The 115,343-nt window shown below is 39.8% G+C and carries 112 protein-coding genes, 1 pseudogene and 1 riboswitch (2 of these 114 only partly in view); of the genes and pseudogenes, 29 read left to right on the top strand and 84 right to left on the bottom strand.

What is annotated here, in order from left to right; all coding sequences use genetic code 11:
- The 5 genes from HXV90_RS07025 to HXV90_RS07045 form a co-directional block, all read right to left on the bottom strand.
- Positions 1–868, bottom strand: partial view of a PepSY-associated TM helix domain-containing protein gene (locus HXV90_RS07025; protein ID WP_269898703.1) — the 5' portion only. The gene continues 494 nt to the left of window position 1, outside the view; 868 of the gene's 1,362 nt are visible here — the first part of the coding sequence; it begins with the start codon at positions 866–868; the stop codon falls past the left edge of the window.
- A gap of 177 nt (positions 869–1,045) precedes the next feature.
- Positions 1,046–2,065, bottom strand: coding sequence for a 2,3-butanediol dehydrogenase (locus tag HXV90_RS07030; RefSeq protein WP_054550874.1), 1,020 nt, complete (start codon positions 2,063–2,065; stop codon positions 1,046–1,048).
- 4 nt (positions 2,066–2,069) lie between these two features.
- A complete protein-coding gene (locus HXV90_RS07035) occupies positions 2,070–2,672 on the bottom strand; it encodes a TetR/AcrR family transcriptional regulator (RefSeq protein WP_269898704.1) in 603 nt (200 codons plus the stop codon).
- Between the two features lie 125 nt (positions 2,673–2,797).
- Positions 2,798–2,965, bottom strand: a complete 168-nt coding sequence (locus HXV90_RS07040) for a hypothetical protein (protein ID WP_167444835.1) — start codon at positions 2,963–2,965, stop codon at positions 2,798–2,800.
- A 62-nt stretch (positions 2,966–3,027) separates the two neighbouring features.
- A complete protein-coding gene (locus HXV90_RS07045) occupies positions 3,028–3,150 on the bottom strand; it encodes a hypothetical protein (RefSeq protein ID WP_255350108.1) in 123 nt (40 codons plus the stop codon).
- 30 nt (positions 3,151–3,180) lie between these two features.
- A riboswitch (cobalamin riboswitch) is annotated at positions 3,181–3,372 on the bottom strand.
- A gap of 301 nt (positions 3,373–3,673) precedes the next feature.
- Here HXV90_RS07045 and HXV90_RS07050 point away from each other — a divergent pair.
- Together HXV90_RS07050 and HXV90_RS07055 are read left to right on the top strand one after the other, a co-directional pair.
- Entirely contained in the window at positions 3,674–4,039 is a 366-nt protein-coding gene (locus HXV90_RS07050; protein WP_048390278.1) for a VOC family protein, read from the top strand.
- Positions 4,040–4,280: 241 nt separating this feature from the next.
- Entirely contained in the window at positions 4,281–5,222 is a 942-nt protein-coding gene (locus HXV90_RS07055; protein ID WP_231595546.1) for a C40 family peptidase, read from the top strand.
- Between the two features lie 333 nt (positions 5,223–5,555).
- Here the strand turns inward: HXV90_RS07055 and HXV90_RS07060 are convergent, their stop codons facing one another.
- Both HXV90_RS07060 and HXV90_RS07065 read right to left on the bottom strand, forming a co-directional pair.
- Positions 5,556–6,941, bottom strand: a complete 1,386-nt coding sequence (locus HXV90_RS07060) for a UDP-N-acetylmuramoyl-tripeptide--D-alanyl-D-alanine ligase (RefSeq protein ID WP_048390276.1) — start codon at positions 6,939–6,941, stop codon at positions 5,556–5,558.
- A 142-nt stretch (positions 6,942–7,083) separates the two neighbouring features.
- Positions 7,084–8,478, bottom strand: a complete 1,395-nt coding sequence (locus tag HXV90_RS07065; RefSeq protein WP_269898705.1) for a Mur ligase family protein — start codon at positions 8,476–8,478, stop codon at positions 7,084–7,086.
- A 140-nt stretch (positions 8,479–8,618) separates the two neighbouring features.
- Here HXV90_RS07065 and HXV90_RS07070 point away from each other — a divergent pair, with 140 nt between their 5' ends.
- Positions 8,619–9,830, top strand: a complete 1,212-nt coding sequence (locus HXV90_RS07070) for an ATP-grasp domain-containing protein (RefSeq protein WP_048390271.1) — start codon at positions 8,619–8,621, stop codon at positions 9,828–9,830.
- 76 nt (positions 9,831–9,906) lie between these two features.
- Here HXV90_RS07070 and HXV90_RS07075 read toward each other — a convergent pair whose 3' ends face one another.
- The 11 genes from HXV90_RS07075 to HXV90_RS07125 form a co-directional block, all read right to left on the bottom strand.
- On the bottom strand, positions 9,907–12,099 hold the full coding sequence (locus HXV90_RS07075) for a YheC/YheD family protein (protein WP_269898706.1): 2,193 nt from the start codon (positions 12,097–12,099) through the stop codon (positions 9,907–9,909).
- A gap of 79 nt (positions 12,100–12,178) precedes the next feature.
- On the bottom strand, positions 12,179–12,610 hold the full coding sequence (locus HXV90_RS07080; RefSeq protein ID WP_036081468.1) for a hypothetical protein: 432 nt from the start codon (positions 12,608–12,610) through the stop codon (positions 12,179–12,181).
- A gap of 149 nt (positions 12,611–12,759) precedes the next feature.
- Positions 12,760–13,410 (bottom strand): HAD family hydrolase, encoded by a 651-nt coding sequence (locus HXV90_RS07085; RefSeq protein ID WP_269898707.1) that lies wholly within the window; start codon positions 13,408–13,410, stop codon positions 12,760–12,762.
- A 422-nt stretch (positions 13,411–13,832) separates the two neighbouring features.
- Entirely contained in the window at positions 13,833–14,195 is a 363-nt protein-coding gene (locus HXV90_RS07090; protein ID WP_048390266.1) for a DMT family transporter, read from the bottom strand.
- 13 nt (positions 14,196–14,208) lie between these two features.
- Positions 14,209–14,532 (bottom strand): DMT family transporter, encoded by a 324-nt coding sequence (locus HXV90_RS07095; protein WP_048390263.1) that lies wholly within the window; start codon positions 14,530–14,532, stop codon positions 14,209–14,211.
- 25 nt (positions 14,533–14,557) lie between these two features.
- Positions 14,558–14,776 carry a helix-turn-helix domain-containing protein gene (locus HXV90_RS07100; protein ID WP_004229412.1) on the bottom strand — a complete coding sequence of 73 codons (219 nt, stop codon included), beginning with the start codon at positions 14,774–14,776 and terminating at the stop codon, positions 14,558–14,560.
- A gap of 11 nt (positions 14,777–14,787) precedes the next feature.
- Positions 14,788–15,426 carry a DUF2975 domain-containing protein gene (locus HXV90_RS07105; protein WP_257961310.1) on the bottom strand — a complete coding sequence of 213 codons (639 nt, stop codon included), beginning with the start codon at positions 15,424–15,426 and terminating at the stop codon, positions 14,788–14,790.
- A 118-nt stretch (positions 15,427–15,544) separates the two neighbouring features.
- On the bottom strand, positions 15,545–17,065 hold the full coding sequence (opuFB, locus tag HXV90_RS07110; RefSeq protein WP_269898708.1) for an osmoprotectant update ABC transporter permease/substrate-binding subunit OpuFB: 1,521 nt from the start codon (positions 17,063–17,065) through the stop codon (positions 15,545–15,547).
- Positions 17,055–18,011 carry an ABC transporter ATP-binding protein gene (locus HXV90_RS07115; RefSeq protein ID WP_048390257.1) on the bottom strand — a complete coding sequence of 319 codons (957 nt, stop codon included), beginning with the start codon at positions 18,009–18,011 and terminating at the stop codon, positions 17,055–17,057. Before HXV90_RS07115 ends, opuFB begins: the two co-directional genes overlap by 11 nt.
- Before the next feature lie 92 nt (positions 18,012–18,103).
- Positions 18,104–19,900: a vWA domain-containing protein gene (locus HXV90_RS07120; protein ID WP_269898709.1), complete on the bottom strand. Its 1,797-nt coding sequence runs from the start codon at positions 19,898–19,900 to the stop codon at positions 18,104–18,106.
- A gap of 3 nt (positions 19,901–19,903) precedes the next feature.
- Positions 19,904–20,962: an AAA family ATPase gene (locus HXV90_RS07125; protein WP_004229422.1), complete on the bottom strand. Its 1,059-nt coding sequence runs from the start codon at positions 20,960–20,962 to the stop codon at positions 19,904–19,906.
- Between the two features lie 146 nt (positions 20,963–21,108).
- On the opposite strand from HXV90_RS07125, the gene HXV90_RS07130 reads away from it, so the two are divergent.
- The 3 genes from HXV90_RS07130 to HXV90_RS07140 all read left to right on the top strand — a co-directional run bounded on the left by HXV90_RS07130 (position 21,109) and on the right by HXV90_RS07140 (position 23,909).
- Positions 21,109–22,497: a hypothetical protein gene (locus HXV90_RS07130; protein ID WP_259419110.1), complete on the top strand. Its 1,389-nt coding sequence runs from the start codon at positions 21,109–21,111 to the stop codon at positions 22,495–22,497.
- 163 nt (positions 22,498–22,660) lie between these two features.
- Positions 22,661–23,386 carry a glucosaminidase domain-containing protein gene (locus tag HXV90_RS07135; RefSeq protein WP_269898710.1) on the top strand — a complete coding sequence of 242 codons (726 nt, stop codon included), beginning with the start codon at positions 22,661–22,663 and terminating at the stop codon, positions 23,384–23,386.
- Positions 23,387–23,492: 106 nt separating this feature from the next.
- A complete protein-coding gene (locus HXV90_RS07140; RefSeq protein ID WP_269898711.1) occupies positions 23,493–23,909 on the top strand; it encodes a hypothetical protein in 417 nt (138 codons plus the stop codon).
- 8 nt (positions 23,910–23,917) lie between these two features.
- Here the strand turns inward: HXV90_RS07140 and HXV90_RS07145 are convergent, their stop codons facing one another.
- From HXV90_RS07145 to HXV90_RS07200, 12 genes are all read right to left on the bottom strand, one after another.
- A complete protein-coding gene (locus tag HXV90_RS07145) occupies positions 23,918–24,736 on the bottom strand; it encodes a C40 family peptidase (protein WP_269898712.1) in 819 nt (272 codons plus the stop codon).
- A complete protein-coding gene (locus tag HXV90_RS07150) occupies positions 24,705–25,517 on the bottom strand; it encodes a serine hydrolase (protein WP_269898713.1) in 813 nt (270 codons plus the stop codon). The genes HXV90_RS07145 and HXV90_RS07150 overlap by 32 nt, the downstream gene beginning before the upstream one ends.
- A gap of 7 nt (positions 25,518–25,524) precedes the next feature.
- A complete protein-coding gene (locus tag HXV90_RS07155; RefSeq protein ID WP_269898714.1) occupies positions 25,525–26,457 on the bottom strand; it encodes a S66 peptidase family protein in 933 nt (310 codons plus the stop codon).
- Complete coding sequence (locus HXV90_RS07160; protein WP_269898715.1) at positions 26,454–27,401, bottom strand: ATP-binding cassette domain-containing protein; 948 nt, start codon at positions 27,399–27,401, stop codon at positions 26,454–26,456. The genes HXV90_RS07155 and HXV90_RS07160 overlap by 4 nt, the downstream gene beginning before the upstream one ends.
- A complete protein-coding gene (locus tag HXV90_RS07165; protein ID WP_103117823.1) occupies positions 27,394–28,467 on the bottom strand; it encodes an ABC transporter ATP-binding protein in 1,074 nt (357 codons plus the stop codon). The genes HXV90_RS07160 and HXV90_RS07165 overlap by 8 nt, the downstream gene beginning before the upstream one ends.
- Positions 28,460–29,434, bottom strand: a complete 975-nt coding sequence (locus HXV90_RS07170; RefSeq protein WP_269898716.1) for an ABC transporter permease — start codon at positions 29,432–29,434, stop codon at positions 28,460–28,462. The genes HXV90_RS07165 and HXV90_RS07170 overlap by 8 nt, the downstream gene beginning before the upstream one ends.
- Positions 29,434–30,378, bottom strand: coding sequence for an ABC transporter permease (locus tag HXV90_RS07175; protein WP_115673944.1), 945 nt, complete (start codon positions 30,376–30,378; stop codon positions 29,434–29,436). The genes HXV90_RS07170 and HXV90_RS07175 overlap by 1 nt, the downstream gene beginning before the upstream one ends.
- Positions 30,379–30,460: 82 nt before the next feature.
- A complete protein-coding gene (locus HXV90_RS07180; protein ID WP_269898717.1) occupies positions 30,461–32,284 on the bottom strand; it encodes a peptide ABC transporter substrate-binding protein in 1,824 nt (607 codons plus the stop codon).
- A 303-nt stretch (positions 32,285–32,587) separates the two neighbouring features.
- Positions 32,588–33,382 carry a M55 family metallopeptidase gene (locus HXV90_RS07185; protein ID WP_048390228.1) on the bottom strand — a complete coding sequence of 265 codons (795 nt, stop codon included), beginning with the start codon at positions 33,380–33,382 and terminating at the stop codon, positions 32,588–32,590.
- On the bottom strand, positions 33,379–33,993 hold the full coding sequence (locus HXV90_RS07190; protein WP_082148105.1) for a M15 family metallopeptidase: 615 nt from the start codon (positions 33,991–33,993) through the stop codon (positions 33,379–33,381). Before HXV90_RS07190 ends, HXV90_RS07185 begins: the two co-directional genes overlap by 4 nt.
- A gap of 403 nt (positions 33,994–34,396) precedes the next feature.
- Positions 34,397–35,455, bottom strand: a complete 1,059-nt coding sequence (locus HXV90_RS07195; RefSeq protein ID WP_269898718.1) for a DmpA family aminopeptidase — start codon at positions 35,453–35,455, stop codon at positions 34,397–34,399.
- A gap of 1 nt (position 35,456) precedes the next feature.
- Positions 35,457–36,155: an aspartate/glutamate racemase family protein gene (locus tag HXV90_RS07200; RefSeq protein WP_269898719.1), complete on the bottom strand. Its 699-nt coding sequence runs from the start codon at positions 36,153–36,155 to the stop codon at positions 35,457–35,459.
- 225 nt (positions 36,156–36,380) lie between these two features.
- Here HXV90_RS07200 and HXV90_RS07205 point away from each other — a divergent pair, with 225 nt between their 5' ends.
- Positions 36,381–37,778, top strand: coding sequence for an alanine/glycine:cation symporter family protein (locus HXV90_RS07205; protein WP_259948729.1), 1,398 nt, complete (start codon positions 36,381–36,383; stop codon positions 37,776–37,778).
- Positions 37,779–37,918: 140 nt separating this feature from the next.
- Here HXV90_RS07205 and HXV90_RS07210 read toward each other — a convergent pair whose 3' ends face one another.
- The 3 genes from HXV90_RS07210 to HXV90_RS07220 form a co-directional block, all read right to left on the bottom strand.
- On the bottom strand, positions 37,919–39,880 hold the full coding sequence (locus tag HXV90_RS07210) for a methyl-accepting chemotaxis protein (RefSeq protein ID WP_048390218.1): 1,962 nt from the start codon (positions 39,878–39,880) through the stop codon (positions 37,919–37,921).
- Between the two features lie 174 nt (positions 39,881–40,054).
- On the bottom strand, positions 40,055–41,734 hold the full coding sequence (locus HXV90_RS07215; RefSeq protein ID WP_269898720.1) for a methyl-accepting chemotaxis protein: 1,680 nt from the start codon (positions 41,732–41,734) through the stop codon (positions 40,055–40,057).
- Positions 41,735–41,889: 155 nt separating this feature from the next.
- On the bottom strand, positions 41,890–42,708 hold the full coding sequence (locus HXV90_RS07220; protein ID WP_054550851.1) for a hypothetical protein: 819 nt from the start codon (positions 42,706–42,708) through the stop codon (positions 41,890–41,892).
- A gap of 101 nt (positions 42,709–42,809) precedes the next feature.
- Here HXV90_RS07220 and HXV90_RS07225 point away from each other — a divergent pair, with 101 nt between their 5' ends.
- Positions 42,810–43,376 carry a hypothetical protein gene (locus tag HXV90_RS07225; protein WP_054550850.1) on the top strand — a complete coding sequence of 189 codons (567 nt, stop codon included), beginning with the start codon at positions 42,810–42,812 and terminating at the stop codon, positions 43,374–43,376.
- A gap of 30 nt (positions 43,377–43,406) precedes the next feature.
- On the opposite strand, the gene HXV90_RS07230 is transcribed toward HXV90_RS07225, so the two are convergent.
- The 7 genes from HXV90_RS07230 to HXV90_RS07260 all read right to left on the bottom strand — a co-directional run bounded on the left by HXV90_RS07230 (position 43,407) and on the right by HXV90_RS07260 (position 46,866).
- On the bottom strand, positions 43,407–43,943 hold the full coding sequence (locus HXV90_RS07230) for a DUF1572 family protein (protein WP_054550849.1): 537 nt from the start codon (positions 43,941–43,943) through the stop codon (positions 43,407–43,409).
- A 63-nt stretch (positions 43,944–44,006) separates the two neighbouring features.
- On the bottom strand, positions 44,007–44,888 hold the full coding sequence (locus HXV90_RS07235) for a hypothetical protein (RefSeq protein ID WP_054550848.1): 882 nt from the start codon (positions 44,886–44,888) through the stop codon (positions 44,007–44,009).
- On the bottom strand, positions 44,881–45,396 hold the full coding sequence (locus tag HXV90_RS07240) for an RNA polymerase sigma factor (RefSeq protein WP_081011064.1): 516 nt from the start codon (positions 45,394–45,396) through the stop codon (positions 44,881–44,883). Before HXV90_RS07240 ends, HXV90_RS07235 begins: the two co-directional genes overlap by 8 nt.
- 115 nt (positions 45,397–45,511) lie before the next feature.
- Complete coding sequence (locus HXV90_RS07245) at positions 45,512–46,120, bottom strand: SCO family protein (RefSeq protein ID WP_054550847.1); 609 nt, start codon at positions 46,118–46,120, stop codon at positions 45,512–45,514.
- A gap of 104 nt (positions 46,121–46,224) precedes the next feature.
- Positions 46,225–46,347, bottom strand: coding sequence for a YvrJ family protein (locus HXV90_RS07250; RefSeq protein ID WP_004229459.1), 123 nt, complete (start codon positions 46,345–46,347; stop codon positions 46,225–46,227).
- A gap of 64 nt (positions 46,348–46,411) precedes the next feature.
- Positions 46,412–46,636: a DUF2922 domain-containing protein gene (locus HXV90_RS07255; protein ID WP_048390203.1), complete on the bottom strand. Its 225-nt coding sequence runs from the start codon at positions 46,634–46,636 to the stop codon at positions 46,412–46,414.
- Positions 46,637–46,650: 14 nt separating this feature from the next.
- A complete protein-coding gene (locus tag HXV90_RS07260) occupies positions 46,651–46,866 on the bottom strand; it encodes a DUF1659 domain-containing protein (protein WP_004229465.1) in 216 nt (71 codons plus the stop codon).
- Positions 46,867–46,987: 121 nt separating this feature from the next.
- Here HXV90_RS07260 and HXV90_RS07265 point away from each other — a divergent pair, with 121 nt between their 5' ends.
- On the top strand, positions 46,988–47,416 hold the full coding sequence (locus HXV90_RS07265; RefSeq protein ID WP_004229468.1) for a DUF2621 domain-containing protein: 429 nt from the start codon (positions 46,988–46,990) through the stop codon (positions 47,414–47,416).
- Between the two features lie 914 nt (positions 47,417–48,330).
- On the opposite strand, the gene HXV90_RS07270 is transcribed toward HXV90_RS07265, so the two are convergent.
- Genes HXV90_RS07270 through HXV90_RS07280 form a run of 3 tightly spaced genes read right to left on the bottom strand, consistent with a single transcriptional unit; the run spans position 48,331 to position 49,982 of the window.
- Entirely contained in the window at positions 48,331–48,825 is a 495-nt protein-coding gene (locus tag HXV90_RS07270; RefSeq protein WP_004229470.1) for a CcdC family protein, read from the bottom strand.
- 25 nt (positions 48,826–48,850) lie between these two features.
- On the bottom strand, positions 48,851–49,237 hold the full coding sequence (locus HXV90_RS07275; protein ID WP_004229473.1) for a response regulator: 387 nt from the start codon (positions 49,235–49,237) through the stop codon (positions 48,851–48,853).
- 34 nt (positions 49,238–49,271) lie between these two features.
- Entirely contained in the window at positions 49,272–49,982 is a 711-nt protein-coding gene (locus tag HXV90_RS07280; protein ID WP_016995208.1) for a cytochrome c biogenesis CcdA family protein, read from the bottom strand.
- Between the two features lie 503 nt (positions 49,983–50,485).
- Between HXV90_RS07280 and HXV90_RS07285 the strand changes: the two genes are divergently transcribed.
- The 4 genes from HXV90_RS07285 (at position 50,486) to HXV90_RS07300 (ending at position 54,233) form a co-directional block, all read left to right on the top strand.
- Positions 50,486–51,217 (top strand): FadR/GntR family transcriptional regulator, encoded by a 732-nt coding sequence (locus HXV90_RS07285; protein ID WP_269898721.1) that lies wholly within the window; start codon positions 50,486–50,488, stop codon positions 51,215–51,217.
- A 140-nt stretch (positions 51,218–51,357) separates the two neighbouring features.
- The gene (locus HXV90_RS07290; RefSeq protein ID WP_115673934.1) at positions 51,358–52,074 is read left to right on the top strand and encodes a (Fe-S)-binding protein; all 717 of its coding nucleotides are present in this window, start codon (positions 51,358–51,360) and stop codon (positions 52,072–52,074) included.
- A gap of 15 nt (positions 52,075–52,089) precedes the next feature.
- Positions 52,090–53,517 (top strand): LutB/LldF family L-lactate oxidation iron-sulfur protein, encoded by a 1,428-nt coding sequence (locus HXV90_RS07295; RefSeq protein ID WP_066038256.1) that lies wholly within the window; start codon positions 52,090–52,092, stop codon positions 53,515–53,517.
- Positions 53,517–54,233: a LutC/YkgG family protein gene (locus HXV90_RS07300; RefSeq protein WP_066038257.1), complete on the top strand. Its 717-nt coding sequence runs from the start codon at positions 53,517–53,519 to the stop codon at positions 54,231–54,233. Before HXV90_RS07295 ends, HXV90_RS07300 begins: the two co-directional genes overlap by 1 nt.
- Before the next feature lie 423 nt (positions 54,234–54,656).
- Here HXV90_RS07300 and HXV90_RS07305 read toward each other — a convergent pair whose 3' ends face one another.
- On the bottom strand, positions 54,657–55,952 hold the full coding sequence (locus HXV90_RS07305; RefSeq protein ID WP_259948713.1) for an MFS transporter: 1,296 nt from the start codon (positions 55,950–55,952) through the stop codon (positions 54,657–54,659).
- A gap of 121 nt (positions 55,953–56,073) precedes the next feature.
- Here HXV90_RS07305 and HXV90_RS07310 point away from each other — a divergent pair, with 121 nt between their 5' ends.
- On the top strand, positions 56,074–57,327 hold the full coding sequence (locus HXV90_RS07310; protein ID WP_259948710.1) for a helix-turn-helix domain-containing protein: 1,254 nt from the start codon (positions 56,074–56,076) through the stop codon (positions 57,325–57,327).
- Positions 57,328–57,460: 133 nt separating this feature from the next.
- Here the strand turns inward: HXV90_RS07310 and tnpA are convergent, their stop codons facing one another.
- The 12 genes from tnpA to HXV90_RS07370 all read right to left on the bottom strand — a co-directional run bounded on the left by tnpA (position 57,461) and on the right by HXV90_RS07370 (position 67,850).
- Positions 57,461–57,937, bottom strand: coding sequence for an IS200/IS605 family transposase (tnpA, locus tag HXV90_RS07315; RefSeq protein ID WP_269898722.1), 477 nt, complete (start codon positions 57,935–57,937; stop codon positions 57,461–57,463).
- Positions 57,938–58,102: 165 nt separating this feature from the next.
- Entirely contained in the window at positions 58,103–60,007 is a 1,905-nt protein-coding gene (locus tag HXV90_RS07320; RefSeq protein WP_259948709.1) for an endonuclease MutS2, read from the bottom strand.
- An 802-nt stretch (positions 60,008–60,809) separates the two neighbouring features.
- Positions 60,810–61,718, bottom strand: coding sequence for an EamA family transporter RarD (rarD, locus tag HXV90_RS07325; RefSeq protein WP_048390187.1), 909 nt, complete (start codon positions 61,716–61,718; stop codon positions 60,810–60,812).
- Positions 61,719–61,852: 134 nt separating this feature from the next.
- Entirely contained in the window at positions 61,853–62,389 is a 537-nt protein-coding gene (locus HXV90_RS07330) for a hypothetical protein (protein WP_269898723.1), read from the bottom strand.
- Positions 62,390–62,612: 223 nt separating this feature from the next.
- Positions 62,613–63,782 (bottom strand): toxic anion resistance protein, encoded by a 1,170-nt coding sequence (locus HXV90_RS07335; RefSeq protein ID WP_048390185.1) that lies wholly within the window; start codon positions 63,780–63,782, stop codon positions 62,613–62,615.
- Between the two features lie 67 nt (positions 63,783–63,849).
- Positions 63,850–64,107, bottom strand: coding sequence for a hypothetical protein (locus HXV90_RS07340; protein WP_269898724.1), 258 nt, complete (start codon positions 64,105–64,107; stop codon positions 63,850–63,852).
- A gap of 138 nt (positions 64,108–64,245) precedes the next feature.
- Positions 64,246–65,193 carry an ABC transporter permease gene (locus tag HXV90_RS07345; protein ID WP_269898725.1) on the bottom strand — a complete coding sequence of 316 codons (948 nt, stop codon included), beginning with the start codon at positions 65,191–65,193 and terminating at the stop codon, positions 64,246–64,248.
- A 23-nt stretch (positions 65,194–65,216) separates the two neighbouring features.
- Positions 65,217–65,486, bottom strand: a complete 270-nt coding sequence (locus tag HXV90_RS07350; protein ID WP_269898726.1) for an ABC transporter permease family protein — start codon at positions 65,484–65,486, stop codon at positions 65,217–65,219.
- Positions 65,473–66,378 carry an ABC transporter ATP-binding protein gene (locus tag HXV90_RS07355; protein WP_004229515.1) on the bottom strand — a complete coding sequence of 302 codons (906 nt, stop codon included), beginning with the start codon at positions 66,376–66,378 and terminating at the stop codon, positions 65,473–65,475. The genes HXV90_RS07350 and HXV90_RS07355 overlap by 14 nt, the downstream gene beginning before the upstream one ends.
- A gap of 170 nt (positions 66,379–66,548) precedes the next feature.
- Positions 66,549–66,920 (bottom strand): DUF2812 domain-containing protein, encoded by a 372-nt coding sequence (locus HXV90_RS07360; RefSeq protein ID WP_269898727.1) that lies wholly within the window; start codon positions 66,918–66,920, stop codon positions 66,549–66,551.
- A 77-nt stretch (positions 66,921–66,997) separates the two neighbouring features.
- Positions 66,998–67,534: a DUF2812 domain-containing protein gene (locus HXV90_RS07365; RefSeq protein WP_269898728.1), complete on the bottom strand. Its 537-nt coding sequence runs from the start codon at positions 67,532–67,534 to the stop codon at positions 66,998–67,000.
- A 1-nt stretch (position 67,535) separates the two neighbouring features.
- On the bottom strand, positions 67,536–67,850 hold the full coding sequence (locus HXV90_RS07370; protein ID WP_009374222.1) for a PadR family transcriptional regulator: 315 nt from the start codon (positions 67,848–67,850) through the stop codon (positions 67,536–67,538).
- A gap of 153 nt (positions 67,851–68,003) precedes the next feature.
- Here HXV90_RS07370 and HXV90_RS07375 point away from each other — a divergent pair, with 153 nt between their 5' ends.
- Positions 68,004–68,591, top strand: coding sequence for a TetR/AcrR family transcriptional regulator (locus HXV90_RS07375; protein WP_269898729.1), 588 nt, complete (start codon positions 68,004–68,006; stop codon positions 68,589–68,591).
- Positions 68,592–68,649: 58 nt separating this feature from the next.
- The gene (locus HXV90_RS07380; RefSeq protein WP_269898730.1) at positions 68,650–69,822 is read left to right on the top strand and encodes a YhgE/Pip domain-containing protein; all 1,173 of its coding nucleotides are present in this window, start codon (positions 68,650–68,652) and stop codon (positions 69,820–69,822) included.
- Between the two features lie 301 nt (positions 69,823–70,123).
- Here HXV90_RS07380 and HXV90_RS07385 read toward each other — a convergent pair whose 3' ends face one another.
- Positions 70,124–70,705, bottom strand: a complete 582-nt coding sequence (locus HXV90_RS07385; RefSeq protein WP_048390162.1) for a TetR/AcrR family transcriptional regulator — start codon at positions 70,703–70,705, stop codon at positions 70,124–70,126.
- 155 nt (positions 70,706–70,860) lie between these two features.
- On the opposite strand from HXV90_RS07385, the gene HXV90_RS07390 reads away from it, so the two are divergent.
- The gene (locus HXV90_RS07390; RefSeq protein WP_269898731.1) at positions 70,861–71,619 is read left to right on the top strand and encodes an SDR family oxidoreductase; all 759 of its coding nucleotides are present in this window, start codon (positions 70,861–70,863) and stop codon (positions 71,617–71,619) included.
- Positions 71,620–71,667: 48 nt separating this feature from the next.
- On the opposite strand, the gene brnQ is transcribed toward HXV90_RS07390, so the two are convergent.
- Entirely contained in the window at positions 71,668–73,008 is a 1,341-nt protein-coding gene (gene brnQ / locus HXV90_RS07395) for a branched-chain amino acid transport system II carrier protein (protein ID WP_269898732.1), read from the bottom strand.
- Between the two features lie 166 nt (positions 73,009–73,174).
- Positions 73,175–73,927: an alpha/beta hydrolase gene (locus HXV90_RS07400; protein ID WP_048390156.1), complete on the bottom strand. Its 753-nt coding sequence runs from the start codon at positions 73,925–73,927 to the stop codon at positions 73,175–73,177.
- Positions 73,928–74,212: 285 nt separating this feature from the next.
- Between HXV90_RS07400 and HXV90_RS07405 the strand changes: the two genes are divergently transcribed.
- A complete protein-coding gene (locus HXV90_RS07405) occupies positions 74,213–75,094 on the top strand; it encodes a LysR family transcriptional regulator (protein WP_048390154.1) in 882 nt (293 codons plus the stop codon).
- 90 nt (positions 75,095–75,184) lie between these two features.
- Positions 75,185–75,751 (top strand): DUF5412 family protein, encoded by a 567-nt coding sequence (locus HXV90_RS07410; RefSeq protein WP_054550836.1) that lies wholly within the window; start codon positions 75,185–75,187, stop codon positions 75,749–75,751.
- 142 nt (positions 75,752–75,893) lie between these two features.
- On the opposite strand, the gene HXV90_RS07415 is transcribed toward HXV90_RS07410, so the two are convergent.
- Positions 75,894–76,682, bottom strand: coding sequence for a DUF1835 domain-containing protein (locus HXV90_RS07415; protein ID WP_269898733.1), 789 nt, complete (start codon positions 76,680–76,682; stop codon positions 75,894–75,896).
- 12 nt (positions 76,683–76,694) lie between these two features.
- The gene (locus HXV90_RS07420; protein ID WP_048390149.1) at positions 76,695–77,318 is read right to left on the bottom strand and encodes a LysE family translocator; all 624 of its coding nucleotides are present in this window, start codon (positions 77,316–77,318) and stop codon (positions 76,695–76,697) included.
- A 215-nt stretch (positions 77,319–77,533) separates the two neighbouring features.
- Here HXV90_RS07420 and HXV90_RS07425 point away from each other — a divergent pair, with 215 nt between their 5' ends.
- The 6 genes from HXV90_RS07425 to HXV90_RS07450 all read left to right on the top strand — a co-directional run bounded on the left by HXV90_RS07425 (position 77,534) and on the right by HXV90_RS07450 (position 83,005).
- Entirely contained in the window at positions 77,534–77,917 is a 384-nt protein-coding gene (locus HXV90_RS07425; protein WP_004229554.1) for a hypothetical protein, read from the top strand.
- 390 nt (positions 77,918–78,307) lie between these two features.
- Entirely contained in the window at positions 78,308–79,402 is a 1,095-nt protein-coding gene (proB, locus tag HXV90_RS07430) for a glutamate 5-kinase (RefSeq protein WP_054550834.1), read from the top strand.
- Positions 79,403–79,415: 13 nt separating this feature from the next.
- Positions 79,416–80,666, top strand: coding sequence for a glutamate-5-semialdehyde dehydrogenase (locus tag HXV90_RS07435; RefSeq protein WP_269898734.1), 1,251 nt, complete (start codon positions 79,416–79,418; stop codon positions 80,664–80,666).
- Between the two features lie 39 nt (positions 80,667–80,705).
- Positions 80,706–81,590 (top strand): DMT family transporter, encoded by an 885-nt coding sequence (locus HXV90_RS07440; RefSeq protein WP_257961337.1) that lies wholly within the window; start codon positions 80,706–80,708, stop codon positions 81,588–81,590.
- Positions 81,590–82,552 carry a carbohydrate kinase family protein gene (locus HXV90_RS07445; protein ID WP_269898735.1) on the top strand — a complete coding sequence of 321 codons (963 nt, stop codon included), beginning with the start codon at positions 81,590–81,592 and terminating at the stop codon, positions 82,550–82,552. The genes HXV90_RS07440 and HXV90_RS07445 overlap by 1 nt, the downstream gene beginning before the upstream one ends.
- A gap of 63 nt (positions 82,553–82,615) precedes the next feature.
- Positions 82,616–83,005: an RDD family protein gene (locus HXV90_RS07450; protein WP_048390139.1), complete on the top strand. Its 390-nt coding sequence runs from the start codon at positions 82,616–82,618 to the stop codon at positions 83,003–83,005.
- A gap of 121 nt (positions 83,006–83,126) precedes the next feature.
- Here the strand turns inward: HXV90_RS07450 and HXV90_RS07455 are convergent, their stop codons facing one another.
- Complete coding sequence (locus HXV90_RS07455) at positions 83,127–83,804, bottom strand: hypothetical protein (protein WP_269898736.1); 678 nt, start codon at positions 83,802–83,804, stop codon at positions 83,127–83,129.
- 100 nt (positions 83,805–83,904) lie between these two features.
- Entirely contained in the window at positions 83,905–84,336 is a 432-nt protein-coding gene (locus HXV90_RS07460; protein ID WP_066037722.1) for a GNAT family N-acetyltransferase, read from the bottom strand.
- 125 nt (positions 84,337–84,461) lie between these two features.
- Between HXV90_RS07460 and HXV90_RS07465 the strand changes: the two genes are divergently transcribed.
- Positions 84,462–84,914: a MarR family winged helix-turn-helix transcriptional regulator gene (locus tag HXV90_RS07465; protein WP_004229576.1), complete on the top strand. Its 453-nt coding sequence runs from the start codon at positions 84,462–84,464 to the stop codon at positions 84,912–84,914.
- A gap of 43 nt (positions 84,915–84,957) precedes the next feature.
- On the opposite strand, the gene HXV90_RS07470 is transcribed toward HXV90_RS07465, so the two are convergent.
- Positions 84,958–86,313, bottom strand: a complete 1,356-nt coding sequence (locus HXV90_RS07470; protein WP_112117777.1) for an aspartate aminotransferase family protein — start codon at positions 86,311–86,313, stop codon at positions 84,958–84,960.
- A gap of 140 nt (positions 86,314–86,453) precedes the next feature.
- On the opposite strand from HXV90_RS07470, the gene HXV90_RS07475 reads away from it, so the two are divergent.
- The gene (locus HXV90_RS07475; RefSeq protein ID WP_004229580.1) at positions 86,454–88,091 is read left to right on the top strand and encodes a PucR family transcriptional regulator; all 1,638 of its coding nucleotides are present in this window, start codon (positions 86,454–86,456) and stop codon (positions 88,089–88,091) included.
- Here HXV90_RS07475 and HXV90_RS07480 read toward each other — a convergent pair.
- The 13 genes and pseudogenes from HXV90_RS07480 to pdxR form a co-directional block, all read right to left on the bottom strand.
- Positions 88,080–88,906, bottom strand: a pseudogene (locus HXV90_RS07480) (ABC transporter permease). The gene HXV90_RS07475 and the pseudogene HXV90_RS07480 sit on opposite strands and share 12 nt — an antisense overlap.
- A 12-nt stretch (positions 88,907–88,918) precedes the next feature.
- Positions 88,919–89,860 (bottom strand): ABC transporter permease, encoded by a 942-nt coding sequence (locus HXV90_RS07485; RefSeq protein ID WP_009374228.1) that lies wholly within the window; start codon positions 89,858–89,860, stop codon positions 88,919–88,921.
- A 16-nt stretch (positions 89,861–89,876) separates the two neighbouring features.
- Positions 89,877–91,430 carry an ABC transporter substrate-binding protein gene (locus HXV90_RS07490; RefSeq protein ID WP_259948687.1) on the bottom strand — a complete coding sequence of 518 codons (1,554 nt, stop codon included), beginning with the start codon at positions 91,428–91,430 and terminating at the stop codon, positions 89,877–89,879.
- Positions 91,431–91,447: 17 nt separating this feature from the next.
- Positions 91,448–92,419, bottom strand: coding sequence for a P1 family peptidase (locus HXV90_RS07495; RefSeq protein ID WP_259948686.1), 972 nt, complete (start codon positions 92,417–92,419; stop codon positions 91,448–91,450).
- Between the two features lie 3 nt (positions 92,420–92,422).
- A complete protein-coding gene (locus HXV90_RS07500) occupies positions 92,423–93,436 on the bottom strand; it encodes an ABC transporter ATP-binding protein (RefSeq protein ID WP_066037719.1) in 1,014 nt (337 codons plus the stop codon).
- Positions 93,405–94,439, bottom strand: coding sequence for an ABC transporter ATP-binding protein (locus HXV90_RS07505; protein ID WP_048390127.1), 1,035 nt, complete (start codon positions 94,437–94,439; stop codon positions 93,405–93,407). Before HXV90_RS07505 ends, HXV90_RS07500 begins: the two co-directional genes overlap by 32 nt.
- 15 nt (positions 94,440–94,454) lie before the next feature.
- Positions 94,455–95,909, bottom strand: a complete 1,455-nt coding sequence (locus HXV90_RS07510) for an aldehyde dehydrogenase family protein (RefSeq protein WP_048390125.1) — start codon at positions 95,907–95,909, stop codon at positions 94,455–94,457.
- Between the two features lie 10 nt (positions 95,910–95,919).
- A complete protein-coding gene (locus tag HXV90_RS07515) occupies positions 95,920–96,666 on the bottom strand; it encodes an SDR family NAD(P)-dependent oxidoreductase (protein WP_269898737.1) in 747 nt (248 codons plus the stop codon).
- Position 96,667: 1 nt separating this feature from the next.
- The gene (locus HXV90_RS07520) at positions 96,668–97,756 is read right to left on the bottom strand and encodes a tartrate dehydrogenase (RefSeq protein WP_004229600.1); all 1,089 of its coding nucleotides are present in this window, start codon (positions 97,754–97,756) and stop codon (positions 96,668–96,670) included.
- Complete coding sequence (locus HXV90_RS07525) at positions 97,753–98,985, bottom strand: M20 family metallopeptidase (RefSeq protein ID WP_009374236.1); 1,233 nt, start codon at positions 98,983–98,985, stop codon at positions 97,753–97,755. The genes HXV90_RS07520 and HXV90_RS07525 overlap by 4 nt, the downstream gene beginning before the upstream one ends.
- A 502-nt stretch (positions 98,986–99,487) precedes the next feature.
- On the bottom strand, positions 99,488–100,615 hold the full coding sequence (locus HXV90_RS07530; protein ID WP_048390119.1) for a conserved virulence factor C family protein: 1,128 nt from the start codon (positions 100,613–100,615) through the stop codon (positions 99,488–99,490).
- 12 nt (positions 100,616–100,627) lie between these two features.
- Positions 100,628–102,529, bottom strand: a complete 1,902-nt coding sequence (locus HXV90_RS07535) for an ABC-F family ATP-binding cassette domain-containing protein (protein ID WP_269898738.1) — start codon at positions 102,527–102,529, stop codon at positions 100,628–100,630.
- A gap of 124 nt (positions 102,530–102,653) precedes the next feature.
- The gene (gene pdxR, locus HXV90_RS07540; RefSeq protein ID WP_269898739.1) at positions 102,654–104,114 is read right to left on the bottom strand and encodes a MocR-like pyridoxine biosynthesis transcription factor PdxR; all 1,461 of its coding nucleotides are present in this window, start codon (positions 104,112–104,114) and stop codon (positions 102,654–102,656) included.
- Positions 104,115–104,215: 101 nt separating this feature from the next.
- Here pdxR and HXV90_RS07545 point away from each other — a divergent pair, with 101 nt between their 5' ends.
- Positions 104,216–104,734, top strand: coding sequence for a hypothetical protein (locus HXV90_RS07545; RefSeq protein WP_269898740.1), 519 nt, complete (start codon positions 104,216–104,218; stop codon positions 104,732–104,734).
- Between the two features lie 47 nt (positions 104,735–104,781).
- Positions 104,782–105,621, top strand: coding sequence for a pyridoxal phosphate-dependent decarboxylase family protein (locus tag HXV90_RS07550; protein WP_269898741.1), 840 nt, complete (start codon positions 104,782–104,784; stop codon positions 105,619–105,621).
- 193 nt (positions 105,622–105,814) lie between these two features.
- Here HXV90_RS07550 and HXV90_RS07555 read toward each other — a convergent pair whose 3' ends face one another.
- The 7 genes from HXV90_RS07555 to HXV90_RS07585 form a co-directional block, all read right to left on the bottom strand.
- Positions 105,815–106,429, bottom strand: a complete 615-nt coding sequence (locus HXV90_RS07555; RefSeq protein ID WP_112117768.1) for an HD domain-containing protein — start codon at positions 106,427–106,429, stop codon at positions 105,815–105,817.
- Between the two features lie 701 nt (positions 106,430–107,130).
- The gene (locus HXV90_RS07560) at positions 107,131–108,174 is read right to left on the bottom strand and encodes an S-methyl thiohydantoin desulfurase domain-containing protein (RefSeq protein ID WP_269898742.1); all 1,044 of its coding nucleotides are present in this window, start codon (positions 108,172–108,174) and stop codon (positions 107,131–107,133) included.
- Between the two features lie 16 nt (positions 108,175–108,190).
- Complete coding sequence (locus HXV90_RS07565; RefSeq protein WP_048390111.1) at positions 108,191–109,765, bottom strand: OPT/YSL family transporter; 1,575 nt, start codon at positions 109,763–109,765, stop codon at positions 108,191–108,193.
- Positions 109,766–109,787: 22 nt separating this feature from the next.
- Positions 109,788–110,540 (bottom strand): IclR family transcriptional regulator, encoded by a 753-nt coding sequence (locus HXV90_RS07570; protein ID WP_054550817.1) that lies wholly within the window; start codon positions 110,538–110,540, stop codon positions 109,788–109,790.
- A gap of 12 nt (positions 110,541–110,552) precedes the next feature.
- Positions 110,553–112,232: a hydantoinase B/oxoprolinase family protein gene (locus HXV90_RS07575; RefSeq protein WP_269898743.1), complete on the bottom strand. Its 1,680-nt coding sequence runs from the start codon at positions 112,230–112,232 to the stop codon at positions 110,553–110,555.
- A gap of 3 nt (positions 112,233–112,235) precedes the next feature.
- Positions 112,236–114,272, bottom strand: coding sequence for a hydantoinase/oxoprolinase family protein (locus HXV90_RS07580; protein WP_103117789.1), 2,037 nt, complete (start codon positions 114,270–114,272; stop codon positions 112,236–112,238).
- A gap of 450 nt (positions 114,273–114,722) precedes the next feature.
- Positions 114,723–115,343, bottom strand: the end of a protein-coding gene (locus HXV90_RS07585) for a formate--tetrahydrofolate ligase (protein ID WP_048390103.1). It continues 1,059 nt past the right edge of the window; 621 of the gene's 1,680 nt are visible here — the last part of the coding sequence; its start codon lies off the right edge, out of view; its stop codon occupies positions 114,723–114,725.

The following is a 115,343-nucleotide window of genomic DNA, read 5'->3' on the forward strand; positions in this document are numbered from 1 at the left end:
AGTAAGGCTTAGCAATGTTCATCGAATTGATTTCTTTTTCAAGCTGAGCAATCGTCATTTGGCTATCGTTCGTATAACGGACAGCTCCACCACCATGATGTTGAGCATGTTCTCCTTCTGATGTCGGTGCCTCTAATTGACGAGTCGCCCAAGGTATTTCAGAGACATCAGATGTTGGTGGCTTTTGTTGGAGTAATGGATACCCAAAAGTAGGATTTTCTGACGCTATATCTGCAAGCATGGAACCTTGAAAAGCTGACCATAATAGCCCAGTCGAAATGAACATCACCATTGGAATGGTAATGATTGTCCCAACAAGTGCATGCAATCTCTTACTTTTTTGCCTCTTATTCTCCGACTTGCCCTTCTTTAGGAGATTTCCTTTGAATGTCATATAAAGACCTGACAGTAATAAAAAGATCGTCCAACAAGCTGCTAGCTCTACTAAATAGTTTACAAAGGTACCACCAATAAAGAGGGAGCTATGCGTATTTCTCATAATATTTGAAAATGTATAATCGGCGTCCTGACTACCAACCATTTGATTGTGATCATCTAAAAATACGTACTTTTGTTTAGTGCCATTTGATAAAGTTAAACGCGTATTATATGGCTCCTCCAACATAATCACTTTCGTAGTAGAGTATCCTGCAAATGCCGCCTCCGCTTTTTCCACGGCATCATCAATTGTTAAGACCTCTTCCTTATGGCTCTCACCAAAGAAATAATCGTCATATAATCGATTTTCTACATCTGTAAAAAACAAATAACCAATCCCACTTAATGTGAGAGACAGCAATAAAGGCGTAATAAAAAGTGCTGCGAAAAAATGAAGTCGCCAAAACCTAGAATAAAGCAAATTTTTCATATTTAATCTCCAATCTCTCTATTTATAGCAGATTAATTATATAAGTAAAAAGTGAAATATGAATGAAGTCCTAAAGGCAGTTTTATGACAAACAAATGTATTCCAATTGGTATTATGTTATTAAGGTAGCCCAAAAAATCATAGCCAAACCTCAAGTTCGGCTATGATTTCAGAAAATTACATGCTCATATTCACAAGAATTTTACATTGGCTACGATCCTTTGTTAAAGCTTCAAAGCCTTTTTCTACGATATCCTCTATTGCAATCTGGCTTGTGATAACAGCTTGTCCATCAATTACACCACGAGCAAGTAATCGAATCACTTCAGGGAAAATATTCACATAGGCAAACGAGCCACTGATTTTTACCTCTGGAGAAACCACCGCATTAGGGTTAAATTCTACAGGTCTTTCCCAAACGCTGACGATTTTAAATTCGCCACCTGGATGAACAGCACTAACTCCGCTTGTAAATGTTGCTTGCACACCTGCTGCATCATACGCAACATCTACCCCACCAGTTGTTTTTTCACGTATAAACGCTACTGCATCCGTATCAATTGGATTAATGACATACGTTGCACCTAATTCAAGTGCTTTTTGGCGTCGTTCATCGGAAACCTCTACGACAAAAATTTCACTTGCTCCCGCAGCCTTCACAGCCTGCAAGACCAATAAACCAATAGGACCCGCACCAAAAATAGCAGCTGTATCGCCAAGCTTTAATTGACTTTGACGAACTGCGTGAACCGCGACTGCTGTAGGTTCAACAAGTGCGCCTAGCTCTAGGCTCATATTGTCAGGAAGAAGGTGAATATTTTCTTCTTGTACAACTGCATATTCTGCAAATCCGCCAGAAATTGTATAGCCATAAGATTGACCACGTTTACATAAGTTGGAATAGCCACGTCGACAATTATCACATTTACCACATGGAATTGGTGGCTCCACTGCCACACGATCTCCTACTTTTGTCTGTGTAACGCCTTTTGCAACCTCTACAACGACACCTGCAAATTCATGCCCTAATACGGGTTGTGTACGGAATGCATAAGCCCCACCAACATATTCATGTAAATCACTACCACAAATTCCTGCAAAGGCAACTTTTACTTTCACCATGCCTGGCTCTAGTGCTGGCAGTTGTGCCTCCTCTACTCGAATATCTTTTACACCGTAAAATTTTGCTGCTTTCATTCTATTACCTTCTTTTTAAGTTTGTTTGAAGACCATGTAACACGAAGTTCACTGCAAGCTCCGCAATCTGATCGGGTGTTGCTTGTAATGAAGAACGGTTTAAAAAGGGATTGTTCAACGAATACATTAACGTTCCCATAATAAAGTTCAGTGCAACATCAAGTGACTCGAAGTAAATGGTCTGTTGCTCCTGACAAGCCAATAAAATTGTCCGAAGTTGCTCCCAGGAAGGTAAAAACACATCCTTTAGCATCTCAAGCCTAGGACTATTCATGACTATTTCTTGCTGTAATATATCAATTAACTCATGCTCCTGGATTCGGTAAAGAACAAAGTTACGACAAAAGCTACGAAGCGCACCGATTGAATCTTGAACGTCATAATGAGCATTCATAAAGGTGTGGCGTAGCGGTTCAAATAATGCATTAAAGACATTTTCCTTGCCACCAAAATGATAGGAAACAAGTGCAAGTGACACATCTGCTTCTTCACAAATTTGTCTCACCGTGGTGCCATCAAAGCCCCTTGATGAAAACAAGGTTTTTGCCGCTTGTAAAATTTGATCCTTTACCTCTTTATTTTTTTCTTTTTGATCGATAGTTCTCACCTCTTTTTTTGAACAAACGTTCAAAACATTTGTTCAACGAAATTGTACGCCTACTATTATTAATTGTCAAAACATGCGCTTATTAAAAAATGGCTACTTCGTTTTTCGAAGTAGCCAAACATATTCTATCCTCTTAATTCTTTCAAAACATTTGCGTACGCTGCTAAAATAGATTGCTCATGTGAAGCATCATGCCCAACATATTGTTCGACAAGCTCCTTTAAGGGTTTAGGCTCTTGCATAATTTCAAATTTGAATAAGCTTTCATAGTACTCAACAACTTGTGGATTCATGTGGACCGCTCCTTTAATTTTTTCCATAAAAAAACATCTTTCCCTCATCAGAAAGATGTCTTTTATGACAAATACACGACATAATACGATGTTTGCCATATGGAAATAAGCTTTCTATTATTCATAGAAGCTACCTTGTTAGCAATCATCGTACTATGAGCATGCAGGAGAATTTCTCTAGTCACACTCAACACCCCCTATCCGCGTAGGTTTTTTGGCTGTACTAGATAAAGGCAGGTCTCCTGGCTTATGTTCATCACACCTTTCACCTTCCCATTACGACTCGTAACAGTGGCCTTTTGAAATGTGCTCCCATTTACAGTTGCGGGACAGCGTCGGATTCACACCGATCTTCCCTTTTAAACAAATTAAAAAATCTAATTTGTACCTCTATCCTATTATTCCGTTTTTATTATTATACCATAGTATTAAATCTTAACAGAATAGAAATGTTGGGCTTTTGAAGTTCTAAAGATTAGATTTAGAGCTCTATCCCTCTCTTTTGAGGTTTTATCCACTTAATTTGAAGCGCTATCCTCCACTTTTGAAGTTCTATCCACCAGTTTAAACTCTATCCTTCCATTTGATGATTTAGAATTCTATCCCCTACTTTTAAAGTTCTATCCACCAGTTCAAACTCTATCCTCCCATCCATTTCAAATATATAGAAATTACTCTATAATTAAGAAAAAAAGGGGACAGTCTGAGATGATAATGGGTTTACATCATGTGCAAATAACAATTCCGAAAGGTTGTGAGGAGCAAGGGAAGGATTTTTATTGTCATGTCTTAGGACTTCAAGAATTAGAGAAGCCTGATTCTCTTAAAGGACGTGGGGGATTTTGGTTACAGCTTGGTCAACAGGAGGTCCATGTAGGGACAGAGGATGGCTTCGATCGTTTGACCACAAAGGCGCATATTGCATATCAAGTAGCGGATATTCAGTATTGGCGGAAGAAACTCGCAGCTCATCAAATCAAGATACTCGATTCCGTGCCTATTCCTCATTACGAGCGTTTTGAATTCCGTGATCCCTTTGGTAATCGTGTAGAAATGATACAGAAAATCGTGTAGGCTGCCTCGTTTTGGGGCAGCTTTTTTCATGGAATTGTTCCATATTACATCTTACTGAAACATTTGTAATAAAACTGTAAATTCCCTTGATAAAGCCTTTTATAGCAAGTGTTGAAGCCCTCCCTTCAGTTACCCTGGTAACATTTACCGCCCAGAAGCCCTACTTTTTCATGCTACGATTATTTCCATGGCAAAGGTATACAGGAGAAATCCTACTAGATGCTTTAGGAGGTTACACAACATGAATAAACGATTTTTATCTACAACACTTGCATTAACAATTGGATTTAGTTCATTTGGAATGGTGCAAACAGCGATCCAGCCAATACAAGTAGAGGCTGCGACTACAAATGCTCAGAACAACGCACAGGCGGTAGCTGCAAAAGCAGACCAATTAATTCAGACTGGTAAAAGCTTAATGGGGCAAGCAACATACAGCAATTCGGTTTACAAGCCTACATACCCATACAAATTTTCTTGTGCTTCATTTTTAATGTACATCTTCGAGAAAAACGGGGTAGACCTTGGTACGTATAATGAAAATTATATGATTCAGCAAGGGACTTATGTAGCGAGAAACCAATTACAAAAAGGCGATTTAGTGTTCTTTAAAAGTAAAAAAACAGGAACTGACCCCGATCATGTCGGTATGTATATTGGCGACAATAAAATCATCCATATGGCTGATACCAAACAAAATATAGTTATCTCTGATTTAAATAGTAAGCCGTATTATAAAGAAAACTATGTATCGGCACGTAGAGTATTACCTACTCTGCTATCAGCCAATCCTGCAACAAAAGGCGATAAAATTGTTGAGAATGCGCTGACTTATAAAAATAAAGTATCGATTAGCTCGACAACAAATGAGTCAAGTCTACGCTTTACCGCTCCAGCATTTGTCGATTTCATCTACCGTAAAAGTGGCGTTAAACTCGGATCAACTTCTTTAAGCGGTTTAATGAGCAAAGGATCAACTGTAGCGCGTGCTAATTTGAAAAAGGGTGATTTAGTCTTCTTTAATAGTGTGAAAGGTTCAAAAAAACCTTCTCTTGTAGGGATTTATGCAGGCGATCACCGTATCATCATCCCTAATTCCGATGGTGTCATGACAAGAGTATTATTTGTTGATTATTATGCTCAACACTATATTACTGCGAAGCGCGTTATCTCTACTAAATAACTCTTCGCCCTGTTAAGTGCACTGACTTTTACAAGTACAGGTTTTACTTACTATGTCTTTAAGAAACATGGTATTGAGTTGAAGAATAAATTAGCAAACACAAGCTTTAGTTGGTAAACGTATTCAAAAATATCAGTTTCAAAAAGTAGATTTATTATTCATCTCTACCAATAGAAATCACACAAACGAGGATCTATTATAGGGAGTAATCAATATATTAATATGACTACGAACTGTTGTGAAACAAAGTTTAAGCATAACATGGGCAACAGCTCGGCGTGTTTTAAAATAAGTAAGAATTGGGTGTCTCATTCATTTTGAGACACCCTTTTTCTATGCGTTTTTTAGTTTATTGGCAAATTCGATCATGGATCTACTAGACATAGGTCCCTTAATTAAAACTATCGTGTCCGCATCAAGCTTTGGTTTCAATAATTCTAAAACGCCTGCTACCTCTTTAAACGTATGAACCTCTGCGCTGGTTCCATCCTTTTGCGCTTGATCGGCAATCTTCTCTGCCCTTTTGCCGATGGTAATCAATGTATCGATCTTTCTTACTGCTACCATGGAGCCGATTTCGCGATGATATTTTTCTTCAAAATTGCCTAATCGCTTTATATCCCCTAAAACAAGAATGACCTTTTTGTCTTTTCCCACCGTATCTAGCACTTTTAAGGCTGCCTCTACAGATGTTGGGTTATTTGTCCATGTATCATCAATAATCGTACTGTCACCAAGTCCTGTCGTAAATTCTAAATGTCTTGCCATCTGTTTAAATGTTCTTAGTCCTGCGATTGCCTGACGAATGGTCAGCCCCATTTCATGGCTAGCTGCAATCGCGGCTAAGGCATTATAGACCTGATGCTCTCCATAGCCTGGGACAAACACATTGTATGTTTCATCCGCTACCTCTAAAACAAACTTCATGCCCGTATTGGCAAACTCCACTTTCGAAGCCTTGTAATCTGCCGTATCCTGTAAGCCAAACTTGATAATCTTCCCTTTAAATCTTTTCAATGAGATTTTTTTAGTATTGGCATCATCAGCATTGATGATTAACGTGCCATCTTCTTTAATGCCTTCCACAATTTCTGCCTTAGCCTTAATATAGCCCTCCAAATTGAGACAGCCATCTAGATGATGCACACCAATGTTTGTAATGATCCCAATAGTTGGCTGATAGATCATACATTGATGTTTAATATTCCCCGTATTCCCTAAGCCTAATTCAAAGATAGCGGCTTGTGTTTTATCGTCAATGCCCGTTAAATAAGGTAATGATTGCCTTGGCTCGTTTTTACTACTGATGGATGCTTGCACTTGCCAATGCTTACTAGCAATATGTTTTAACATCTCTTTTGTCGTTGTTTTCCCACAAGTTCCTGTTAAAGCCACAACGGGAATTTCAAAGAGCCCACGATAATACTCGATAAATGTCCAATATGCCTGTGCAACACTTTTCACTTGTAAAACGGTTGTATTCTCCAGTGCATTTTTTAACTCTGTAGACGGTTTATCGGATATGATAAGAGACGGACCTTTCCGATCAATCTCTTGCCAGTTGATTTGATCGTTTCGACTAACAAACAGGAGCGAATGGCTCTTTGTTAAATCATGCCGATTATAGTAGATCGCCTGCTTAACAGACCATTGTTCAGATCCGTGAATGAGCTTTCCCTGTAGGACATTCCTAAGTTTCTGCACACTAATGGATTGCAAGTGTACTACGCCTCCTCTCTTTATCAATCTTGTAGATGACTTATTTCTTCTCTTGATCTAGCGTGCTGCTTTTTGATCAATTACTATACCTTATTAGAAAGCTCTTCTATGTGGCACAGTCAATATCCTATATGGAAAGAAGCTAATCAGCAGGTGGTGGAGGCTTTAGCTTTAGCTCCGTTGCTAGTTTAGAGACCTGTTTGCTATACATATCTCCCTTTATGAGAATGATGGTATTTTCATCCACAATCTTCTGCAATAACGGATAGACTAGCGTACTATTTTTAAATGTATAAACAGGCGCGCTAAATCCTAGCTTTACTGCATGATCAGCCATAATCCTTGCGTGTTCTCCAATGGTAATCAGGACATCCACGCCAATACGTTGAATTAATTCACCCGCCTGTTCGTGAATAATGTAGCCCCAAGAACCTAAATCGGTAATCGTACCAATAACCGCAATCTTTTTCTTTCCGTCACCTAATTCATTCAACACTTTTAAGGCAGCCTCTAAGGAAGTGGTTGTAATACTCCATGTATCATCCAATAACATGGAATGATTAATGCCCTCAAAGAGTTGCAGTTGTTTTTTTAATTGACGGAATGATTGAAGCTGTTGTGCTGCGACTGGAATAGGGATCCCCATATCATGGACCGCGGCAATGGCAGCAAGAGCATTATAAACCTGATGCTCTCCAAAACCTGGTACAAGTATGTCATAGCTTTTTCTATCATGATGCAGAATAAATTTCATCCCTTTTTGATAGTAGTGGATATGGCTTGCGCGAAAATCACAGGAGTCATGCTTTCCTACCCTAATCAAACGCCCACGAAATCTCGAAACATCTATTTTTTTCGTATTCATATCTTCAGCATTGATAATTAATGTACCTTTTGGATGAATGATATCTAGCATTTCTCCCTTTGCTTGAATATAGCCTTCTAATGTTTTGCAATAATTTAAATGATGGGCTCCGATATTCGTAATAATACCGATTGTCGGTTTGAAATATCTCCCTGCATTCGTAACGTCTCCAGGTGAGCCCACTGCTGTTTCAAAAACGGCAGCCTCGGTTTCATCCTCAATGCCCAGTAAATATTGCAAAGAAGCCGTTCTAGAATTGCTGCTCAATGTCGTCGCAGTCACTTTCCGATCAGCCGAAAGAATATGTTTAATCATCTCTTTTGTCGTTGTTTTGCCTGATGTACCTGTGATCGCGACAATTGGAATATGGAACTGGCTGCGATAAAAATGGACAAATTTCCAATAGGCCTCTTCTGCATTCGCTACCTGTATCATAATGACATGATTGGGAATGTCAGTTGGCCGATAAGCTCTATCGGTCACTAGCACTAGAGGAGAAAGTGGCTCAAGATTTTTCCAATTAACAATACGTTTACTTGTAAAAAGGGCCGTATTGGACTTTTTCACTTGCTTTAATCGATAAGCCCCATGCTGAATCAGTGTATCCTCTGACCCGTGCACTAGATAGCCTGCCGTAATCAATGCTAAATTTTTCACCGAAAGAGGCTTCATATCTTTTCTCCCTCCTTTCTTTTCTAGTATATGTAACCTTTTAAAAGTTGCTTGGATGTAGACAAGATACATAACTAGAGGAAATCTATTTCATTGCATATATATAAAGGTGATTAAGTATCTAAGTACCAATAGAAGGAGTGATATACCTGAAAGCCATTGTATTTATCGGTACAAACAAATCTGGGTCTAGTCGTGAAGCAACAAGGGCAGCAGAAAAATTAGGCTACTTCACAGTACTTTTCACAAATAATGAAAAACAACTTCAGCAGCGCAGAGCCTACCCCGACATCCATAAAATGATACTCATTGATACTTTTGATATCGAGAGCATGAAAGATGAAATTGAGAAACTAGGAAAAGCTGGATTAAATATTAAAAGTATCGTTAGTTTTGTTGATCCATTTGTCCATATTGCTTCAATACTATGTGATGAATTTTGTCAGAACTATACATCCTCCAGTGCCATTGAAACTATGGAGGATAAAGAAAAAACAAGAAAGTTTTTACAAGACCAACCATACTCACCAAAATTTTCGCTCATGAAACCGAACGAACCTATAGCTAAAAATTTAACCTTTCCATTAATCGTAAAATCTCCTAAATCAACTGGCTCAAAAGATGTCTTACTAGCAACGGATGCCGACCAGCTCAATAACCACCTCAAAGCACTACGCAGTAAAAATCCCTATGAAACCATCATGATTGAAGAATATCTAGATGGCCCTCAATATTTAGTAGAGGCGGTTGTTTATCAACGACAACCACATGTCATTGGTATAATTGAGCAAGAAATTACCCAAGGAAAACGATTTATCATTACTGGCTATGGTGTTCTAGTGAAAGCCCCTAAAGACATCCAATCAGGCATCGAGGAGGTACTCCATTCCATCGTGAAAGCCTTTGGTATTGAGAATGGGGCTCTTCACTTAGAGCTTCGATTAACCCAAAATGGTTGGAAACTTATCGAGATCAATCCTCGAATTTCAGGTGGCGCTATGAATAATATGCTACAAGCAGCTCTAGGTTTTAGTTTAGTAGAAGAAACACTGAAGATTTTGCTAGGAGAACAGCCTAATCTGCAACCAAGACATAAAAAATTTGTGTATACAAAATATGTCATTGTGGAAAGTAGAGGAATTTTAGAAAAGGTTATTGGCAAGGCAAGAGCGACAAGATCAACTGGCGTCGTTGAAGTATATGTCAAACCGAGAAGAGGCACCCTCCTCACCCCACCTTTATCGATGGGTCATCGTTACGCCTATGTCATTGCAGAGGGAGCAACCTTGAAGGAAGCAAGAAATCACGCAATCACTGCAGCGAAGGAAATAAAATTCATTTTGAGAGTTTGAAAAAAATAACCCGAATAATTGCCGCTTGCCAGTGGACAGTTACTCGGGCTTTTTTATCTTCATCAGTCGTAAACGATTATTCTTCTTTAAACGTTTGATCTAAAAACTTCACGGTTTCAAACATATTGGTTTTACTTGCACCCTTCACAAGAATGGTATCATGGGGCTTAATGAGCTTTTCAAGGAGGGCATGCAATTGATCTTTATTAATAAAATGATGTACTCTGGATGGGTCCATGCCCTTCGCGATGGCAGCATTACTCATTTCATCTGTCCTAAAGCCATAGGTAATAAATTCATCGATGCCGATCTCATACACGTACTCTCCAACCTTACGATATTCCTCTTCCCTCAAGACACCAAGTTCTCGCATTTGCCCAATAATGGCTACCTTGCGATTTGTTGCGATATTCTTCAGTACATCGAGTGCAGCACGAACCCCCTGCGGATGAGAGTGTACTGTATCATCAATAACCGTTATATCATCACGGCAATTATAAATCGTTAAACGTCTTGGTGGTTTTTTAAAGTTGAGCCCTGCCTGAATATCAAATGGACTAAATCCTAAAAGATCAGCCACTGCCACTGCATTCAATGCGTTGTATACATGATGTTCTCCTAAAATAGGAATATATAATTCTATTTCTTGCCCATGCAGCTTCATTTTAAAGGACATGCCGACATCTTTATATTGCAAATCATATGCACGGTAATCCGCTTCTTTTTTAATGCCTACCGTGATGATTTTCCCTTTAAATTGCTGTGTCTCTAAGTATCTTGAATTGTCATCATCTTGATTGACAATGAGTAATCCCTGTTGATCCATACCATGAATCAATTCCGATTTTGCCTTGGCAACACCCCTTACATCTCCATCAAAGTTCCCAACATGGGCTAAGCCTATATTCGTTACAATACTAATATTCGGCTGGATGATGCTACAGTGATTGGTAATAATGCCTGGGTAAGCCATACCATACTCTAATACAACGGCCTGATGTGTATCATTGATTTCTTCCTTATGCTTTTTCGTATGCTCCGTCGTATTCCAATAATCCTTTGATTCAAATACATTCCACTTTTTCGATAAGATCGAACCCACAAATGCCTTTGTCGTGGTTTTCCCTGCACTTCCTGTAATCGCAATAATAGGTAAGGTTTTCTTTGCCTCCACCTGCTTCGTTTTTTGTTGGACAATTTTCTTTTTGAGCGGTTTTTGATTTTTGGCAAGATACATCGCATAACGGATAGAATGGATGACCACATCTAATTCCAAGTAAAAGGCAGGAGGACAGCCTGGGCGCCAATTGACCTCATACATCCAAATTTTTTGATTTTGATCTAACCCTACATCAATGCCAATTTCATCAATAACTTCCCCAAATTTCGCCATTTGAATTTCATCCAGATGATGTGCCAGCGCCAGTGAAAAATGCTCAAGCATTCGCCGAATATTATAGGCCTCTTCCTTAAACTCCTGCTCCAAAAAAGGATCTAAATAATTGGTATAGCCACCATTATTAATATTCGGTATGATGGAGCCATTCGGTGCAATGCGTGGATACACCGTTGTCACTACCCATTTACCTTCTCCATTTTTTTGAACATGTAGGCGGAAATCATAGACCTGACCAGATTTTGTAACAGATTGAATATACGGCTGCATAATAAAGGTGCCAGACGCAAGTTGCTCCTTTATCAATGCATCCAATTGTGGCTTTGTATAGGTTGTCGTGGTGCTATCCTTTCGCACCTCAAAATATTTGGCTCCCGCCTTCGTTATAAAATAAATACCCTTCCCTTTTCGTCCATCAATTGGCTTAAACACAACTCGTTTATAATAATTAACGAACTTATGAAATAAATCGGCATCCTTTACAATTTCAGAGGGAATCAAATACTGTTCAAATTCCTTCGCTTCCTTTAATCGTTTCATCACATTCCATTTGTTCCCGATTGAATGGGTTGTGAATGGAATCTCCTCTTTTAAACGGTCAATAATCTCCTTCGAGACAGATAATTTCTCAGGGCTTCCTGCATTATAGATAACATCAGGAAAGGGCATTGTTTTCTCTTGCCATTGTCCATTCTCATAGACTTTTGCTCGAATAGAACGTTTGGCAAAGTCCACACTTTTAGGTGTGAAGTAAAAAAATGTTGCGCCTTCAGCTTTCGCAACTGCTGCAAAGGCATAGGACTTGAGCACTGTTGTTGGATCAAGTCGATGATGCAGCATACCAATAATCGTCATAGCTAAACTTCCTTTCATTAGATTCTCTCTCTATTACATTCACTTTGTATCCCTTGCATATAGACAGATGCTCTAGCTTTAGTAGTTTAATATGGTACTACCATTTCGGCTCTATGATAAATTTCCCCTTCAACATGTCTGGCTTTAAGAGCTGAATGGCCGATATACCACTGAGTTCAATAGATTTCTTTGTACTTGTTTTTTCTAACCTCACCACATCTGCAATCGAATTTGTATCGTTTCCTTCATAATCAAAAGCACGCAACAATGATACTGTGCCACGGCAACGCTCTCTATCAACAGCCTCAATGCGGAAAAACTCTGTCTCAAACTGTTTCACTGTATCCAATAAGCTTAAATGAGCACCACTATGTGTAATTAAAAAAAATGGAATCGTATCACTCCCGACAATTTTAATAAGTAGCTGACCAAAATATTTAGAATGAAAATTCATCATAATATCCTGAAGATCCTTTAAATCACTTAAAGCTTCACATAAAAAGTGATTTCTTTTCTTATCACTATTCAATTCGTAGCCCCCTCTCTTAGTTTGACTATACGATTTGATCCGTGTAAGTTGCCCTCTCGTTATCATATGTTGCGACAAAAAATATGGCGACTTCTTCCTAAAGAAACTAAAAAAACCTCCACCAATGAGGGGGAGGCTTTTGCAAAAGCTTATGTTGCGAGGAGATCATGTATTGTATATTGTTCTAATGCAGTAACGGTATGGTGTTTAGTATTGAATGGTAATTGCTTGGTAATCTCGTTCGGAATGACCACTGTATAAAGCCCCGCTGCTACAGCGGCTTGTGCGCCATTTGGTGAATCCTCAATTGCCATGGCCTCATCAGCCTCTATTCCTAATTGTTCAAGCGCCTGCAAGTAAAGCTCTGGATCAGGCTTAACATTTGTCACCGTGTCAGCGCTACAAAAGCAATCAAAGTAATGTCGGATACCCAGCCGATCCACATACACATCAATCCATTGACGACTGGAGCTACTTGCAAGTCCAATCTTCAAACCCGCTTCCTTTGCCTGCTGCAGCAATGTTAAAATACCAGGTCTTAGCGTTTCCGTTTCCATCCATTGTGCATGGCGTTGCTGAATGGATGTTTGAAAAGCCTCCACATCCAGTTGTATGTGATGATGTGTAACAAGATATGTATAGGGATTAAAGGTTTGAAGATTGGTCCCAAGGCACTTAGCATAGGTTGCTAACGATAATTCAACACCATATTGTGCATAGGCATCCTTAAAAACGTTATACCATGCTGTTTCCGTATCAATGATTGTACCGTCAAAATCAAAAATTAGAGCTTTTATCATCAAATTCCCCCATTCTATTGGTTTGCGCTGAACTAAGCCTAGGTTTTGGCAGACCTCTCCGTCGATTTTCTAATCCTATCCATTACTTTCGCATCTCTATCCGCCTATCTCCTCAAGCATCCAACTCTTTTGCAAAGCTATCCATCACTTTGCTAATCCTATCCGTCGATTTAGATCCGCTATCCGCTACTTTCGCATCTCTATCCACCTATCCCCTCAAGCATCCAACTCTTTTGCAAATCTATCCATCACTTTGCTAATTCTATCCATCAATTTAGACCCGCTATCCGCTACTTTCGCATCTCTATCCGCCTATCTCCTCAAGCATCCAACTCTTTTGCAAATCTATCCATCAATTTGCTAATCCTATCCATCAATTTAGACCCGCTATCCGCTACTTTCGCATTTCTATCCGCCTATCCTCACAGATCTGACCCTTTTGCTAGGCTATCCACCACTTCTTCATCTTTATCCCCCTGATTCAACAAGATAACGCCTCCTATAATGAGGACAATACCGATCGCAGAATAAACAGTAAAAATATCGTGCCAAATGACAATGCCTACCAGAACGGTTAAAGCTGTGCCGACACCTGACCAGATAGCGTAGGCCAAGCTTAATGGCATGGTTTTTAAGCAGAGGGATAGGCTATAAAACGAAATACCATAGCCAATTGCTACCGCCAAGGATGGAACGAGGACAGTAAAGCCGTCTGAGAACTTCAGCATGGTTGTTGCAAAGACCTCGCTTATAATCGATAGTGTTAAAAATAAATAGCCTTTCATCCTGTTCAGCCTCCTAATGACCACCAGCAAGATTGAGTACCACAACACCCAAGATAATGCATAGAATCCCTAATACCTTCTTGCGATTAAATCGTTCCTTATAGAGGACAACTCCCACAATAGCGGTTAACGCTGTCCCTAAACCTGCCCAAATTGCATAGGCTGTGCCAATAGGAATCACTTTTAATGTTAAGGCTAAACAATAAAATGCCGTTCCATAGCCTACTACTACGCCAATTGATGGCCCAATTCGTGTGAAGCCCTCCGTACGCTTGAGCAAGGAACTGGCAAAAACCTCTGCTATAATAGCGAGCATTAAAAAACTAAAAGCCGTCATTCAAAAAATCCTTTCTGCTTTGCTTCTAGATGTCATCTTCTTCCTCTACATACTCCAATATATCTCCTGGCTGGCAGCCCAAAGCTTTACAAATGGCATTTAATGTAGAAAAACGTACGGCTCTTACTTTGCCTGTTTTTAAATTAGAGAGATTGACAATCGAAACATCTACCCTCTCTGCAAGTTCACTCAGCTGCATTTTACGATCCGCTAGCATACGATCTAATCGAATAATTATGGTCATGTTTTCACTTCCTAAGCTGTTGCATCATATTCATCCTGAAGGAATGCACCGTATCGGAAAATACGTGCAAAGGTCCAAATCACCACACCACATAGTAAAAGAGTCCAGTGAATGCCTGTAAAATGATAGCTAATCCCCTTGATCAAACCCGTCTCTACAAATCGGGACTCCAATTGGAATTGTTGCATAATCAGATAGACGGTATATGTACGAAATGCATTTACTGTCAAGCTCAATACAATCACACAGTAGGCAATTCTCTCCATTTTTTTACTATTAGCGAGTGAAAATACAATACCTTTTGATAAGTTACTTAATATATTCCTCACTTGTACAATAATCATTAATAAAATAGCTATGTATATTGTAGCAGTAAATAGAAAGGTCATGACATCTTTTTTTGAATAGTGAATGTCCCTTGTCACATGGTCTGCCAGCTTCATTTCCAATCCTTCTAACTGAACGGCAGCGGTCACACTGCCCTTTGCTAATAAATGATTCACTTGTTGCTCTGATACCACCATTGCTCCCACCATAAAAATCGCGAGCATCGTCAAGACAAAAATCATCATCACCATGATGATGGTAAAAGCGGTACGAAGCCCCTTTGTCATCCATCGAAATTCTTTACTTTGAATTGTTTGCCCCATTATCCACCTCTCCCTCCCTTCTCTCTATTATACATCCCATTTTATCTCTATCAATAATTTTTTAATGTTTATCATTAATAAATTATTGATAAAGATAAACCCTCTAAAGGTAGAGGGTTTATTTTAATAATCCTATCTTTACTAAATATTCTTTTGCTACTTCTGCTGCAAGCTTTCCTTCTACATTCACCTGATAATTCATTTCTCGCATTTCATCATCTGTAATGTGATCAGCTAGTTGATTTAACGCTTCTCCAATCTCTGGATAGTCAATCAGCGTTTCTTTCCTTAGTAAAGGCGCTCCCTGGTATGGTGGGAATAATGCTTGATCGTCCTCCAATACACGTAGCTTGTATTGACGAATTTCACTATCCGTTGAATAAGCATCTAGCAAATTAATATCACCTGATTGTATTGCCTGATAGCGAAGCTTTGGCTCCATCGTTGCAAGTGTCGTAAAGGCTATCCCATACCGTTTTTGTATGCCAACATAGCCATCCTCACGGTCATTAAATTCTAATGTAAAGCCTGCTTTCACCTTCTGCTCTATCGGTTTAAGATCAGAGATTTTTTGCAGTTGATAGCTCTCAGCCAGCTCCTCTGATACAGCGAGTGCATACGTATTGTTATAGCTCATGGGACTTAGCATGACCATATCGAATTGCTCCTGCATCCCCTCTTTCGCCTGAAGATAGACGTCTTCTTGGTTATTATTAATGGCTTCTTCCTTTAAAAACTCCGAAATAGCGGTGCCTGTAAATTCAGGATAAATATCAATACTGCCCGATTTCAATGCATTGAATACAAATGAAGTTTTACCAAGCCCTGGCTTTAATGTCACCGTTAAATCGGTCTCCTGCTCAATTAATAATTTATACATATTGATGAGAATCTCAGGCTCCGCACCAAGCTTTCCTGCAATGACAATTTCATCTTGCTGTTTACTGCTTAGGAGCGGGAAGAAAATCATTACCAGTGCCGCTAAACTAATGAGACTCAACGTCGTTACTGTTTTTTTAAAGGACAGAGATTCTAACTTTTTAAGCGCCACATCAAAAATCAGGGCTAAAATAGCAGCGGGAATGGCTCCTATAAGAATGAGTGCCGTGTTATTTCGGTCAATCCCAAGTAATATAATATCTCCTAAGCCTCCTGCACCAATTAAAGCAGCTAATGTTGCTGTTCCCACAATCAGCACCATCGCTGTCCGAATACCAGCCATCATAACAGGCATAGCAAGTGGTAGCTCAACCTTTACTAAACGCTTTGATCGATTCATTCCCATAGCTAATGCCGCTTCTTTCAGTGATGGGTCAACCTCATTGATGCCCGTGTAGGTGTTTCGTAGAATAGGCAACAGCGCATAGACGACTAACGCAATAATTGCGGGAACTTTCCCAATACCGAATAAAGGGATTAATAAGCCGAGCAACGCTAAGGAAGGAATCGTTTGCAGCACAGCACTGATTCCAATAATACTCTCGGCTATTTTCTTTTTATTGGTTAAATAGATACCTAGGGGAATAGCGATGAGGACAGCAAAAAATAGCGCAATAAAAGAGATTTGGATATGCTCTAGTAATGCAGCCAGCAGCTGTGCCTTCCGTTCCTGAAATACATCTACCACATTAGCCACCATGCACATGCCCTCTTTTCTTAGAATCCGCTGCTAAATAACGAAGCGTGGAAGCTCTTGTCACCATGCCAATGAGCTTGCCATTCTCTTCGACACCTAACAAGTCATGCTCGGCTAATTTTTCAAGAATCGTCGGAAATGGGGCATCTACAGGAATGGTATGCCCAAAGTCGTTTGTCACTGTGATTGGCTGTAACACATCATGGATCGTAAACAATTGATCCGACTGCTTACCTCCAATAAACTGTTGGACAAAATCATTTACAGGATTTTGTAGCAATTGCTGTGGAGTGCCTATCTGAACAATTTCGCCATCTTTCATAATACAGAGACGATCTCCTAATTTCAGTGCTTCCTGCATATCATGTGATACAAATACTATGGTTTTCTGGATGGTACGCTGCATCTCTAGTAGATCATCCTGTAGTTTGGTGCGACTAATAGGGTCTAGCGCACTAAAGGGCTCATCCATTAAAATAATTTCTGGGTCAGCTGCCAAGGCACGAACAACGCCAACCCTTTGCTGTTCGCCTCCTGACAGCTCCTTTGGCTTACGCTGACGATATTTCGCTGGCTCCAGACCCACCAACGCTAATAGTTCGTCTACACGCTGATGGATTTTCGTTTTACTCCATTTCTTCAGTTCTGGTACAACCGCAATATTTTCCTCTATTGTCATATGCGGAAATAGGGCGATTTGCTGTAGTACATAGCCAATACTCCAACGCAGCTCATGGATATTATAATCGCTAATTCTTTTATCATTGATCCAGATGGTGCCTGCTGTTAAGGGTATTAATCGATTAATCATCTTCAACAAAGTAGTTTTGCCGCATCCACTAGGGCCAATAATAACAAAGAATTCACCCTTTTTAATTTCTACATTTAGCGCTTTGACAGCTATTTGGTTGTTATCATATTGTTTTGAGACATTGTCAAATGTAATCATCTGTCATCTCCTTTAAAATGTGCTCATGAAAGGCGTTCACTTTTTATATTTCACCAACAAAAATCATTTCAAACATTTGTAGATAGCTGCAACTATTTCATTCTAAATACCTCGCCTTTGGGCACAAACGGTAGCTTGGCCCCCTGTGGTAGTACGAAGGCATGCTGTCTTTTAATGGCTAAACGATCACATTGTCCATCTGTAATAATCAGAATAGGACCATCCTTTGGAAAATCCTGTGCTGCTTCAAGTAGCTGTATACCAGGCTGTAACACTGTGCCTCCTCTACCTCTTACCTTCACTTTCGTTAATAGTTCTTCAGGGGCTAGATAGCCCGCGTCATAAGCAACAGCATCACAAAATATAACCCGAACAAAGGGGACATCTCTAGCGATGCTATAGCTCGCTATTGTGCCGAGTGCTTTTCCTAGTAAGAGTCGGTCCATGGAGCCTGATGTATCAATAAGGACTGCGAAAGTACGTCCATCTTCCTCACCGCTTTGATGAATCCATCTTGGTCTAGCTATATCAGGTGTCGATGCTTGCCTTCTACTGGGGCGGGTATACGTTCTAACTTTCTCTATCGGTTGAAACATCCGATCAAACCATTTGGCTAATGCCACATCCCAGGCAATAGGAGGCTGTGCTAGGCTACGAATTTCCTCAATGAGCCCTTGTGGCAAATATCCTCTCTCTTGGGTCATATGATAGCTTAACCCTTGACTCAATGCCCTTCTATAAAAAGCATCTAAATCCACCCCAACCTTGCCTTCCCAAAAATCTGGTGGATTCGTTTCGATCATATCTCCTATGCCCTGCCCTCGAAAGGTTCTTAATTTGCGATACATCCTAATCTCTGTAACTATACGATCATAAATAGATTCGGCTGAAAGTCCCTTTAATGCTGGATCATATAGCCCGCCAAATGCTGGCATCTCGCCGATTTGCATATCGATGAGCCAGCCATTGATAACATAATCACAAGCAACATTCCATAAGTAAGGATCACGTCCTTGTCTGCGGGTCGCATGGCTTAAACCTGCATGCAGCAATTCGTGTGCCATGAGAAACCGCATTTCCTCATCGGTCATTCCCACCGCCGTATTCAAATAAATTTCCTTTGTTTCGACTGCAATGGCTGCGACCGAAATATCCATTCTTGTGCAAATAAGTGGGTCTTCAATGATCGCAAAATCTGCTGCCAAAGCACCAAATAAGGGATAGGAGCTCATAAACCAAGCCTTTGCGCGCTGTGCTTGTGTTACCCTCGTTGTGCCTCCCAATGTATTTTCTACCCCTCCCGCTACTCGTATGGCACTTTGCACGGCTTTCGATAAACCTTGTGCAAATAATGCAGCGAAATTACTATTCCCTCGATAAAGATAGCCTGTTTGATTTTGTGATATAACAAAGTCCCCTTGACCTGGCATTGTACTATAGCCTTTCAAATCATCTGGCACACCTTCGCGTAAAAATCTTTCATATAATTTTTCCTCAGAGCTAATGGCCTCAAAAAGAGGATTACTCATTTCCTTTGGTGCTTGACCAAATTTTAGCTCTGCTAAAAATTTTGTTATATAGCAGTCACAGGCAATATTCCACAGCTCCTGCTGCTCTTTTGGTTGATGATGATGTAAGCCTAGGTGTAGCAAGCAATGCGCTATCACATAAGCCCATTCATTTGGCTGACCTTTTTTATCCTGATTCACATAAATAACACCTGCGCTTGTAACGTAAGCCCAATCCTTTTGGGGCATACTTTCGTATTGCATGTAAACAGCATGACACAACGCCTCGAACAGGGGATGTGTACAGACAATGTCATGCCCACGTGCGATGGCTTTCTCATTTTTATGCTCCTGCTGTGATGCTTTCTTCTTTTTGGCCATACGCTACCCTTCCTTTTTGGCTACTAAACGCGGTAAATCTCGGATAACCTCCAGCATAAACCAGGCAGGTAATGCTTCACCCTTTTGCTCTGACACAACCATCTGTGCAATTTCTAAGCTGATGGATGATAGGTCCTTGATCAAGTCTTTGGCACGAAAGGCTAATTGCCGTTGATTGCCCTTCAATGTCGTATGCTCGTTCGGAAGCTCCTTCAGTAACTGAGCCCGGAAGGATTGTGCCATGAAATAAAGCAAATCTCTTTCATCAGGTTGATCGGGCCAACGTAATTCTCCTTGAATAATTTTAGCGAGATCATATTTACTTTGCACTTGCTTGATAAAGGCTTTAAATTGACTGGCAGTATGCGCGGACAGGCAGCTACTTGCTAATAGATCAATTGTTTGTTCTTGTAAGCTATTGCCATATGCATACAAACAATCACTTAACATATGCCATGAACGAGGCGTGGAGAAGGGTTCTTCTGTTTTCGGAGGTTCGCTCCATAAATGATCGGGACGCATTTGAATATACTCAATCACATATGGATGTATTTCATGTGTATAGGCCCATTCAAGCCAATCTTTATGCGATGCCCTCAGCTGAACATGGACCATCCGATTGATTAATGCGGAGGACATCGGCTTAACAATCGCGTTATCCTGAGCCCGATTGCCTGCACCAATAACAATCGTACCCTCTGGCAATGTAAACTCTCCAATCCTGCGTTCATGAATAAGACTATAAAACGCTTTTTGTACTTCCTGTGAGCAAGCATTTAATTCATCTAAAAAAAGGCAATAAGGTTCATCGCGTGCAATCATTTTGGGTGGACAAAAAACACTGTAGCCATCCTTAATCTGCGGAACACCAATAATATCCTCAGGTGCTAGCTGACTGCCCAATAACGATACACAATGTAGCCCTAATTCACTAGCAAAGTTTTCAACAATCGCTGATTTCCCAATGCCAGGTGCTCCCCAAATAAAAACTGGTCTTATTGTCGCTACATTCAGTAGAAAATCATATAGTTGTTTTTGTGTCACATTAAAAATCGTATTCAATCAAAACGCCCTTTCAACTCATTGTTTTAAAGGTTAATAATACCATTTTCTATGAAATTAATCTTGTCTCTACCATTCTATGAAATTGACTGCCAATTACTAGCTGTGAGAAAATAATAAAAATTGTAGTAGAGAGGTCGTGACCTATGCATAATGGCTTTCAGTTTTTGGCGATTTCACAACTAGCAAAAAGGTTTCCAGCAGACTCTTGGTGGGCAAAGTTTTACAAGGATTTTAGTGAGGATGATCTAGTAGCGTACTATGAGGGGGATTTAACACTTCCCTCTCTTGATTTGGACTGGGATATGCCATTCCCACAACAGGACAAGACCATTCTCATTTTCATCAATGGTCATCTAACCGTAGACACCCTCTATAATTTAGAGACAGATGGGGCAATTGGGCTGATAGTGATGGGCAATGTACTTTCTAAAAATATAGCTGTAGGTGGTCAGGAAATCTATGTGCACGGGCATCTGACAGTCGAGAATATATTATGTGGCTCCTACAATCATGGCGAAACGATCGTTAATGGCAATCTTCAGGCAGCAATTTTGGTTCAAGATGATGAGTATCGCATCAACGTAAAGGGTCAGAAGTCGATTCCTTGTATCGTAAATATATGGCACGGAGATGGCGTTTTTCAGGAGCTCCCTATCCGTATTGAAGATGTATTAGTAGACGAGATATTTTTACCTGAGGATGAGGATGACATCGGCTTTTCCTTCACTTCACTCGTGGAAATTCTAAAACAAGGGCGTTCTGCACTCACTCAATTTACAAGCGTTCCTCAAAGGACAATAGCAACTCCTATTTATTTCACGCACCATTCGATCAATGCGGAAAACATACTGAAACTGACTTCATGTATTCTGATGACACCTGACAAACCTTCTTTCGATTTGACGGAACAGGATGTTTATTTTATGATCCAACGCGCACATACCAATGCTGATGGAGATGTACGCAATGATAGTATTTATATATTGACCTCGCAGTGTCATTATTTTATTTGGCTTAATGAGGATCAATCCGTCTCTCTCTTGACAAAAACACTAGATGAAGAAGCTGAATGGTGGGATATTACAGCATCCCCCCAGGAGGATTTAGTGGATTTACAACAGCACTGGCTGATGTTGTTAACCTGCATCAATGTAGCAGAACTTTACTTGCATAGTATCGAGGTGCGAGATGTACAACAAATTCTCCAGCATCCTACGATTCTGGATTTAGACGATGAACATGATGGATTGTGGGATGGTTCCAAATGCTATAGCTTCCGTCAAACCTATTTGGATGATGAAGGCGATAGGATACATGCTCGCATTGAAATTATGACGCCTGATGAAGCGTATTATTTTTATACGCTCGAAAATCAATCCTATGTTGCTCGCCACTATCAGCCTCCTAACGTTTTTGGTCGACAAGAGCTATCTTATTTAAACACGATTCAATGGGAAGCGTCCGAGCGATATTTTGAGAGATTCAAACAATTTATGTCTCAGAATTTTAAGATAGATTTAGGAACTAATTAAGGCAAGAAACGTTCTATTAATGATGAAGTCTATTCAACTATACATCTCTTTCACTCTCTGTAATAATGAGAGATAGCTAAACTTTTAATAGAAGGGAGGGAGATGTGGTCACGACCAACATCCAGCTACAATGAAATACGTGCTAAACTTTTTTAAAGGACTTATGATTGTCGTTGTTGTTATTTGTATTTCGTTTTATATGGTGACACAGTTATTTAATACGACTGAAAGAGAAGAGTCTGTGGTTATTGATGATCGTCCAAGTGTGGAAGAGTTTATCGGTGAGATTGCAGAGACCGCACGAGATCTTGGTGCTGACAATGACTTATATGCATCCGTGATGATTGCTCAGGCGATTCTAGAAAGTGAGCATGGGCAAAGTGGACTTGGCTCTGCCCCTAATTATAATCTTTTTGGAATGAAAGGCAGCTACCAAAATAATTCCGTCACACTCGAAACCACAGAGGATGATGGGTCAGGCAACCTTTCTACCATCATGGCTGACTTCCGCAAATACCCTTCCTATGAAGCATCCATGCAGGATTATGTAAAATTAATGCGTAATGGCGTGTCATGGAATAAAGATTTTTACGCAGGCGTTTTCAAAAGCAACACAACTACCTATACAGATGCGACGAAGTTTTTAACAGGCTCCTATGCAACTGATTCGGCTTACAATGAAAAATTAAATACATTGATCGCAAAATATGACCTTCAGCAATATGATAGCCCTGTAAAAGATAAGAAAACCATCACGGTGGCTGATGGAGATTCACTTTTGAAGATTGCCGAAGCCTATAATGTGAAAGTGACATCACTTAAGCAGTGGAATCAGCTTCGAACGGAACGACTTGAAGCAGGCCAGCAACTTAATATTTATCATTATTAACATAAAACGTCCATGACTCATCAAGGAGTATGGACGTTTTTTCTCATGAAACTAATTCGTTTGTCTAAACGTCTTAGTGTAAAAATGCGGAAAGGATAGGAACACAGTGAAGCGTATACAATTGCTCAGTCTTCTCGCCGTTAACCTTATGCTATTGCCATTGATTCAGCTTAGCTACAATCTATATTTCACAACAAAAATAGCAGAGGGTTCCTTTTATCTTATTATTTTCCCCGCTCTTATTATTTTATCGAACCTCTTACTATGTTGTAGTCGGCAAAGAGTAGCAGCTTCTATCCATTGGACCTTTGTCTATGTGGGACAAGGCACCTCTATCGCCTGTTATTTTGTGTGGCATTATGGGCAACTAGAGCCCTATCCAGATATGCCCCCAGGTGAAGCAGTGTTTGATTTATGCATGAGTACATTTTTAATTGGGCTCTGGCAGTTTATCGTGTTAGCACTGATCCATCTCAGTACGTTTATCATCCTCAAGATGGGACTGACCTTTAAAAAAGCTTAACTAGTCTTCTATGAGTTATATAAAGTACCTACTGCTAGTATGGTCGTGGCTAAATCCTGTCGATAGAGGGGGTGTTTGGCATCTAGACTATTAATCGTTACTTCATTACCACCTAACGATGAATGGACATACAAATCATCACCCATGTATAGAGCAATATGACCTGGAAAATAGATTAAATCACCCTTCTGCATTCGGGCTTGCTCTATGTTAACGATAGGGAAGCCCTCTACTATTCGGGCATCACGATAAATATAGACACCGTTTAACATATAAGCCATTGAACATAAACCAGAGCAATCAATACCTAGTGGCGATTTGCCACCCCAGCGATAAGGGACCGTTAAATAGCTGAGCGCTGTGTCCACCACATTTTCTCGGAACTGCTGCTCCGATAATGAATGTGCTGTTATTTTTGGTTGTAGCCATTTTGTTCGAACATACCCTATTTGTCCTGACACTAGCTGTACAGCTGACCATTCTTCAGGTACTGCTTCGTCTGACATAACACGAATGGAAGAGCCTCTTACAAGCGTTAGCAGCTTTGTACTTTGAATACGTGGCTGCTGCAAAACATCTGCAAAGCTTTGACACACTACATACTGTGCATCTTGTTGCCATGTAGATGCTAGTGCTTCCTCTTTTAGTAAGTCTGCCTTCTGACAATAACCCTCGTAACGATAGGCCGTTTGAATAGAAACCCAATCTTCATTGACATCCCTGATGATCTCTACGGTCATCCCATAAAGCACTTCATCGACTAGTTCAGAATCTTTATCTGGCATGGCATGCAAGCTAGCAATCATGGCTGTAACGATAGCCTTCATCCTTCTCCCCCTTCCGCTTCACCAACTGGTCATAGACAACTTTTGATAGACGACCAATGAGTTGGCGTGCCTGATCATTGTCCGTTACATTTGTTATAAAAACACCCATACTATAATCGACTGCATTCGTGTAAAATATCCCTACATCATGATCGACTGTATCCAGTCCGCCTGTTTTATGTGCCAGCCTCACATCCTCTACTAGATAGCGCTTTAGGGAGTCATGTATACGCTGACGGCTTAAAATATCAATGACTAGTTTATTGTAGGGAGGCGATAAAAGCTCTTGCTGATAGATTTGCGTATAAAGATGTGCCATATCCCTTGCTGATGTGCGATTATCTATGCCCTTTGCTAGCCGCTCCACATCCATCATTTTTCGCTGTAGCAGTGTGTCCTGTAAACCGATATGCTGAAAATAGTCATTCAAATATTCCATGCCAACTACATCGATTAAGACGTTCGTAGCTGTATTATCGCTAGTAATAATCATCCACAATAGCAGATCATAGAAAGTGCTTTGTGTAAGTCTTTGTTCACTAATCACACTAAAATCCACCCAATCAGTTGGTGAAATCGTAAGCGTAGAATTAAGTGATAATTTGTTTTTCTCTATATATGAGAGCAAGGCTAACAGAATCGGCACTTTGATTAAACTTGCACTTGAAAATGAAGTCTCTAGCTGATGACTGATGAGCAACTGATTCGTTGTTAGATTTTTAATAAACAAATGTACGTTATAGGGCGATTCTTGAATAAGTGTAGTAATTCTCTGCTCCATAGACCACCTATCCAACTACATGGATACGCTGATTGTCCGCATCCATCTTGACGCTTCTTCCTAAAGGAAGCGACATCGTTGGTAAACAATGACCACATGCCAAATCTGCAATCATAGGCTTCCCTAAAGGCACTAGAATTTCTTGAAAAATAGTTTGTAATGATAAGCTATGAGCTGGCTTTTCGGAATTTTCAAGTTCGCAATTTGTCCAAGCGCCCAATAAAATGCCTGCCACGTCATCTAGCTTTCCTGCCAGTTTTAATTGTGTCAGCATACGATCCACCCGTTGCTCCGTTTCATCGATATCTTCTAAAAACAGAATTTTACCTCGTGTATCAATTTCATAGGGCGTGCCAAGTGAAGCTGTCACTAATGTTAAATTGCCACCGATAAGTTGACCTGAAGCACTCCCAGCCACCAGTGTGGACATGGGCTGGTGAGAAGGATTTTTTAAGTAGTACGCCTTTCTTTCATTCTCCATAATCAGCTGAATGAACGACTGCCAAGTATAGTCATCCATCTCCTGTCTAATAAATTCTGTGGATGGCATCGGCGTATGATAGGTTACAAAGCCACATAGCTGATTAAAAGCTATATGTAGAGCGGTCACATCACTATAGCCAGCAAATACTTTTGGATTGGCACTTATCAAGTCAAAGTCTAATTGGGCTAAAATTTTCGTCGCACCATAGCCCCCACGTATACAAAAAATACCATCAATCATTGGATCATCAAACATACGATGAACATCTGCTACCCGTAAATCATCTGTGCCTGCTAAATAGCCATGTCTTGCGTGACAGGTCTCCCCAACGACCACATTGAGCCCTAGCTTTTCGATACTAGCAATAGCAGGTTGCAGCTTTTCGGGTGGCGTTGCTCCAGAAGCACTAATAAGACCAATTGTGTCACCCTTTTTCAATGCCTTTGGACAAATCATATCTTTTCCTCCCTTTTCAGTGAAGTACGATAATGGGCAAGTTCCTCTTCATTGGCTAAAATAAAATGACCTTCCTCTATCTCAACAAATGAGGGGGGATTTTCATCATAACAATGCTGTGACGGATCATACACTTCTACAACTTTCTCCCGCTCCTTATAGGGATTCGGCTCTGGTACTGCTGATAATAAAGCCCTTGTATAAGGATGCAGCGGATGAGCGAAAAGCTTTTCTGTTTCCGCTAGCTCCACAATCTTCCCCTTATAAATGACTGCCGTACGATCCGTAATAAAACGGACAATCGATAAATCATGGGCAATAAATAAATACGTTAAATGATTTCGCTGTTGAAGGCTTGCTAATAAATTTAATACTTGCGCTCGAATGGATACGTCTAAGGCGGATATTGGCTCATCTGCAATGATAAACTCTGGCTCCATCACTAACGCACGAGCAATGCCAATACGTTGGCGTTGACCTCCTGAAAACTCATGCGGAAAGCGGCTTGAGAACTCTGGAAGTAGCCCAACGTTCAATAACGCATCGCACACCTTTTGTTGTCGATCTGCCTCATCTTTATATTTTTTCGAAGGGTATAAGCCCTCTGAGACAATATAATCTACTTTTGCTCGTTCATTCAGAGATGCCATAGGGTCCTGGAATATCATTTGGATTTTTTGCGTAATTTCTCTATCCCAATCTTTAGGGATTTTCCCCTGAATACTTTTACCATGGTACAAAATTTGTCCCTCTGTGACCTCATTGATGCGCATAATCGCTCGACCAATCGTTGTCTTCCCTGACCCTGACTCACCTACAATGCCAAATGTTTCGCCTTTAAAAATTTGAAAGCTGACATCATCAATGGCTGTAAACTTATTTTTTCCTTTGCCAAAAACAACAGATAAATTTTTTACTTCTACAAGCACCTCTTTATCAGTCATTCGCATACTGCCTCCCCTCTGCAAAAAATGCTTGTAAGGCTGCTGGAGGCTCTACCTTTGGTGCAAGTGGGTCTAATAACCATGTACGAGCATAGTGGGTATCACTGACCTGAAAAAAAGGTGGCCGCTCGATAAAGTCAATTTTCAATGCATATGGATTTCGTGGGGCAAAGGCATCTCCCTTTATTTCCTGAAAAAGATTCGGAGGTGTGCCCTTGATGGAATACAATTGTTCCCCTTTTGAGCCAAGCTGTGGTAAAGAGGAAATAAGCGCCCACGTATAAGGATGCTTACTATGAAAGAAAATTTCATGTGTTTCCCCAACCTCGATGACATCGCCCGCGTACATCACGGCAATACGGTCAGCCACTTTTGCGACTACGCCTAAATCGTGCGTAATATAGACGATTGTTAAGCCGTATTTTTGCTGAAGACTTTTCAAGAGCTGTAAAATTTGTGCCTGAATGGTTACATCCAAAGCTGTCGTGGGCTCATCACATATTAAAATATTCGGCTTACACGCAATGGCAATCGCAATAACGATACGTTGGCGCATCCCTCCTGAAAATTCATGGGGGTATTGCTTATAGCGCTTTTGCACATCGGTAATGCCGACATCTGTTAACAGTTTTAATGTTTCTGCATAGGCTTCCTTACCTCTTAAGCCTTGATGCATAACCACACATTCTTCAATTTGCTTTCCAATGGTTTTGAGCGGGTTTAACGATGTCATCGGATCCTGTGTCACCATCGCTATTTCCTTACCACGAATCCCTAGCCATTCTTGCTCTGTTGTGAATTTGCCTAAATCCTGTGCATTGTAAATAATTTGTCCCTGCTTAATACGACCATTTTTATCGAGCAAGCCCATAATGGATTTCATCAGCACGGATTTACCCGAACCTGATTCACCCACAATGGCTAAGCTCTCTCCCTTGTAAAGGTCGAGTGAAATACCGCGAATCGCTGTTAAAATTCGACCACGTAGCGTAAACTGAATCACTAAATTTTGGATGCCTAATATGCTTGATTTTTTCACTGTCACTCGCTTCCTCTCCTTATACATGGTTTTTCGGATCTGCTGCATCTGCAAAGGAATTACCAATAATATAAAATGCGATCGTAATAACGCTTAGCACAATACTTGGGAAAATAAGCTGATACCTTAGATCTGGTGACATCATAAGGACACGTCCTTCATTAATTAAATTTCCTAAGGATGGCTCACTGATCGGAAGCCCTAAACCAATATACGTCAAAAAGACTTCGGCCCCAATTGCAAAGGGTATCGCTAAGCTCATGCGTAGCATAATGACAGAAATTAAATAAGGTAATAGATTTTTTAGGATAATACGATAATCAGGTGTGCCTAAGCACTTTGAGGCTAGATTGTATTCGCGGTCACGCAAAATAACAATTTGATTGCGGATAAACCTCGCCATTTCCACCCACCCCGTAATACACATGGCAATAATAATGGTTGAAATACTTGGCCGTAAGATATAGGACATTAAAATAAGCACAATGGTTGTGGGGATATTATCGACAACATTATAAAGCTGTGTAATAGGCGCTTCTAATTTCCGTGAAAAGCCCCATAGCGTGCCAATTGTAATGCCCACCACTGCCTCCACTAAGGCGACAACACAGCCAATAAAGAGTGAGGTTCTCGTCCCCGCCCAAATACGAGACCATAAATCCTGACCGATTGAATTCGTGCCAAACCAAAATTCTGCACTAGGTGCAATATTACGTGCCTGCATCCCTGTTTGTTCATCCAAGTAAATTTCAGTTGGTGATTTTTGCGCAGGTAAATAGGGCTGTAGAATCGTAAAGCCAACAATGATGATCACCCCAACTAATAAAAAAACGGCTAGTCGATTTTTCAAAAAGGATTGCCATGTAGATCGCCAATAAGAATAATTTGAATAGCCCGTTTCCTCCGCCTGTTTTGCCTCCACTTCGGCAAATTCAAATAGGGTTTCACGTGATTTATTTGAAATATTATTGATTTCATCTGTATACATCCCCATTAACGTACACCCCCTCCCTTGCCTAATTTAATACGAGGGTCGACAAGTGCCATGGCAATATCCCCTAAAATAAGGCCAATGATACCAAGGGAAGAGAACACTAACACTAGGCCTTGCACAATCGTATTATCCTGTCGCTGAATAGCATCCACAAGTAAGCCCCCCATCCCTGGAATGGAATACAACGACTCTATATAAATCGAGCCTGTAATCGTAAACAGAATCGTTGCAGGTAAATATTGTGCCATGGGAATAAAGGCATTACGTAATACATGCTTGAACATCAGTGTCCGCTCCTTTACGCCCTTTGCCCTAGCCAGCTTAATATAGTCCTTGTTCAGTTCATCCACCATATAGCGTCGCATCCACATCGCGTAGGAGGCAGTTGGCGCCAATGCCATTGACGTAAGTGGAAGAATCCAAGTAATCGGCCTGTATTCATCAAACAGCATCGGTAATTGAAAGAGTTCTGTAATATACATTTGAATAACTAAGTAATAAACCGCTGCAGGGACTGCAACAACAAATACGATATAGCCTGTCCCAAGTCGATCCAGCCAACGTCCCTTACGATAGGCCATCATTATTCCTAACGGCACACCAATCAGGAGTGATAAACCGACTGCTCCTAAACCAAAGAGCAGAGAATACGTGATTTTATCTGCAATAATCGTCACTACTGGGACATCGGTACGATAAGTCACTGATTTACCCAAATCCCCCTGAAGTAAATTCTTGTAAAAATTCCCTAGTTGGACAAGGATTGGGTCTCGCAAGCCGAGACTTGTTAAGTAAATTTCCTGCTGAGCAGGTGACATTTTATCAGCTGCTGCTCCTAAATAGCCTTCCTCTGGCATTAGCCGTAATAATGAAAAGACAATGGTGATGATAATAAAAAGGGTTAAAACGGATTGTAAGAGTCGTTTTCCTATATACTGCAACATCGCGCCATCCTCCTTTGTCAAAAAGACGAAAGGAGATGCCGACTATTCTTTTCGGTATCTCCTTTTCATCTACGAAATTCTACTACTTTTCAGCATTGGCTAGTGCTTCCGCACGTTCTTCCTCCCACTCAGCAAGCGCTTTTTTAAATTCTTCATTACTCATTGGCTTTTCTAGCACTTGCTGGCCTTTAAATTTCTCTGCCGTTACACCAAATGGCGAATATTGCGCCTCGAATGGATTTAATTTAGATGCCATATAGCCACTACCACCAACTGAATATGGAATAACAAAGGCTTCCTCAATTAAAAACGCTTCTGCCTTCGCAAATAGCTCATAGCGTTTGGCTGTGTCAATTGTTTCTTTCGCTTGATCCACAAGATTTTGATAAGTTGTTTTACCATTCGCCTCTTTATAGCCCTCTGCTAATTCTGGTTTATTGTAAGTACCATCTACTGTGAAAGGATCTGTATACGTAGATGGATCTGCAAAATCAGGACCCCAGTTCGCCTCTAAGAGTGCAAATTTACCTGGACGACGTACCTCTGATAAAAAGCCTGTCGATGGACCAGCCTCTACAATAATGTCGACATAATCTGTCCCTAGTAGTTTTTCCATTTGCTGCTCGACTACTTGAGAGCGATTAGCCCAATCTGGCATACCAGCGTTATAAGGCATTAAAACCTTTACAGGGAATGTGGCCTTACCTGCTAACGCTGTTTTTGCCTTTTCTTTATACTCTAGGGCCAGCTCTTTATTGAAGGAATCCTCATTGGAAATGGATGTAAGGGGTGCTAGTTGTGTATAATCCACTCCTTCCACATCAACAAAGTTTTTCGGTGTAATGGTATTGCTCAGCAAATCTGCTGGATTATATGGCTCAACCGTTAGCATCGCGGAGACACGGTCAAGCGCATGGAATAAGGATTTGCGGAAATCTTTATTATTGACGGCGATTTCCCAGTTATCAGGCTCGTATTGTGCGTCAAATTGTGGGTTGAAGTTGAGTGCATAAAAGTAGGTATAGAAGTTATTTTGTGTTTGACGAACCTGAGATTTTTTCTTTTCATCTTTAAACCATTCATCAATGATGGAGGTCGGGATACTAGCCGAATCGATTTCGCCACGTAAAAAGAGCTCAGGCGCCACAGTTGCCGCTTCTTTATTGTATTTATAGCGAATACGGTCAATCAGCACCTTGTCTTTATCCCAGTACGTTTCATTTTTCACAAGAACGCGTTCATTTTGTGGCTCAAATTTATCTAAAATATAGGCACCGTTATAGAGGAAGTTTTCACGTGTTGTGCCAAAATCCTCTTCCTTTTCCGCAATGAACTTGCCATTCACAGGGAAGAAACAAACATAATTCAACATAGAAAGAAAATAGGGTGTCGGCGCCTCTAAAGTATATTCTACTGTATGTTCATCTAGCGCCTTTATGCCTACTTCCTTGAAATCGTTCATCTCGCCATTATAGAAGGCTTCCCCATTTTTCACCACCGTCGCAATCCAAGCCGTCGACGATTCATTTTTAGCATCAAGCACATAGTGTAAGCCATCCACAAAGTCTTGTGCCACAACATCTGCATATTCCTTGCCCTCATGTGTCACCCATTTTGCGTCATCACGCAATTTGAATGTCCACACCGTAGCATCCTCATTCGCAGACCACTCTTTCGCTAATCCTGGCTGGACCACCCCATAGTTGTCATATTCAATGAGCCCATCCACCATATTCGCAGCTACCGCAAATTCATTTGTTTCTGACGTCTTTAAATAATTTAACGTTTTAATTTCCCCTGAATACACCACTCGATATTCCGATGCTTTTTCACTCGCTGATTTGTCATTACAGGCTACACAAAATAATACGACCAGACATACGAACAGCAACCAATATTTTCTCACAAGCATCCCCCTAGTCATCTTTTTATAATGAAAATCCTATTGGTAGGATGGATTGCATCTTCAATAGGATCATTCAAACATAAGCTAGGTCTGTCTAAATTGACCATCTATCGATGAAATGAACAACGGTACATACTCATTGTCACAGTTATGAGATTAAATTGTCGGTTCTATCAACTATCAAACCACTCAGACAGCGTGTCCCACTGCTTTTTGAGCGGGTCCACCACTTTTTTGATCACTTCTCACCTTTCATGAATTAGAATCCTCACTTGATATAAAAGCTCCCCCTAAACCTTTCCATCATGTTAAAAATTGCAGGATACGCAGCACCTCATAAAAATCATGGGTCATGAACTCCACGGTATTATGCGGTTTGAATTTGGCATTTGGATAAAATGAATTACGATAGGCTCGTGTATGATCACGATAAATAAGCTCTACCCTAAAATGTTCTGGCAACGTTACCTGTAATGCGGTACGAGGAACCTTCATAGAAGACTCTACCAGTCGCTTGGTTTCCATGATAGTTAGTTGTGGACTGACACTAATCGTCGCATTGCCGATTCCTTCCTTAGTAGCAAATGTGACAATGTGTTCGTTTACGGCCTGAATCTCTTCTGTTAACCCCACATCCCCACTCACAAAGGACACAGGAACACCGTGTAAGGCTGCTGCATACGTATTGATCAGAAATTCACTCGCATATTCGCCATTGATTTTGACATCCGCGTATGTGCAAAGTGTATGGGCTAGTGGGTTACGCTCACTGCCACCCTTGCTGTGATAGCCGATAAAAATAGCACGATCGAAGCTTTTATCGAGACCCGCTACCATACACATAGGGTCGTATGTCCAGCCACGGATAACTTTACAGTTGATTGGTAAATTGGAAATGTCTAGATTGCGGGCTGAATCATGTGCGTCCTTTACTAAAATTTCGGTTGCGCCCCCCGCTATCGCTCCTTCAATGGCAGCTTCTACTTCACGTGTCATTTGTCTTTGGAAAAACTGATAGTCAGGTGCGTTTAACTCGGTCTCACTCCACGAAGTTGTACCTGTAATCCCTTCAATATCTGCACTAATATAAACTTTCATAGAAATCGAAACTCCTTTACATGGTGATTTTGAATTGTTGCGTGTACTGCTCCGTAATGCGCTGCCTGTGCTTGAACACGTCTAGCCCATGCCACATTGCCATAATCATAATGCCACCATTCCTCCGCATAGTTCGTAAATCCAGCAAGTGTCATACAGTTATACAGCAAACGTCGGTACTGACAGGCAAGCGGATTTTCATGCGTATGTTGTTCAAAATAACGGGTCGCGGATTTTTCATTCATTTCATCAAACGCTGTCCCAAGATCGAGGGCTTTACCATGAACATCAGCCAGTGTTACATCGATGGCACCCCCTGTTAAATGGGGGGCTAAATGGGCTGCATCTTTACTTGGAAATGCTACATATTTTTTGGTCGCCTGCACAATCTCTTGTGATGTTAACTGCGGCATCCTTTTTGCTAATTGCTGAGAAAAATGGCTAAACAAATGCTGCTGTACTTGAAATGGGCGATAGCCATCATAAAGTAATAAGCAATACTCTTGAGGTAATAATGTTAACACCTGTTGCAAACGCTCATAGACTCCTTCTCTTACATGAATAACTCGTAAACTATTAGAAATCTGTTGCTGATAGTAGATGGGTTCCATAAATATCCTAGGATGAGCACCTGTAAGCTGGATAAGCGGCTCATTGTTTTCACAGACAACTGGTGATGGCGAGGGGCTTCCATTTAGAGAGGGTACTATCGGTTGAAAAAGGTTTATAATAACGGAACCCTCCTTTAAATAGTTAGATAATTCAGTTTTTTAAGTTGAATGTTATCATATCTCTCTCCCATTGACTAGATAAAAAAAGAATAATTACAAAATAATGGATATATTCTTACAATGATACATATTCCAGCAATTGACGGGTCGAAAAACCACTTATATCCTCTAATTAAGGATTTTATTCATCTTATAGCTCGCTCATGCTAAAAAATTAACGAAACCTGTTTGGTGCTCAAAAAAAGCCATTGAAACACAATTGCTGTTTCAATAGCCTTTTCTTTTATGCCTGTTGAAAGGAGTAAGCTTGTACAGTATGTCCATTGCGGCCAGTTGTTGTCTTAGCTTGGGATAATGAATTTAGTATCGCTTCCTCTGTCGCTTCCGCTGCGGCTGTAAACAGTTGATTCATGATGGGATGATCCTCACGAAGCTGAGTTCTAGTCTCAATAAGCTGATCAGCGGTATGAGGAATACAATGTGCCGTCGTGAAGCCAATCACAATATCGCCACTACCATGTGAAAAATGACTGCCTGTCCGTCCCAAACCGATACCACAGCGTTTAATGATACGTGTTAATTGTCGATTACTTAGCGGGGCATCTGTCGCAAGGACAATGATAATGGAGCCATCTGTTGGTGATAGAGTAGATTGGTTTTGCATAGTTGAGACTTTGTAATGCTCGGCTAAAAACTCCCTGTCTTGTCCAAAGTTACTAAGAACTAGGCAGCCTACTGTATAGTTCACTTCATTTGATTCTACTTTGACGATGCGAGAGGAAGAACCAATTCCTCCTTTGTAGCCGAAACACATCATCCCTTTTCCTGCACCAACAGCGCCTTCCTGTGCCGTCTTTGTAGAGGCTTGGCGAATGGCTTCTATGGCATGCGCAGGTGTCACTGGACAAGCTCGAATCGAATTAAGATAACTATCATTACACTCGCCCACAACGAGATTAATGGTTCCTGTTGTCAGTCCAATGTCTTCATTCCTATCAAGCATATAGCTTAATGTACCTTGTGTCACAGCGGGTACGCCAAAAGTATTGGTTAACATAATGGGCGATTCCAGTACACCTAGTTCATTCACTTGCACAAGTCCCGTTGTTTTCCCAAAGCCATTTAGTACATAGCTTGCCGCTGTTACCTTTTGCTGAAATACATTGCCTCCATGCGGTAAAATGGCTGTAACGCCTGTACACGCATAGGCCCCATTCTGATCTAATGGCTCATCCAATGTCACATGCCCCACTTGAACTCCTTCTACATCGGTGATGCAGTTTTTCTGACCAACTGGTAACACACCAATTTCAATGCCCAATTGTCTTACTTTTCCCTGCATATTATGCATCCTCCTGAATCGCCATTAACACAGCAGCCTGTGCATGGATAGCCGTTGTATCAAACACGGGAATGCTGACATCCTCCTGCTGAATCAGTAAGCCGATTTCCGTACAGCCCAAAATTACCCCTTGCGCCCCCGCATGTACAAGCTCCTCGATCACTTGGCTATAGTACCTTTTAGATGCTGGTACAATGGTACCAAGACACAATTCATCGTAAATAATTCGGTTTACTTCCATTCGGTCGTTGCTGTCAGGCACAATCACCTCTATGGCAAAGCTTTCTATCCTTGCCTTATAAAACGCTTGCTCCATTGTGTACTTTGTGCCAAGAAGCGCTATTTTCTGTAACCCCGCTTCTTTGATTTGCTTAGCTGTGGCATCCGCAATATGTAAAATAGGGATGGTTATAGCAGACTCGATAACATTAATGACCTTATGCATTGTATTGGTACAAATGATGACTAGGTCTGCGCCTGCCCGCTCAAGTGCTTGTGCAGCTTGAGCTAGAACCTTACCTGCTTTGTCCCACTCCCCGTTAGCTTGAAAATGCTCAATTTGCTGGAAATCTACACTAAACAAAATACATTTCGCAGAGTGTAGGCCCCCTAGCCTATGTTTAACCTGTTCATTGATAAGTCTGTAATATTCAGCAGATGACTCCCAGCTCATCCCACCGATTAAGCCGATTGTTTTCATGTCTACATCACTCCTTTTTCTATTATTATACGCCTCTCTCACACAAAAATAAGAGAATTTCCCAAAAGCAATAGATGGTGTTTGGAAAATAATACATAAAACGAGTTTCCCCCATTAATAAAATTAAAATATCAAAATTTTAGCATAATTCATTATATTAAAAAAAGTTGATTTTATATAAAAAAACAGTGTAGACTAAAGCGTATTGTGAAAGGAGGACAACTTATGGAATGGATCTCAACAATAGTTGATAGTGGAAATAATATTTTATGGACATATATCCTCATTATCTTACTTTTAGCAGCAGGACTATATTTTTCATTCGGTACGAAGTTTGTACAAATTCGTCTTTTTCCTGAAATGTTTCGTTTAATTGTAGAAAAAAGAGAGGGCGATTCGGGGGTTTCTCCGTTCCAAGCCTTTACCATTAGTGCTGCTTCACGTGTCGGCACAGGAAATATTACAGGGGTAGCCTTAGCCATTGGTGTAGGCGGTCCTGGTGCAGTATTTTGGATGTGGATAATCGCGATTTTAGGGATGGCCACTGCCTTCATTGAAAGTACCTTAGCACAGATCTATAAAGTGAAGGATGGCGATACATTCCGTGGTGGGCCCGCCTACTATATGGAGAAAGCATTAGGTCAGCGAAAGCTTGGCATTATTTTTAGTATTCTATTAACATTAAGCTTTGGCTTTATTTTTAATGCTGTGCAATCCAACACAATTGCCACTTCAGTCGGCGAAGCCTTCGATGTAAATCCAAAGATTATCGGGGCTATACTTGTCATTTTAACTGGATTAATTATTTTTGGTGGTGTCCATCGAATTGTAAAGGTGACACAAGTTCTTGTTCCAGTTATGGCCATCTTCTATTTACTTGTAGCTCTTTTTGTAGTGGTGACTAATTTATCGGAAATCCCACATGTTTTTTCATTAATTTTCACTCATGCATTTGGCCTACAGGAAGCTGCTGGTGGCGCAATTGGGGCAGCAATCATGCAGGGCGTACGTCGCGGTTTATTTTCCAATGAAGCAGGGATGGGAAGTGTACCGAATGCTGCTGCGACTGCTAATACTTCGCATCCTGCTAAACAAGGACTTGTACAAAGCTTAGGTGTCTTTTTTGATACGATTATGATTTGTACAGCCACTGCCTTTATCATTATTTTAGCGGGCTTATATGATAAAGGTGAGAGTGATGGTATTATTTTGACGCAAAATTCTTTAGCTGTTCATGTTGGTGATTGGGCTCCTTATTTTATTGCCATCTCCATCATTTTCTTCGCTTTTAGTTCGATTATTGGTAATTATTATTATGGTGAATCCAATATTGAATTTATGGATGCCCATAAAGCTTGGATGTTTTGCTATCGAATTTTAGTGTTAGTTATGGTCATGTTCGGCTCCATCGCACAGGTACAGCTTGTATGGAATCTCGCTGACCTCTTTATGGGGCTGATGGCGCTTATCAATATCGCCATCATTATGATGCTCGGTAAAATTGCCTTCCTCGTGCTAGACGACTTTACGGAGCAACGTAGAGCAGGAAAAAATCCTGTCTTCTATGCAAAATCAATCCCAACCTTAAAAAATACAGACTGTTGGGAAGAAGAAGATCGATAAAATACTGAACGCCACTTCTAAAATTAGAGTGGCGTTTTTTCGATATTTAAATAAATGGTAATTTTATAAAAAACGGTTACTTTGCTCTACTAGTAATCAACACTTAACGCCACCCCAAAATTTTGGAGTGGCGTTGTGCTTTAATATTTAAACTGACTAATCAGTAGCTTTAATTCATCCGCCATATGTGCGAGTGCTTGCGCAGAGGCATTGATTTCCTCCATTGAGGCTAATTGCTCCTCTGTTGATGCCGCTACATCCTCTGACGCCGCTGCATTGCCTTTCGCGGAGAATGCCAAATCTTCTGTTACTGCTGCTACCTCTTGAACACCTGCAGACATCTGTTCAGAGGCTGAGGAGACCTCCTCCATTTTAGGGGTAATCTCATTCATACTTGTCATAATGACTTGGAATTTTGCAATGGCTTCATCGGAAATATGCAATCCACTTTGCACATCCTCTGTAACCTTCGCCATAATACTGACAGATTGCTCCGTTTCTTGCTGAATCCCTCGGATAAGCTCAAATATTTGTTTAGCTGATTCCTGTGATTGCTCTGCAAGCTTACGCACTTCGTCTGCCACGACTGCAAAGCCTTTCCCATGCTCTCCTGCTCTCGCTGCTTCGATAGCTGCATTTAAAGCTAGTAAATTTGTTTGATCTGCAATGCTTGTAATCACATCTAAAATGGATGTAATTTGCTGAGAGCGTTCATGCAATGTCTGGATTTTCGCATTGGAGTCTGCTACGGATAAATGAATGGATTGCATTTGATTCTTTGTATTTTGAACAGCTTGTCCGCCTTCATCCGCCTGTAATGTCGCATGCTGTGAAAGGTCCGTCACAGCGGAGGAGATTTCAGCAATATGCAGAATGGCAGTAGAAAGCTCATGTAAAGAAGCTGCATTTTTATTGGCACTAATCGTTTGAGAATCAGCACTTGTTGCAACATCCTGAATGGAAATCGCCACTTTTTCTGTTGCAATGCTTGTCTGATTGGCATTGGCAGTTAGCTCTTCTGCTGAAGAAGCAACCTCCTCTGCATTTTGTTCAATTTTTTGAATTAGTGTCCGTAAGCTTTCTTGCATATCATTAAAGGCTTGTCCTAATTGGCCAATCTCATCTTTTGACGTAATCGTTACCATTTCCGTGAGATCCCCTTTGCTGATCGTAACCGCACTATCCTTTAAGGCTTTAATTGGTTTAATGACAGCCCTCATTACAAAATAAAAAATGATGGAACTGATAATAATTGCTGCTATGAGGACTAGAATCGTATGGTATAAAATCGAGGAAGCAGACTCATCAATTTCTTCAGCAAAAATCGTTCCTGTTATTTTCCAATTTGTCAGTTCATTTGTCGTATAGAATAATAGACGATCATCACCATTAAAGACATATTCATACGTACCTGATGGACTTTCGTACATTTTATCAAGGAAACTTTCTTTCAGCTCCCCTCCCGCTTCAAGTGTAGGATGTGAAATGACCATCTTGTCTTCTCCAAAAATTGAAGGATACCCATTTTTTCCGATTCGAATTGAATCAGCAATTTTTTGAAGATCGGTTAATTTAATATCGATTGCCACAACTCCAGCATGATCCTTCGTCTGCTTAGCAACTGTTACCACCATATCACCCGTCCCCGCATCCTTGTAAGGGTTGGTGATTAAGGTTTCACCTTTTAAAGCTGTCGCCTCTTTATACCAATCTCGATCTAATGGATTATAGTCTGCACCATTCAATTTTGGCTCCTGTGTAAATCGACCGTCATTCATGCCAATATAAACACTCAATACATCTGCATTAAGCTTTGTATATTGCTGAAATTTAGCCACAATCGAAGCTTGTGCTTCTTCATATTGACGCGCATCTATTTCACTACTAAATACATTGATGTCACTCATTTTCTCACTAATTGTTTTGTCAATGAGCTTATTTAAAATGCCTACACTTTCATTGGCACTAAATAAAATTTCTTCTTCAATCGAGTCTTTTGCAGATAAATAAGACAAACTCCCAACAGATATGACAGGGATAAGTAATACTAGCGCGAATAGCGTATAAAGCTTGCCCTTAAAACTGCTAAATAGTTTCTTCATATATCAATCTCCTTTTGATTTTTTCTAAACCTCTCCCTCTCTTTATCTGCTTAACATTTCTCCCAAAGCTTTTATCGGACGAAAAAAATTTTTTCTAACATTTTTACGATTTTCATATTATTCAGGCTTTACCGACAAATAAAACCCCTGTAACTAGACAGGGGTCAATTGAATTTAGTATTTAAACGATTGAATGGATTCTTGCAGGTCTATTGCCATCTTTGCTAGATGGGTAGAGGCTGCTGCTACCTCCTCCATAGCTGCATTTTGTTCCTCTGAAGAGGCTGCAACACTTTGCACATGATGGCTTGATTTTATCGACACTTCACTCATATAGTCCATTTCCTGCACTAACTTTTCAATATCTTGATGAATTGCTTGAATGGCTGCCGTTACTAGCTCGGTCTGTGCTTGTACATCATTAATGGCATCATCAATTTGTATAAAGTTATCCCTTGCCACATTAACCTTTTCACGACCTACATGGACAGAATCATTACTATTAACCATATCTTCCTCGATAATCCTCGTGCTATCTGTAATTTGGGCCACTACTTTTTCAATATCGACTGCAGCAAGATTTGACTCATCTGCTAGCTTGCGGACTTCCTCTGCCACTACCGCAAAGCCTTTCCCATGCTCCCCGCTCCTTGCGGCTTCAATAGAGGCATTGATTGCTAGTAAATTGGTCTGTGTCGCTATACTCTTAATGACATTTACTGCTGATACAATCGCCGCTGTATTGTCATCTAAATCTTGTACACGTGTATTTAGCTCACTTGTGTTAGTAGAGATTTCATTCATTTGCGCTGTAACATCATGTACCGAAGAACGACCTATTTGTGCCATATTTTTCGTGTTGACTGTTGCTTGATTCACGCTTTGTATGCTTGTAGAAATATCATTCATTTTCTTCAAGATATGGGCAGATAAATTTCGTACATCACTTGTTAATGTATCCTGCTGATCAATACCTTGTGCAATATCATGAATAGATTCTGTTACCACCTCTGTCGCCTGTGTAACCTCCATGCTACTTGCTGTTAGCTGTTCGGATGTTGCGGCAACTTGCTCAGAGGAGTTTCCGACTTGTTTCATCATCAGTCGAAGCTTTTCTGACATACTATTGAAGGAATCGGCTAAGTGTGCAAACTCATCCTTGGTTTTAAATTGTAAATGCGTATGCAAATTCCCTTCCGAAAACTTATCCATTTCAACTACTGTTTGTTGAATATTTTTTGCGATTCGTCTACCAAATAGTGTTGCAATGATAATGCTTATAAGTAGAGAAATAGCCACTAGAATCATAATTTCCAGGCCACTTCTTTCTCCTTTTTGCTTGGTAGCCTCAATATGAGCCTGCATATCTTCTTGCTGAGCTGTTGCCATCGTTTTTCCAAAGACAACCAATTTCTGAGAGCCCTCACCTAAAATCGGTAAAGCTATTTGTTGTGCTTGCTGATGATCCCCTCGCTGATAAAGAGGCACAATCTGCCCATCTATAGCCTTTTCCCAGTCGTCAAGCTGCGATAAAAATTGATCAAAATCTTGATTACTATCGCCTACTTCTTGAAGTCGATTAATCGACGTATGTAAGGTGTTTCGGATTTCATGATGATTGTTGAGCATTTCTTCCTTGCCATATAACATATACCCACGAATAGCCGCATTCGCTCGTACGGTTTGGAACGAGATATCTTGATATAAATGGATTAATTCCGTATTGTCTTCGATTTCTGCTAATGTCTGATTATTATTATTCAAGTAGTACATAGCAATCCCTGATATAAGCAGTAAAAAGATGAGGACAATACCAAAAGCAAATTGCAATTTCCGTTCCACAGTTAGTCTCATATGATTCCCTCTATTCTTCTATAATCCACTTGAGTATAGCCTACCTAAACCTATTAGCCTATAAAATCTATGCTCCTCCTCCTAAACTATCGCTAAAATTTAACAATAATGAGAATTTCGCATCTAATCTATTGACAATAATATCCACTATTTTACTAGTTGAAATAGGAAGTAATCATTTGGAAACCATAGAGATAACACCAAAAGAGCGGAAGAAGTAGGAGCATTTTCAGAAAATGACCTCTTTTTTCTAAAAACTCTCGAATGCCTGAAGTCAGCATCATCGCACTCAGTAATAGTAAGCTATGTTGAGCCCCATAAATCTGCATAGAGAATGTGATGACCAAGGGCAGGATGGCTGGATAAATAGAATCTGCTAGTGATCTTTTTTCCCTCGTATTGGAGGGAATGCTTTCTTTCTCTGTGGATTTAGCGGCTATTAGTTTCTTTACAAGCATATAGACAAGACCAAAAAATAAAATTGTATAAACAATAAATAATAGCCACGACATTTTGCTTTTCTCATTTAACAAATGAAAATAATCCTCAGCTTCTTGTGCTTGCAGTACATAATACAATCCTGTTTTTTGATCCATTAGGAAGAATCGTTCATCCTCGACTATTACTTTCAAGGCCGTTTCCTTGCCATTATGGAAGTGTATGTATAAATCACTTACTGCTTCATGGTCTGCTGGTCGACTGCTAAGGTCCTTTTTAGTTTGTAAAACTTGCTGAAGGCGATCTGTATCTTTCACCTCATAGCGGTCGACGTAGAATACTTGCTTTAATGGATATAAATATTGCTCTTTGCCATTACTTCCAGACAAATACCAAGCCTCTTTAATTGATTGAATGGGAGTATGTAGCGGCACTAGCTCCTCCCGCTGCCTTTCATTGTAAATGAAGAGTAGTAGTGTGCTTATACTTAGAACAATGCCCAAAATAAGTGTATGAATATAACCACTCTTGTACACTTTATCACCTCCTTTACCACTTTACATTTATAGTAATTATTGTCATATACGATTTACTACTCTAATAAGTTTCAGCTATACTTAAATAGAGGTGATGATGTATGAGTAGACCAGAATTATACGTACATTTAGTAGTTGGTCCTGACTGTGATTTTGAATCCATGGCCATTCGAGCAGCACTGGAATCTTTTGGTGCAGGAGTGACACTCGATTTAATTGGCAGACCAAATGATTTAATTGATATTTTATCTGGAAATGATCTTCCTCACAAAATGGATTATTTGCTATTAAACTTTCACGGCGATGAGGGGCGATTTTGTCTGCCTGAGCTAGGAGAAGAGGTATATGAAGAAAATGAACCAAGGAGTATCTATTTTGAACCTCAAGATGTCTTAACCTATTGTCAGCTACAGGGTGTCAAGGTCATTGCGGCAGGCTGTACATTAGGCTGGCAGCAGCTAGCGACAGCCTTTTTAGAGAGTGGCTGTCATTCCTACCTAGCACCTGATGATTATATTGAGGGTAATGCTAATCTCATGTTTCTAATTCACTTTTTCTATGAAATAATCACAAATCATAGAAGTCAGCAGGAGGCATTTGAACTCGCTCAAGCGACCGATCTAGAAACAGCCTTATACAAGCTCTATTTAGCAGAAAAAAGATCGTAGCACCTACTACTTGGCTACGATCTTTCTTCTTTAGCGTTGATGTTTATCTAGCATGGCTTCAGTAAAAGCTTGTGACTGTCCTTTAGGAATACTGAGTGTTTGCCAATCAGAGCCCTTTACCTGTTTGGCGATATAAATGATTTGACCGACGTGCTGTGCATAGTGTGCCATTTGTCTTTCAATAGCATCAATGACTGCTAGCCGCTCCCCTCTAATCGTGACATGTCCCTGTAAATCGGATTCTGTTAAACTCGCCAAGGCCTCTAAAAACACTTGCCACCCCTTGTCCCAAGCTGAGATGATTGCTTCTTTGGTGTGAAGACTATCCTCAAACTCATCATCTCGATTTCTCGTTGGCTTTTCTCCATCTGTCGTTAAAAAATCTGTCCAGCGGGAAACCATATTTCCACTTATATGCTTTACAATCACTGCAATACTATTGGATTCTTCACTGTATGCCCAGTGCAATTGTGCCTCTTCCATTTGGGCAAGTGTTTTATCCCCTAGCTCTTTCACACTTTGAAATCTTTTCTGAACAACTTGTAAATAGGTTTGTGCAATTGTCATAGTCGAACCTCCATCCCCTCTTTTCTATCATTCTATTATAGCTCAATTGAAATGTCTCATGACTTATTCGCCAAGAATAAAATCTCTTGCAAGGATCGCCATTTTTTCTTGAACCTCCTGTGGTTCTCCATCAAGTTGATACCCGATATGATAGACATAGCCGTTATAGTAAGAATAAAACTCATTGGCTCTAGTAGTCATTTGAAAGATTCGCTTATCCGTCTCATCATAATTATAATAAGTATATACATAACCTCGTTCTGGTGACATCTCCCGATAAAACAGGGGATTCATAAAATTTAAGCCTATATTCGAAACTTTCATCCCTAAAGTTTCTTCCATATTTTTAGACTTCACATAGCTCGCTAAGGGATTATACTTTACATTTGTCACGGTAAAATTAATAAATTGTAAATCCACCCCAGTGGAGGATTTTTCTTTATAGCTAAATTGAAATTGTGTTTGTTGGCTACCATCCTCCATTTTTGCTGAAATTGCATAGACCTCATGTATATTTGGTTGAAATGGTAAATTTTCAGGATCAGTGAGATGAACGACATCCTCCAGTGATGTTGCTGCTGATTGCATCGCCTCTAAACCTTGAAGTGGTGCATAATATTGGATATGTTTTGCCTGACTTAAATAATTAGCAAGTGGAAAAAAATTACTAAATGCTGTGTCTTTGCCCTCCACTTCTGTTTGAAATAAATCTGTGAATGTAGGTGTTACCCCTTCATCCTGTGTCGCCAGCTCATCCATCGGTTTTGCGGCTTGCCAGGCAATAAATAGTAAAATAGAGCAGGTAATCATTATCGTAACGGCACGATATGTCCATCTTGGCTTGGGCATAACAGGCTCTTGCTGAATTTGTTGTCCAACCTTATGAATAATGGCTTCCTTATGTGCTGAAACATCTTGTAGTACCTGCATTGTATGCTTATCCATGGAAAAGCACCTCCCATTCAATATGTTGTAACTCTATTTTTAATAGCTCCTTTCCTTTCTTTAAACGTGATTTCACAGTACCTTCAGGAATCGCAAGTAGCTCCGCAATCTCTTTAATCGTCATCTCCTCCAAGTAAAAATAGACAATTGCTTCTCGTGGTTTGAGAGGTAAGCTTAAAATGGCATCATCTAACAGTGCTTGTTCATCTTGACGAATCAGTGTGTCCGGCAATGTTGATTTTTGTTTGGTAAAAAATTTATGCTGAAATGTTATTTTTCTGTATGCCCAGCTTTTTAAATAATCTTTGCATTTATTGATTGTCATGCGGGCTAAGTATGCCTTCATCTCTCCTCGTTCCTCATATTGTTTTTGATGATAGAACTTAATAAACACATCCTGTACAATATCCTCGGCTATTTGTAAATCCTTTGTATAGTAATAAGCAATTCGAAACAATTGCTCCGTATGTATAGCCATTAACTGCTCGAAATTTTCATGATCAGACACGCCATCATCCTCCTTCTACACTATAAACGACTCACAACCAGAAAAAGATTATTTTTCCAGATAGAAAAATACATAAAAAAACCGCCTCAACCATTTGAGACGGTTTACTGTTACTTTATAAATTTTCATCAATATATGTTTCGATATCAGAAGCTATCGTATCAATCGGTACATCTTCAATGTTTTCAGCATAACCATTATACATTTTGACGAGGACACCATCTTTATCGACTAAGAAAAATTGATTGCCATGAATGACTTGGTCACTGTTAGGGTCGTTTTTCACTAAAATCTTTGTATTTTTCACCGCAAATTGTTCAATATATTTCTGTGAATACCCTGTAAGAAGGTTCCATTTAGATTCATCTGGAACATTGTATTTACTAAGATAATCCGCTAACACATCTGGTTGATCAACATCTGGATCTACTGAAAAGGCAACGATGTTATAGTCCTCTACTCCTTTTTTCTGAAGCTTTTCTTGGACTTGTGCCATGTTTAATGACATGGGCGGGCAGATGGACACACAGTTTGTGAAAATATACATACCAATCCAAGGCTTACCTTTTAAGCTTTCAAGCGAAACCGTTTCACCACGTTGATTAACATGTTCAAAATCGGGTATTTCTAGACTATAATCTGCTTTAAATTTTGAGTTTCCACATGCGCCTAGCACAGATGCACAGGCTAACAGCAGCACTAGCCCTATTAATTTACGTTTCATGTCAACACTCTCCCTAACCTACACTATCCCCATCCTAACGTAGGTTGTAAGCGTTGACAAGAACTTCTAAGTGACAGCTTTCGTACATCTTTGTGAAATCCATTTCATTTTAATGAAACGAGTGCAGCATGAATCGCATCAAGCTTTACTTCGACGCGGTGTAATAAATAAAATGACACTAAAATCGGAAAACCGATATCGGATATCATGTTCAACCACTGTTCCATCCTTCTCCTCCTCCCTCACGTTAAAATGGTCTTTGCACTTCTCGTAGCAAAGACCATTGTTGAATTATTCTGTTACTACTTCAAATTCTGTGACTTGACGATCTACAATACGAGCTCCCTTGATGGCTGACAGTGCACCACCTTGCCCAGTAAAAACATTTTTAGCCATAATCGTTGCCATTGCCTGCTGAATGTCAGTCACCGTGATATTCGGCTTTGGTGCATCAATCGAAAGGGTTGTCGTTTTCCCATCAGTTGTGGCAAATTGTAATTCTAGAACTTGTGTCATTCTGTGATCCCTCCTTAAGATAAATCGTGTGTTTCCTGTTTCGCAATGCCAGCCAGTGATTGTGATGAAAGACTAGCAATAGCATAAGCAACAGCTAACAAATCGTCCGCGCTATGTGTGTTGTTAATATTTCGATACGATTTCGTGGTGAACGTAGGTTCATTGTTCTCATCGTAGCCATCCACATACTTGAGACGCAGTGTAGCATTTACAAAGTTAACATTAGCCATGTAGCATCACCTCCCTTCTGCACACTATATAAAGGCGAATTGCTAAAAAAGGGACATTAAGGATGAATTTTTTTTCGGAAGCTTTTATAATAGAGTGAGAGAAGGCAAAGAGGTGAACGATTTGTTACAAGGTTGGTTTTTATGGTTTATTTTATTTTGGGTTGTCGTCCTCATTTCATTGATGGCTATTGGCGGATTCTTCATGTTCCGCAAATTTTTAAAGGCACTCCCAAAGCAGGATGGAAAATCTGATTTAGATTGGCAAGAATATTATTTAGATAAAACTGTTCACTTGTGGGGACAAGCTGAAAAAGAATTACTCTATGAACTCGTAAGCCCCGTCCCTGAGCTTTTTAGACAAGTGGCGAAGGAAAAAATTGCAGGAAAAATTGGCGAGCTCGCATTAGAAGAAAAAGCAGCTGCCATTAACAATGACCTCATTATTCGCGGCTATATCCAAGCAACACCAAAACGCGATCACAAATTTTTACGCAAAAAATTAGAGCAAATGCAAATTGACATCTCCCCCTATGAACATCTATTCGAATGAGTAAACGCTGCACAAATCTTTGTGCAGCGTTTTTACTTAACTATGGGATTATTGTCCTAACCTGTGTTTTTAAGAAGCTTTCCTGCACTTTCCTAGCTTTATCCTCTTTAGTTGGACTTCTAGCCGCGCTTTGCTGCCTCTATCCTCTACTTTTGAGGTTCTATCTGCTACTTTTAAGATGCTATCCTGCACTTTCCTAGCTTTATCCTCTTTATTTGGACCTCTAACCGCGCATTACTGCTCTATCCTCTACTTTTGAGTTTTTATCCGCCACTTTTATGAGGCTATCCTGCACTTTTCTAGCTTTATCCTCTTTAGTTGGACTTCTAACCGCGCTTTGCTGCTCTATCCTCTACTTTTGAGTTTTTATCCGCCACTTTTATGAAGCTATCCTGCACTTTTCTAGCTTTATCCTCTTTAGTTGGACTTCTAACCGCGCTTTGCTGCTCTATCCTCTACTTTTGAATTTTTATCCGCCACTTTTATGAAGCTATCCTGCACTTTGCTAGCTTTATCCTCTTTAGTTGGACCTCTATCCATGCTTTGCTGCTCTATCCTCTACTTTTGGGATTCTATCCGCCACTTTTATGAGGCTATCCTGCACTTTGCTAGCTTTTTCCTCTTTAGTTGGACTTCTAACCGCGCTTTGCTGCTCTATCCGCTACTTTTATGAAGCTATGCTCCACTTTGCTAGCTTTATCCTCTTCATTTGGACCTCTAGCCGCGCATTGCTGCTCTATCCTCTACTTTTGGGATTCTATCCGCCACTTTTATGAGGCTATCCTGCACTTTGCAAGCTTTATCCTCTTTTTTTGGACTTCTATCCGCGCTTTGCTGCTTTATCCGTCACTTTTATAAGGCTATCCAGTTCCTCCAGCGCTTAAATGCATAAAAAAACTACACTAGCTTCAGCACTAGTGTAGTTTTGGAATTGTTTTTTTGACGCGTTTAAACTGGATTAGCATTGCGATACGCCATGGTACTAACATGGCAAAGGCTAATATCCAGAACATACCTGCTAATTCACCGACATCGATGGAGCTACTTAAAATCATTTTCGCCACCACTCGGAATATTAACAATCCGATTAATATAAAAGCGAATGCTTTTGAACGTTTTAAATAAATATCTCGACCCTTTACTTCAAATTTAGAAGTAGCAATTAATATTGTCGAGAATACCATTCCTACAGCTGCCGCCTCTAAGATTTGCATCGGTGGTACACGGAATTGCTCGAATAAAAACATCAGTGCACCTGAGGACATCGCTATTGGTGGAATAATAATTTTCTTCTCATTTGTCGGCATTTTGGAAGCTCTCATTCGTATGACCATCACAAAGCTCCCCATAAGAATGGCCATAATGGTCGACCCTATAACATAATAGTGAGAAGGGATGCTGCTTAACATAAAAAAATCCTCCTCTAATGTCTAATTAACAATTTTGTCCAAGTAATTGATCAGCAACAGCCTTTAATCGTTCTGGCTCGAAAGGCTTTGTAATAAAATCCTTTGCCCCACTCTCAATCGCTTCTACGATTAATTTTTGCTGCCCTAATGCTGTTACCATAATGATTTTTGCATCTGGAAATTCTGGGATGATTTTTTTTACGGCTGCAATACCTGTCATAACGGGCATCGTTACATCCATTGTGACTAAATCTGGTTGTAACTCACGATACATCGCCACAGCTTCCTTACCATTTACTGCCTTACCGACTACCTCATAGCCCCATTCTGTAAACATATTACTGATTGCAACACGCATAAATAGCGTATCATCTACTACTAAAACTGTAGGCACATGTTCATCTCCCTCCACGTTAAAGTTCGGTATGCCTCTTTAGTTTAACAAATTAAAACCCTGTAAATCCACCGAAAATAGGCTGTAAAACGCGTGTAATATACGTTAAGCCATCAAAGAATAATAAAATCCCAACGGCAATCATGATGTAACCGCCGATTTTTACAATTTTCTGGCTGTGTGTACGAATCCAAGTCATTCGTGAAATGAAGAAAGATAGCACGAAGAATGGAATGGCGAATCCTAAATAATACGCAAACATATAGCTAAAGCCCGCACCTGGGTTTGTACTTGCTAACATGATAATCGATGCAAGGATTGGTCCTGTACATGGTGTCCAGCCTGCCGCAAAGGCAATACCAATTAAGACAGACCCAAAATAGCCAGATGGTCTATTTTTAAATTGGAACTTTCGATCCTTCATTAAGAAGTCTATCTGCAATAATCCCACAATCATTAAACCGAATACGACGATTAAAATAGCCCCAACCTGTCGTAATAATGTTTGATAATTTAGGAAGAATTCTGCTGCATATGAAGCACTTAGTCCAATAATGATAAAGATAATGGAAAAGCCTAGTAAAAAGAATAGTGTGTGGAAAATGGCACGTTTTTGTAGCATACCTTTTTCTGATTTTAGCTCATCTAATGTCATACCCGTTATGTACGATAAAAATGCTGGATATAGTGGAAGAGTACATGGTGAAATAAAACTTAAGAACCCTGCACCAAAAGCTAAAAATACGTTAATATCAGATCCCATATTTTTTATTCGCTCCTTACAGTTACTGCATCCATCGTACCAAAAAACAAAATAAAAAGCGCCCTTCTAGTTTGTGAACGTTTCATGGCAAAATGATGAGATTTTTGAGAAGTCCCACCAAGCTACTTCTGCATTATGCGCTCCTGTTGATTTTCTGTCAACAAAATCCGCCAATCTTCCCCCTTATTCAAAAAGAGTATAGCTAATTTTTCTACCTTTTTCTTGACAGTGTCGATTACTTGTCATTAATGTTGAAAGAAGCTTCTGTTTTTCATAGACACTATCACGCCCATGTTATAGTAAGAAACTATTTATTTTACACTCATCTTTTAAATCATCTGGATATACAGTCATCAGATGACCTTATTATATGTTTCATTATTATTTCTTTAAATTTCGACAGTCCTCTACTCTACACAAAGTGTTCATGGTAAACCATGAGTAAATGACTTATTTTCATGTATAATGATGATAGCAAATGAGCGAAAAAAGAGGTGTAGCCCTTGGAATTAAGAAAGATTAGACCAAAAAAGATCTATGAAGAAGTATCCGAAATCTTGCATGAAAAAATAAGAGCTGGTGTCCTAAAGCCAGGTGATCGGCTTGACTCAGTTGAGCAGCTTGCCGAGCAATTACAAGTGAGTCGTTCCGCTGTACGGGAGGCATTATCTGCATTAAAAGCAATGGGATTGATTGAAATCAAACAAGGCTCTGGAACGTTTGTCAAAAGTGTGCCAGCCCATCAGCTTGACTTTCCTTTATCCACCGCTATGTTAACGAATAGACAGGATATTGCTCATTTACTAGAAGTGCGCAAAATTATTGAAGTGGGAGCAGCAGGACGTGCAGCCCTCCAACGTACAGATCAGGATATTCAGGCAATGGTACAAATTTTAGAGGATATGAAGCAGGCACATGGTGATGGCGAGCTTGGTGAAAAAGCAGATTATCAATTTCATGCAGCAATTTCCAATGCCTCTCAAAATCCCCTACTCACTACAATTTTAGATCAAATTTCTGGTTTAATGATCGAAACGATGAAAGAGACACGGCGAATTTGGTTGTATTCACAAAAAACAACGAGCGAACAATTATATGATGAACATATGCAGATTTTCCTCGCGATTAAACAGCAAAACGAAGAGCTAGCCAAACATGCAATGGTATCTCATTTAAGCAACGTTGAAAAAGTGCTATTACAATATTTCGAAACAACAGAATCCAATTCACACTAAACACTATCTAGTACAAGCTAGGTAGTTTTTCTTTTCTGAAAATTCATAAAAAAACGTTTTCACTTTTTCAAATTTGTTGTAAGATTAAATTATCGAAAAGTCATCTGATGACCAGTTGTTTATAAAAGGAGCGATGAAATATGAAAGTCACACTATTCGCCACTTGCTTAGTGGATATGTTTCAAGGGGATGTGGGAAAAGCAGTTGTTGAAGTATTAGAAAGACTTGGCTGTGACATCGACTTTCCAGAGGATCAAATTTGCTGTGGACAGCCTGCTTACAATAGCGGCTATGTCGAAGAATCGAAAAATGCGATGAAAAAAATGATCACAGCCTTTGAGCATGCTGAATATGTAGTCTCTCCCTCTGGTTCCTGCGCTTATATGTTGAAGGAATATCCAGAAGTTTTTAAAGGAGACCCCATATGGGAGCCAAAAGCGCAAGCATTAGCAGCTAAAACCTATGAATTCACAGAGTTTATTGTCAACGTATTAAAGATAGAAGATGTAGGAGCGTATCTAGAAGGTAAAGCTACTTATCATACGTCATGCCATATGACAAGATTACTTGGTGTAACAGAGGCACCCTTCCAATTATTAAAGAACGTCAAGGGCTTGCATTATGTGGATCTCCCTGGTAAGGATCGATGCTGCGGATTTGGTGGCACATTTTCAGTTAAAATGGGCAATATTTCTGGAGAAATGGTCAATGAAAAAGTACTGAATGTGGAAGAAACAGGCGCTGACATTTTGATAGGAGCTGACGCAGGCTGCTTATTGAATATCGGTGGTCGCATTCAACGTCAGGGTAAGCCAATTAAAGTGATGCATATTGCAGAAGTGTTAAATTGCCGATAAAAGGGGGAAATAAACATGGCCATGAAAACAAGTGATGATCGGTTTCAACAACGTGTCACGAAAGAGCTAGATAATCAGTTTATGCGTCGTGCGGTTTCGAGTGCCCAAGAACGTTTTCAAACACGTCGCCTTCAACAAGCAGAGGAATTAGGACATTGGGAAGAATGGCGTTCTCATGGAGAGGAAATTCGCAAGCATGTTTTAGCAAATCTTGATTATTACCTTTATCAATTAAGTGAAAATGTTGCCAAACGAGGTGGGCATGTGTTCTTTGCGCAAACTGCACAGGAAGCAACCGACTATATTCAAAGCATTGCTAAAAAGAAAAATGCAGCAAAAATTGTGAAATCCAAATCAATGGTAACAGAAGAAATTAACTTAAATACGGCTTTAGAAGCGCTTGGTTGTGAAGTGATTGAGACAGACCTAGGTGAATATATTTTGCAGGTGGCAGATCACGAGCCCCCTTCGCATATTGTGGCGCCAGCCTTGCATAAAAATAAGGAGCAAATTCGAGATGTTTTTAAGGAAAAACAAGGCTACAGTCAAACAGAAAAGCCAGAGGAACTTGCCCTTTATGTACGTGAAAAATTAAGACAGGAATATTTAACAGCCGATATTGGTATTACAGGCTGTAATTTTGCTATTGCTGAAAGTGGATCGATTACACTCGTTACGAATGAGGGCAATGCTGATTTAGTAACAGCGCTACCAAAAACACAAATCACAGTTATGGGAATGGAAAGAATAGTTCCTACATTTGAAGAAATGGAGGTCCTTGTTAGTTTATTAACAAGAAGTGCTGTCGGTCAAAAGCTAACGAGCTATATTACAACGTTAACAGGCGTAAAGGACGAAGAGGATACGGATGGACCAGAGGAATTTCATTTAGTTATTGTTGATAATGGACGCTCGGCTATTTTAGGTAGTGAATTCCAGCCTATTTTACAATGCATTCGCTGTGCTGCCTGTGTTAATGCTTGCCCTGTCTATCGTCATGTTGGTGGGCATACGTATGGCTCTATCTACTCTGGACCTGTAGGTGTTGTGCTCTCTCCACTTTTAGGAGGCTACGATGATTTTAAAGAACTGCCCTATGCTTCTACATTGTGCGGTGCTTGTACAGATGCATGCCCTGTTAAAATTCCATTACATCAGCTCATTCATCGCCATCGTCAGGTTATTGTTGAAAATGAGGGCAAGGCACCTATCTCTGAAAAGCTTTTAATGAAGGCATTTGGTCTAGGGGCTTCCTCCCCTACCCTTTATAAAATGGCGACAAAAATGGCTGCACCTGCCATGTCTCCATTTATCAAAAACAAGACTATTTCTAATGGTCCAGGCCCATTAAAAGCATGGACTGAGGCAAGGGATTTCCCTGCACCAAGTAAAGACAGCTTTAGAGACTGGATGAAGCATCGTACAAAAGGAGGCGGGCAATAATGACTGGTATGATTCAGCGTCGAGAAACATTTTTAGCAAATATTGCGAAGCAGCTCGGACGTTCGCCTAAGACAGAACTACCACGACCAACTTGGCAGTATCAGCCACAAGATCGTGTGCTCAAAGATGCGACAAAGGATGAATTGGTGGAAATATTAATTAAGCAGTGTGCCAACATCCATACCAATATTGTCATTTCTAATACTGCGACACTTCCAGAGGATTTACAGGACGTTGTTGACAAGTATGGAGGTCAGTCTGTTATTACATGGAAGGATAAACGGTTCCAGGACTACGGATTATCCGCACTTATGAACGAACAATGGCCACAAGCCAATATTCAGCTTTATGAATGGGATTCACAGCAACCTGAGGAAAATATCCGTCAAGCTGAAAAAGCTAATATTGGCGTGACAATTAGTGAAATGACGTTAGCAGAATCGGGAACTGCCGTGCTTTTTAGTAGCAAAGATAGAGGGAGAAGCATTAGCTTTTTACCTGAAAAGTCGATCATTATCATTCCTAAAAGTACAATTGTGCCTCGTATGACACAGGCAGCTCGTTGGATTAGTGAAAAAATCCGTCAGGGTGAAAAAATTGCTTCCTGTATCAACTTTGTTACGGGACCAAGTAACTCAGCCGATATCGAAATGATTCTTATCGTTGGTGTCCATGGCCCTATTCAAGCAACCTATATTGTTATTGATGATCAGTAAAGGCATTTCACCGCATGCCTGTTCTTGTTGTTGAAAAAGATGATGTCAACTGCAGAAAAAGCAACTTTGCAAGGTGAGGGGTTGATTTCCGTTCCGCCAGCGTCCTTTCCAGGGGGCGTCCGATGAGCCGCTTCACTCACTTCCGTTCGCTCCAGGGTCTCCTCTGTGACGCTCAATCCCCTAGGAGTGACGCTGGCTCCACTCCAATCAACCATTCTGCAAAAGGGGCTTTTCCTTATCTTTCATACTAGCTAGCCGTAGTAATCAAATTAGCCTATTAAAAGAAAAAATGTTAGACCAAGATATAATTAGTCTAACATTTTTTTGATTTAGGAAGGCATATTTAACTTCTTAAAGTGAAAAAGCTAATATCCATTTTTATTGTTTTTCAATATAATCGAGTTCTGTCCCAGCCTCGTTATTTTAAGTTGTTGTGTTCGCGACCCCTTCTGGGAGAGCTGCTTTTTCATAATACTCTGGATGTGCCTCTTTTAAAATAGATGAGCGTAGCATCACAAGTGAAATGATAATAATAATGACACTCGTTACTGGTAAAATAATAGTTGCTGGTAATGTATCATATAACATGCCATAGACTACCATACCAATCGGCATCATGGACATCGCCATCGTCTCCATTAGCCCAAAAACACGCCCACGGTACTCTTCCGCAATGATTTTTTGCAAATACACCCCGATGGGCATATTTATCCCCATTTCGAAAATTGCGAAAATAAAGTAAATGATGAGATAGAAGATCACAATAGCTATATAGGAAAAATCAGTAACTAAAGGGATGACTGCTAAGCCAACACTTCCCGCCAATAGTAATAAGCTGATTTTCGAAAAGCGTAAAGGTACCTTTACTTCAGATCTTGTTGCGAAATAAAGGGATGCTAAGAGCATACCTAATGCACCAGACGCTTCAATAAAGCCAAAGTGTGTGGATTCTACTTTTAGCAATTCAATAATGATGTACGTTCCTCCAACAGCGATGGCAGAAAAGAATAGGTTGATCCACAATGCTACCCACATAATGGTCTTAATGACGTTACGTTGCTTGATATAATGAAAACCACTTTTCAGCCCTCCCCACATCTTTTCTTTTTTCGTATCTTCCCCTCTTGTACTATAAAGGTTAAAATCCATTGTTGCCTCTAAACAAAAGGCAATCGCATAGGCCACCATATTCACCATTAAAAATACATCCATATTAAAAAATCCATACATCATACCACCAATGACTGGTCCTCCAATTGCAGCTACGGACATTGACATTTGGTTAAATGACATCGCACGTTGTAATCTCTCTGGATTGACAAGTGTGGCAATTGCTGATGAAAACGTTACACCAGAAAAGGCTGAGCAAATCGTATTAAAAACAGTAGCTATGTATATAGCATAAACGGACATTCCTACTGTTTCTGTATAAAGCAGTAATCCCCCTACTGTCAAAATGGTTCCTGCCTGTGCTATTAATATTGTGCGTTTTTTTGAAAAATTATCTGCGACATAGCCTGCTAAGGGTGCCACAAGTGCGCGTGGTAATACTGAACAAATCATATTGGTAGCGAAGCTCATTGCCGACCCAGTCATCGCTAAAATATACAAGCTAATACCGAATGCCATGACGTTTGCACCTAACATGGCAATCATTTTACTCGCCGTGAACGTCCATAAGTGATAGGTCGCCTTTTTTAATTTTTCCGCTTCATTCATCTAAATCCCTCCATTATTTAACTAAATTAAAAAGTTTAATTATGTTAAACAAAATATACCACAGCTCCCTCTTTTCATGCAAGCAAAAGTTTAATATAATTAAACAAAAGGAGGCGAGGCAGTGGACTCTTTAGGCACACGAATTCGCAAATTAAGGAAAGAACAAAAATTAACATTAGAGGCACTTGCCGGTGATCGTCTAACTAAAGGAATGTTAAGCCAAATAGAAAATGATAAGGCTAAGCCTTCTATGGAAAGCCTTGACTATATTGCTGAACGTTTAGGTGTAAAAGCTAGTGAATTACTGGAAGAAGTAACCCCATCCTCCATACGCCAGCTATTAGAGCAGGTGGAAAGTTTATTTGCAGAAGTAAAACGTGGTGATGCTCATCATCATCAAGAAATTGTCGATTTAATTAAGCCGTCTGTGGAGGGCCTGCCTCAAAGTTATGAAGCTGGCCGTTTATTGTATATTTACGCAGATGCCCAGTATGAAGCTGGATTAACAACATGGGAAGTCCCGCTTCAGCAAGCCCGCACTATTTTTAAGGAAATTAATTTACTCAGCCATTGGTTCAAAACCTTTATCCTCGAGATGGCTATTTTAGCAGCAAAACGTCAATATACATTGGCGTACGATCGTATCTTACAGGCAAAGGAAATTATCGAACAAGAGGACTATCAGCTCGATTCTCGTGATGCCTTATTAATGACTTATTATACAAGTATTTTCCAACTTGCAATTGGTGAGCATGAGGAAGGGAAAAAATTAATTCAAGAGACGATTGCCAATGCTCATAAAAACCAACTGTTCTATCAGATTGATAATATGTACAGAATTGGTGCCTATTGTGCCATGATTGATCGTGATTTTGAACAAACCAATCATATGTTTATGAAACTGGAGCAATATCAGGCATTTGCTGAACGTGTTGAGGTTGATGCTTTTATTTTTGTATTGAAGGCACATTATTGTAATAATTACAGCAATAATTATGAGCAGGCTCTGATTGAAATAGAACGTTTTTATCAGCTTAGACACGATGATTATTTAGACAAGCTAGATCCAAACTTTTACTATGCTGAAAAAGGAAAATCCTTATATTTACTTGGACAATATGAGGAGGCGAAGGCTGCATTCGAACAGTATAAACACAGACCGATCTATATTAATCATCCATATGATATTTTAAGCTTAAATGAATGCTTTTCCTATAAAGCCCTTTGCTATGCACATTTTGGTGAGCTAACAACAGCCTATGAAATTGCAAAAATGGCCTATACAGATTCACTGGATTTAGTGGATTTGCCCTATAAACGAAAAATTGAGGAAGTCTATCGAACGATTAAGGCACAGATTGATTCCATAAATTAATTAATCAGAACCACCAGTCTAACTGGTGGTTTGCTCTACGCGTGAAACGCTGGGGTACTGGCCCATGTCTAAAGACACACTGAAAGGTCCGCCAACCGCACTCCGTTTTCACGCTACCACTAAAGTGGTTTTATTATTTTGGCTTTTTTGCTTGTATTTCTTCTCCTGTAAATGGATCAATGAATTCTTTCATGGTCATTTGATCCTCAAGAATATCCTCGCGCAATTGATTTTTTATATATTCCTGTATGATTTTTCTGTTTCGTCCTACTGTATCTACATAATATCCGCGACACCAAAACTTCCTATTTCCATATTTGTATTTCAGGTTCGCATGCCGATCGAATATCATTAAACTACTCTTCCCTTTCAAATAACCCACAAACGATGAAACACTTATTTTTGGTGGAATACTCACCAACATATGAATGTGATCAGGACAGGCTGTAGCTTCAATGATTTCTACTCCTTTTCTTTCACATAACTGGCGAAGAATTCTACCTATATCTGCTTTGATTTGTCCATAAATAATCTGCCTTCTATATTTTGGCGCAAAGACGATGTGATACTTACAATTCCATGTCGTGTGTGCTAAACTTTTATTATCCATTTGGAGCCCCTTTCGTACGAAGTCGGTTGACCAGACCTGATTTCATTGTACGGCTGGGGTTTTTTTCTTGTCCATAGCTAGAAGCTCTTTGGAACCCCTCGCATAGCAAGGGGTTTTCAAAATATACAATAAAGGGATTGCACGAGGCTGTGCAATCCCTTGTTTTTATTGCTGACGATCACTCTTTATTTGTTTATGGATCTTGCGTAACGCTTTTTTCGACCCACGTTCGATATCGTGCTGAAGCTTCCGATCCTGATAGTCTACAAATAATGTCTCTAAATCATAGCCTTCAGGGTATAACTCTGTTGCAGGTAATTCAAGGGCAAGCCGCTTTACATTCACCTCTAGTATTTGCCCCTGATAGAATACGCTGACATTATTGTACGGATTCATTTCTTCATATACCAATCCCACATCATCATAGTCCAATAATTTCACACGATCCCCCTTTGCAAATGTATAAGCTGCTGCCAAGCTTTTTTTCTCTTCTTTAGGCTTTCGAATTTTACTGTCCTGAACGATCGTCAGTTGATATTGTTTATTATTTATATAATCCTTTGCTCTTTGTAAAACAGCTTCGCGGACATTCATTTTTTTAGAAATCCATAAGGCATTGCTTTCTCCAGAGGTGCCGATGAGTAATTGGTACAAAGGCTCTAATGTTTCAGCATGGAAGCGCATTGCCGCATTCATAAAATCAGGATGCATTTCAGAAAATCGTTTAATTTCACCATAATGTGTAGTTGCCACAGTTATACAGCCCATTTGATAAAATTCTTCTAATAGCGCAATGGCTAGTGCAGCTCCTTCATTTGGCTCTGTTCCACTGCCAATTTCATCAAATAGTAAGAGTGTATGATTATTAGCAGCTCTCATAATATCGGAAAGATTTTTCATATGAGAAGAAAACGTACTAAGTGCATTCTCTATACTTTGATTATCGCCAATATCAACAAAGATATGATCAAATACAGCCATTTCCGTTCCTTCGTCCGCTACAATATGGAAGCCCGACATCGTAGCTAATGTTAAAAGGCCAATGGTTTTCAACACAACTGTTTTCCCACCAGCGTTTGGACCTGTAATAATTAAGCTACGGTAGTCTTTCGCGATGGAAAATTGAAGGGGTACCGCATTTCCTGGTAGTAATGGATGCTTACCATTGATTAGTTGAATATAACCGTAATCATTTATACGTGGCTCCCTACCACCAATTTGTCTACTGAACTTCGCTTTGGCAAAAACCATATCGTATTGACTAATCAACTCCATGTTAATGGTGATGGCATGAAGATGTTCCATCAATAGCCCTGATAAAGACGCTAAAATCTGGTATTCCTCCACGGCTTCCTCAGCCTTTAAGGTAGCTAATTCTACATTTAATTTAGCGACAACACTTGGCTCCATAAAAACGGTTGCCCCTTTTGAGGAAATTTCAACGACCGTACCCTGTACATGATTTTTATAGGTCGCCTTAATCGGAATCGTATAGCGATCATCCTTTTGACTAATAAAAAATTCCTGAATATACGGTTTATTAGCACTGTTATTTAAAAATTTCGTTAAACGTTCTTTAATTTTTTCCTCTGTCGTTTCCATATGATGTCGGATGCGTTTTAATTCACGACTAGCAGCCGAATCTACACGATTGGCTTTGATCGCAAAATTAATTTCCTCCTCCACGCTTTTAAATTCAGCCATAGAATGAGCGTAAGAGGAAAGAACAGGCGCAAAAAATGCCTTATCTAACATAAATTTTTTGATATTGCGGCAGCCTCGTAAAAAATCAGAGATACTCACTAGCTCACTGGGATCTAGAAGCATTCCCTTTTCAAGCTTTGTCATAATATGCTCAATATTCGATACCCCTAAAAACGGAACATGCCCCTCTGCATCCAATATTGCACGAGCTTCTGTTGTTTCATTCAACCGATTTTTTACCACTGTTAAGTTTGAGCTTGGCATTAATTTATCTAAAAGCTGTTTTCCTAACCCGCTGACACAATAGGATTTAACGATGTCCTTTAATTCATGATATTGTAATTTTTCAAGTGTAGTATTATTCATTTCTTTTTGCTCCTCATTGTAATGTTTTATCATACATGAAGATACCTACCCAATAATAGATAGCAATGATGGTTTAAACAAAATAAAAAAGCTGTGAGGAATCCCCACAGCTCTATCTTTAAAAGGCGCGTTTTCCTGGCATCACAAATAAAACTTCAGCTAATTGAAGTTTCTATCCTATCTGCCACGCTTAATAAAGTATTGTAGGTATCTACATAGGTTGTTGAAATAGATCCATGACAAAATAAGGGGTTTTCATAACATGTATCCCCTGCTGTCGTCATCGCCACTATTTCATTCAATTTTTACCTAGTTAGAACCTACCGCACTCACAAAAAGCACCTCTCATTAATTGATCATTGTTATCTAATTATTGACATTTTACTATATGCTAACAGGAAAGTAAAGGTACCTACCTTCAAAAGGTTTTCTCCTATTTTGTCGAATCTATCAAAAAGATTCTATTTGGAGGGAGTACCCAAATACAACAAAAGACTACCCATTGCCTGTTTACCTTCATTTTCTTATTTATTTTTATAATCCCTACAGTCTCTGCCACATCAACTGTGAGTGGTGAAATAAATGTTATGGGCTTTCATTATGCAGTCTTGCATTTAGCGTAGTATAAAGCTGCCGTGAATGAGTTATTCATTGTTAGCCTCATCGATCTTTAAGATACTATTAAACAAAATAGCAGACAATCCAGCAGCCCAATCCGATAAGGAATAAAAAAGTTTTGTGTATTACATAGCGAAGTGGTAAAAGTTACAAAAAAAGACCTGTAGAAAGATCTACAAGTCTTTTACGAAACTGATTTATGATGGGCTTTTCTTGTTTCTATAATTTTCGAACCAGAAAATAAAAGTAAAGCTGCCCAAATAATGCTGAATGCAAGGAGCTCAACCTGACTAAATGGCTCTTTGTATAGCACGATACCTAAAATCAAGACAATCGTTGGCGATACATATTGGATAAACCCTAGTAAATATAAAGGAATATTTTGTGCCCCCTTCGCAAATAAAATAAGCGGGACGGCTGTTACTAAACCACTAAAGATCATCAAAATATCTGTTTTAACATCGACATGTAAAAACGAGGCTTGATGTGTAGCAAAAAGATAGACATAATAGCCTAATGCAAAGGGTAAAATCAATAACGTTTCAATGGCTAGGCCTCTTGTAGCATCCAGTGTAATTTTCTTTTTCAGCACACCATAAATAGCAAAAGATAGCGCAATCAATAAAGCTACCCAAGGTACTGAGCCGTAATTGATCGTTAAAATAATCACCGCAATAAAAGCAATTCCTGTTGCTACCCATTGTGCACGACTCAGCGATTCTTTAAAGAAAATCACCCCGAAAATTACAGACAATAGCGGATTAATATAATAACCTAAGCTCGTTTCAATGAGATGATTATGCGTCACTGCCCAAATATATAAATACCAGTTCATTGAAATGACAAAGGATGCACCCGCAAGCTGCCAGAAATGCTTTTGATGTGACCATAAATATTTTAAATCTGCTACGAGATCCTGACGCATTCGAAATACGAGTACTGCCAGCACCGTAAAGACAAAGGACCAAATGACACGGGATAATAAAATCTCCATACTTGGTACATGCTCAAGTAATTTCCAATATAGAGGGAATGCTCCCCAAAAGGCATAGGCAAAAAAGGCTGCCAAAACTCCTTTTTTCTCATTTGACATGATATTAACGCTCCTACTCTTACTGAAATCGGTTAACGATTTCCTATAATCTTAAACTAGTTAAAGAATAGACTCATTATAGGACTTTGAGTAGCTGCTGTAAATGCCAAATTTCTAGTTCCTTTTAAAAGCTGTTAACCTTTTTGTTCCGACTCTAGCTCAGAAATATACTTGCGTACAGTACTATAGCTAATCTCTGGATTGATTTGGCGCTTGATGCGAATATGGATTTCTTTAATTCCAACCCCTTGCTCACGCATATCTCGAATCATCGACTTCAAGGGCCCCGTCAATGACTCTCTTGACATCGCTGTATATTTACTCAGTTCAATGAGAAGATCTGTATTTTGTTGACGGAGCACCTTCATCTCCTCCACCATACAATTATATTCAGTGACCTTTTTCTGCAAGACCGTGTTTTGCTGCTTTAACTTTTGTAGATCCTCTGTTAGCTGTGCATTTTGTTTTTTTAGCATTTTTCGTTCTCGTTCTAAACCATTTTGCTTGTTATCTAAATCCTTATACATAGCATTATATAACTCTTCCATATGCAAAAGCTCTAGATAGCGACTTTGCGGTACAATCATTAAGCTATCTGTCGTGTATAGAGCAAGCGTTCCATCTTTAAACGGCTCATACGACAACGTAGAGGGATTTATTTTATTTGCCATTTATTTTTTCACTCCTCCACGAATAATTACATGTAATCGAATACCTTTGTGTAGCATCTTTCCGCTTCCTTTTCCATTTGATAATCATTCTCATTTAACATTATCATAATCACTATTTTGCTTTTTGTCAAAGATCATTTCCCTTGTGTGGAAGGAGCCTCTATCTGCCTACCCTTTCCATAAAAAAAGCCTCTTGCAACAATAGCTGCAAGAAGCTTTAGCCTTACATTTTTTTCAGTTTCTCATACTCCAATTGCAAACGCTCAATACGTTTACGACCTTCTTCACGGTTTCTTGCTGTTTCTGCTTGAATTTGCTTTGTTTCTTGAATACCAGCCATAATTGTTTGCCATGTTGTTTCAATGGTTTCGATTTTAATGCTTGGGCTACCAGCTTGACGAGCAATATTCACACTGTTTTTACTAATATTTTCAGCATTACGCACAAGCATTTCATTCGTACGGCGATCTAGTTCCACCATAGAATCAGAAATCAACTTTTGACGCTTCAATGTCACTGCGTGAATAAGCCCCTGCTTAAAGATCGGAATCGTTGTGACAAAGGCAGAATTAATCTTGGCAATTAGATGATTGTTCCCTTGCTGCATTAAGCGAATTTGTGGTGCTGATTGGAATGATACTTGTTGTGCCATTTCTAAATCATAGCGACGTTGTTCTAATAATTCCACAGCGCGTAGCATTGTTTCATATTCCATAGCTGCCAATTGATCACCACTTTGAGCCTTTTGTTCAAGTGCTGGTAAAGACGCACGAACCTCTTCTGTTTTCACTTCAATAGCTGCAACAAATTTACTTAATGATTGGAAGTAGTTTAAGTTTTGATCATACAAATTTTCAAGGTCAATGGTATTACGCTTCATTTCCCCTTCATATTTTTGGATTTCACGGTAAATGACATCCACTTCTTTATTCATGCTGTCATACTTAGATAAGAACCTTTCCAATTGTTCTTTTCCTTTGTTAAAGAGCTTGGAGATGAAACCGCCCTTTTTCTCTTCCGCAAAATCCTGTGGATCAAATTTATCCATAATTTTATTCAGGTTATTTAAAAGCACACTCGATTCTTCCAGCTTACTAGCTTTCATCGTTGCGAGCATTTTATCAGAAAAGGTTGAAATGCCACTTGCCGTTTCTTTACCGAGCTCTAGCATGGCAATTTGATCTTTGACATCAATTTTTTGTGCAAGTGTATGAACCTCTGGATCCTGCTTTAACATTAGCTGGTTTTGAGCGATTTGTGATAGTTCCTGCTCAGATACAAGTACTGGCTTTTGCTCAGCCGTTTGCTGTAAAAGTGGATTTGGCTGTAATAAAGGATTTTCTGAAGCGAATGGGTCCTTGGATTTTAAAAGATCATTGTTGAATTCAGACATATGTTTTACCCCCTGCAATTTATCTCTACTAATTACTTACGATTACCATGTAAAAAAGTTTCATTTTCTATAGGATGAAAAAATACGAATCTGCTATACAATAGCCATTCTGGTGTATCTTATATTGCAAACTATATTGATTAGGGTGAGCATTATCAACAAAAATTTCCACTTCAGTGCAATAGTGAAGAATTTCTGCTATTTCTTTACTAGTAGGACACAGCTGTTGAAGCTTTTGAAAGAGCTGCGCTTTTTCTTCGATTGTTGCTAAACGCTGATTTGATGATCGGTCAAGAATTGCCTCCACCTCTGATTTAGCTAACATCATCTCACCCCTTTTATAAATTATAGCTTCTTTCTAGCCAAAATTCGACTGATTCCGTAAATTCCTTTACATTGTTTGCTAACAATGGCACCATGACACCAAAAAAGCAGCTACATTATCCATGTAGCTGCCATTATGTTATGTTGTTACCTTTAATACCGTTTTAATTTTTTGAATGACGCCGCCAGAGCTATATGTCAATACACTACGTTTATAGAACGATAAACTGAATAGGTATACGACAACAATCGTTACGACTAAAATTCCTAAAGAAAGTAATGGTACAATGCCACCGATATCTGTAGCGCCAATACGCATTGGCATAATCATTCCAGAAGTTAGTGGGATATAAGAGAATATTTTAATGATAATTGTATCTGGATTCCCCATGCCTGTCAGCATAACATAGAAGCCAATAATCGTAATAATCATCGCAGGCATTAATACTTGACCCGCCTCTTCTACTTTCGATACTAAAGAGCCAAATAATGCACCGATAATAAGATAAAGGATAACTGTTAACAGTAGGAATACGATAGCATAGATGACATAGCCAACGGACAATTCCTTGACAATGCTAGCAGCTGCATCCCAAACCATTCCACCTTTGATAAACTTCGCATAGATAAGGAACACGATCGCAATAATACCCATCTGTGTTAAAGCGAGCAATAAAACTCCAGCGATTTTTGCTTTAAAATGTGTCCCAGGTTTGACACTAACTAACAGCATTTCCATTGCGCGTGAGCCTTTTTCAGAGGCTATTTCAGTCGTAATCATCGATAGGAAAGTAGAAATAAAGAAATAGATTAAAATCCCTACCGCATAGGAAACTACTAGCCCTGATTGCTTTTCTTCTTCACTTTTTCCACCTGTTGATGCCTCATTTAAGTTTTTCGTTGAAATTGTTGTTTGAGCTGCCATAATTTGTGCCGCTTGCTCAGGTGAAAGCGATAATTGTTGTACGGCATAGTGTTGTCCTGCATATTGTAATAAGGATGATAATGTAGATTGATCGTTTAATTTCAGTGGTGTAAACGTAGCAATTTCCGCATGTAATTGACCATTTTGGTCGTTAATCGTCACAATCGCATCCAGCTTGCCGTCCTTTACTCTTTTTCAAGGGTCGATACATCTTGCTCATCTTGAATAAAATTCATATCTCCATTCGAGACAAAAATACCACTTAGATCAGCAGAGGTTTTATTAATAATCGCGATTTGCTGTGCTTCATCATCACCTGTGAATAATTCCTTAATTTCTGACCAGAAGACAGCCACTGACATGACAATTACATATAAACAAGTCATTAAGATAAAGGATTTTGATTTAATTTTAGCTTTATATAATTGCTTCATTAATAAACTAAACTTCGACAACATGGCCACCTACCTTATCTTTAAAGATTTCATCTAACGATAAATAATCTAAGCTGAATTTTTCAATATACTTCCCATTGGATAGCTGCTCAAAGATACCTTGAGCAAAGCTTTCGTCCACTAATGTAAGCACTGTTTGCTCCTTCTCTACACGCACATCCTTGACACCCTCAAGTGCCAATAATTGTGTTGTTGACCAATCCGTACGGACAGCAAGCTTTGTTTTACCATATTGTTTCTTTAAATCTAGTAAGCTTCCAGAAAATAAAGAAACACCTCGTTTTAATAAACACAAATGATCACAAAGCTCCTCGACATTGTCCATTTGGTGACTGGAGAACAAAATCGTCGTGCCTTGCTCTTTCAATAGTAAAATAGCATCCTTTAGTAAATCTTTATTGACGGGATCTAGCCCACTGAACGGCTCATCTAAAATTAAAAACGCAGGTTTATGGATAAAGCTTGCAATTAGCTGTACCTTTTGCTGATTTCCCTTTGACAGTGTTTCTGCCTTATCCTTGCGTTTTTCCTCCAGTTCAAAGCGTTGAATCCAAAAATCTATTTCCTTTTTCAGCTCTGCTCGTTTCATGCCACGTAGCTCACCAAAAAAGTAAAGCTGCTCCTCTACCTTCATTGTTGGGAAAATACCACGCTCCTCTGGTAAATAACCAAGGACATCTCGGTTAATGGCATTAACTGGCTGTCCATCCCAAGTAATCGTCCCCGCTGTCGTCTCCTGTAAATCTAAAATCATTCGGAATGTCGTTGTTTTTCCTGCACCATTTTGACCAATTAGACCGAAAATTTCCCCTTTTTCAATGGTAAAATTTAAATCATCTACAGCTGTAAAATCCTTGTACTTCTTTGTGACCTGCTGTAACTGTAATGTCATGTTGTCTTCCTCCTTATCCTTCAAATATATGTAAGTCTTGTTTCAAGCCCTTTTTACGATTTTCATTTTTTACTATAGGAATGAATAGCAGTAAGGCGACAATCAAATTCATGCACCCCACACTTGTATTCATAGATCCTACAACGAATTCCCGTAAACCTAGCGATAGATTATAAATACCAATGATTAAATTTAACAGTAGCGCGAATATAAATGCGATTCATGGATTTAATATAGTTTATTTTCGAGGAAGCATCTGAAAATATCTCAAAAGGGCCCTCCGATTTTGATTTTCGATAATAGGCCCACCCACCAAACTTAGACACACACTCGATATTCATTTCGTCTAGAAACTCAAAATAATCCTTCGACTTTCTATTGATAAATTCATTTCGATAAATATATTGACCTGGTGTCCCTTTTTCAAAAACAAAGTAGCCTACTACTGTCTTTTTAAGATTCCACCCCCGGTCTGCCATGTCATTGACCCATCGTTCTTCCTTTTCGTAATCAATAAAAAAACGATACATTCTTTTTTTCATTTTGCATCACTCCTACTATAAAATCATGCTTCCTTTTTCATTATTTTCTGATTTCCCGGAAAATAATAGACGCTTCGTTAATCCGAAAATACATTTAATTCTCTCTTTAATCGATTACGTATACGCATAAGCTTATAGAATGGGAGGGCAAATAATACAACAACCACAAGATTCAGCGTATTTAACGAGAAACCAACCCAGTCTGTTGTTTGCTCCGAAAAATCGCCAATTAAACCGATCAGTCCAATGAACAAATTAAGTAGAATAAGAGAAAGCAGGATCCTCATCTTTTTTGACAGGTTACCAATTTTCGTTTTTTTATCTGTATACAGCTCAAATGGTCCTTCCTGTGCTGCTTTTCTAAAAAATACAAAATTTCCAGAGCGGTCTACTTGTTCAATGCCAGAGGATTTGAGAAATTCGAGAAATTCCTCTTCATAGTGCGTACCGAATCGCTCTAATTCATCATGGCGATAAATATAGCTATTTGGTTCTCCACGCTCAAACGTAAAACGAAACCATGTAAATTTTTTTAAGTGCCAGCCCTTACTAGCCATGTCATTGACCCACTTCTCTATTGCATAGGGATTAATCATCAATCGATATTTATGCATATTATTCAACTCCTCTCGTTATACGGATACCATTGTCAAAAAGTTCCCTTAATCTTAAAATTTCATATTCCACCACTGTTTTTCCAGTTTCAGTAATAATATATTCTTTCTTTCTGCCATCTCCATCAAGTGCCTCTATCCATCCTCGTTCCAACAATGTTTTAATCGCACCATATATGGTTCCGGCCCCTAAGCGCACTCTTCCATTGCTCATTTCTTCCACCAATTGCATAATGCCATAGCCATGCCTCGCCTCATATAATGCTAATAAAATATAATAAACGCCCTCTGTTAATGGCGGATGCTCCTGTGTCATACAAATCCTCCTTTATATCGTCCATCAATATATCGCCAGTCGATATATTCAAAATATATCAGCAGTCGATATAATTGTCAACGCTCATTCACAGTGTTGCAGATCCTCGTACACTATGCTAGGATGTAAGTAATTACTTGCATGGAAGGAAGTATGTTCTTGACAACGAAAGGAACTGCGCAACGAATTATCGAAGCTGCTCTACAATTGATTAGTGAAAAAGGCTATACAGCTGCAACTACCAAAACCATTGCAGAATTAGCAGGTGTCAATGAGGTCACTCTTTTTCGTCACTTTGGCAACAAACGTGGTTTATTAAAAGCCATTATTGAGCAATTTTCTTATTATCCTCTTCTACAGCAGGAGATCAATCAAAATGTAACGTGGGAATTAGAAAAGGATTTATTAAATTTCTCACTGAAGCATTTTCAGTTTTTAATGTCGATTAAAGATTTTGTCATGATCGGCTTTAAGGAATCTATTCAATTTCCTGAAATTAGTGAGGAAATCGCCAATATCCCTCTCCTCATAAAAAAGGAGCTCATTCACTATTTTCAAGAGATGCATCAACAAGGAAAAATAAGAGAAGTTGATTTTGAAGCAGCAGCGTTATCGCTTATAGCTTTGAATTTTGGTCATTTTATGTCACGTGCTCGCCTTGGAACTATCGTGTCTGACTTACCAACTGAAGAACTTTTACAAACTAGTGTTGCTATTTTTTCTAGGGGACTCGTTTCCTAGAAAAAATTTTTCTAATCAATGCAAGTAAGTACTTACTTAATTTTAGGGGGAATAAAAAATGACAGGTTTACAAGCACTATTGCGAGTTCGTGAAACCTATATCGGCATTGTTGCAACCATTGCCTTCCAATTAATATTCTTTACAATTTGGATGACTGCCTATGATGGTGTCAATGAAAGAGCGGAACAGTTAAGCATTGGTATTGTTGTGGAAGATTCTGTAATGGGTCAACAGGTAGCACAGAACATCAAAGGCTCCATCCCCTTTGGAATGGAGGACTATTCTTCGATGAAGGAAGCTGAGAGCGCATTAAACGAACGACAAATTAATATGATTATGCAAATTCCATCCGATTTTACAAATCAAATTCAAGCAGGGAAAGAGGCTGAAATTATTTATGCGATTAATCAAGCCAATGCAAGTGTAGCGAAAAATATGATGGAGGGTGTAGCAAAGCAATTAACAGAAGAAATCAATCAAGCCCTCTATCCAATGCAACAAAATCAAGCCGTTGCAGTCTTTGCTCAACAATTTGCTCAGCTTCCCTTCGAGCAACACACTGCCCAACAAATTACCACTTCTGTCAAAACGACTGTAATGAATGTCAAAGACCATGCCGTCGATGGTACGATTGTAAAAACCAATGATGTAAAGGGATTTGCTGCAAACTTTGTCCCACTTATGGTCATCATCTCCTCCTTTGTGGGAGCGATGGTTATGATTATGCAACACCAGCAAGCAGCACAGCTCGTTCAAGACAGCCTATCAAAATGGCAATTGTTTCTCGCACGACAGCTACTCAATGTGGGCGTAGCCTTTACATTGCCATTCATAACAATTGGCTTGATGCATCTTTTTAATATCGATAGTCAAGAAAGCCTGTTGTCGATTTATCTCTTCCAATCTGTAATGTATCTTGCTTTCCTTAGCTTGGCCCAAGTATTTGTGATTGCCTTTGGGAATATGGGGATGATATTTAATATTTGTGCTCTCTCACTCCAATTAGTAACATCAGGTGTACTTGTTCCAAAAACAATGCTATCTGAAGGATACAAGCAGGTCGCTGCCATGCTACCAGCCACGTATGGAGCAGATGGCTACTACACAATCATCTTTGGTGGTAGTTCTGATAATCTCCTGCAAAACAGTAGCTCATTGGCCATCATCATCTTCGTGACACTAGCCATCGCTACGTTAATCGTCACATTTAAGCCAGCTCCAGTCCGATGATTTAATAGAAAAGAGAAGGTCTACAAGTTGATGTAGACCTTCTCTTTGAGTGGTTATCTGCTACTTTTTCTCTTCTATCCTTCACTTTGAGCTGGCTATCCGCTACTTTTCCTATACTATCCTTCAATTCTGGCGTCCTATCCACTGCTTCTTACTCTATCCTTCAAATTGAGCGTTCTATCCGCTACTTTTCCTATACTATCCTTCAATTTTGGCGTCCTATCCGTCACTTCTCTCTCTATCCTTAAAAGTGAGCGTTCTATCCGCTACTTTTTCTCTTCTATCCTTCAATTCAAGCGTTCTATCCCCCACTCCTCACATTCTTTAAAATAGCTGCTAGCTGTTGATTTAACATGGTCACGCTATCGCTGAAATCGCCGCGATACCATTGGATGATGAGTCCGATGATGGCGTTTGCTTGATAGGCACTATAATAGTCGATCGAGATATGATCCTCCATTTGATGTATGTGCTGTGTGGTAATATCGCGTTTTAGCAGGGAATAAATCCCATCAAATAGCATGTAATAGTAGGTCAGCGGGACATTTTTAGAAAAGACGATACGGTAAAACATTTTAAAGCGTTCAATATGATGAAAAATACGGATAGTATTGGGATCTAATTGATTTGTGTCCAATGTCGTGACGGCACGATAGGGTTCTTCATAGGATTGATATAAATCCTCCATTATCTCCTGAAAGTATTCTTCAAAGAGCCCCTCTTTTTGCTCGTAGTGTAAATAGAAGGTTCCTCTATTGACCTTTGCTTCTCTACAAATTTCAGCAATGGAGATTTGCTCCAATGGTTTTTGGCTAAGCAAGGTCAATAAAGCATCGTGGAGAGCTTGCTTCGTTTTAATAATCCGTAAATCCGTAGTGCGCAATTTTTTCAACTCCTTAATAAACAGATTGTCCAAATGTGTTGATTACTCAACACATCCCGTTTTTTTGCATATTGAAATCGCTTTCATCTTTATTATATGATTTTAATGAACAGATGTTCAATAAGTACAGAAATTACTATGAGGAGGTCTTTGAGATGAGATTAGAAGGTAAAGTAGCCATTGTGACAGGTGCAGCTTCAGGTATGGGGAAAGCCATCGCAGAAGGATATGCAAAAGAAGGCGCTAAGGTTGCCGTTTCAGACTTAAATTTAGAGGGTGCCCAAGCGGTTGTGGAAGGTATTCAAGCGGCTGGAGGAACAGCATTTGCCATTCAAACCAATGTCGCATCAACAGAAGACTTACAACGCTTATTTGATGAAACAAAAACGAACTATGGTCAATTAGATATATTAGTCAACAATGCAGGTATTATGGATGGTATGGAGCCAGTTGGAGAAATTTCTGATGAACGATGGGAAAAAGTATTTGCAGTGAATACAACAGCTGTTATGCGCTCTATGCGTATGGTTACCGAAATTTTCCTTGCACAAGGTCACGGTGTCTTTGTCAATAATATTTCTGCAGGTGGCTTATATGGTGCACGGGCTGGGGCTGCTTATACAGCTTCAAAACATGCGGTAGTTGGTTTAACAAAAAATACAGCCTTTATGTATGCTGATAAAAATATTCGCTGTAATGGTATTGCACCAGGAGCAGTGATGACCAATATCGCCTCTTCTATGACAAATATGAGCCAAACAGGTGCTGCACGACAAGCACTAGGACTATCCATCAATCCGCGGGCTGGTCAGCCAGAAGAAATCGCTCAATTAGCGATCTTCCTAGGCTCAGATGAGGCTAGCTTTGTGAATGGACAAGTTATTGCTGTTGATGGTGGCTGGACAGCTTACTAATCCATAAGGAAACACGCACAGAGACATTTTCTGTGCGTGTTTCTTTCATTATATAACTTTTCGAGACGGAATCATGCTTCCAATTACTGCCCCTATTAACGCTGGCAGTATCCATCCTAAGCCAATATCATAAAAAGGTAGCATCGCAGAATAGTATTTCTCTACTGCATCCAATACACCTAACTTCGCATCTGGCACACTTTCTACCAGAGCTTTATAGCCATCAATCAGGCTAATGAAAAATGTAAAAATCATCGCTATGGCATACACTGTTTGCTTATTCTTAAAGAAGGATGAGCTTAGAGCGAGCAAGATTAGGACGATTGCTAATGGATATAAGAACATTAAAACTGGAATAGCATATTTGATAATATTGTTTAAACCAAAATTCGCAATCGTAAAGGATACAGCACACAACAGAAACACAAACCATTTGTAACTAATTTTTGGAAATACCTCATGAAAAAACTCACTACAAGATGTAATTAAGCCGATACTTGTTTTTAAGCAAGCGAGCACGATGATGACCGCCAATAAAATAGCTCCAAATGAGCCGAAATAATGATCGGCCACTGCCGCAAAGATTAAACCACCATTATCAAAAGTCCCGACAGCATTAATACCGGAAGCGCCCATATATGTTATGAGACCATAAATCAGCGTCATTAAAGCCATCGCAAAAATACCTGATGTCCATGTAGCCTTGGCAATTTCCTTACGATCTGTAATCCCTGCACTTTTAATTGCATTAATGACAACAATCCCGAAGGCTAGTGAGGCAAGGGCGTCCATCGTATTATAGCCTTCTTTAAAGCCTGTCATAAAGGCGGCATCCATATATTCACCAATTGGCTGCTGGAAATGGCCCATTGGCTTCGTAATGCTTGTAATAATTAAAATAAATAAAACAACTAAAAATGCAGGCGTTAAATATTTACCGATATAATCCATTATTTTCGCTGGATTTAAAGAAAAATAGTAGACAATGGCAAAAAATATAAAGCTAAATACAGCAAGTAGCAGTGTTGCATGCTGTGCTTGAATATATGGCTCAAACCCTACTACAAAAGGTACCGTTGCTGTACGTGGGATGGCAAAGAATGGTCCGATTGTTAAGTACAGTGCCAATGAAAAAATAATACCAAATATAGGATGAACACGATTGGCTAGATCACGTAAACCATTACTACCTGATAAGCCAATTGCCAAAATTCCGAGGAATGGTAAGCCGATAGCAGTCACTAAAAATCCGATTAATCCAAACCAAAAATTAGTCCCAGCAAATTGACCCATTTGAATAGGAAAAATTAGGTTCCCTGCTCCAAAATACAGTCCAAATAACATGGTACCAATGACTGCGTAAGTTGAAAAAGGTATTTTTTGTTGCATAATTGATGTGCTCCTTAGAAGTTTTAGACTATAGCAAATTATTTTAATCGAATGATTTTTCACTACAATTTCATCATGTTATCAAGCATTTATTATAATTACAATAGTTTTTTCGTTTATCCAGTGAGATTCAACAAAAAAAGAGCTGTCTACTGACAGCCCCTTCTTAGTTTGCAACTGACCATTCAATATGATCTAAAAATTTATAAACATCTTCATACACTTTATCGCGTTCTTTGTCCAATGTAATAATGTGGCCAGAGTTTTCATACCAAATGATTTCTTTGTCGTCTGTTTCCACAGTATTTAAAATAAAAGGTGCGCTTTCTTGATATAGGTCATCATCTAGTGAGCCTTGTAACACAAGAGTTGGTGCTTTGATCGTTGATAATTCTTCACGCGTTTCTGTTGTTAAACGTGTTACGCCGTCCAATGAATCCTTCGGTGAAATACGTAATTCATGTAATTCTGAAATAATTTGATCTTTTGATTTATTTTCAAAGTGTTTATATAAACGAGCATAGTGGTACAAACGTGTAAATAAGCCTTTTGAATTATCACGTGTAATCGGTGCACACATCGCTACACATGCTTTCACTGGGAATGTCTCTGCGACCTTTAACGAAAAGACGCCTCCAAGTGAAATCCCAACAACAGCGATTTCTTCATAGCCTTTCTTTTGTAGGAAGTTATAACCTTCTACTACATCGTTCCACCAATCTTCTGGTTTTGTTTCTAATAATGCTTCTGGTTCTACGCCATGCCCACTATAAATTGGTGCATGCACAGTGTAACCTCGTTGAGATAAAAATTCTCCTAGCTTTTTCACATCTTTTGTGCTACCTGTGAATCCATGCAGTAATAGTACGGCTTTTTTGCCTCCCTCGATTGTTAGAGGTTGTGGCTTTGTTAACTTCATTTTATGATATCCCCTTCACGGAAATTAATAATTGTGTATTTTATGTGTCTATCTTATCACCCTTTATTCATAATGTACAATTTATAGTTTTTATCAAATCAATGTTTATTGTGCATGAATGATGTCAACTTAACGGCTGTACTATCACACTTTCTGCTACTTAACTTTTCCTTTCTGCTAAATAATTGCAACGTCCTTTTAAAAATTTTTTGTTACCTATACTTCCCGTCTGTTTCCCGTTATAATGCAGATAACTTAAAAATCACAAGAAAAGAGGTGAAAAAAATGGAGTGGCAACAATTAGAATATTTTGTAACCGTTGCAAAGTTAGAGCATATGACACGGGCTGCCGAAGCATTAGCGATTTCACAGCCAGCACTTAGTCGTTCAATTTCAAAGCTGGAGGAAGAATTAGGTGTACCGCTTTTCGACAGACAAGGGCGCTCGATTATGCTAAACCGATATGGAGAGCTATTTTTATATCGTGTCCAGCGCATGCGTAAAGAATATGAAAAGGCTGTTTTAGAATTACAGGAGCTTAATAATCCAGAACTTGGAGATGTATCACTCGGTTTTTTACATACACTTGGAACGAGTATTGTACCCGACTTGATTCGTGCCTTCCGTCAAAAACATCCCCATATCCGTTTTCATTTCACACAAAACTACTCCCATTCACAGTTAAAACAATTACTGGCAGGTGAGTTAGACTTGTGCCTACTAGCCGCGATCGATACAGAGCCGCCAGTTTGTTGGAAGGAATTATGGCGAGATGAGCTCTTTATAATGGTCCCAATTGACCATCCATTAGCCCATCGTAAAAGCATCAAAATGAAAGAATTAGAGCATGAAAGTTTTGTCTTAATGAAAAAAGGCTATGCATTACGCCGCTCAGCTGATCGCTTATTAAATGCTGCGGGCATTAAGCCTAAAATTTCTTATGAAGGTGATGAAGTATCGACAATCGCTGGATTTGTTGGTGCGGGGCTTGGCGTTTCCTTACTACCCGATGATGAGGATTTAAACCCCAAAAAAATCGTTAAAATCCATGTTGAGGATATGGTATGTGAACGAATTATCGGCATGGCTTGGATAGAAAATCGTTATTTATCGCCATCTGCACGTCAGTTTAAACAATTTGTCTTTGATTTTTATGACAATAAATAGAAAGAGCGAGTAACAACATCATCTAGATGTCCTTGTTACTCGCTTTATTTTCTAAAAGGCACTGTTTTACCATACTAGGGAGGTAATAATTTGAATTTATTACTTAATACATTAGGTTTCTTTGTATTTTTATTTACCTTGATCGTATTGTTCATTTTTGTAATCAAATTAATGATTTTCTTTTTTAAACAGAAAAACTTCCCTAAAAAAACACTAACAGCACTATTGACAGGTTTAGTACTGTTTTTGGGAATATTTATATATATCCAATATTTTTTTACGTTTAGTACTTTAGATAAAAAAGATACGCAAAAGGTGCCCGAATCTGTGTCATCTCCTACAGGGGAATATACAGCGCACGCTTATTATGAACCATATGGTGGTGCAGGTCCAAGTGGTGGTGTTCATGTATGGATAGAAATTTTAAATAATAATGCTCACACAAACAAAATCGTCTATTATGCAGAGGCAAAAAGTCAATTCTCGATGGAATGGCTAGACGAAGAAAAATTATCCATTGTTAATAAAGAGCCTAATTATACCAATTCAAATAGAAGTATAGTATTAAGTATTGATAAAGAGATTTATCATGAAAATGGCTTGGCTTGTCAAAGTTTGTTAATGAAAGATGAATATGAAAAGTGTTATCAAAATTAAAAAGGTTAAGTTACTGTGCTGAATCATTATGTTGAAACGACTGACTTTGAGCACTACTAATACAAACGGCTTCAAGCATTTGGCACAATAAAAAATCAGGCTTTGCTCGCCTGATTTTTTACTGTTCATTCTCTTAAATGTATTAAAGTAATTTAACCTGATAGGAAAAAATATCCGTTGTATCGCCTTTCATTGCAAATACTCCCTGTTCGACGAGCATCAGTAAGCGATACTCTACAAAATCATTTCCTACATAATGGACAAATGTTTCAAATGTCTGTGCCAAAATATGCGTAGGCATTAGCCACTCTTCATTTTGCTGTAAATGCAAATTTTTTGCACTGGCGATAATGTATGCATCCATTGCATCTTCCTCTACATGCAATAGTTCACTTTTCCATAACCGTAATGTACTTGGCTGTTCTTTAATGTTTTCCCATTCCTTAGCGAGTTGCTGACATTCTTGCACAGAGAATCGTTTTGCACTAGGGCGAAGCTTCATTAGCATTTCCGAGGAAAGCTCGCCTGTATGGCGAATGTCTAAATTGGGGTGAATACTCTTCAGATTCTCCGTTGCATCAATACCATACACCATACTGCATTTATGAATTAACTCACTCATCACATAGCGCAGTCCTATCTGTTCATGTGTGTTGTGACTATACCAAATCCACACATCCACATCACAAGGTAAATTAGCGATTTTTTTCCTCCAGTTTTCATACATCTCATCATACAATTGCTGGTCATCATCATCTAAAATATGCGTGGCTAACCAAGTTTTACGTTCTTCAAAGTTTTGAAGAGGTCCAATCGAGAGATCATCATGGACACTTAGAACTGATTCACTTCGCTGCAAACGATGTTGACGAATTGCAAGTTTCATAGAACCCTGCGTTGCTAAGCTAAAGGTAATATGTAAAATAGCCATGTCCATTCCTCCCTACTGTTTGCTGATGGCAATCTGTATCCCGATAAATGTGAATAGAATACCTTGAACTGTATTTAGTCGTTTAGCAATCGCAGGTTTACCAATAATGACTTGTCTAACTTTCCCTGCAAATATACTAAACAATGAAAATAATACAAGCGCTTGTATTAAAAATACAATACCCAAAATAAGCATTTGAAACGCCACATGTCCTTGCGATGGATTAACAAACTGTGGTAACAGCGCTAGGAAAAATAACGATACTTTTGGATTTAAAATATTCATTAATATTCCTTTTTTATATAATTTAATATAGGCTTGCGTATTTTGCTGTTGCAACGTAAAAGGGTCTCCTTTAGCACGAAATGATTGCCAAGCTAAATATAATAAATACGCTGCTCCTGCAAATTTGACGATGGTAAAAATAATGGTCGATTGATAAATTATCGCAGAAATACCAAGTACTGCTGCACTAATATGAACAAGTAGCCCTGTACACAATCCAAGAGATGTGGCAATACCCGCTTTTTTATCTTGTGTAATACTTTGGGCAAGCACAAATAAATTATCGGGCCCTGGCATAATGGTTAAAATCATCGCAGCCCCTAAAAACGCAAATAACGTTGAGATGTCCAAAACTTTCCCTTCCTTCAACTTCTTTTAAAAAACTATATACATTATACTACATGACGTTGTTCTCACTAGATGTAAGTTTATGACTTTATCCAAAACTTTTTTTAAATTTTGGTTTCACAATTTATGCTCGCTCAAGCGATACTTTTCTTCCCTAATCCATTATAATAGTAGAAACTCATGATAAACCAGATAACTTCCATAAGAGGTGATTGATAATGGCAGTAAGTGATATTGTCACGCAATATGAGGATGAGCATGGACAGGTTTACTATAAAATGAAATCCCATGACATTGAGGTAAAGGCCACACAAAACGCGGGCTTAGCACCTGTCATCACGTATTGGATGGCTGACAAAGAGATTACAGATTCCATTCGAAATTTACGCTTCAGTCCACGTGCCCCATCTAGCTATATACAAGATTACGAAGAATTTCAAGCAATGCTTTATGCGAAAGAGCAACGGGCCATTAACCAGCTGTATGAACAAATGAGCATTAAACCCAAAAATATGTCTTCGGGGAAACAAGTCATTTGGAGTTTCTTTGTCATTGTATTGGCTATGCTTCCCCTTTTCATTGCGATTTGGTGGTTTAAATAATTGAATAAGCGACCTCTTTAGCGTTTTAGCGCATCCCTTTCTTAATTTATCAAAACTTTCAAGTAATTTACCCATTCAGCTTGACAGACTTATAGAAGTAGTGCATCCTTTAGTCAATAGATGAGAAAACGAACGAAGACCAGTAGTTAGCCACTGCTTGAAAAGAGAGCGATGCCCATCGGCTGAAAGGCATTGTACAAGAAAGACTAATGAAACCTACTTCGTGAAACGTCCTAGCCAAACTAGGCGCAGTCTCGAGCGTTATGAGAAAAGTGGAATGTCGCATGATATTCAATGTAGGTGGTACCACGGAAGGCAAGTCTTTTCGTCCTAATTTTTAGGATGAAAAGGCTTTTTTTATCTTGATTCAGCAATGATGGAGGTAGTGAGATGGAGAGAAAAAGAATTGTTGTTAAGATTGGTAGTAGCTCTTTAACGAATGTGAAGGGTGAAATCGATAAAGTTCGCTTAATGGACCATGTGCAGGCAATCGCCGAGTTGAAGAAATTGGGTCATGAAGTGTTGCTTGTCTCGTCAGGTGCTGTAGCGGCGGGTTTTAAACAACTAGGCTACCCTGCTCGCCCTGTGACAGTGAAAGGAAAGCAGGCAGCTGCTGCTGTAGGACAGAGCCTACTTATTCAAACGTACAGTGCCTTATTTAGTATTTATGATATCATGCCTGCACAGATATTATTGACGCGAACAGATTTTTCTAAAAAAGAATGCTATAAAAATGCCTATGCGACTTTCGAGGAATTGTTAGAACGATCCATGCTACCGATTATTAATGAAAACGATACAGTGTCAATTAGTGAATTAACCTTTGGAGATAACGATATGCTTTCAGCACTCGTCAGTGGACTTGTCCACGCAGATCAGCTCATCATTTTAACAGATATCAATGGCCTTTATAATGCCAATCCCAATAAAAACCCTCAGGCAGAGCGCATTGATCGATTAGCGGCTATTACAGATGATCTGCTAAGCTTTGCGGATGGTACAGGATCAAAGGTTGGCACAGGTGGCATGGCCTCTAAGCTTCTGGCGGCCCGAACAGCGCTACGTGCAGGGGTGAAGGTATTTATCGGAACAGGTCATGGTGCACAGAAGCTCGTCGATATTTTAGCAGGACAAGGTGATGGCACTTATGTGGAGCATGACGAGCTTGCTGTGTTAACAAATCATAAACAGTGGATTGCACTTACGGAAATTTCTGGTAAGATTTTTATAGATAGTGGTGCTGAACAGGCTTTAATGAATAATGGGAAAAGTCTATTACCTGCTGGCGTCTATCGTGTAGAAGGTGATTTTGTAAATGGTGATGTTGTTGAAGTCTATAGTGAGAAGGACTTACTAGGACGCGGCGAAGTACTGTACTCATCCCAAGAGCTTATCTCTGCCATGGGAAAACGGACTGATACATTGCTGAAAAGCCCTATTGAGGTAATTCACCGAGACAAATGGCTGAAAATTCAAACGAATTAAGGAGGAATGACAAATGACAAGTGAAATTCAAGAAAAAGGACAACGCGCAAAAGCCGCAAGCTACATGTTAAATATTAAAACAACCTGCGAGAAAAATGAGGCACTGAAAAAAATTGCAGAACAGCTATTAATCGATCAACCTGATATCATGGCTGAAAATGCAAAGGATTTGGCACAGGGTGAGCAGCAAGGTATTCCTGCGTCTACGTTAGATCGCATCATGCTCAATGAAGAACGGATTGCGGCAATGGCCGATGCCATTCATTTACTCATCTCCTTAAACGATCCAGTAGGTACAATTGTTGAACGCATTGAAAAAGACAATGGGCTGCGCATTGAAAAACGAATTGTGCCACTTGGTGTTATTGGTATGATCTATGAAGCTCGACCAAATGTCACGATCGATGCAGCAACACTTTCCCTAAAAACGGGCAATGCAGTTATTTTGCGTGGAAGCTCCTCTGCTAAGTTTTCTAATATGGCTCTTGTTGCAAGTATTCATCGCGCGCTTGCTAAAACATCCATCCCTACAGATGCTGTTCAATTAATTGAGGATACAAGCCGCGAAACAGCCAAAGAACTCTTCCATTTAAAAGAGTACTTAGATGTGCTCATTCCTCGCGGTGGCAAAGCCCTGATCGATTTAGTTGTCAATGAAGCGACTGTTCCTGTACTGGAAACAGGTGCAGGCAACTGTCACATTTACGTGGATGAAATGGCGGATTACATAAAAGCAGAAAAAATCTGTCTGAATGCTAAAACACAGCGTCCTTCTGTTTGTAATGCAGCAGAAAGCTTACTCATTCATCCTACTTGGTTTCAAGAACATGGCGTCCAGCTTTTAACGGCCCTTCATCATGCAGGTGTAGCCATCATCGGTGATGAGCCAGTATGTCAGCAATTTGCAGCTGCCCTTCCAGCTACGGCGGAAGATTATGCGACAGAGTTCCTTGATTTAAAAATAAGCGTTAAATTGGTGGAAAATGTCTATGAAGCGATTGAGCATATTCAATACTTTGGCACAAATCATTCTGAGGCCATCATTACAGAAGATCAATTAACCGCCGAGACGTTCTTAAACAATGTTGATGCAGCAGCAGTGTATCATAATGCCTCCACCCGCTTCACAGACGGCTTTGAATTTGGCTATGGTGCAGAAATCGGTATTAGTACACAAAAGCTACATGCCCGTGGACCAATGGGCTTGCCTGCATTAACATCAACAAAATATGTTATTCATGGCAACGGCCAAATTCGTGAATAGTTCTTATAGTTTCATAAAATAATAGAAGGAAGGTTTCGTATGAACATCTCAGCAATCATTAAACTAACAGTCTCCATGGCACTGTTTGGTTCCATCGGCTTTTTTACCGTTCACACTGGTGTTCCCGCTACAGAGCTTGTCTTTGTTAGATGCATTTGCGCAACCCTCTTTCTAGGTGGTATGTGGCTCATCACTGGTGGACATAAAACAGAGGTATGGGATAAGAAAGAAATTTTTCAAACGCTTATTTGCGGTGTCTTTATTGTGTTAAACTGGGTATTTTTATTTAAAGCCTTTGAGGAAATGTCCATTTCAATTGCCATTTCCATCTATAATTTAGCCCCCATATTTGTGTTAATTTTAGGCGCTATCTTTTTGAAGGAAAAAATGACCATTCAGGCACTTGTCGCAACAATCACTTGCTTTATCGGTAGTATTTTTATCATCGGTCTCAATAATTTTGTGTCGTTCTCAGAATTTATGCAATCTGGCTTTATCTGGGCATTACTGTCAGCAGTATTTTATGCCCTTACAATGCTAACAAGCAAAACGATCACGAAGCTTAGCTCGTATGCGTTAACCTATATTCAAACAACAGTTGGAATCGTGATACTACTGCCTTTTATCAACTTCTCGCTGTTTGATGGATTAACGTCAACCAATTGGTTTTATATACTCGGCACAGGCTTTATTCATACAGGATTTGTTTACTATTTATTTTTTGATAGTATTCGTAGCCTGTCTACGATTCTTGTCTCTGTATTGGTTTTTGTCGACCCTGTTGTCGCCATTTTACTGGATATGCTATTGCTTGATTTTATGCCAAGCTTTACGCAAACGATGGGGATCCTTCTCATTTTCGCTGGTATTTTTTATACCATTTATGTTCCTAAGAAAAAGCGACTACCACAGGAGGTCTCATAATGGGCAAGCTCTTCACAATTGGAGAATTATTAATTGACTTTACACCGACACAGCAGCACGGCTCCCTAGCCAACATTGAGCATTTTACTAAACATGCAGGAGGGGCACCTGCCAATGTAGCCGCTGTCTGTGCAAAGCTAGGACAGCAGGCGGCCCTTCTTACACAAGTCGGTCAGGATGCCTTTGGTGACTTCCTAATCAAAACGTTGCAGCAAGCAGGTGTAGATACACAGTTTATTCGTCAATCAACGGATGGTGAAACAAGTCTTGCCTTTGTTTCATTAAATGAACATGGCGAACGAGATTTTCAATTTTATCGCCGACATGCTGCAGATCTCTTATACAAACAGGAATACCTCCCCTCGCAGCTATTAACAGCGCACGATATCGTTCACTTTTGCTCTGTTAATCTTGTAGAGAGTCCTATGAAACAAGCACATCTTGCCCTTATTGAACAGGCACATCAAGCAGGAAGCCTTATATCCTTCGATCCGAATGTGCGCCTTCCTTTATGGCAGGATAAGACGGCGTGTTGTGAAACCATTCTAGCCTTTTTACCAAAAGCCCATATTGTCAAGCTTTCAGAGGAAGAACTGTTGTTTTTAACAACTCTAGAAGATGAACAGGAAGCTGTTCAAACGTTATTCAAGGGATATGTAGAAGTTATTATCATTACACATGGTGCTGCTGGGGCTGCCTTATATACGAAAAAGCATCATATGAAGGCTCCTGCTAACAAGGTACAAACCGTTGATACAACTGGGGCTGGTGATGCTTTTATTGGCGCGATTTTAAGTCAATTTCTTCATCATCAACTAACAGTAGATCAAGTGGTAGCTCATTGTGAACAGTATGCAATGTCTCTGCTATCTTTTGCAAACGGATATGCGGGCATTTCAACAACAAAGCATGGGGCAATTCCATCCTATCCTGTACTTTCATTAGATATGAATCTAGGATAAATCGAAACTTTTTGTCCTTATTGTTCGTATGTACTAGTGACAGGTCATTAAAGGAGGGCTTATATGGAATCGATGACAAAAAAACGCACAGCTGCATTTTTAATCGATACAGCTGTTTCAACAGCTGTCACGTTTGGGGTTGAATACTTCCTACGAAAAAAAGTAAAAAATGAGGCTGTTCATGCACTCGTTACGCCAACCGTGGTATTGTGGGCGCTAGAATATGCACAACTCCGTAAAAACGGACAAACGATTGGCTACAAAGCAATGGGATTGACACTCGAAAATGAAGATGGTCGTCCATTATCAGAATGTCAAATTATTAAACGCATGGCTTATCGAGACACTATCAGTACGTTCGATTATCTAAAAGATCGCCAAGCCTTCGAGCAGCAGCATGGTCAACGTCTTCCTCATGATAGCTTTGCAGGTACGGTTGTAAAGAAAAAATAAAGGAAAGCTGCCTTATCGTTTGGGCAGCTTTCTTTAATTGGAACATTTTGCCAAAGTGTTAATCTTCCTGATCGCCTAACCATTACAGAAAGTAGCATGCAATTCTCTTTAGAGAAGTACGCTAATCTTTGGAAATAAACTGCTGTATATCATTCGATAAAATCGCGTTTTCTGACGGAAACCAAAAATAAGTAGTACCATCAAATTGTATGCCATATTGAAAAGCAATGGCATCGTCTGTATAAAGGAGTACATCATAACGGTTCGTATCCCCATTTGGCTCAAAGGATGGGGCTGGTTTACTATTGACTAAAATTGCCTTTATAGCTTCCATGTCAGATTGGTCTGTAAAGCTAGCCGTTTTCCGATTGCCTTCTTCCGTAGATGAGTAGAATTCTATTTTCTTCACTTCTTCTAATGGAACCTGATCAAAATTCCGTCGCGGCGGAGCTTCAGCTCTTTTCATATAAATTCGATAGCCATTAATAACCGACTGATCCTCTACCGCAATGGCATCGTCCAGACCCTTTATCGCATAAAGCTTTGTTCCCTTCTCATGGAAGGCTGCATCGCCATCCTTAAAGCGATAGGAAGTTCTTTTGATATGATCTGCCACTTTAAAATCAACTTCCCCTATTTCCTTATCAATGAATGAACGATCGGCTAACGCTACTTCATATACAGCTTCATATTGCTTACCATCCCATTCGATTAAATCAACCCATTCGATGATGACTTGACTACCGCAAGCAGTCAGTAACAACAAACACATGATACAAAGGCATATCCATTTCTTCAACAACATCCCCCCTTTCAGCAGTAGACCCGAGCAACGATTAAAAAGTTACAACGTATGACGCTAAGTCTGGCATTTTCTATAATCGTGTGAATTTCGTCTGCTACCAGTATTTCTTCATTAAAATATGGGGGATGCCACAATCCATAAATTCTTCACCTTCACGCTGATAGCCTAATTTTTCATAAAAGCCTTCTGCATAGGACTGAGCATTTAATTTTGCTTTTGTTAGCCCTTTATCTCGAGCAATTTGCTCTAGGCCCACAATAACTTCCTTACCAAGGCCATATTTGCGGTATTCTTCTAATATACAAATACGCTCCAATTTGCCATAGTCCTCTACAACTCGAAGTCTCCCTGTTCCAACAGGTTGCTCATTGTAATACACCAAAATATGATCGCATGGAGCATCCAGTGCATCAAATTCATCATATTCTTCTTCCTCAGGGACTTGCTGCTCTTCAATAAAAACGCTTCGTCTAAAATCAAACGCTGTTTGTAATTCTGCTTCAGTTGTCACTTTTTTTATAGTCATTACTATTCCTCCTAGTTTCTCCTGCCTTATCATCTTCTCTAGGTGCAATTTCACTTTGAAGATGATAGTATTAGTATAGAATGATTTTTATTGCAATTACAACAAAAATCTCAGGAGGATCGAACATGAAAGAAATCTTACGTGAAATAGGTGCCATAGCACGGGCATTAGACTCGATAAGCAATATTGAATTCAAGGAATTGGATTTGACAAAGGGGCAATATTTATATGTCATCCGTATTTGTGAACATCCAGGTATTATTCAAGAGAAAGTCGCAGAGCTATTGAAGGTAGACCGTACAACGGCTTCACGAGCTATTCAAAAATTGGAGACCAAAGGCTTTATTGAAAAACGAATTGAACAAGGTAATAAGAAAAATAAATTACTTTTTCCTACAGCTAAAAGCATGGACATCTATCCTTTTTTAAAACGGGAGGGCGAATATTCCAATGCTCGTGCGCTTGAGGGGTTTTCTAATGAGGAGATTAACTGCATTCACAGTCTTCTAACACGTGTGTTGCATAACATCGAAATTGACTGGGAAGAGGTGAAGAAAGGGCATAAACGACAGTATTAAAGGCGATTCCTCGTGTTTTTCGCACATTTGGAATCGCCTTAGGCTAGACATTGGCTGCAAATACTCGTTTTAATACAGCAACCATAAAATCAAAGTCCTCGTCTGTACAGCACAGCGGTGGACTTAACGTAATGATATTATTGAAGCCTTCAACTGTATCACCATTTCTTCCAATAATTAAGCCATTTGCTTGACAATCAGCCATGATTTTCGCGATTAGCTCAGGCTTAGCAGGTGTTTGAGATTGTTTATCTTCGACCAGCTCGATGCCAATGAGTAACCCAAGCCCACGAATATCGCCAACGAAAGGCAGCTCTAATAGGTCTTGCAAATCATGTAGGAATTGAATACCCAAATCTCTTGCTCGCTGCACAAGTCCTTCCTCCTCCATGATTTTTATATTTTCTAAAGCCACTGCACAAGCTGCTGGATTGCCCCCAAACGTATTGATATGGCGAAAATGACTATAGCCGTCCGTCTCTTTAAATTTTTCATAAATGTCTTTCCGTATAGCTGTAATGGATAGTGGTAGGTAGGCACTCGTTAATCCTTTCGCCATGGTAATGACATCTGGTCGAATATCAAAATGCTGATGGCCAAATAGCTTACCTGTCCGTCCGAAGCCACAAATGACTTCATCCATGATGAGTAATACTCCATGCTTTCTACAAATGCGCTCGACTTCTTTGACATAAGTTGGATGTGGAATAAGCACTCCACCACCCGTGATGAGTGGCTCCATAATGACAGCCGCAATGGTTTCTTTTTGCTCCCAAATAATTTTTTCTTCCATTTCTCGGGCAAGTGCTAGGCTGTATGCCTCAATTGACTGCCCTTTTGGACGACGATAGTGATCAGGTGGAGCAACATGTAAGAAGCCCGGTGTCAGCGGCTCGTACTTAAATTTACGTAATGCCTGACCTGTAGCTGCTAATGCCCCAAGTGAACTGCCATGATAGCCCCGATAACGAGCAATGATTTTGTAGCGGTTCCCTTCCCCATTTTGTTGATGGTATTGACGTATTAACTTAAATGCTACTTCATTCGCATCTGAGCCACTAGTGGAATAAAACATCATATAGTCATCATCAAGTAAGCTGTTTATTTTTTCAGCGAGCCTGATGGCAGGTTCATGGCTTTGTGTTAAAGGAGCATAGCAAAGCTTTTTTAGCTGCTCATACGCAACCCTAGCAAGACGCTCACGCCCATACCCTACATTCACTGCCCATAAGCCTGACATGCCATCTAAAAAGCGATTGCCTAAACTATCTGTAATCCATGCCCCTTCTCCCTGTTCAATAATGGGAGGTGCTTTGTCGTTATAGATAGACATGTGATGCCAAATGTTTTCATGATCTTTTTGCTGTAAAGTATGTGTAAACTGATCGTTTCGCTCCATATCATGACCTCCAATCGTGTATCATCGGTGTCTTTTTGTCTATCACCATTTTCCCTATTAAGCTAGTTAATATTGAAATTTTCTGATTTCTCTAACATAATGAAATAGACATTGTACATTCGAAGGGCAGGTGCTAATTGATGTCGAAACATCCTCTACTCGTACGTGATGTCCTCAAGCGCAAGCATTTTGAATCGGCGAAACTTATTGCAGGGCAGCACGGCCTAGATCGCCAAGTATTGTGGACACATATATTAGAAATTAAAGATTTTGAAACCTTAATCAATGGTGGTGAATTAATTTTAACCACGGGTGTCGGTTTACAGCTAGAACGAGAAACACAAATAGCCTACTTACAAAACCTTATTCGTAATGAGGCAGCTGGTCTTTGTATAGAAATTGGCGACTATTTTGACCATGTTCCCGTAGAATTGATTGCCATGGCAAATGCCCATCATTTCCCTATCATCATCTTTGAAGAAATTGTACGATTTATTGATATTACGCAAGATTTGCACACGTACATAATTAATCAACACCAGCAGGCACTTACACAGCTAGATACACTATCCAAAACTTTTATGGAATTATCATTAATGCCAAATGGTATTTTAAAAATATTACAAGTGCTCCATCAAGATACAAATGCTCCCTTTCTATTTGTTTCAGAAGATACAAAAAGCTTTTATTATCCTATGGAGGCTAAAAAATACTTACGTGTCATGGAGGAGCATTGTCAGCAGTTAGAACTACAAGAGCCCTTGCACCTTCTATCCTTGGGTAAAGACCATTTTGTCATTATTCCTGTTAATGGACTTGGACAAGTGTGGGGCTATTTATGTATGCATTCTGAACTGCCAAAGCAGAGTGATTACACCTTGTTAAATCTTGAACGAGCAACTATGTCAATTGCCCATATTTTAATGCGTAACCGCATGCTTCAGGAGCGACAGCAAAGCCGGGAAGATGAATTCATACTAGCCTTAATTCAAGGTCAGCCAGTAGATATTCAATACTACCAAAGCTATTTACCAATCGAAAGTCGTAATTTATTTTACCGAGTCGTCGTGTTCAATCTACATGATGAAGCCAATACTGTACCTGAAGAAGAATGGCAGGAAATCCAGCTACAAAATGCCATGTATGTTCGTTCGATTCTGAAAAAGCTTGGATTTTTCCCTACTGTTTCAGTAAGACAGCACGAGATAATTATTTTAGCCTTTTTCATTGCCGCAGATTATATGAAAGACAATCGCGACGCTTTTGATCAAGCAATTTCACAAATCATTGCAAGAAAAGCAGCACAATTTTTTGAGCAACTTACCCTTAGCTGTGGTATTAGCAATGTCTATCAAACGATCGAAAGTGTTCATCTGGGCTATAAGGAAGCCAAATCAGCCATCCAAATGCAGCATCATCAATTGACGAGCTCCATCTATTATAAGGATTTAGGTGTTTATCGATTGTTATTACAGCAGGATCAAACAGCTCTCCTACAATTTGTAAAAGATTATTTACAGGAAATTTTAGTATTAGATCAAAAAAGTAGCCATGATTTATTTCAAACATTAGCTGTTTATCTGTCCTGTAATGGAGCTAAAAATGATACAGCAGAACAGCTGTTTATTGTCCGTCAAACACTTTACAAACGAATAGAACGCTTAGAAAGTATACTAGGTGCTGATTTTTTACAAGCTCCCCATCGCCTCAATATTGAGATGGCAGTTAAGGCATATGAACTGTTGCAAAAGACAGCACCTGATCTATTACGATTTTGAACGCGGGTCCATAAAATCTCGTAAAGCATTACTGAGCATGTATAAGCCTAAAACAAGAATCGTAATGGCTCCTCCAGGGGCATACGTATACCAAGGGGCACCGATTAAATAGGCTTGTGAATCTTTTAACATTCTACCCCAGCTAGGGTTTGGTGGCTGTACCCCAAGCCCTAAATAGCTCAGTGCTGCCTCGGCTAACATTGCTGTCGCAAAAGTCACGGTTGCTGCCACAATAATTTGCGACGAAATGTTTGGCAAAATATGACGAAACATGATGCTATAAGGCTTAACACCAATTAATTTCGCTGCCAGCACATATTCCGAGTCACGTTGTTGCACAAAGCCACTGCGGGCAATCCTCGCAATAGCAGGTATCGCGATAATCCCCAGCGCTATCGCTGTATTCGTTATTCCTGGGCCGAATACTGCTACAAGCATTAATGCTAAGATGATTCCTGGAAAGGCCATTAAAGCGTCCATCGTACGCATAAATATTTCATCGATCCAGCCACCAACATAGCCTGCAATTCCGCCTATGAGAATACCAAATATCGTTCCAATCGCAACCGTTAATAGACCCACGGCAAAGGCTGTTTGTGTCCCCTTCATAATGCGACTAAAAATATCTCGCCCAAATTCATCTGTTCCAAACATATAGGCACCACCTGGACCACGCAATTTTTCAGGTATATTCATCGCGTTGACATCATGGGGTGTATAAAAAAGCTAACAATCATGACGAGCAGAAAGCCAACAATGACGAGGAGACCAATGACTAAATTGATTTTTTTAGTATAGCGCTGTAATTGTTTCATGGTAGTCACCTCTTAACGTAATCGAATTCTAGGATCCAACACAGAATATAAAACATCGACGATAAAATTAATCATGACGACAGCTACTGTAATATACATAACGATCCCTTGTACGAGTGGAAAATCACGATTACTGATAGCCGTAATCAATAACTGACCAATCCCTGGCAATGAAAACACCTGCTCCACAATAATCGTTCCTGCCACAACCTCCGCCATAATCAACCCAAAAACCGTCAATATCGGAATCATGGAATTTTTCAAAACATGCTTATACATTACATTTTGTTCAGACATCCCTTTACTGCGTATCGTACGGACATAATCGAGCTGGACCTGCTCCAAAATGGCTGTACGAACATAACGAAAATTCACCGCAATTTGTGGAATCGCAATCGTTAAGGCTGGAAGTATTAGGGTACTGAGCGCCCCTGCTACACTTTGTGTCCAAGGTATATAGCCACTTATTTTAAAGAAGCTGAACTGTAGGCCAATGTAAAGAATAAGCATCATCCCTAGCCAAAAGGAAGGCACTGCCATACCGATCTGGGTTACAGTCGATAATGACACATCACTTAATTTATTTTGTCTTCTTGCTGCAAACATCCCTAAAGGTAATGAGATGATTAAGACAATGATAAGGGTGAGCCCTGCTAATGACATGGTGACAGGAAGTCGATCAAATAGTAATTCTTTTACTGGCATGGAAAATCGAATGGAATTCCCTAATTGCCCTGTCAATAAGCCCTTCATCCAATCCACATATTGTTCATAAAGAGGACGATCCAAGCCAAGCTCAGATCGTAAATTTTCAATTTGAGTGGGATCCGCCTCTGTTCCTAGCATTGTGCGAACTGGATCACCAGGTAAAATTTGAAAAACACCAAATGTAATAATGGATACTAGAAGGATGGTTGTTATTAACAGGATGATTCGACGTAGGATATACATCATAAGCACTCATCCCTTTCTAGTTTGAAAACTTGACCTCTGACATATCGTGGAACCAGAATGGATAGCTCTTGAGCCCCGTCACCTGTTTGTCAGATCCCCAAACGATTTGATAATCCGCAATATACACTGCTGTTGCCTGCTCAGCTAATATTTCCTGTGCACGATGATAGTACTCTATTTGCTTGGCTTGGTCGGTTTCCTTTAAAACATCAGCCATAATTTTGTCGTATTCTTCATTTTTAAATAAGAAGAAGTTTTCACTATCGTTTGTAGAAATGTAATCATTCAACACTTCAAAAGCAGATGCACGACCTGTTAAGTCAATCGTTGTCATTGCATAGTCACGACCAAAGTAAACGCGATCTAGCCAAATTCCCCATTCCACTACTTCAATTTCTACATCAATTCCGATCTCTTGTAGATTAGCTACGACAATTTGTGCAATATTTGAGTAAATATCATTGTGTGAAGACACTGTAATTTTTGTTTTAAAGCCATCCGGATATCCTGCTTCTGCTAATAACGCCTTCGCTTTTTCCACATCTCGCTCATACATGCTTTCTAAGCCCTTCTTTTGGAAATCGCCCATCGCTGGACTCATATTAGAGCCAAGTGGCACAGCATAGCCTGCAAACACAGAGTCAATAATATCGGCTTTACTAATTGCGTAATTGATTGCTTGACGAACCTTCACATTGTCAAATGGTGCCTTTGTTTCGTTAAATGTAACAATAAGAGAAGAGTTATTATTTTGGTGTGATAAATTATAGCTTCCCTCTACCTCGCTCACACGGTGCCAAGGAACACTCGTTAAATCAACTTCGTTTGCCATTAAGCTCATAATGGCTGCCTGATCATCTGATTGGAAGGCAAAGGTTACTTTATTCAAATAAGGTAATCCTTCTTGCCAATACTGTTCATTTTTCTTAAGCTCTAAATTTGTACCTGGTGCATATTTCACAAAGGCAAATGGACCTGTACCAATTGGATTTTCATTATGCTTCCCATCATTGCTCTTTGGAATAATAGCTGATTGTCTGCCTGTTAATGAATACAAGAAATTTGAATTTGGCTCTTTTAGCTTAATCACAAATGTACTTGCATCAGGCGCCTCTGTAGATGCTACATTATCAAAGCTATTGGACATTTTTTCCCCACCATTTTTCCCCATTAAACGGTCAAAGGAATATTGAATATCCTCCATCGTTAAATCATCACCATTATGAAACTTCACACCTTGGCGAATTTTAAACGTATAGGTTAAGCCGTCCTCAGAAATTTCATAGCTTTCAGCAAGTCCCTCCTTTAAGGAGCCATCCGTTTCAGGAGCCATTAGCCCCTCAAAGATATTTAGAATCATTTGATAAGAAATGGACGCTGTCGCTTTATGTGGATCTAAAAAATCTGGATCATCATTCACACGTACAACAATTTCCTGTGGAGCATCTGTTGCCGCTTGACCATCTGTAGTACCTGAAGTAGTCGTTTTCTCTCCATCACTTGAACACGCTGCCATAACGATTGCCATTAACACTGTTAGTAGTATCAATCCGCTTTTTTTCCATTGCATGGCTGTTCCCCCTTTTTCTAAGTGCTTGTCTTTTGAATGCTTGTATAACTCTCAACATCCGCCAATCGTTCAGCGGCTTTAATGCCAGCCAGAATTGCTTCCTCCATCACCTTTGTCGCTAGCTGGCCTAAATAATCAAGTGCATAGGATTGATCCCCTGTACCAAGCACAAAAATCGTATCGCCATCCAGCATTGTATGAACAGGATAAATCGTGCGTGCTAAGGCATTTTGCGTAAGCTGCGCAATCTTTTTAGCCTCAGCCTTCGTTAGCTTGGCATTCATTGCCACAACACCAATGGTTGTATTTGTACCCGCTAAAGCCTCTGATTGTGCATGTTGCTCTAAATAGGCACAGCAATCCACCCATTGACCAGAATGCGTATCTCTTGCTCCAGCTAAAATTTTCCTCGTTGTAGGGTCCTTGACATCTCCAACTGCATTGACAGCCACGATAGCACCTGCTACAAGACCATCTTTTCCCGCATAGGAAGCACTACCAAGCCCACCCTTCATTGCAAATTCTGGACCAGCTAATTTGCCTACAGTTGCTCCGTAGCCTGCGCCTACATTGCCATTTGGAAATGAGCCAACTTGTGCCGCTTGTGCCGCTTCATAGCCCATTAGTGCTGTAGGTCGTGCATGTGGATCACCGATAAACAAGTCAAAGAGTACAGCACTTGGTACAATCGGTATTTTCGCTACTCCTGCATCTACCCCAATCCCTTGCTCCTCTAAAAATTGCATGACGCCTGTAGCAGCATCTAACCCAAACGCACTACCCCCAGCTAAACAAATAGCATGAACTCGGTCAATTTCATTGATGGGATCTAACGCATCTGTTTCACGAGTACCTGGTGCAGAGCCTCGAACATCCACTCCACAAACTGCTCCGTTTTCCACTACTAGCACCGTACAGCCTGTGATGCCCTCCTTGTTCTCGCGATGTCCTACCTTAACACCTGGCACATCCGTTATATTGACAAACATTCTTCACACCTCACTTTTTAAATAATTATAATTTTCTGATTTTTTATCATATAAAAAACAGGCTACTCGTTGATGATCATTTTCATTGTGAAGCTTCGGTCTCTCCTGATGGCATCTTTCCATCACATGCGGGCAACGTGTATGAAAGACACAGCCAACAGGTGGATTCATCGGACTTGGTAACTCGCCCTGTAAAAGTATTTCTTGCTTAGGCTCATCAAAATTAACAACTGGTATTGCAGATAGTAATGCTTGTGTATAGGGATGCAACGGATTGGCATATAGCTCCTTCTTTGTCCCAATCTCCACTACTCTACCTAAATATAGCACTGCCACACGGTCACTAATATGCTTCACAACACTTAAATCATGTGAAATAAATAAATAGGTTAATTGAAATTCATCCTGTAAATCCATCATGAGATTGAGCACTTGTGATTGCACCGACACATCCAGTGCTGAAACGGGCTCATCGGCTATAATGAATTCTGGATGAATCGCTAATGCCCGTGCAATCCCAATACGCTGCCGCTGCCCACCAGAAAATTCATGTGGAAATTTATGCATGGCATCCTCAGGTAGCCCTACCTTTTGTAATAGCTCCTTCACACGCTCTTTGCGTTGCTCCTTCGTCAAGGTTAATTGTAGCTTCATCGGCTCTTCGATTATAGAACCGATTCGCATCCGAGGATTGAGAGAGGCAAAGGGATCTTGAAAAATCATTTGCATTTGATTTCGGTAACTTTGTAGCTTATTCCCCTTTAAATGCTGGATGGGTTGTCCTTTATATAGCACTTCGCCTGCTGTTGGTTCAACGAGCTTTAAAATTGTTCGCCCAAAGGTGGATTTTCCTGAGCCTGATTCACCAACAATTCCAAGTGTTTCCCCTCTATAAATCTCAATCGAAATATCATCAACCGCTTTTATGACCTTTTTCTCTTCCTTCATCGATTTACGCTTCACAGGAAAGTAGGCTTTTAAATGATTAATTTCCAGCAAAACTTCTTTCTCTGTCATGAGCCAGCTCTCCTTTCTCCGTGAATAAATGACAGCGTACCTTATGTGCCTCCTGAATGTGATGAACAGCAGGTTGCTCCTGATGACAATGTGCCAGCGCATGGGGACAACGTGGCGCAAAGCGACAGCCGTCAGGTAATGCATACGCAGGTGGCACAGTACCAGGAATCGATGGTAGCCTTTTGACATCTGTTTCAAGGCTTGGCATCGTCTTTAAAAGCGCTGTGGTATAAGGATGCTGTGGATTTAAAAAGAGCTCTCTTACTGGGGCCTCCTCGACAATCTGTCCCGCATACATCACCATAACGCGGTCAGCTGTCTCTGCAACAACGCTCATATCATGGGTAATGAATAAAATGGCTGATCGATGCTCTTCCTTCATTTTTAGCATCAGCTTTAAAATCTGTGCCTGAACCGTGACATCAAGTGCAGTAGTTGGCTCATCCGCAATCAATAGCTGCGGATTATTCGACATTGCGATGGCAATCATAACTCGTTGTCGCATCCCGCCTGAAAGTTGGTGAGGATATTCAGCGATGACCTTTTCTGCATTCGCAATCCCGACTTCTTTTAAAAGCTGTAGCGCTTTATTCCATGCCTCTTTTTTCGATACCTTTTGGTGTCTTCGTATGCCTTCAATCATTTGATTGCCAATCGTAAAAACGGGATCTAAAGAGGTCATGGGCTCTTGAAAAATCATACTAATTTCATTGCCCCGTATACGGCTCATTTCTTTATTTTTATAGGTAAGTAGATTTTTACCGTTTAAAGTGATAGAACCTGACGTAATTTCTCCTGGAGGTATAGGCAGCAACCGCATAATGGCTAAGGATGTAATACTTTTGCCACTTCCCGATTCACCAACCAGTGCAACGGTTTCTCCTTTATGAATAGTAAAATTCACATCTTCCACAACTTTTGCCTCTTTGCCATTTTTTAAATGGAATTTAATTGATAAGTGATTGACCTCTAAAAGCACATCTTTGTCTTTTGGCTGTTCCATATGCGTCCCTCCATCTCAGTGTTGATTAGGTGGTGCATAGCGTATAGCGATATTTTTCATTTGCGTATAGTTTCGCAGTGCAACAAAGCCCTTCTCTCGACCAATTCCGCTTTTTTTATAGCCTCCAAATGGCATTTGAATGCCTCCAGCAGCCCCATAATTATTGACAAATACTTGTCCCGCCTGCACACGACTTGCCACATAGTGAGCCGTATCGATATTTTGTGACCAAATGCCCGCCACTAGGCCATAGTCCGTACTATTGGCTAATGCGATGGCCTCCTCTACAGTCGAAAATGTCAAGACGGTTAACACTGGACCGAAAATTTCCTCCTGAGCTAATGGATCATTTGGATCAACACCATCAAGTATAGTTGGCTGAACATAAAAGCCGTTCTCATAGCCTGCCAATGTCAATGGTTCCCCACCCGTCACAACATAGCCATCTACCTTTGCTTGCTGTAATAATGCAGTGATTTTTGTATATTGTTGTTCATTCAGTAACGGTCCCATCTCCATATCTGCTTCACCTGGTCCTACTTGGATCACTTGGAACCTTTGGGCTAATCGGGAAATGAAGGACTCTTTTATTCGTTCCTCAATGAGTAAACGTGCCCCTGCTGAACAAGTTTGACCAGCATTTTGAATAATCGCACGTACAACTCCCTCTAATGCCTGCTCCATGTTAGCATCCGCAAAAACAATATTAGGAGATTTACCACCAAGCTCTAATGTCACAGGCACAACATTTTCAGCAGCCGCCTTCATCACCGCAATTCCTGTGGGAACAGAACCTGTAAACGTAATATGATTAATATCGGGATGTGAAGTTAAATAAGGACCAACTTCTCGTCCCAAGCCCGTAATATGCTGGAAAATCCCTTTCGGCAACTTATCGGCGAACCATTCTGCAATGGCATGTGTTGTTAGCGGTGTATCCTCCGCACTTTTCACAATGACTGCATTACCAGTTGCTATAGCGGCTGCTACACTTCTTGCCGTAATTTGAATCGGATAATTCCATGGCACAATATGTACCGTAATGCCCACTGGCTCTAGCACTACTGCATTTAAAAGCCCATCCTCAATCGGAATTGTATCTCCCATCACCTTATCCGCTGCACCACCATAAAATTCAAAATAGCGTGCCGCTGCTTCAATATCTGCTCTTGCCTGTGATAAGGGCTTTCCTACATCCCGACATTCTAGCAAACTCCATTCCTCTGCATGCTTACGAATATAATGTGCAAATTCGATCAATAACTGCCCACGTTCATAGGCTTTCCATTGACGCCAGTCCTCACGTTCAAAGGCTACACGGGCTGCACGTACTGCCTCTTCTACATGTTCTTTACTCGCGTTGCTAATTTGTGCAATCACTTCACCCGTTGAGGGATTCTTAACATCGAGGTATGTCTGAGCATCACCGTGAACCCACTCACCATCTATCAACATAGGAATTTTTTTCATTGTACCCCTCCTATAATCCACGGCCACCATCTACATGTAATGTCGTTCCTGTGACCATACTTGCTGCATCTGAGAGTAAATAACTAACAGCTCCTGCTATATCTGCTGGCTTCACTAATCGTCCTAATGGCACAGATTGCACAAAGACACTTTGCTTCGTCTGCTCTACATCTGCACCTTGTGCGGCAAATTGACCAAGCATTTGTGTGTCTGCTGGTCCTGGATGAATCGTATTAACCCGAATTTGACTAGATGCTAGTTCTATTGCTAGTCCTCTCGTAAAGCTCTCTGCTGCACCCTTCGATGCAATATAAGCCTGTAAGCCCGGCCTTGGTCGCACTGCTGAAATCGAGCCAATTGTAATAATAGAACCCCTTTGCTGTTTTTTCATAAAAGGGACAACTGCCTTTGTCGTGATAAATAAACTTTTCACATTAACATCCATTAAACGATTCCATTCATCCATTGTGACCTCTTCAATCGGCGTAGCTGACTGGGCAATTCCCAGTGCATTAACAAGACCATCTATTCTGCCATACTTATCAAAAACCTGCTGGCAGATGTCTTGCACACGTTCCTCCTGTAACACATTGACTTCAAAGCATTGAAGGGCATCCTGTGTAATATCTGATAAGGCATCTATGGATAGATCAAGTCCAATAACTCGATTGCCCAGCTTTAATTGCTCGTGAATAATGGCCTTTCCCATACCGCCTCCTGCACCAGTAACCACAATCACCTTTTGCTCAACTGCCATGCTAAACACCTCCTGCTGTTAAAGTTCTATTAATAATTTCCTGACAAATCGCATCGCCCATTTGTGCTGTTGTCGCTTGTCCACCAATATCTGCTGTTTTCACAACGCCTTCTTGCAGCACAGCTGTAATGGCTTTAACAATGAGCTGTTCTAAATCTGGTCTGCCTTGATGGCCAAGCAGTAAGGCAAGCGACCAAATTTGAGCGATTGGATTGGCAATGCCCTTGCCTGCAATATCTGGTGCTGAGCCATGAACAGGCTCAAACATCGATGGAAAATCCTTTTCGGGGTTCAGGTTGGCTGATGGTGATAGACCAAGTCCTCCGACAATAGCAGAGCCTAAATCGGATAAAATATCGCCAAACAAATTGGACGCTACTACCACTTCAAAATTCTGTGGTCGTTCTACGAAATAGGCGACGAGTGCATCGATATAAATGGATTCGAGCTGTAGTGCTGGTGAACTTTGCTTCACCGCTTTGCTTGTATGCTCGTCCCAGAATTTCATCGAATGAATAATGGCATTCGATTTTGTCGCACTTGTTATTTTGGTTTTACCGTGTTGCTTCGCATATTCACAGGCAGCATGGACAATCTTTTCAATCCCAATGCGCGTCATGATTGTATTTTGAATCGTCATTTCCTGCGGCTGCTGTTGGTACAGTCGACCACCACTGTCCGAATATTCACCCTCTGCATTTTCACGGAAGATCACAAAATCAATTTCTTTGCCGTTAGCCAAGGGCGACGCTATCCCAGGTAGTGATTTAATAGGACGGAAATTCACATATTGCTGGAAATGCTTTCGAATGGGCATAATTAATTCCCAAACGGTAACATCATCAGGCACACGAGCATCGCCAATAGCCCCAAATAAAATCGCATCATATGTTTGAAGTGTTGCCAGTGCATCATTAGGCATCATACAGCCATGCTGTACGTAGTAATCGGAGCTCCAAGGAAAGATGGTTGTTTCAATTTGTAAGGAGCTATGTTGTTCTTGCAAACAATTTAAAACTTTTAACGCTTCCTGCATAACCTCTTTTCCTATGCCATCTCCTGGTATTACTGCTATTTTGATAGCTGTCATTGTGCATCACCCGCCAAAAATTTTAATGCTGCTAAACGGTAAATGGCCGTTGTTTCTGCCAATTCTTCAATGTCCACATACTCATTGATTTGATGGGGAATTTCTCGATCTCCTGCTCCAACCGTTACAATGGGAATACCATGCACATGAAGAAACGTCCCATCTGTCGCGCCTGGAACACCATTATATTTTGGTTCCTTCTCTGTTACCTCTGCCACAGCCTCATATATTGCCTGTACAACAGGGTCTTCCTTCGCTGTTGCTGTTGCAGGTCGGTTATCAAGAACCGTCAGTTCTACTTTGAAATCAGGATCATCTGCTTGTAATCGTTTAATAATCGCTTCAATCTTGCCCAGTAGTTCATCATGGTCCTGCGCAGGCACCGTGCGAATATCGAGTGTTGTCATACAGTGATCGGGAATGACATTGATTTGTGCATCTCCCTTTACAGGCGCTCGTAAAATCGTTGGTGTAATAGATGGCCAATTCAGCATTGGATCACGCCCTAATCGTGCTTGCTCCTCTTTTTCCAATTTTTCAAGCTCTACGATGAAACGTGCCATACGCCAGTTAGGATTAATGCCACTCCACGAAATCGCACCATGCGCCATTTTACCGAAAATATCTACCTGTAAACGAATAGCCCCGCGTTGTGCAATACACACATTATTTTCCTGTGGCTCACAGATAATCGCACCATCCACACCATCGGCCCAGCCATTTTTAATAAAATGCTTAATGCCTAGCATAAGCCCTTCTTCATCACATGGAATACATAAAATAATTTTGCCCGTAAACGCCTCTTGATCTAGTAGCAATGACTGACAAGCTGTAATCATACAAGCAAGATTCCCTTTTGTATCATTCGTTCCCCTGCCATACATACGCCCATCTACAATTTCTGCTCCAAATGGATCATAGGCCCAAGCCTCTCGATTGCCCTCTGTCACCACATCCGTATGTCCTTCGAAAAGTAATGTTTTCCCAGGCTTGCCCGAATCAATAATACCAATGACATTTGGTCGCCCTGGCACAACCTCCTCGATATGCGTCTCGATGCCAATATCTCGTAAATATGCCGCTACAAAAGTTGCCACCTCTTGCTCATTGCCCTTCGGATCGTTCTCACGGTAAACGCTTTCAATGCGCACGAGCTTCTGTGTTAAGGCGATGACCGTCTCACGATCTCGCACATACGATTTTGTTGTCTTTAAACTAGTTACTGTCATGCAAAGGACCCCCTATTTTTAAAGAATATTCTGAATTTATGTTATTTTAACATTGTCCTTTCTCTATGAAACTAGACAATATGTTAATGATTCAAAGAATGCCTTTAACTTTTTGTTTAGCAATAAATCACTAGAAAACAACATTTTTTTCTGTTTTACACGGTTTTTCGATCAATTCATCGAATGCAAGAGAGTATTGTTTTTGATTTTGAGATGGTTAGATAATTATAGTTTGGAAGAGGGAACACTTTTTTGAGCGGGATTTCTTTAATTTGGAGAAAGGGTTTTTGGTTCTGTGGAGCGACCTTCATCTCTTTTTAGAGCGGGTATCCGCTTCTTTGAAACGATTCACCCTTTTTAAGAGTGGGTCCACACTTCTTTGGAGTGGTTCGCTCACTCTTGGAGAGGACCTATCGCCATTCAGAAGCACCTTACCCATTTATTAGGGCGAATGCCAACCATTACAAAATAGAAAAAACCAGCATTTGCTGGTTTTTCCTGATTATTGTTGACGGGATTCGGTCATTTGCTTCCAAACCGAGCCTTTTGCTTCCTCGCCTTGTTCGATACGGGCAATGGCCATTTTCACTTGTAGCTTCACTTCGAATTCTTTGTCATCTTCGGCAGCCTTCAATGCTGGTAAGGACTGTTCTGTGCCGACCTCATATAAATACATGGCTGCGCGCCAGCGAACCAATTTGTTTTTGTCCTGTAAGGCTTGCAGCATGGCTTCTTCAAATTCTACAAAGCCAAGGTCACTCATGCAGTCACCTGCTGTTCGACGTACTGCTGCACTTTTATCTTGTAGGGCTCTTTCTAAATAAGGGACAACTGCCACATCCTCAATCATGCCTAAGTACACCGTCGCTAGTCGACGGATAGACATTTGTTCATCCTGTAAGGCTAAATCTAATAGCGGTAGATCGTCTAGCTCAGGATCAGCCATTTGATCAAGCAGTTGGAAGCGTTTCTCCCATTCAGGTTGCTTGAACTGTTCTACTGTCACTTTGAGTTTGTCCGTTTTCACAGCGGCTTTTTCACCATCATTATTGATAGCTGTGACAATTTCTGCTAAACGGTCTGCAGAATAAGTGACATCAATCTCCTGTTTGATTGTTTCAGCAATTTCCTCAAGCTCACCGTAGCGAACCCCATAATCAATCCACTTACGTTGGAAAATATAGTTTTCATCTACTGCTGACTCAATAATTTGATTAAAAGCATCGACAAAACGGTCTCCGCAGCTAATACGATATTCACGTTGGTTATCAAAAACTTTTACTTGTAAAGGCACCTGCTTGTAAAATTGTACATGGACATAAACCTCTCCATAAAATTCATTGGCCACAACCGTTTCTTCTTGGGTTTGGACATCTTCCCCTAACACTTGACGAATACTTGCTAGAATGCCTTCCCATGCATATTTAGCATTACGCTCAACAGCAAAGAAATCGGCTACATGGTAAACGCCCTTTACTCCCTCAATCGCTAAAATAGCAGCCGCCTCGCCTGTTGCTTCGTCTTTATTATCCTTTGTAAAATTATAGCTCTTCCCGAATGGTAGCTCTGTATCAACAACAATCTTCATAGAATTGGGACTTGGCGTCGGTTCAATGGTAATAATCTTCATGTCTATCGCTCCTTATCCGTTAACTATTTCATCTAAATACGACCATCTTTCAATTAGATGCTCATACTGTGCATTTAGCTCATCCAACTTAGCTGTTAATTCCTGTAGCTTGGTAAAATCTGAGCCTGCATTGGCGATTCCTTCTTCGGTCTCCATAATAGCAGTTTCTGTTTTCTCTATCTCGTCTGCAATCGTTTCCCATTCTTTTTGCTCTTTAAACGATAGCTTTTTTTTGTCTGATTTTGGCTTTTCTGATTTTGGCTTTTCTGATTTGGCCTTTTCTACTTTTGGCGTTTCTACTTTGACAGTAGCTGTCTGCTCACGTTTCTCCAGATACTCACTGTATAGATCCAGTGTTTCCTCTACTTGTCCCTGACCATCTAGTATCCATAGCTTTTTCGCAATACGGTCGAGGAAGAAACGATCATGGGAAATCGTGATAACCACGCCTGGGAAATGCTCGATGAAATCCTCTAGCACACCTAATGTTTCAATATCTAAATCATTGGTTGGCTCGTCCAATAATAAGACGTTTGGTTGCTCCATCAATAAACGTAATAAATGAAGACGCTTGCGCTCACCGCCCGATAATTTTCCAATTGGAGTACCATGAGCATGCAACGGGAATAAAAAGCGCTCCAGCATTTGAGCAGCTGAGTAACGGACACCCTCTGCATCGGTAATATCATTTGAAGCCTCACGTATATATTCAATCATGCGCTCATTTTCATTCATTTTCGGCAATGTTTGCTTGAAATGTGCCAGCTTGACCGTTGACCCAACAAGAATTTCACCTTGATCGGGTGTCAGCTCTCCTGCTAGCATGTTCAACAAAGTTGATTTTCCTACACCGTTCGCGCCGATAATGCCAATTCGATCACCTTGCTGTAGTAGAAATGAGAAGTTTTCAAGGATTTTTTGCTGGCCAAAGGCTTTCGAAATTTTCTCAGCCTCCAGCACTTTACGTCCAAGACGTGTTGTCGCAAGTCCCATATCCAAGGAAACATCTTCTGTTTTGCGTTCTAGGTTTTCTTCTAGTTTTTCAAAGCGTTGAATACGAGCCTTTTGCTTAGTTGAACGCGCCTTCGCACCACGACGTATCCATTTTAATTCTGAACGATAACGATTGCGATCCTTCTGTGCAGAAGCAGCTTGCATCTCCTCACGAATAGCTCGAGCCTCTAAATAATCACCGTAATTCCCTGTATGACGATACAAGGTTTGATTTGCTAACTCGTAAATATGTGTTGATAATTCATCTAAGAAATAACGATCGTGGGTGATGAAAATCACTGCACCCTTTAATCGTAAGACCATCTCTTGAAGCCATTCTGTAGACTGTACATCTAAATGGTTGGTGGGCTCATCCAATAAGTAAAGATCCGCTGGTTCAATTAACACCTTCGCTAATGCAACACGTTTTTGCTGACCGCCTGATAGCGTTAGTACCTCTTTTTCAAAAGTTTCAATCCCAAGCTTTGTTAAGGCCGTCTTTGCAAGGGCATTGACATCCCATGCCTGCTCTTCATCCATGCGCTGTTGCAGACTAAATAACGTCTTTTGTAAACTTTCGGATGTTGGGTTACTTGCTAGTGCAGCAACCGTTTCCTCATATTGACGATTCAGCTGTAAAATGGGCGAATCGCCTGAAAAGACAGCTTGTAAAACTGTTTCACCTGCCTGAAATGTAGGCTCCTGTGGTAAATAAGCGACACGGTATTTATTCGGACGATCTACTGTCATCGAATCCGCTTCCATGTCCCCAGCTAAAATGGATAACAGGGTTGATTTTCCCGTTCCATTTATGCCGATTAAGCCTGCCCGCTCTCCCTCATAAATGGTAAATTCAATATTTTGAAAAAGCGTTTTATCGCCCACTGTTTTGGTTAAATTTTGTACAATTAAATGACTCATTCCACTATTCCATCTCTTTCATGTTAGGTATTGTTCATGCCCACACGATTTTTATGTAGACGATTATTGATATCCACTATTCATCATAACACCAAACCGCAGGTAAACAAAGAACAACAAACTATCAACGAACTGGTGGCATGTCCTGTAAATAGGATTCCATAAGCTGACAAAGCTTGATGATTCCTTGTGTTAAGTCGTGGGGTTCAGGATAAGAGTAACTAATTCTTAGATGGTGATATTGTGGCTCTCCTGGATAACAAGCTGAGCTTGGTAAAAAGGTAATTTGGTCTTGTTGAGCCTTCCATAACAGCTCATCCGTATTGCCATTACTAGGTAAAGACACCCAAATATTAAGTCCACCTTTTGGTTCGATCCACGTAACGCCCTTTGGTGCATGCTTATTCAACAATGCAATCGTTTGATCTCTTCTTATCTCAAGCGCAATGCGCAGTTTTTCTAAATGGGCATGCATTCGGTCTGAACGTAAAAATGGAATCAGTGCCTTTTGTGTTAATAAGGGGTTACCCGAATCGGCACTGGATTTGGCAGATAAAAGTCGTTGATGAACGGTACCTTTTGAAAGGATAGCGCCGATTCTACAGCTCGGGGCCAACGTCTTACTAAAGCCTTTTAAATAAATAACATGACCACTTGTATCTAAAGCTTTCAGAGGTGGTGGTGGGTTATCGTCAAAATAAATTTCATTCCATGAATCGTCCTCTACAATAAGAAAGCCATATTGTTGGGCAAGATCCAGTAATTCTCTCCTTCTTGCTTTAGTTAAAACTGTGCCTGTAGGATTATGGAAGGTAGGATTTGTATAAATAAGCTTTGGCTGTTTGCTTAGGCAGAGTGTCGCTAGAAGAGCTGTCTGCATTCCTTCCTCGTCTACTGGTATGGGAATAATGTGGGCCCCACGATTTCTAAAGACATCGATTGCTGCTGTATATGTAGGAGCTTCGGTAATGACAATATCTCCAGGTCCAATAAATGTTTTAGCCACTATATCTATACCTTGTTGTACACCGTTTGTCATAATAATTTCCTGTGGTGTTGTGGCAATATTACTATATGTTTTGAGATAGTCTCGGATTGCCTTTCGTGCATCTTCATCCCCCTGTACCGATCCATAACGAGCCACAATCTGAGGATCTGCCTGTAATATCGCCACAATTTCATTCACCAAATAAACAGAGGGTAATAATCCAGGGTGGATGGTCGCACTGGAGAATTTCATCGCATATTCCATTCTTTTATTTAACATAGATTGTGAACGTTGAATGTAATCAGGAATGGTTAGTTGCCAATTATAATCACTACGGCTCTCATTTGTGCTTCTTTGTTCTTTGTTTCGAACAAACGCCCCCTTGCCATGTATCACTTCAATATAACCATTTCTTTCTAATAAGGCATATGCCTTACTGACCGTGACAGGGCTCACTTGATTTTCTTTTGAAAAGCTCCGAATAGAAGGTAATTGGCTCCCTTCCTGTAAAAATTCTGACCTTATTTTTTCTGCAAGGATAGTTGAAATTTGATCAATTAAAGATTGATCGGATTGACGATTCAGCTTTATTTCCATTGGACCTCCAACTGTTATAGTCTTCATTTGACTGTTATATATATCACTATATAGTGTAGAGGCAGAAATAGCTAAGTTAAAATGAAGGGAAATGATGATACATGATGAACATGAAGCAAGATCAGGAAAAAATAAAAACGCTTTTAATGGATGTAGTTGACCATGCAGCCAATTTTTTTTCTAATCTGGAGCATAGAGCTGTAACGAACCATTCCTCTAGCCTTCCTACTCCGACACTTCCAGAAGTGGGTGAGGGTGCTCAGGCAACACTTCAATATTTTACAAAGCAATTTGCTGAAGGCTTAAATAGTAGTGTAGGCTCAAGGTACTTAGGTTTTGTCACAGGTGGATCTACCCCTGCTTCGATTGTCGGAGATTGGTTAGTAAGTGTTTACGATCAAAATTTATCCCATTCTAAGGGCTCTATTGCAGGTTCAATGGAGCTTGCGACAATTGACATGCTAAAGGAGTTATTGCTATTAAGCGATGATTATCGAGGAACATTTGTCAGTGGGGCTACGATGGCTAATTTTGTAGGACTTGCTCAAGCAAGGGAATGGATTGCCCAATACTATGGAAAAAACACTGCTCTGGATGGTCTATATGGTATCCTCCAATAAAGATTGTTAGCGGAACGCCCCACTCAAGTATAATCAAAGCAACTTCTATGCTTGGCATGGGAAGAAATTCCATTCATACTATGCTATGCCTAGAACAGCGAGAAGCCATTGACATCACAAAATTACAGCAGTTTCTTGAAGAAAACCTACATGAACCTTGTATAGTTGTAGCAAATGCGGGAACTGTCAATACGGTTGACTTTGATGATTTACAAGCAATTGGCGAGCTAAAAAAGCGATACCCTTTCTGGCTTCATATCGATGCGGCCTTTGGTGGCTTTGCAGCCTGTTCACCAAAGTATCGTCACTTTGTTGAGGGCATGAATTATGCAGATTCTATTACAATTGACGCACATAAATGGCTGAACGTCCCTTATGATGCCGCTATGCAATTTACCCGTCATCAATCGTTGCAAGCAACCGTTTTTCAAAATAATGCTGCCTATCTTGGTAGTTCCCTTGAAAATCCAGATTTCTGTGATCTTACACCAGAAAATTCACGTCGTTTTCGTGCGCTACCTGCTTGGTTTTCTTTACATGCCTATGGTAAATTGGGCTACCAACAATTAATAGAAGAAAATGTATTACTCGCACAACAGCTTGGTCAAAAAATAGATGACAGTCCCTACTTTACATTGCTAGCACCTGTTCGACTGAATATCGTGTGCTTCGCCGTCAATCATGAGGCACTGACAGCTGAAATGAACCAACAATTTTTAACAACTTTAAATCAACAAGGCCAAGTATACATGACGCCAACTGTCTACAAAGGTACGCCAGCTATTCGCGCGGCTTTCAGTAATTGGCGTACTTCCCAAGCAGACCTGGCAATCATTTGGGAAGCATTAACAACAGCGATATCCTCCTATTTTAATGAATCCATCTAAGCTATTAAAAGGTAATGGAGTAACACATGATGAAGGATTCCTCATTTGTGCGTCTCCAATAATTCACTACAAAACTAAAATGCTACTTGCCATAGGAAATGCACGCTTCATTATTTTTGTACTACGAAGACCATACCCGAATGAAGCACAAAAACCGCCCTTCAAATTGAAAAGGTGGTTTTTGTGCTATGTGCTATTGACCGATTTCGTGCTGGAGTTGCTTTAAAAAACTTTCCATAAATTGATGACGTTCAAGTGCCATTTGCTTGCCCTTTTCCGTCACCATTAAATCTTTTAGCAGTAATAATTTCTCATAAAAATGAGTAACAGACGCAGTATTGTTTTGACGATATTCTGACTCTGACATATTTGTGCGTGCTTCTTCTTCCTTATCATAAAGCTTGCGACCTTTTGCGCCACCATAAGCAAATGTTCTGGCAATGCCAATAGCACCAATCGCATCTAAACGATCTGCATCTCGGACGATTTTTGCTTCCAATGATGTTGCTTCTAGCTCATTCCCACCATTAAATGACACTTGAGCAATGCAATCTCGAATATGCTGCTTTTTACCCTCACTAACAGGTAATTCCGCAATAAGCTGTTCTTCCTTTTCCTTGCTATCGGTATACTTTTTGTCACTGACATCATGTAAAAGTACCGCTATTTTCACAACTTCTTCATCTGCTGTTGGCTCGCTATGTAGGATAGCTAATGCATTTTGATAGACACGTTCAATATGTTGAAAATCATGACTAGCATCAAATTGCTCATATATTTCACGTACTTTATTCATTAAATGATTCATAGTCTACTCATTCCTTTCCTACAAAATTATACTGTATTTTATTACATAAGAGGTAATCTAGAAAAATTAAAAATCAAATCCATTTCAATTGACTAATTTTTCAGAATATTGTATGATAAACGTACAGAACAGCTATTTGTTCTGTACCTCATATTTTTCAGCAATGTACAACAGCTGTGTGTTTAACAGATTTAACATTAACTTCAGCGGGCTTACAATTGAATAACCTGTTTAAAAGATGACGTGCGTATTGAAAACCTATCATCTAAACAAATAAAAGTGAACACTTTCCCTTAGAAATTCTTTGTTTAACCCGCATAGCCAAATGTACATGCCGAAAATGTGAACAACAAGTTAGTTTGTTGCATGACCAAAAGGATTTCGCCAGTTGTAGCAGAAGTGCATTGTTTTTTCATTACTGGTTGTTACCTTCTTCTAGTCAATACTTTGATTATGTATGAACGTAGCTCCTCCCTTTAATGAAAATCGTACACGATAATTGCTTACAGCTTGTGAATACCACGTTCGATGAGTTGTGCAAATCAGTAAAAAATTCATTTAAGCCATCAATGTATGAAGTGAAAAAGGAAGTAGGAACGATTGTGATAAAATGTATTACCATCCCGCTGAAGGACAAATAAAAGCTGCCCATCTTACATTCAAGTAGATGATGGCAGCTTTTACTGTTTTGTTTTCTTACTTTATAGAACGCCTTTGATCACTTCATCAATTTCCCGCAATAGTGCTTCGTTTTGCATGGTTGTACTTAATTTTAAGTTAGATTGGTCTACATGAATCACTGCGACATGCATTCCCTCTTTAATACTTGCACTTGGAACTGGCATCATTTTCTCTGTATCGAACGTCATGATGAGGTCTGGGAATTTGGATTGTACCTGCCCTTCCTTCGATAATGTCATATATTCATTCCAGAACGTCAGATGGTAATCACCCACTGATAATTCCCCTACATCGAAGCCATTTTCCTTTGTTAACGAATAATTTGTGACAGCGCCTGATACGATGTGCACGCCATTCAAATACTGCAACACATGGGCTAGCTTTTCTTCAAAGGTTTGCCCATTTAAGAAGCAATAGCCAAGCTCTATGGCCATGGTAATCGCATTTGGTGCGCCATGTTTTTGTAAATAGTCAATCGTCACAGGATTTCGAGTGACCCCGACTAGCCCGCCTGCTAAAATAGAAGCTTGGCGTGCTGTCTTTGCGGTGCTGTGTAAATTCCCTTCCACAAAGCCTTGGACGGCGAAGTCACCTTTTCCTCCTGCATAAAATTGTACGGATTGATATTCTTGTTGTTCATGGAGATTTAAAGAACCCATGATTCCCGTTGGATGTGCTCGTCCATTACAGGGGGCATCCACAACAGGTACATGTAATAATACTGACTGCAACCAGCCATTGATCGTCGTGATGGCACCATTTTCATTGGTAATGATGCCCTTTAGACGTTGATTGATATAGTTGTTCATACTACGATAGCTCCAACAAAGCTGTTCATTTGAAATATATTGATCGGCCGCTGATGGCGCACCTACCATTGCCACACAGGCAACTAAATCTTCTTGGTCTAATTCGGTAATATCCACGATTTGAGGTTCGCCTGCTGCAAAGATTTCCTCCACTAGCTTGAGTCCTTCCTCTAGGAGACCACCGCCGCCTCCGCCAAGGATTGCTCCTCCATAAACGGCAGCAATCCCATCCTCATACGATAATCCTTTCGCCATTCAGCATGACTCCTTTCTATTTCCCTATTTTTAGAATGGAAGAGAAGAAGCTATATAGCGCATCTCCAGCGATGACACCTGCTGCAAAGACCGTCATTTCAGATTCTCTCTTACCTTTCGTCACATATGTGAAAATAACACGAAGTATGATACCAACTAATACAGCCCAGCCAGCAATTGGATTGACAAGTAATAAACCTGTTGCGAATAAGATACCCATTTGACGTTTTGAACCACCAATTAGCTGAATTAATGCACCTGGAATCGCCCAAATCATTAATTGTTTCGCTACATCGCCTGTAACGCCTGATTGAATTGTTGCTGCATACACATGGTTAACAGGTGCTACTAAATCCTGTGCAAAATAAGATTTATAGGATAGCAATACTACAACTGCGGAAATTGCAAAAGCTAGCATACCAGCAATCAATTGTTGCTTGCGACCTTCTTTTTCTAATGCAACATCACTACCATTACCACGTAAAATGAAACCAGTTTTTAAGTCATAGCCCATATCCGCAAATGCTACCCCTGTAGCAGCACTATACCCTGCTAGTAATGCAAGTGCTGGAGCTGGGAAACCAATTAAAATACCAACAATCAGTGTAATAAATGCCACTGCAAATGCAGGGAACCAACCCGCATGCATCGCTGCGATACCTACAATTAGTTCATGGACAAATGCAGCAATCGTTGCAAAGATGATGAATCCTATTAACATACCGAAAGACATGTGTGAAATAATACCGCCTAAAATAGCGATTAATAGAGCAATGGCTAAATAGGCTATAAACCCAACACCAAATGCTTGTCGAATTTCTTTTGCATCTTTTGAATAGCTTAACTCTTCTGACTTTTTAGCCGACTTTTTATTCAATAAGGCAAAAGCTACTTGGAAAAGTGCTACAATCCCAGCACCAATCATAACGCCATGTGGAATATAGTAAGCATTTAAGTCAACATTAAATAATTGAACAGAATAGCCTCTTAATAAAAGCCCAATCCCAAACATCGTCAGTGCCCAAATATTACCGATGAACGCTACCCCAAAAGCTGACATTGGAATTTTCAAAACAGATCCCACGATACCAATTAACACGCCACCAATTAATACCTTTGCATTCTTACCGCCTTTATCGCCCGCTTTAATGGCTTCAGCTGTTGCAATTCCCGGTGGCCAAGTACCTGCTGCTGGGAAAATCTTTGTATCGAAAAATTTATATAATAATAAAGCATCAACAAACATCGCTAAAATAACACCGATAAACAATGGTAATACTAAATTTTCATAGCCTAATACATATGGAATACCAATTGGCAACATTAAACTACTTGCTGCACTGAACGTTGCTGCCGAAATGGCTGTTTGAATAATATTTTGTCTGTGTACAGATTTAAAGGCAATTAGCTTGCCAATCGGTATTCTTCCAAGAATCATCGCAAATATTGCCCCAACGATTGATGTATTGGCAGAAATCCCTAAAGTCGTAATCAGCTGTATCCCAATAATTGCCCCCACAACAGATGTTAAGACGATCATTAGTAGAGTTACAGGCTCTAAAGCCCTTGGATGTAATACTTTATTATTCATAGTGTCAGCTCCCCTATTGTTGTTATAATTTTGAAATGTGTGATTGTATTTGCTGAGCTACTTTCACTAACTGTTCAAGCATATTTTTCTCCCTTTGATCATCTAAATCATATACTAACCCAGAAATTGTAAGAGATGCAGTGATTTCCTTTTTATAGTTAAATAACGGTACACTAATGCCAAATGCATGTTCATTATACTCCCCGATGGTAACACACCAGTTGTTTTGGCGAATTTGTTGCAGCTCTTCCTTTAATGACGCTAGGAAAGAAACCTGCTCTTCCTTCGATTGTTCCTCATGAAAGAAGGCCATTAATTCCAGTTGCCTGTCCTCGTCTAAATAAGCAAACATGACCTTACAGGAAGCACCGATGTAAAGGGGTGTCTTTGTTCCTAAAGACACCGCATACTTTACATTTTTATTGCTTTCGGCTATTTTCGTTGTGACACCGTATTCATTGTCCATATAAGTAAGAAATACTGATTCATTGATTTCACTGGCAAGATTTTGCATCAATTCATAAATGGTCGAGTGAGGGTCTTTTGAATTCGATAACACATCATAAAAAAGGTACATTTTATAACCTAATTTATATTTTTTCGTGTGTTCATCCTGTATTAAATAACCCGCTTCTGTAAATGTATTAATGGTTCTTTGCACGACACTTGTCGGCAGTTTCATCATGCGTGAAATTTCACGAACACCTAATGCATTTTCTGTCGTTGCAAAGCATTCTAGTATATCCAATGAGTTTTTTAATGTCTTGACAGTCATCTATTTCTCCCTTTAAGCGTTTTGATAACCGTATCGCTCTTTCGCTACATCTACAGAAATATATTCATTTAATAGATCACGTTCAATGGCCTCTGAGCTTCGTTCATGTGGAGGACCATAACCACCGCCAGTAGCAGTCACAAGCTCAATACGGTCGCCTTTTTGCAATTCATAATTGGCAAGTACGCCCACTGGTCCAATTTTCGTTCCATCCTTTTTATGAATGACTAAATAGTTGTGAGAGCCTTCTCCACCACCATTTAAGCCGAATGGCGCGAATTGATGTCTACCTAAGTTCACAGAAACCTTTTGACCATCATGATTGACTGTATAAACGCGACGAACACCTAAGCCACCTCTAAATTGACCAGCACCAGCACCGTCACAATTTAAGCTATATTCATCAATTTGAATACCGTATTTTGTTTCTGCAATTTCAACTGGAAGATTATATGTTTCACCATCTCCCATACAGTATTGCCCGTTTTGCCCATCCTCATCATTCGCCGCTCCCCAGCCACCAACAGATGGCTCAACAATTAGGAATGACTCATCATTTTCAGGATTTTTCCCAGTGAGAATAAACGTACAAACAGATTGTAAATGCCCTGCCGATAAGCGTTCTGGTAAATGCGGCGCAAGAGCTTTCCAAATTAGATCAGCTGCCCCAATACGTGCCTCAAAATTCATAGACACAGGATGTGGGCGTTTAGCTGAAACAATCGAATTGTCATCTGTGATAATCGTTAAGCGTTTAAAGACACCTTCGTTAATTACGTCAATATCGCCAAGTAATGCTAGGAACATAACGCGCACACTTGCCATTAAACCAAACTGAGAACAGTTCATTGGCACATTGACTGCAGGATGTGAGCCTCTGAAGTCACAAATAAACGCCTCATCACTAATTGTGACTTTCACTTTTATTGGATAAGGTCCACCCTTTAATGGGTCCCCTTCAATAAAGTCCTCCGCATAAAATTCACCTTTAGGTAGGTGTTGAAGCTCATACTCTACAATTTTCTCACCCTTGTCCAATAATTTTTGAATGGACAATTTCACCGATTCCGCACCAAACTTCTGACAAAGCTCTGCGATTCGTTTTTCACCTGTTTTTAAGGCGGCTACTTGTGCAAACATATCACCGATTGAAAGCTCTGGTAAACGAACATTCGTAGAAATGATTTCATAGACTGCATCGTTCAACTCACCTTGATGATAAAGTTTGACACCTGGTAGCTGTAAACCTTCCTGATAGATTTCATTAGAATTACTTGTAAACGAACCAGGGTCCATGCCACCTACCTCTGTCCAGTGTGCTTTATTGGCAGAGTACGCAATAATTTCACCGTTGTAGAAAATTGGGAGAACTAAGCCCACATCCGATAAATGCGAGCCACCTCCAACATAAGGGTCATTGATAATAATGACATCACCTTCATGTAGTTTTTTCCCATTATCAAACTTCTCTATTACACGCTGTACCATTGGACTTAACATCCCAATAAAGCTCGTTACACCATTTCCTTGACTAATTAAATTACCCTTGGCATCTGTTAAACCACAAGCATAGTCTAATACTTCATAGATTACTGGACTCATAGAAGAGCGTGCTAGAGCTATAAACATCTCATCGCCTATAGCTAGCAATGAATCTTGAATAATTTCTACTGCAAAAACATCTTTTTTCATGTTTTATTTCCCCTCCATCTCTACTATCAAATTGCCGTATTTATCAATTTCAATTGATTGATTATTATTGATTACGACCGTAGATGTTGGATTTTCCACAATTGCAGGACCTGTAATGACATAGCCAGGTACTAATTTTTGTTGGTCATAGACATTGACCTCTACCCAACCTGTTCCCTTCACATATAAATTGCGTTGTGCCTTGATACATGTAGAATTGTCGATATGAGAGAAGTCTAGCTCTTTAAATTGAACCGCCTCATCTTTCCCGTAGATTGTAAGATGTAAGTTGACTAACTCAATTGGTGTAGCTGGTAAATCAAAAGAAAACTCTTGTTTATGTTTGATATGGAAGGCTTCTGCTAATGCAAGTAGCCCCTCTTCATCAAGCGTAATAGCTGATGCATTTAATTTAACGGCATGCTCTTGACCTTTGTAGCGTAAATCATAATTAATTTCAAAATAATAATGATCCTTTGATAATGGTGCATCTGCATAGGCATTAGCAATGACTTGATCAATATTTTCTTGAATAGCCGCAAGATGGTCTTTGTCAAAGTTCATTAAACTTGTTTGAATGTAATCTTGTCGATATTCGGTCATCATCATTCCTAATGCTGAGAAGACGGATGAGCCATAAGGAATAATGACTTTTTTCATACCAAGCTCTTCTGCTAAATTAATCGCATGTAGTGGACCACCGCCACCAAATGCCACCATTGTAAAGTCTTCAGGATCATAGCCTTTACGAATAGAGATCAGCTTCAGTGCATTTAACATATTGGAGTTTGCAATATCTAAAATACCCTGTGCTGCTTCTTCTGCTGACACATTAAATGGTTTCGCAATTGCTTCAACAAGAGCCTCCTCCACTTTGTCAATGGATACTGGGTTATCAAAGTTTTCTAAGGATAATCTTCCTAAATAAACATTGGCATCTGTAATTGTTGGCTGTGTATTCCCTAAGCCATATGCTACAGGCCCTGGCTTTGCCCCAGCAGAATCTGGTCCAACCTTTAATGAGCCAAACTGATCTACACGTGCGATAGAGCCACCACCATTTCCGATTTCCACAATATCCACTACAGGTGTTTTAATAGGATAGCCCGCAAATTTTTCATTTCTTTCAATATAGTAATCTGTTGTGACATTGACTTTGCCATCTGTAATAAGCGAACATTTTGCTGTCGTCCCACCAACATCAAAAGCTATGATATTCGATTCATTTAAAAGTTGGCCTAATTTAGCTGCCCCAAACATCCCTGCTACAGGTCCAGATTCAACGAGGTTGATTGGTAGCTCCATTGCTTTATCAAAGCTTGTAGTCCCGCCATTCGATTGCATAATTTTTAAATGGTCTGTAATGCCAATTGTGCTTAATTTCTCTTTTAGGCTTTTTAAGTAGGCATGTGCAATTGGCTTTACATAAGAATTAAGGACTGTTGTGTTTGTTCTTTCATACTCACGGTATTCTTTAATCGTTTCACTTGAAAGTGTGATATATACTTCCGGCCAAATTTTTAAAATGGCTTCTTTTAACTGTTGTTCATGAATTGGATTTTTATAGCCGTGTATTAAGGAAATGGCAATCGCCTCAACACCTAACTCCTTAAATTTATAAACGATCTCGTCAACTTCCTCGGTATTAAGCGCTTTCATAATATTTCCTTTAAAATCAATTCGCTCATCAATTTCTTGACGTAAATAACGCTCTACAAATGGTTCTGGCTTTTTATATTTAAAGTTATATAAGTCTGGTCGATTTCCACGAGCAATTTCTATAACATCACGGAAACCCTTTGTTGTAATTAACCCAACTACGCCCCCTTTTCTTTCCGTTAATGTATTGATGATAACCGTCGATCCATGAATAAATGATTCAATGAAAGAATCTTCCGTTACATGTCGTCCTAATACATTTAGTATGCCATCCTCAAAGTGACCAGGTGTCGTATGTCCCTTATCAAAATGAAGATTTCCTTTTTCATCTGTGAAAACTAGGTCAGTAAAAGTACCGCCAATATCTGTTGCGATTTTCAAGACTTCATCCCTCCATGTTCCTATTATCGGTACAGCGTTCCGAATTAGAATTAAATAAATTATATTTAAAAGAAAAAGAAAATTCAATGTATTTTTTAAATAAAAATTCATTTGACAATTGTCCTTCGTTGTAAAAACCCGCTCTATCTTTCCAATATCAGAGAACTATTGATAAAAAATACCAAACACATTTATATAAGGAAAGTTCTCGTGATTTTTGTGCAACATAAAAAAGATCCTAGTTTTCACTAGAATCTTAAAATCGTTTTAAAAAAATTAATTTTTATGAATTTTTACTCAAGAGGTGGATGAAGGAATCATCCGAAATTTTACTTTTATACCATATTTGCATTGTAGATAGAAGATGAATTGGGTCACCTCCTACGAACCATGTTTACCCATTATCAATAAAAAAGCTGCCCATTTAAGTAGGCAGCTTTTAATATTCTGTTAAAACAATCCTACCGCATGTCCTTCGTTATCGACATTCATGCGTAGCGCAGCTGGTGCTTTTGGAAGTCCTGGCATTGTCATAATATCGCCAGTTAGACAAACTAAGAAGCCTGCACCAAGCTTTGGAATAACTTCGCGAATTGTGATGGTAAAGCCTTCTGGACGACCAAGTAAACTTGGTTGGTCTGATAAAGAATACTGGGTTTTCGCCATACAAATTGGAAGGGAGTCCCAACCAAATTTTTCGATTTGGGCAATTTGTTTTTTGGCTTGGTCTGTAAATTGCACATCTTTCCCGCCATATACCTTTTGCACAATCGTACGTACCTTTTCTTCAATTGACTCTGTTACATCATATAAAGGAGAGAAGTTGTTTTCTTCCTCTAGCACAGCTAGTACTTGCTCAGCTAAGGCTAGACCACCTTTACCGCCCTCTTCCCAGACATTCGTACGGGCAATGCGAACATGATTTTCTTGACACCAGTTCAGAACGGCTTCTAGCTCAGCCTCTGTGTCCGTGATAAAACGATTTAATGCAATAATTGGTTCAACGCCAAATGTACGAACTGTATCTACATGTTTAGCTAAATTCTCAATCCCTTGTAGAAGTGCTTCCAC

It is taken from the genome of Lysinibacillus sp. JK80, from assembly GCF_027557635.1.
Classification (GTDB): Bacteria; Bacillota; Bacilli; order Bacillales_A; family Planococcaceae; genus Lysinibacillus; species Lysinibacillus capsici.

Coding starts and splice junctions, on each gene's coding strand:
- HXV90_RS07205 (WP_259948729.1), top strand. CDS start 36,381: ATGGAATGGATCTCAACAATAGTTGATAGTGGAAATAATATTTTATGG.
- HXV90_RS07165 (WP_103117823.1), bottom strand. CDS start 28,467: ATGTATAAGGAGAGGAAGCGAGTGACAGTGAAAAAATCAAGCATATTA.
- HXV90_RS07485 (WP_009374228.1), bottom strand. CDS start 89,860: ATGATGTATATCCTACGTCGAATCATCCTGTTAATAACAACCATCCTT.
- HXV90_RS07090 (WP_048390266.1), bottom strand. CDS start 14,195: ATGAAAGGCTATTTATTTTTAACACTATCGATTATAAGCGAGGTCTTT.
- HXV90_RS07175 (WP_115673944.1), bottom strand. CDS start 30,378: ATGTTGCAGTATATAGGAAAACGACTCTTACAATCCGTTTTAACCCTT.
- HXV90_RS07355 (WP_004229515.1), bottom strand. CDS start 66,378: ATGACATTACAGTTACAGCAGGTCACAAAGAAGTACAAGGATTTTACA.
- HXV90_RS07320 (WP_259948709.1), bottom strand. CDS start 60,007: ATGAATAATACTACACTTGAAAAATTACAATATCATGAATTAAAGGAC.
- HXV90_RS07105 (WP_257961310.1), bottom strand. CDS start 15,426: ATGGGGCAAACAATTCAAAGTAAAGAATTTCGATGGATGACAAAGGGG.
- HXV90_RS07200 (WP_269898719.1), bottom strand. CDS start 36,155: ATGAAAACAATCGGCTTAATCGGTGGGATGAGCTGGGAGTCATCTGCT.
- pdxR (WP_269898739.1), bottom strand. CDS start 104,114: ATGGAAATAAAGCTGAATCGTCAATCCGATCAATCTTTAATTGATCAA.
- HXV90_RS07145 (WP_269898712.1), bottom strand. CDS start 24,736: ATGAAGGCTATCGTTACAGCCATGATTGCTAGCTTGCATGCCATGCCA.
- HXV90_RS07170 (WP_269898716.1), bottom strand. CDS start 29,434: ATGGGGATGTATACAGATGAAATCAATAATATTTCAAATAAATCACGT.
- HXV90_RS07055 (WP_231595546.1), top strand. CDS start 4,281: ATGAATAAACGATTTTTATCTACAACACTTGCATTAACAATTGGATTT.
- HXV90_RS07195 (WP_269898718.1), bottom strand. CDS start 35,455: ATGCAGGGAAAAGTAAGACAATTGGGCATTGAAATTGGTGTGTTACCA.
- HXV90_RS07390 (WP_269898731.1), top strand. CDS start 70,861: ATGAGATTAGAAGGTAAAGTAGCCATTGTGACAGGTGCAGCTTCAGGT.
- HXV90_RS07075 (WP_269898706.1), bottom strand. CDS start 12,099: ATGAAAGGAAGTTTAGCTATGACGATTATTGGTATGCTGCATCATCGA.
- HXV90_RS07435 (WP_269898734.1), top strand. CDS start 79,416: ATGACAAGTGAAATTCAAGAAAAAGGACAACGCGCAAAAGCCGCAAGC.
- HXV90_RS07380 (WP_269898730.1), top strand. CDS start 68,650: ATGACAGGTTTACAAGCACTATTGCGAGTTCGTGAAACCTATATCGGC.
- HXV90_RS07465 (WP_004229576.1), top strand. CDS start 84,462: ATGAAAGAAATCTTACGTGAAATAGGTGCCATAGCACGGGCATTAGAC.
- HXV90_RS07225 (WP_054550850.1), top strand. CDS start 42,810: ATGAGTAGACCAGAATTATACGTACATTTAGTAGTTGGTCCTGACTGT.
- HXV90_RS07160 (WP_269898715.1), bottom strand. CDS start 27,401: ATGACTGATAAAGAGGTGCTTGTAGAAGTAAAAAATTTATCTGTTGTT.
- tnpA (WP_269898722.1), bottom strand. CDS start 57,937: ATGGATAATAAAAGTTTAGCACACACGACATGGAATTGTAAGTATCAC.
- HXV90_RS07330 (WP_269898723.1), bottom strand. CDS start 62,389: ATGGCAAATAAAATAAATCCCTCTACGTTGTCGTATGAGCCGTTTAAA.
- HXV90_RS07100 (WP_004229412.1), bottom strand. CDS start 14,776: ATGACCATAATTATTCGATTAGATCGTATGCTAGCGGATCGTAAAATG.
- HXV90_RS07490 (WP_259948687.1), bottom strand. CDS start 91,430: ATGCAATGGAAAAAAAGCGGATTGATACTACTAACAGTGTTAATGGCA.
- HXV90_RS07375 (WP_269898729.1), top strand. CDS start 68,004: ATGTTCTTGACAACGAAAGGAACTGCGCAACGAATTATCGAAGCTGCT.
- HXV90_RS07560 (WP_269898742.1), bottom strand. CDS start 108,174: ATGGCGAAAGGATTATCGTATGAGGATGGGATTGCTGCCGTTTATGGA.
- proB (WP_054550834.1), top strand. CDS start 78,308: ATGGAGAGAAAAAGAATTGTTGTTAAGATTGGTAGTAGCTCTTTAACG.
- rarD (WP_048390187.1), bottom strand. CDS start 61,718: ATGTCAAATGAGAAAAAAGGAGTTTTGGCAGCCTTTTTTGCCTATGCC.
- HXV90_RS07120 (WP_269898709.1), bottom strand. CDS start 19,900: ATGGCCAAAAAGAAGAAAGCATCACAGCAGGAGCATAAAAATGAGAAA.
- HXV90_RS07030 (WP_054550874.1), bottom strand. CDS start 2,065: ATGAAAGCAGCAAAATTTTACGGTGTAAAAGATATTCGAGTAGAGGAG.
- HXV90_RS07340 (WP_269898724.1), bottom strand. CDS start 64,107: ATGTTAGCTAAATCAGAGGTGGAGGCAATTCTTGACCGATCATCAAAT.
- HXV90_RS07370 (WP_009374222.1), bottom strand. CDS start 67,850: ATGACACAGGAGCATCCGCCATTAACAGAGGGCGTTTATTATATTTTA.
- HXV90_RS07500 (WP_066037719.1), bottom strand. CDS start 93,436: ATGACAGAGAAAGAAGTTTTGCTGGAAATTAATCATTTAAAAGCCTAC.
- HXV90_RS07445 (WP_269898735.1), top strand. CDS start 81,590: ATGGGCAAGCTCTTCACAATTGGAGAATTATTAATTGACTTTACACCG.
- HXV90_RS07550 (WP_269898741.1), top strand. CDS start 104,782: ATGCTTGGCATGGGAAGAAATTCCATTCATACTATGCTATGCCTAGAA.
- brnQ (WP_269898732.1), bottom strand. CDS start 73,008: ATGCAACAAAAAATACCTTTTTCAACTTACGCAGTCATTGGTACCATG.
- HXV90_RS07270 (WP_004229470.1), bottom strand. CDS start 48,825: ATGTTAAGCAGCATCCCTTCTCACTATTATGTTATAGGGTCGACCATT.
- HXV90_RS07510 (WP_048390125.1), bottom strand. CDS start 95,909: ATGAAAAAAATTCCTATGTTGATAGATGGTGAGTGGGTTCACGGTGAT.
- HXV90_RS07475 (WP_004229580.1), top strand. CDS start 86,454: ATGTCGAAACATCCTCTACTCGTACGTGATGTCCTCAAGCGCAAGCAT.
- HXV90_RS07215 (WP_269898720.1), bottom strand. CDS start 41,734: ATGAGACTAACTGTGGAACGGAAATTGCAATTTGCTTTTGGTATTGTC.
- HXV90_RS07255 (WP_048390203.1), bottom strand. CDS start 46,636: ATGACACAAGTTCTAGAATTACAATTTGCCACAACTGATGGGAAAACG.
- HXV90_RS07130 (WP_259419110.1), top strand. CDS start 21,109: ATGCATAATGGCTTTCAGTTTTTGGCGATTTCACAACTAGCAAAAAGG.
- HXV90_RS07570 (WP_054550817.1), bottom strand. CDS start 110,540: ATGACTGTCAAGACATTAAAAAACTCATTGGATATACTAGAATGCTTT.
- HXV90_RS07360 (WP_269898727.1), bottom strand. CDS start 66,920: ATGAAAAAAAGAATGTATCGTTTTTTTATTGATTACGAAAAGGAAGAA.
- HXV90_RS07300 (WP_066038257.1), top strand. CDS start 53,517: ATGACTGGTATGATTCAGCGTCGAGAAACATTTTTAGCAAATATTGCG.
- HXV90_RS07515 (WP_269898737.1), bottom strand. CDS start 96,666: ATGGCAGTTGAGCAAAAGGTGATTGTGGTTACTGGTGCAGGAGGCGGT.
- HXV90_RS07150 (WP_269898713.1), bottom strand. CDS start 25,517: ATGGAGCAGAGAATTACTACACTTATTCAAGAATCGCCCTATAACGTA.
- HXV90_RS07115 (WP_048390257.1), bottom strand. CDS start 18,011: ATGATTACATTTGACAATGTCTCAAAACAATATGATAACAACCAAATA.
- HXV90_RS07040 (WP_167444835.1), bottom strand. CDS start 2,965: ATGAATCCACAAGTTGTTGAGTACTATGAAAGCTTATTCAAATTTGAA.
- HXV90_RS07050 (WP_048390278.1), top strand. CDS start 3,674: ATGATAATGGGTTTACATCATGTGCAAATAACAATTCCGAAAGGTTGT.
- HXV90_RS07155 (WP_269898714.1), bottom strand. CDS start 26,457: ATGATTTGTCCAAAGGCATTGAAAAAGGGTGACACAATTGGTCTTATT.
- HXV90_RS07305 (WP_259948713.1), bottom strand. CDS start 55,952: ATGAATGAAGCGGAAAAATTAAAAAAGGCGACCTATCACTTATGGACG.
- HXV90_RS07245 (WP_054550847.1), bottom strand. CDS start 46,120: ATGAAACGTAAATTAATAGGGCTAGTGCTGCTGTTAGCCTGTGCATCT.
- HXV90_RS07210 (WP_048390218.1), bottom strand. CDS start 39,880: ATGAAGAAACTATTTAGCAGTTTTAAGGGCAAGCTTTATACGCTATTC.
- HXV90_RS07260 (WP_004229465.1), bottom strand. CDS start 46,866: ATGGCTAATGTTAACTTTGTAAATGCTACACTGCGTCTCAAGTATGTG.
- HXV90_RS07230 (WP_054550849.1), bottom strand. CDS start 43,943: ATGACAATTGCACAAACCTATTTACAAGTTGTTCAGAAAAGATTTCAA.
- HXV90_RS07545 (WP_269898740.1), top strand. CDS start 104,216: ATGATGAACATGAAGCAAGATCAGGAAAAAATAAAAACGCTTTTAATG.
- HXV90_RS07415 (WP_269898733.1), bottom strand. CDS start 76,682: ATGGCTATTTTACATATTACCTTTAGCTTAGCAACGCAGGGTTCTATG.
- HXV90_RS07400 (WP_048390156.1), bottom strand. CDS start 73,927: ATGAAGTTAACAAAGCCACAACCTCTAACAATCGAGGGAGGCAAAAAA.
- HXV90_RS07520 (WP_004229600.1), bottom strand. CDS start 97,756: ATGACAGCTATCAAAATAGCAGTAATACCAGGAGATGGCATAGGAAAA.
- HXV90_RS07530 (WP_048390119.1), bottom strand. CDS start 100,615: ATGAAGATTATTACCATTGAACCGACGCCAAGTCCCAATTCTATGAAG.
- HXV90_RS07575 (WP_269898743.1), bottom strand. CDS start 112,232: ATGAAAAAAGATGTTTTTGCAGTAGAAATTATTCAAGATTCATTGCTA.
- HXV90_RS07470 (WP_112117777.1), bottom strand. CDS start 86,313: ATGGAGCGAAACGATCAGTTTACACATACTTTACAGCAAAAAGATCAT.
- HXV90_RS07280 (WP_016995208.1), bottom strand. CDS start 49,982: ATGGGATCTGATATTAACGTATTTTTAGCTTTTGGTGCAGGGTTCTTA.
- HXV90_RS07425 (WP_004229554.1), top strand. CDS start 77,534: ATGGCAGTAAGTGATATTGTCACGCAATATGAGGATGAGCATGGACAG.
- HXV90_RS07565 (WP_048390111.1), bottom strand. CDS start 109,765: ATGAATAATAAAGTATTACATCCAAGGGCTTTAGAGCCTGTAACTCTA.
- HXV90_RS07190 (WP_082148105.1), bottom strand. CDS start 33,993: ATGGAACCCATCTACTATCAGCAACAGATTTCTAATAGTTTACGAGTT.
- HXV90_RS07290 (WP_115673934.1), top strand. CDS start 51,358: ATGAAAGTCACACTATTCGCCACTTGCTTAGTGGATATGTTTCAAGGG.
- HXV90_RS07135 (WP_269898710.1), top strand. CDS start 22,661: ATGATTGTCGTTGTTGTTATTTGTATTTCGTTTTATATGGTGACACAG.
- HXV90_RS07440 (WP_257961337.1), top strand. CDS start 80,706: ATGAACATCTCAGCAATCATTAAACTAACAGTCTCCATGGCACTGTTT.
- HXV90_RS07525 (WP_009374236.1), bottom strand. CDS start 98,985: ATGACAGTAACTAGTTTAAAGACAACAAAATCGTATGTGCGAGATCGT.
- HXV90_RS07450 (WP_048390139.1), top strand. CDS start 82,616: ATGGAATCGATGACAAAAAAACGCACAGCTGCATTTTTAATCGATACA.
- HXV90_RS07555 (WP_112117768.1), bottom strand. CDS start 106,429: ATGAATCATTTAATGAATAAAGTACGTGAAATATATGAGCAATTTGAT.
- HXV90_RS07365 (WP_269898728.1), bottom strand. CDS start 67,534: ATGCATAAATATCGATTGATGATTAATCCCTATGCAATAGAGAAGTGG.
- HXV90_RS07250 (WP_004229459.1), bottom strand. CDS start 46,347: ATGGAACAGTGGTTGAACATGATATCCGATATCGGTTTTCCGATTTTA.
- HXV90_RS07535 (WP_269898738.1), bottom strand. CDS start 102,529: ATGAGTCATTTAATTGTACAAAATTTAACCAAAACAGTGGGCGATAAA.
- HXV90_RS07405 (WP_048390154.1), top strand. CDS start 74,213: ATGGAGTGGCAACAATTAGAATATTTTGTAACCGTTGCAAAGTTAGAG.
- HXV90_RS07065 (WP_269898705.1), bottom strand. CDS start 8,478: ATGAAGCCTCTTTCGGTGAAAAATTTAGCATTGATTACGGCAGGCTAT.
- HXV90_RS07335 (WP_048390185.1), bottom strand. CDS start 63,782: ATGTCTGAATTCAACAATGATCTTTTAAAATCCAAGGACCCATTCGCT.
- HXV90_RS07495 (WP_259948686.1), bottom strand. CDS start 92,419: ATGTTTGTCAATATAACGGATGTGCCAGGTGTTAAGGTAGGACATCGC.
- HXV90_RS07505 (WP_048390127.1), bottom strand. CDS start 94,439: ATGGAACAGCCAAAAGACAAAGATGTGCTTTTAGAGGTCAATCACTTA.
- HXV90_RS07085 (WP_269898707.1), bottom strand. CDS start 13,410: ATGATAAAAGCTCTAATTTTTGATTTTGACGGTACAATCATTGATACG.
- HXV90_RS07235 (WP_054550848.1), bottom strand. CDS start 44,888: ATGGATAAGCATACAATGCAGGTACTACAAGATGTTTCAGCACATAAG.
- HXV90_RS07095 (WP_048390263.1), bottom strand. CDS start 14,532: ATGACGGCTTTTAGTTTTTTAATGCTCGCTATTATAGCAGAGGTTTTT.
- opuFB (WP_269898708.1), bottom strand. CDS start 17,065: ATGGTGGCTAATGTGGTAGATGTATTTCAGGAACGGAAGGCACAGCTG.
- HXV90_RS07185 (WP_048390228.1), bottom strand. CDS start 33,382: ATGAAAGTTTATATTAGTGCAGATATTGAAGGGATTACAGGTACAACT.
- HXV90_RS07295 (WP_066038256.1), top strand. CDS start 52,090: ATGGCCATGAAAACAAGTGATGATCGGTTTCAACAACGTGTCACGAAA.
- HXV90_RS07460 (WP_066037722.1), bottom strand. CDS start 84,336: ATGACTATAAAAAAAGTGACAACTGAAGCAGAATTACAAACAGCGTTT.